At 70.5% G+C, this 109,786-nt stretch carries 109 protein-coding genes and 1 pseudogene (2 of these 110 running past the window's edge); 64 read left to right on the top strand and 46 right to left on the bottom strand.

The features are described 5' to 3' along the window. Positions 1-640, top strand: partial view of an alpha/beta hydrolase gene (locus tag ACZ432_RS14935; protein ID WP_426964201.1) — the 3' portion only. 311 nt of this gene lie to the left of the window's left edge; only the last 640 of its 951 coding nucleotides appear in the window; the start codon falls outside the window, past its left edge; it ends in the stop codon at positions 638-640. 43 nt (positions 641-683) lie between these two features. On the opposite strand, the gene mvaD is transcribed toward ACZ432_RS14935, so the two are convergent. Continuing rightward, the gene (gene mvaD / locus ACZ432_RS14930) at positions 684-1,676 is read right to left on the bottom strand and encodes a phosphomevalonate decarboxylase MvaD (RefSeq protein WP_426964279.1); all 993 of its coding nucleotides are present in this window, start codon (positions 1,674-1,676) and stop codon (positions 684-686) included. A gap of 1,356 nt (positions 1,677-3,032) precedes the next feature. Between mvaD and ACZ432_RS14925 the strand changes: the two genes are divergently transcribed. After that, positions 3,033-3,371: a 2Fe-2S iron-sulfur cluster-binding protein gene (locus ACZ432_RS14925; RefSeq protein WP_426964200.1), complete on the top strand. Its 339-nt coding sequence runs from the start codon at positions 3,033-3,035 to the stop codon at positions 3,369-3,371. Between the two features lie 27 nt (positions 3,372-3,398). On the opposite strand, the gene ACZ432_RS14920 is transcribed toward ACZ432_RS14925, so the two are convergent. Then, positions 3,399-4,592: an MBL fold metallo-hydrolase gene (locus ACZ432_RS14920; protein ID WP_426964198.1), complete on the bottom strand. Its 1,194-nt coding sequence runs from the start codon at positions 4,590-4,592 to the stop codon at positions 3,399-3,401. A 54-nt stretch (positions 4,593-4,646) separates the two neighbouring features. On the opposite strand from ACZ432_RS14920, the gene ACZ432_RS14915 reads away from it, so the two are divergent. The 5 genes from ACZ432_RS14915 to ACZ432_RS14895 all read left to right on the top strand — a co-directional run bounded on the left by ACZ432_RS14915 (position 4,647) and on the right by ACZ432_RS14895 (position 8,692). After that, positions 4,647-5,363, top strand: a complete 717-nt coding sequence (locus ACZ432_RS14915; protein ID WP_426964196.1) for a rubrerythrin family protein — start codon at positions 4,647-4,649, stop codon at positions 5,361-5,363. A gap of 144 nt (positions 5,364-5,507) precedes the next feature. Continuing rightward, entirely contained in the window at positions 5,508-6,434 is a 927-nt protein-coding gene (gene pyrB / locus ACZ432_RS14910; protein ID WP_426964194.1) for an aspartate carbamoyltransferase, read from the top strand. Continuing rightward, positions 6,431-6,889 (top strand): aspartate carbamoyltransferase regulatory subunit, encoded by a 459-nt coding sequence (pyrI, locus tag ACZ432_RS14905; protein ID WP_426964193.1) that lies wholly within the window; start codon positions 6,431-6,433, stop codon positions 6,887-6,889. Before pyrB ends, pyrI begins: the two co-directional genes overlap by 4 nt. Before the next feature lie 284 nt (positions 6,890-7,173). Continuing rightward, positions 7,174-8,034: a glycoside hydrolase family protein gene (locus tag ACZ432_RS14900; RefSeq protein WP_426964191.1), complete on the top strand. Its 861-nt coding sequence runs from the start codon at positions 7,174-7,176 to the stop codon at positions 8,032-8,034. A 112-nt stretch (positions 8,035-8,146) separates the two neighbouring features. Beyond that, positions 8,147-8,692 carry a plastocyanin/azurin family copper-binding protein gene (locus tag ACZ432_RS14895; RefSeq protein ID WP_426964190.1) on the top strand — a complete coding sequence of 182 codons (546 nt, stop codon included), beginning with the start codon at positions 8,147-8,149 and terminating at the stop codon, positions 8,690-8,692. 213 nt (positions 8,693-8,905) lie between these two features. Here ACZ432_RS14895 and ACZ432_RS14890 read toward each other — a convergent pair whose 3' ends face one another. Beyond that, the gene (locus ACZ432_RS14890; RefSeq protein WP_426964189.1) at positions 8,906-9,649 is read right to left on the bottom strand and encodes a ThuA domain-containing protein; all 744 of its coding nucleotides are present in this window, start codon (positions 9,647-9,649) and stop codon (positions 8,906-8,908) included. A gap of 124 nt (positions 9,650-9,773) precedes the next feature. Here ACZ432_RS14890 and ACZ432_RS14885 point away from each other — a divergent pair, with 124 nt between their 5' ends. Then, positions 9,774-10,319, top strand: a complete 546-nt coding sequence (locus tag ACZ432_RS14885; RefSeq protein WP_426964188.1) for an MOSC domain-containing protein — start codon at positions 9,774-9,776, stop codon at positions 10,317-10,319. A gap of 44 nt (positions 10,320-10,363) precedes the next feature. On the opposite strand, the gene ACZ432_RS14880 is transcribed toward ACZ432_RS14885, so the two are convergent. Beyond that, positions 10,364-11,368 carry an acetamidase/formamidase family protein gene (locus ACZ432_RS14880; RefSeq protein ID WP_426964186.1) on the bottom strand — a complete coding sequence of 335 codons (1,005 nt, stop codon included), beginning with the start codon at positions 11,366-11,368 and terminating at the stop codon, positions 10,364-10,366. Between the two features lie 139 nt (positions 11,369-11,507). Here ACZ432_RS14880 and ACZ432_RS14875 point away from each other — a divergent pair, with 139 nt between their 5' ends. Continuing rightward, a complete protein-coding gene (locus tag ACZ432_RS14875; protein ID WP_426964185.1) occupies positions 11,508-12,278 on the top strand; it encodes a PHP domain-containing protein in 771 nt (256 codons plus the stop codon). A 178-nt stretch (positions 12,279-12,456) separates the two neighbouring features. Here the strand turns inward: ACZ432_RS14875 and ACZ432_RS14870 are convergent, their stop codons facing one another. The 3 genes from ACZ432_RS14870 to ACZ432_RS14860 all read right to left on the bottom strand — a co-directional run bounded on the left by ACZ432_RS14870 (position 12,457) and on the right by ACZ432_RS14860 (position 17,266). Then, positions 12,457-13,695, bottom strand: a complete 1,239-nt coding sequence (locus ACZ432_RS14870; RefSeq protein ID WP_426964184.1) for a mandelate racemase/muconate lactonizing enzyme family protein — start codon at positions 13,693-13,695, stop codon at positions 12,457-12,459. Positions 13,696-13,764: 69 nt separating this feature from the next. Then, positions 13,765-15,027 (bottom strand): HAD family hydrolase, encoded by a 1,263-nt coding sequence (locus ACZ432_RS14865; RefSeq protein WP_426964182.1) that lies wholly within the window; start codon positions 15,025-15,027, stop codon positions 13,765-13,767. 91 nt (positions 15,028-15,118) lie between these two features. After that, the gene (locus ACZ432_RS14860) at positions 15,119-17,266 is read right to left on the bottom strand and encodes a thioredoxin domain-containing protein (protein WP_426964181.1); all 2,148 of its coding nucleotides are present in this window, start codon (positions 17,264-17,266) and stop codon (positions 15,119-15,121) included. A 159-nt stretch (positions 17,267-17,425) separates the two neighbouring features. Between ACZ432_RS14860 and purD the strand changes: the two genes are divergently transcribed. Together purD and ACZ432_RS14850 are read left to right on the top strand one after the other, a co-directional pair. Next, positions 17,426-18,715 (top strand): phosphoribosylamine--glycine ligase, encoded by a 1,290-nt coding sequence (purD, locus tag ACZ432_RS14855; protein ID WP_426964179.1) that lies wholly within the window; start codon positions 17,426-17,428, stop codon positions 18,713-18,715. Positions 18,716-18,927: 212 nt separating this feature from the next. Further along, positions 18,928-19,545 carry an acyltransferase gene (locus ACZ432_RS14850; protein ID WP_426964178.1) on the top strand — a complete coding sequence of 206 codons (618 nt, stop codon included), beginning with the start codon at positions 18,928-18,930 and terminating at the stop codon, positions 19,543-19,545. Here ACZ432_RS14850 and ACZ432_RS14845 read toward each other — a convergent pair whose 3' ends face one another. Further along, positions 19,546-20,367 carry a mechanosensitive ion channel family protein gene (locus tag ACZ432_RS14845; RefSeq protein WP_426964177.1) on the bottom strand — a complete coding sequence of 274 codons (822 nt, stop codon included), beginning with the start codon at positions 20,365-20,367 and terminating at the stop codon, positions 19,546-19,548. Next, positions 20,367-21,176: a diadenylate cyclase DacZ gene (gene dacZ, locus ACZ432_RS14840; protein WP_426964175.1), complete on the bottom strand. Its 810-nt coding sequence runs from the start codon at positions 21,174-21,176 to the stop codon at positions 20,367-20,369. Before dacZ ends, ACZ432_RS14845 begins: the two co-directional genes overlap by 1 nt. A 173-nt stretch (positions 21,177-21,349) precedes the next feature. On the opposite strand from dacZ, the gene ACZ432_RS14835 reads away from it, so the two are divergent. Continuing rightward, positions 21,350-22,615 carry a M20 family metallo-hydrolase gene (locus tag ACZ432_RS14835; protein WP_426964174.1) on the top strand — a complete coding sequence of 422 codons (1,266 nt, stop codon included), beginning with the start codon at positions 21,350-21,352 and terminating at the stop codon, positions 22,613-22,615. A gap of 20 nt (positions 22,616-22,635) precedes the next feature. Here the strand turns inward: ACZ432_RS14835 and ACZ432_RS14830 are convergent, their stop codons facing one another. Next, positions 22,636-23,835, bottom strand: a complete 1,200-nt coding sequence (locus ACZ432_RS14830; protein WP_426964173.1) for an MFS transporter — start codon at positions 23,833-23,835, stop codon at positions 22,636-22,638. Between the two features lie 177 nt (positions 23,836-24,012). Between ACZ432_RS14830 and ACZ432_RS14825 the strand changes: the two genes are divergently transcribed. The 3 genes from ACZ432_RS14825 to ACZ432_RS14815 all read left to right on the top strand — a co-directional run bounded on the left by ACZ432_RS14825 (position 24,013) and on the right by ACZ432_RS14815 (position 25,720). Continuing rightward, complete coding sequence (locus ACZ432_RS14825) at positions 24,013-24,927, top strand: mechanosensitive ion channel family protein (protein ID WP_426964277.1); 915 nt, start codon at positions 24,013-24,015, stop codon at positions 24,925-24,927. Positions 24,928-25,000: 73 nt separating this feature from the next. Continuing rightward, a complete protein-coding gene (locus ACZ432_RS14820) occupies positions 25,001-25,285 on the top strand; it encodes a winged helix-turn-helix domain-containing protein (protein ID WP_426964276.1) in 285 nt (94 codons plus the stop codon). A gap of 129 nt (positions 25,286-25,414) precedes the next feature. Continuing rightward, positions 25,415-25,720, top strand: a complete 306-nt coding sequence (locus ACZ432_RS14815; protein ID WP_426964172.1) for a hypothetical protein — start codon at positions 25,415-25,417, stop codon at positions 25,718-25,720. A gap of 985 nt (positions 25,721-26,705) precedes the next feature. Here the strand turns inward: ACZ432_RS14815 and ACZ432_RS14810 are convergent. Together ACZ432_RS14810 and ACZ432_RS14805 are read right to left on the bottom strand one after the other, a co-directional pair. After that, positions 26,706-29,039, bottom strand: coding sequence for an ATP-dependent DNA helicase (locus ACZ432_RS14810; protein WP_426964171.1), 2,334 nt, complete (start codon positions 29,037-29,039; stop codon positions 26,706-26,708). Positions 29,040-29,114: 75 nt separating this feature from the next. Further along, a complete protein-coding gene (locus ACZ432_RS14805; protein WP_426964169.1) occupies positions 29,115-29,501 on the bottom strand; it encodes a hypothetical protein in 387 nt (128 codons plus the stop codon). Between the two features lie 90 nt (positions 29,502-29,591). Here ACZ432_RS14805 and ACZ432_RS14800 point away from each other — a divergent pair, with 90 nt between their 5' ends. The 3 genes from ACZ432_RS14800 to moaC all read left to right on the top strand — a co-directional run bounded on the left by ACZ432_RS14800 (position 29,592) and on the right by moaC (position 32,171). Further along, positions 29,592-30,077, top strand: a complete 486-nt coding sequence (locus ACZ432_RS14800; protein ID WP_426964168.1) for a thioredoxin family protein — start codon at positions 29,592-29,594, stop codon at positions 30,075-30,077. A 98-nt stretch (positions 30,078-30,175) separates the two neighbouring features. Next, on the top strand, positions 30,176-31,633 hold the full coding sequence (locus ACZ432_RS14795) for an NAD(P)H-hydrate dehydratase (protein ID WP_426964167.1): 1,458 nt from the start codon (positions 30,176-30,178) through the stop codon (positions 31,631-31,633). Further along, positions 31,626-32,171 carry a cyclic pyranopterin monophosphate synthase MoaC gene (moaC, locus tag ACZ432_RS14790; RefSeq protein ID WP_426964166.1) on the top strand — a complete coding sequence of 182 codons (546 nt, stop codon included), beginning with the start codon at positions 31,626-31,628 and terminating at the stop codon, positions 32,169-32,171. The genes ACZ432_RS14795 and moaC overlap by 8 nt, the downstream gene beginning before the upstream one ends. 42 nt (positions 32,172-32,213) lie before the next feature. Here the strand turns inward: moaC and hflX are convergent, their stop codons facing one another. The 3 genes from hflX to ACZ432_RS14775 form a co-directional block, all read right to left on the bottom strand. Further along, positions 32,214-33,527 (bottom strand): GTPase HflX, encoded by a 1,314-nt coding sequence (hflX, locus tag ACZ432_RS14785; RefSeq protein ID WP_426964164.1) that lies wholly within the window; start codon positions 33,525-33,527, stop codon positions 32,214-32,216. Then, positions 33,524-33,880 carry a DUF2209 family protein gene (locus ACZ432_RS14780; RefSeq protein ID WP_426964163.1) on the bottom strand — a complete coding sequence of 119 codons (357 nt, stop codon included), beginning with the start codon at positions 33,878-33,880 and terminating at the stop codon, positions 33,524-33,526. The genes hflX and ACZ432_RS14780 overlap by 4 nt, the downstream gene beginning before the upstream one ends. Positions 33,881-33,975: 95 nt before the next feature. Continuing rightward, positions 33,976-34,701 carry a ribosome assembly factor SBDS gene (locus ACZ432_RS14775; protein ID WP_426964161.1) on the bottom strand — a complete coding sequence of 242 codons (726 nt, stop codon included), beginning with the start codon at positions 34,699-34,701 and terminating at the stop codon, positions 33,976-33,978. 124 nt (positions 34,702-34,825) lie between these two features. Here ACZ432_RS14775 and ACZ432_RS14770 point away from each other — a divergent pair, with 124 nt between their 5' ends. After that, the gene (locus ACZ432_RS14770) at positions 34,826-35,485 is read left to right on the top strand and encodes an O-methyltransferase (RefSeq protein ID WP_426964159.1); all 660 of its coding nucleotides are present in this window, start codon (positions 34,826-34,828) and stop codon (positions 35,483-35,485) included. A gap of 36 nt (positions 35,486-35,521) precedes the next feature. On the opposite strand, the gene ACZ432_RS14765 is transcribed toward ACZ432_RS14770, so the two are convergent. Together ACZ432_RS14765 and ACZ432_RS14760 are read right to left on the bottom strand one after the other, a co-directional pair. Then, positions 35,522-36,322, bottom strand: a complete 801-nt coding sequence (locus ACZ432_RS14765; RefSeq protein ID WP_426964158.1) for a creatininase family protein — start codon at positions 36,320-36,322, stop codon at positions 35,522-35,524. A gap of 111 nt (positions 36,323-36,433) precedes the next feature. Continuing rightward, entirely contained in the window at positions 36,434-38,071 is a 1,638-nt protein-coding gene (locus tag ACZ432_RS14760) for a spermidine synthase (protein WP_426964157.1), read from the bottom strand. Between the two features lie 127 nt (positions 38,072-38,198). On the opposite strand from ACZ432_RS14760, the gene ACZ432_RS14755 reads away from it, so the two are divergent. From ACZ432_RS14755 to ACZ432_RS14745, 3 genes are all read left to right on the top strand, one after another. Next, positions 38,199-38,606, top strand: coding sequence for a nascent polypeptide-associated complex protein (locus ACZ432_RS14755; protein ID WP_426964155.1), 408 nt, complete (start codon positions 38,199-38,201; stop codon positions 38,604-38,606). Beyond that, positions 38,603-39,343, top strand: coding sequence for a methyltransferase domain-containing protein (locus tag ACZ432_RS14750; RefSeq protein WP_426964154.1), 741 nt, complete (start codon positions 38,603-38,605; stop codon positions 39,341-39,343). Before ACZ432_RS14755 ends, ACZ432_RS14750 begins: the two co-directional genes overlap by 4 nt. Positions 39,344-39,431: 88 nt before the next feature. Beyond that, positions 39,432-40,325, top strand: coding sequence for a hypothetical protein (locus ACZ432_RS14745; protein ID WP_426964152.1), 894 nt, complete (start codon positions 39,432-39,434; stop codon positions 40,323-40,325). A gap of 154 nt (positions 40,326-40,479) precedes the next feature. On the opposite strand, the gene ACZ432_RS14740 is transcribed toward ACZ432_RS14745, so the two are convergent. Then, a complete protein-coding gene (locus tag ACZ432_RS14740; protein ID WP_426964151.1) occupies positions 40,480-40,806 on the bottom strand; it encodes a transcription factor S in 327 nt (108 codons plus the stop codon). A 179-nt stretch (positions 40,807-40,985) separates the two neighbouring features. Between ACZ432_RS14740 and ACZ432_RS14735 the strand changes: the two genes are divergently transcribed. From ACZ432_RS14735 to ACZ432_RS14720, 4 genes and pseudogenes are all read left to right on the top strand, one after another. Next, positions 40,986-41,819, top strand: coding sequence for an MBL fold metallo-hydrolase (locus ACZ432_RS14735; protein WP_426964149.1), 834 nt, complete (start codon positions 40,986-40,988; stop codon positions 41,817-41,819). 64 nt (positions 41,820-41,883) lie between these two features. Further along, positions 41,884-42,168 (top strand): annotated as a pseudogene (locus tag ACZ432_RS14730) (DUF5779 family protein); the annotation flags it as partial. Positions 42,169-42,232: 64 nt separating this feature from the next. Then, positions 42,233-42,937: a hypothetical protein gene (locus ACZ432_RS14725; protein WP_426964148.1), complete on the top strand. Its 705-nt coding sequence runs from the start codon at positions 42,233-42,235 to the stop codon at positions 42,935-42,937. A gap of 1 nt (position 42,938) precedes the next feature. Then, complete coding sequence (locus ACZ432_RS14720) at positions 42,939-43,367, top strand: hypothetical protein (RefSeq protein WP_426964146.1); 429 nt, start codon at positions 42,939-42,941, stop codon at positions 43,365-43,367. Positions 43,368-43,395: 28 nt separating this feature from the next. Here the strand turns inward: ACZ432_RS14720 and ACZ432_RS14715 are convergent, their stop codons facing one another. Beyond that, positions 43,396-43,530, bottom strand: a complete 135-nt coding sequence (locus ACZ432_RS14715) for a DUF7128 family protein (RefSeq protein ID WP_426964145.1) — start codon at positions 43,528-43,530, stop codon at positions 43,396-43,398. Positions 43,531-43,643: 113 nt separating this feature from the next. Between ACZ432_RS14715 and ACZ432_RS14710 the strand changes: the two genes are divergently transcribed. Further along, positions 43,644-45,932, top strand: coding sequence for an AAA family ATPase (locus ACZ432_RS14710; protein ID WP_426964144.1), 2,289 nt, complete (start codon positions 43,644-43,646; stop codon positions 45,930-45,932). Between the two features lie 625 nt (positions 45,933-46,557). Here the strand turns inward: ACZ432_RS14710 and ACZ432_RS14705 are convergent. Next, positions 46,558-47,079 carry a GNAT family N-acetyltransferase gene (locus tag ACZ432_RS14705; protein WP_426963818.1) on the bottom strand — a complete coding sequence of 174 codons (522 nt, stop codon included), beginning with the start codon at positions 47,077-47,079 and terminating at the stop codon, positions 46,558-46,560. 208 nt (positions 47,080-47,287) lie between these two features. Here ACZ432_RS14705 and ACZ432_RS14700 point away from each other — a divergent pair, with 208 nt between their 5' ends. Further along, a complete protein-coding gene (locus ACZ432_RS14700; protein WP_426963819.1) occupies positions 47,288-48,238 on the top strand; it encodes an FKBP-type peptidyl-prolyl cis-trans isomerase in 951 nt (316 codons plus the stop codon). 112 nt (positions 48,239-48,350) lie between these two features. Then, a complete protein-coding gene (locus ACZ432_RS14695; RefSeq protein ID WP_426963821.1) occupies positions 48,351-48,611 on the top strand; it encodes a hypothetical protein in 261 nt (86 codons plus the stop codon). Positions 48,612-48,653: 42 nt separating this feature from the next. Here ACZ432_RS14695 and ACZ432_RS14690 read toward each other — a convergent pair whose 3' ends face one another. The 3 genes from ACZ432_RS14690 to ACZ432_RS14680 form a co-directional block, all read right to left on the bottom strand. Continuing rightward, positions 48,654-49,271, bottom strand: coding sequence for an RAD55 family ATPase (locus ACZ432_RS14690; protein WP_426963823.1), 618 nt, complete (start codon positions 49,269-49,271; stop codon positions 48,654-48,656). 154 nt (positions 49,272-49,425) lie between these two features. Beyond that, complete coding sequence (locus tag ACZ432_RS14685) at positions 49,426-50,082, bottom strand: MinD/ParA family ATP-binding protein (protein ID WP_426963824.1); 657 nt, start codon at positions 50,080-50,082, stop codon at positions 49,426-49,428. Between the two features lie 120 nt (positions 50,083-50,202). Then, positions 50,203-50,577, bottom strand: coding sequence for a YlbF/YmcA family competence regulator (locus ACZ432_RS14680; RefSeq protein WP_426963825.1), 375 nt, complete (start codon positions 50,575-50,577; stop codon positions 50,203-50,205). A 140-nt stretch (positions 50,578-50,717) separates the two neighbouring features. On the opposite strand from ACZ432_RS14680, the gene ACZ432_RS14675 reads away from it, so the two are divergent. Then, on the top strand, positions 50,718-51,998 hold the full coding sequence (locus ACZ432_RS14675) for a hypothetical protein (RefSeq protein WP_426963826.1): 1,281 nt from the start codon (positions 50,718-50,720) through the stop codon (positions 51,996-51,998). A 51-nt stretch (positions 51,999-52,049) separates the two neighbouring features. Here ACZ432_RS14675 and ACZ432_RS14670 read toward each other — a convergent pair whose 3' ends face one another. Then, positions 52,050-52,712: an alpha/beta hydrolase gene (locus ACZ432_RS14670; RefSeq protein ID WP_426963827.1), complete on the bottom strand. Its 663-nt coding sequence runs from the start codon at positions 52,710-52,712 to the stop codon at positions 52,050-52,052. A gap of 251 nt (positions 52,713-52,963) precedes the next feature. Here ACZ432_RS14670 and ACZ432_RS14665 point away from each other — a divergent pair, with 251 nt between their 5' ends. From ACZ432_RS14665 to ACZ432_RS14655, 3 genes are all read left to right on the top strand, one after another. Then, positions 52,964-53,542 (top strand): hypothetical protein, encoded by a 579-nt coding sequence (locus ACZ432_RS14665; RefSeq protein ID WP_426963828.1) that lies wholly within the window; start codon positions 52,964-52,966, stop codon positions 53,540-53,542. A 191-nt stretch (positions 53,543-53,733) separates the two neighbouring features. After that, a complete protein-coding gene (dph2, locus tag ACZ432_RS14660) occupies positions 53,734-54,777 on the top strand; it encodes a diphthamide biosynthesis enzyme Dph2 (protein ID WP_426963829.1) in 1,044 nt (347 codons plus the stop codon). 148 nt (positions 54,778-54,925) lie between these two features. Further along, positions 54,926-55,543, top strand: a complete 618-nt coding sequence (locus ACZ432_RS14655) for a DUF8173 domain-containing protein (RefSeq protein ID WP_426963830.1) — start codon at positions 54,926-54,928, stop codon at positions 55,541-55,543. Between the two features lie 53 nt (positions 55,544-55,596). On the opposite strand, the gene ACZ432_RS14650 is transcribed toward ACZ432_RS14655, so the two are convergent. After that, positions 55,597-55,854, bottom strand: a complete 258-nt coding sequence (locus tag ACZ432_RS14650) for a DUF5789 family protein (protein WP_426963831.1) — start codon at positions 55,852-55,854, stop codon at positions 55,597-55,599. Between the two features lie 187 nt (positions 55,855-56,041). Between ACZ432_RS14650 and ACZ432_RS14645 the strand changes: the two genes are divergently transcribed. From ACZ432_RS14645 to ACZ432_RS14635, 3 genes are all read left to right on the top strand, one after another. Beyond that, positions 56,042-57,367 (top strand): MFS transporter, encoded by a 1,326-nt coding sequence (locus ACZ432_RS14645; RefSeq protein WP_426963832.1) that lies wholly within the window; start codon positions 56,042-56,044, stop codon positions 57,365-57,367. A 111-nt stretch (positions 57,368-57,478) separates the two neighbouring features. Then, entirely contained in the window at positions 57,479-58,405 is a 927-nt protein-coding gene (locus ACZ432_RS14640) for a DNA-3-methyladenine glycosylase family protein (RefSeq protein ID WP_426963833.1), read from the top strand. Between the two features lie 92 nt (positions 58,406-58,497). After that, positions 58,498-58,950, top strand: coding sequence for a DUF555 domain-containing protein (locus ACZ432_RS14635; RefSeq protein WP_426963834.1), 453 nt, complete (start codon positions 58,498-58,500; stop codon positions 58,948-58,950). Positions 58,951-59,053: 103 nt separating this feature from the next. Here ACZ432_RS14635 and ACZ432_RS14630 read toward each other — a convergent pair whose 3' ends face one another. Next, the gene (locus tag ACZ432_RS14630) at positions 59,054-59,287 is read right to left on the bottom strand and encodes a UPF0058 family protein (protein WP_058366744.1); all 234 of its coding nucleotides are present in this window, start codon (positions 59,285-59,287) and stop codon (positions 59,054-59,056) included. A gap of 151 nt (positions 59,288-59,438) precedes the next feature. Between ACZ432_RS14630 and ACZ432_RS14625 the strand changes: the two genes are divergently transcribed. Next, positions 59,439-59,843, top strand: a complete 405-nt coding sequence (locus tag ACZ432_RS14625; RefSeq protein WP_058366743.1) for a translation initiation factor IF-2 subunit beta — start codon at positions 59,439-59,441, stop codon at positions 59,841-59,843. 19 nt (positions 59,844-59,862) lie between these two features. On the opposite strand, the gene ACZ432_RS14620 is transcribed toward ACZ432_RS14625, so the two are convergent. The 4 genes from ACZ432_RS14620 to ACZ432_RS14605 all read right to left on the bottom strand — a co-directional run bounded on the left by ACZ432_RS14620 (position 59,863) and on the right by ACZ432_RS14605 (position 64,400). After that, the gene (locus ACZ432_RS14620) at positions 59,863-60,042 is read right to left on the bottom strand and encodes a DUF7836 family putative zinc-binding protein (RefSeq protein ID WP_058366742.1); all 180 of its coding nucleotides are present in this window, start codon (positions 60,040-60,042) and stop codon (positions 59,863-59,865) included. A 106-nt stretch (positions 60,043-60,148) separates the two neighbouring features. Next, complete coding sequence (locus ACZ432_RS14615) at positions 60,149-61,177, bottom strand: transcription initiation factor IIB (RefSeq protein ID WP_426963836.1); 1,029 nt, start codon at positions 61,175-61,177, stop codon at positions 60,149-60,151. Positions 61,178-61,458: 281 nt separating this feature from the next. Then, the gene (locus ACZ432_RS14610; RefSeq protein WP_426963838.1) at positions 61,459-63,498 is read right to left on the bottom strand and encodes a DUF7282 domain-containing protein; all 2,040 of its coding nucleotides are present in this window, start codon (positions 63,496-63,498) and stop codon (positions 61,459-61,461) included. A 233-nt stretch (positions 63,499-63,731) separates the two neighbouring features. Then, the gene (locus tag ACZ432_RS14605; protein WP_426963839.1) at positions 63,732-64,400 is read right to left on the bottom strand and encodes a 2,5-diamino-6-(ribosylamino)-4(3H)-pyrimidinone 5'-phosphate reductase; all 669 of its coding nucleotides are present in this window, start codon (positions 64,398-64,400) and stop codon (positions 63,732-63,734) included. A gap of 147 nt (positions 64,401-64,547) precedes the next feature. Here ACZ432_RS14605 and ACZ432_RS14600 point away from each other — a divergent pair, with 147 nt between their 5' ends. From ACZ432_RS14600 to ACZ432_RS14555, 10 genes are all read left to right on the top strand, one after another. Further along, positions 64,548-65,930 (top strand): Single-stranded DNA binding protein, encoded by a 1,383-nt coding sequence (locus ACZ432_RS14600; protein ID WP_426963840.1) that lies wholly within the window; start codon positions 64,548-64,550, stop codon positions 65,928-65,930. Then, on the top strand, positions 65,927-67,588 hold the full coding sequence (locus ACZ432_RS14595; protein WP_426963842.1) for an RPA family protein: 1,662 nt from the start codon (positions 65,927-65,929) through the stop codon (positions 67,586-67,588). The genes ACZ432_RS14600 and ACZ432_RS14595 overlap by 4 nt, the downstream gene beginning before the upstream one ends. Next, positions 67,588-68,349 (top strand): metallophosphoesterase, encoded by a 762-nt coding sequence (locus tag ACZ432_RS14590; protein WP_426963843.1) that lies wholly within the window; start codon positions 67,588-67,590, stop codon positions 68,347-68,349. Before ACZ432_RS14595 ends, ACZ432_RS14590 begins: the two co-directional genes overlap by 1 nt. A 177-nt stretch (positions 68,350-68,526) precedes the next feature. Continuing rightward, on the top strand, positions 68,527-71,442 hold the full coding sequence (locus tag ACZ432_RS14585) for a DEAD/DEAH box helicase (protein ID WP_426963893.1): 2,916 nt from the start codon (positions 68,527-68,529) through the stop codon (positions 71,440-71,442). Positions 71,443-71,845: 403 nt separating this feature from the next. Further along, positions 71,846-72,292 (top strand): universal stress protein, encoded by a 447-nt coding sequence (locus tag ACZ432_RS14580; RefSeq protein WP_426963844.1) that lies wholly within the window; start codon positions 71,846-71,848, stop codon positions 72,290-72,292. A gap of 64 nt (positions 72,293-72,356) precedes the next feature. Beyond that, entirely contained in the window at positions 72,357-73,988 is a 1,632-nt protein-coding gene (locus ACZ432_RS14575) for a hypothetical protein (RefSeq protein WP_426963845.1), read from the top strand. 74 nt (positions 73,989-74,062) lie between these two features. Beyond that, positions 74,063-74,959 carry a hypothetical protein gene (locus ACZ432_RS14570; RefSeq protein ID WP_426963846.1) on the top strand — a complete coding sequence of 299 codons (897 nt, stop codon included), beginning with the start codon at positions 74,063-74,065 and terminating at the stop codon, positions 74,957-74,959. 1,205 nt (positions 74,960-76,164) lie between these two features. After that, positions 76,165-76,566 (top strand): DUF5805 domain-containing protein, encoded by a 402-nt coding sequence (locus tag ACZ432_RS14565; protein ID WP_426963847.1) that lies wholly within the window; start codon positions 76,165-76,167, stop codon positions 76,564-76,566. After that, complete coding sequence (locus ACZ432_RS14560; protein ID WP_426963849.1) at positions 76,563-77,630, top strand: tyrosine-type recombinase/integrase; 1,068 nt, start codon at positions 76,563-76,565, stop codon at positions 77,628-77,630. The genes ACZ432_RS14565 and ACZ432_RS14560 overlap by 4 nt, the downstream gene beginning before the upstream one ends. 318 nt (positions 77,631-77,948) lie before the next feature. After that, complete coding sequence (locus ACZ432_RS14555; protein WP_426963850.1) at positions 77,949-78,884, top strand: cation diffusion facilitator family transporter; 936 nt, start codon at positions 77,949-77,951, stop codon at positions 78,882-78,884. A gap of 18 nt (positions 78,885-78,902) precedes the next feature. On the opposite strand, the gene ACZ432_RS14550 is transcribed toward ACZ432_RS14555, so the two are convergent. Next, positions 78,903-79,601 carry an SOS response-associated peptidase gene (locus ACZ432_RS14550; RefSeq protein WP_426963851.1) on the bottom strand — a complete coding sequence of 233 codons (699 nt, stop codon included), beginning with the start codon at positions 79,599-79,601 and terminating at the stop codon, positions 78,903-78,905. 89 nt (positions 79,602-79,690) lie between these two features. Between ACZ432_RS14550 and ACZ432_RS14545 the strand changes: the two genes are divergently transcribed. Further along, positions 79,691-80,452: a ribonuclease H-like domain-containing protein gene (locus ACZ432_RS14545; protein ID WP_426963852.1), complete on the top strand. Its 762-nt coding sequence runs from the start codon at positions 79,691-79,693 to the stop codon at positions 80,450-80,452. 94 nt (positions 80,453-80,546) lie between these two features. On the opposite strand, the gene ACZ432_RS14540 is transcribed toward ACZ432_RS14545, so the two are convergent. Then, entirely contained in the window at positions 80,547-81,920 is a 1,374-nt protein-coding gene (locus ACZ432_RS14540) for a polymer-forming cytoskeletal protein (RefSeq protein ID WP_426963854.1), read from the bottom strand. A 138-nt stretch (positions 81,921-82,058) separates the two neighbouring features. Here ACZ432_RS14540 and ACZ432_RS14535 point away from each other — a divergent pair, with 138 nt between their 5' ends. The 7 genes from ACZ432_RS14535 (at position 82,059) to ACZ432_RS14505 (ending at position 89,288) form a co-directional block, all read left to right on the top strand. Continuing rightward, a complete protein-coding gene (locus tag ACZ432_RS14535; protein ID WP_426963855.1) occupies positions 82,059-83,315 on the top strand; it encodes a UbiA family prenyltransferase in 1,257 nt (418 codons plus the stop codon). Positions 83,316-83,390: 75 nt separating this feature from the next. Continuing rightward, positions 83,391-83,588 (top strand): DUF5800 family protein, encoded by a 198-nt coding sequence (locus ACZ432_RS14530; protein WP_058366789.1) that lies wholly within the window; start codon positions 83,391-83,393, stop codon positions 83,586-83,588. A gap of 87 nt (positions 83,589-83,675) precedes the next feature. After that, positions 83,676-84,863 (top strand): redox-regulated ATPase YchF, encoded by a 1,188-nt coding sequence (locus ACZ432_RS14525; protein ID WP_426963856.1) that lies wholly within the window; start codon positions 83,676-83,678, stop codon positions 84,861-84,863. 248 nt (positions 84,864-85,111) lie between these two features. Next, positions 85,112-86,098 carry an aliphatic sulfonate ABC transporter substrate-binding protein gene (locus ACZ432_RS14520; protein WP_426963857.1) on the top strand — a complete coding sequence of 329 codons (987 nt, stop codon included), beginning with the start codon at positions 85,112-85,114 and terminating at the stop codon, positions 86,096-86,098. Beyond that, positions 86,098-86,892 carry an ABC transporter permease gene (locus ACZ432_RS14515; RefSeq protein WP_426963858.1) on the top strand — a complete coding sequence of 265 codons (795 nt, stop codon included), beginning with the start codon at positions 86,098-86,100 and terminating at the stop codon, positions 86,890-86,892. Before ACZ432_RS14520 ends, ACZ432_RS14515 begins: the two co-directional genes overlap by 1 nt. Then, positions 86,876-87,667: an ABC transporter ATP-binding protein gene (locus ACZ432_RS14510; protein ID WP_426963859.1), complete on the top strand. Its 792-nt coding sequence runs from the start codon at positions 86,876-86,878 to the stop codon at positions 87,665-87,667. Before ACZ432_RS14515 ends, ACZ432_RS14510 begins: the two co-directional genes overlap by 17 nt. A 97-nt stretch (positions 87,668-87,764) precedes the next feature. After that, positions 87,765-89,288, top strand: coding sequence for an ATP-binding protein (locus ACZ432_RS14505; protein ID WP_426963860.1), 1,524 nt, complete (start codon positions 87,765-87,767; stop codon positions 89,286-89,288). A 19-nt stretch (positions 89,289-89,307) separates the two neighbouring features. On the opposite strand, the gene ACZ432_RS14500 is transcribed toward ACZ432_RS14505, so the two are convergent. The 3 genes from ACZ432_RS14500 to ACZ432_RS14490 form a co-directional block, all read right to left on the bottom strand. Next, a complete protein-coding gene (locus ACZ432_RS14500; protein WP_426963861.1) occupies positions 89,308-90,288 on the bottom strand; it encodes a PLP-dependent cysteine synthase family protein in 981 nt (326 codons plus the stop codon). A gap of 94 nt (positions 90,289-90,382) precedes the next feature. Then, on the bottom strand, positions 90,383-90,700 hold the full coding sequence (locus ACZ432_RS14495; RefSeq protein WP_426963894.1) for a DUF7521 family protein: 318 nt from the start codon (positions 90,698-90,700) through the stop codon (positions 90,383-90,385). Between the two features lie 5 nt (positions 90,701-90,705). Further along, on the bottom strand, positions 90,706-91,080 hold the full coding sequence (locus ACZ432_RS14490) for a helix-turn-helix domain-containing protein (RefSeq protein ID WP_426963862.1): 375 nt from the start codon (positions 91,078-91,080) through the stop codon (positions 90,706-90,708). Between the two features lie 161 nt (positions 91,081-91,241). On the opposite strand from ACZ432_RS14490, the gene ACZ432_RS14485 reads away from it, so the two are divergent. After that, a complete protein-coding gene (locus ACZ432_RS14485; RefSeq protein WP_426963863.1) occupies positions 91,242-91,814 on the top strand; it encodes a DoxX family protein in 573 nt (190 codons plus the stop codon). Between the two features lie 318 nt (positions 91,815-92,132). On the opposite strand, the gene ACZ432_RS14480 is transcribed toward ACZ432_RS14485, so the two are convergent. Then, positions 92,133-93,170, bottom strand: coding sequence for a sensor histidine kinase (locus ACZ432_RS14480; RefSeq protein WP_426963865.1), 1,038 nt, complete (start codon positions 93,168-93,170; stop codon positions 92,133-92,135). 38 nt (positions 93,171-93,208) lie between these two features. Next, positions 93,209-93,526, bottom strand: a complete 318-nt coding sequence (locus ACZ432_RS14475; RefSeq protein WP_426963866.1) for a DUF5798 family protein — start codon at positions 93,524-93,526, stop codon at positions 93,209-93,211. Positions 93,527-93,671: 145 nt separating this feature from the next. Here ACZ432_RS14475 and surE point away from each other — a divergent pair, with 145 nt between their 5' ends. Further along, on the top strand, positions 93,672-94,502 hold the full coding sequence (gene surE, locus ACZ432_RS14470; protein ID WP_426963867.1) for a 5'/3'-nucleotidase SurE: 831 nt from the start codon (positions 93,672-93,674) through the stop codon (positions 94,500-94,502). A gap of 67 nt (positions 94,503-94,569) precedes the next feature. On the opposite strand, the gene ACZ432_RS14465 is transcribed toward surE, so the two are convergent. Further along, complete coding sequence (locus tag ACZ432_RS14465) at positions 94,570-95,493, bottom strand: hypothetical protein (RefSeq protein ID WP_426963868.1); 924 nt, start codon at positions 95,491-95,493, stop codon at positions 94,570-94,572. 129 nt (positions 95,494-95,622) lie between these two features. Here ACZ432_RS14465 and ACZ432_RS14460 point away from each other — a divergent pair, with 129 nt between their 5' ends. The 5 genes from ACZ432_RS14460 (at position 95,623) to ACZ432_RS14440 (ending at position 99,485) form a co-directional block, all read left to right on the top strand. Beyond that, the gene (locus ACZ432_RS14460) at positions 95,623-96,147 is read left to right on the top strand and encodes a transcription factor (protein WP_426963869.1); all 525 of its coding nucleotides are present in this window, start codon (positions 95,623-95,625) and stop codon (positions 96,145-96,147) included. Further along, positions 96,147-96,830, top strand: a complete 684-nt coding sequence (locus tag ACZ432_RS14455) for a DUF2110 family protein (RefSeq protein WP_426963870.1) — start codon at positions 96,147-96,149, stop codon at positions 96,828-96,830. Before ACZ432_RS14460 ends, ACZ432_RS14455 begins: the two co-directional genes overlap by 1 nt. 1 nt (position 96,831) lies before the next feature. Next, positions 96,832-97,620: a DUF5803 family protein gene (locus ACZ432_RS14450; RefSeq protein WP_426963895.1), complete on the top strand. Its 789-nt coding sequence runs from the start codon at positions 96,832-96,834 to the stop codon at positions 97,618-97,620. A gap of 72 nt (positions 97,621-97,692) precedes the next feature. Next, entirely contained in the window at positions 97,693-98,391 is a 699-nt protein-coding gene (locus tag ACZ432_RS14445) for a competence/damage-inducible protein A (RefSeq protein WP_426963871.1), read from the top strand. Between the two features lie 281 nt (positions 98,392-98,672). Further along, positions 98,673-99,485 carry an RIO1 family regulatory kinase/ATPase domain-containing protein gene (locus ACZ432_RS14440; protein WP_426963872.1) on the top strand — a complete coding sequence of 271 codons (813 nt, stop codon included), beginning with the start codon at positions 98,673-98,675 and terminating at the stop codon, positions 99,483-99,485. 87 nt (positions 99,486-99,572) lie between these two features. Here the strand turns inward: ACZ432_RS14440 and ACZ432_RS14435 are convergent, their stop codons facing one another. The 5 genes from ACZ432_RS14435 to ACZ432_RS14415 form a co-directional block, all read right to left on the bottom strand. Next, positions 99,573-100,262: an ABC transporter ATP-binding protein gene (locus tag ACZ432_RS14435; RefSeq protein ID WP_426963896.1), complete on the bottom strand. Its 690-nt coding sequence runs from the start codon at positions 100,260-100,262 to the stop codon at positions 99,573-99,575. Positions 100,263-100,327: 65 nt separating this feature from the next. Further along, positions 100,328-101,122 (bottom strand): ABC transporter ATP-binding protein, encoded by a 795-nt coding sequence (locus tag ACZ432_RS14430; RefSeq protein ID WP_426963874.1) that lies wholly within the window; start codon positions 101,120-101,122, stop codon positions 100,328-100,330. Then, positions 101,115-102,296, bottom strand: a complete 1,182-nt coding sequence (locus ACZ432_RS14425) for a branched-chain amino acid ABC transporter permease (protein WP_426963875.1) — start codon at positions 102,294-102,296, stop codon at positions 101,115-101,117. The genes ACZ432_RS14430 and ACZ432_RS14425 overlap by 8 nt, the downstream gene beginning before the upstream one ends. A gap of 1 nt (position 102,297) precedes the next feature. Then, on the bottom strand, positions 102,298-103,224 hold the full coding sequence (locus ACZ432_RS14420) for a branched-chain amino acid ABC transporter permease (RefSeq protein ID WP_426963877.1): 927 nt from the start codon (positions 103,222-103,224) through the stop codon (positions 102,298-102,300). 9 nt (positions 103,225-103,233) lie between these two features. Beyond that, a complete protein-coding gene (locus ACZ432_RS14415) occupies positions 103,234-104,514 on the bottom strand; it encodes an ABC transporter substrate-binding protein (RefSeq protein WP_426963878.1) in 1,281 nt (426 codons plus the stop codon). Between the two features lie 195 nt (positions 104,515-104,709). On the opposite strand from ACZ432_RS14415, the gene ACZ432_RS14410 reads away from it, so the two are divergent. Beyond that, positions 104,710-105,552, top strand: coding sequence for a proline dehydrogenase family protein (locus ACZ432_RS14410; RefSeq protein WP_426963879.1), 843 nt, complete (start codon positions 104,710-104,712; stop codon positions 105,550-105,552). A 32-nt stretch (positions 105,553-105,584) separates the two neighbouring features. Here the strand turns inward: ACZ432_RS14410 and ACZ432_RS14405 are convergent, their stop codons facing one another. Then, a complete protein-coding gene (locus tag ACZ432_RS14405; RefSeq protein WP_426963880.1) occupies positions 105,585-106,322 on the bottom strand; it encodes a helix-turn-helix domain-containing protein in 738 nt (245 codons plus the stop codon). A gap of 89 nt (positions 106,323-106,411) precedes the next feature. On the opposite strand from ACZ432_RS14405, the gene ACZ432_RS14400 reads away from it, so the two are divergent. Then, positions 106,412-107,932 carry an aldehyde dehydrogenase family protein gene (locus ACZ432_RS14400; RefSeq protein WP_426963882.1) on the top strand — a complete coding sequence of 507 codons (1,521 nt, stop codon included), beginning with the start codon at positions 106,412-106,414 and terminating at the stop codon, positions 107,930-107,932. 732 nt (positions 107,933-108,664) lie between these two features. On the opposite strand, the gene ACZ432_RS14395 is transcribed toward ACZ432_RS14400, so the two are convergent. After that, on the bottom strand, positions 108,665-109,474 hold the full coding sequence (locus ACZ432_RS14395; protein WP_426963883.1) for a carbon-nitrogen family hydrolase: 810 nt from the start codon (positions 109,472-109,474) through the stop codon (positions 108,665-108,667). Then, positions 109,474-109,786: the 3' portion of an SRPBCC family protein gene (locus tag ACZ432_RS14390; RefSeq protein WP_426963885.1), read on the bottom strand. 167 nt of this gene lie beyond the right edge of the window; 313 of the gene's 480 nt are visible here — the last part of the coding sequence; its start codon lies off the right edge, out of view — the gene reads right to left on this strand; it ends in the stop codon at positions 109,474-109,476. Before ACZ432_RS14390 ends, ACZ432_RS14395 begins: the two co-directional genes overlap by 1 nt.

The raw sequence follows: 109,786 nt of genomic DNA, 5'->3' as shown, positions 1-109,786 counted from the left end.
CGTCTGTCGCCGCCTCGCCGACCGCGCGGACGCGGTCGTCGTCTCGGTCGACTACCGGCTCGCGCCCGAACACCCCTTCCCGGTCGCGGCCGACGAGGCCGCAGCGGCCCTGGAGTGGGTCGCCGAGAACGCCGGGGCCTTCGGCGCGGACCCCGACCGGCTGGGCGTCGCGGGCACCTCCGCGGGCGGGAACCTCGCTGCCGTCGCGTGTCTGCACGCCCGCGAGTTCGACGGCCCCGACATCGCGGGACAGTTCCTGATCTACCCGGTCACCGACGCGCGCACGGACAGTTCCTCCTACCGCGAGAACGCCGACGGCCCCCTGCTGACGCGGGCGGACATGCAGTGGTTCGTCGATCGGTACCTCCGGAGCCCGGTCGACGCCGCGAACCCCTTCGTCTCGCCGTTGCGCGCGGACGACTTATCCAACCTGCCGCCCGCGACCGTCGTGACCGCCGGCTTCGACCCGCTCCGCGACGACGGGACGCGCTACGCCGAGCGGCTCTCCGATGCCGGCGTGTCCGTCGAGCACCGTCACTACCCGGCGATGGCGCACGGCTTTCTGAGTCTGACCGACCGCGTCGACACCGCGGAGGAGGCGATGGTCGACCTCGCCGCGGACGTCCGGGATCGGCTCTGAGTCGCGGCTTCAGAAACGCGCTCGAAACGGCTTCAGAACGCCCTCAGAACAGCGCCTCGGACGCGCCGAGGACGCGGGCCGGGCCGCCGACCTCCCACACGTCGGTGTCGATGCCGATCTCCGCGATCCGGCTCTCGACCTCGTCGGCGTAGCCCGCCTTCGTGTTGACGTAGACGGAGGCGCCGGTGTCCGTCGAGAAGTAGACCGGGACGCCCTCCTCGCGGAGTTCGCGAACCGCGTTGAACACCGCGATGGTCTCCGGCTGCCAGTAGACCCACGCCGAGGGCCCGGTCATCGTCGTGGCGGTCAGCGACAGCGAGTCGTGCTCCGCGATCTCGAAGATGGAGTCGAAGGCGCCCTCGCGCAGCGCGTCGGTCATCGCGTCGAGCTGTTCGTGGACGTGCGCGAGCCGCGCGTCGAACATGTGGCTCGCGGCCGCCTCGCGGTGCGCCTCCTCCGTCTCCTTGTAGGCCGGGACGTGCGCCGCGACGATGCGGAGGTCTTCCTCGGGGTCGAAGCCGTCCGCGCTCTCGCCCACGTCGAGCCGGCGCGCGCGGCAGTCCTCGTCGTTGTAGCCGCTCTCGAGGACGGAGTACGCGCCCGTCACCGCGCGGGCCGCGGAGGAGGAACCGCGCCGCGCGACCGTCGAGATCTCGGGGCGCGTCATGTCGAGGCCCGCCGCCTCCACGAGCGCCATCGCCGCGGCCGCGAAGCCGGACGAGGAGGAGCCGAAGCCGATGTTCGAGGGGAAGGAGTTCTCGCTCTCGAAGCGCACGCGGTGGTCGAACCCCGCCAGCTCGCGGACGTGCTCGGTGACAAGTTTGACGCGCTCGGCCTCTCGGTCTTCCAGCTCCTCGCCGCCAACCTTGAACGTGTCCTCGGCCGCGTCCGGTTGCCACTCGACGGTCGTGGTGGTCGCGGTCGGCGCGGTACAGAGGCTGATGCTGTCGTGGTACGGGAGTCGCAGGTCCTCGTCGCGCATCCCGTGGTACTTGACGAGCCCCTGGATCGGGTGGGCTCGCGCGGTGGCCTTCATGCTCATTACGCCGAAAGGCGACCGGCGGGGGATTAGTCGTTGCGGAACCCGGACGATCGATGCGTGGTGGTCGAAGGTGGCGATCCTGCTGATCGAGTCAGAAGCGCTCAAAAAGTCCCTAGAGGGGATCTCCGCTAGGTGAGCTGATGCTCCGATTTTTCTCTCGGTCCTGCTGCTCTGGACAGCGACCTCCAGAAAGCCCCAGCCGGCTCTCTGGACGACGTTTTTGACACTGCTGTCGATCCTGGTGCTCGGGACAGTAACACCCAGAAAGCCCCAGCCGGCTCGATCCGGCCGTCGTGAGACGGTCCGGGCTGCCTGCAGTGGCGGGCTGCCGGGCTGCGACTCACGGGCTCCCGCTCGTTCCTCGCGGGAACGCGACACACGCTGCGCTCCTCGCTCCCCGCTTGGCGAGACAAACCGCGTCTCGCGAGCCTCCAGCGTGCGGTAGCGCGCCGAAAATCGGAGATTTTCGAGCCGCCGTTCGCTCCCCACCGCGCTCACGGCGACGCTGGAGACACCGCCCGCCGCGAGTGCTTGAGGCGCCGGGGCCGGATCGAGCCGGCTGCTCCTTTCAGCCCCGTCCCGCACAGCACCGCCCAGCAGCCTCACACCTCCCCAGCCTCGGCGGCCGCGTGGCCGCGAAACCGCACCACATGCGGCCACGCGGCCACCTCCCTCGCGCGGTCGCGGCGACACGCGAAGCGGTCGCCGCGGCGCGCGCCGACAGCACGCCACCGCGACCGCACCGCCGGCGGGTGAACGTTTTTCGCGGATCACGCAGAACTCCCGCCGTGAGTGCAACCTTTTAGTCCCGAGCTCAGTGCGTCGCCCCGCCGGCTGTCCCACGTCCGGCGTCGCAGGCGCGCCACTGCACGCCTGCGAGCAGCGAGAGCTTGCCTCTCGCCCGCCGCGCGAGTGACGCGCGCGAGGGAAGCCCGCCCGTGGCCGGAGCAACGCGGAGGCCGCGGGCGGCTGAGGCTGGGGTGGCGTGAGGCCACGCTCACCTCGACAGCCGGCATGGCGATCACCGAGCAACCGACTGCGACGACTGACTTCATAAACCACCTCCTGGCGGACTGAAAGGGCGAGGCCGGTCGCAGCTTCTCAGACGGGCCCTATCCGCGCGGGCTTTGCGGAGAGCGCGGATATCCCGCTGAGAAGCTGCGAGCGGTCGAGGGCTTTCTGGGTGTTGGCAACAAGCGCAGTAGAACGCTTGATCACGCAAACACCAACGTAGCGCGAGCGGTGCAGAGCCACCGAACCACGTTCACGACGAGCACCACCATCCCGTCGGTCGGTCAGGGACACGATCCATGGCAAGAGTTTTGCCGCGAACCTGCGAATCTCGGAGTCATGACCGAGTACACCGTGGAGTTCGTCGGCACCGGTGAGACGATCGAGATCGCCGACACGGAGACGATCCTCAAACCCTGCATCGAGGAGGGGATCGCCCAAGAGTACTCCTGCCGCGTCGGCATGTGTCTGGCCTGCTCGGCGGAGATCGTTGAGGGCGAGGTGACTCAGCCGGCCGCCCGCGGCCTCACCGAGGAGGAGGCCGAGGAGTACGCGCTCACCTGCATGGCCCGCCCGCAGTCCGACCTGAAGCTCGACCGCGGGAAGTACCCGCCGAGCATCGAGGACGCGTCGGCCGCCGACGGCGAGGCCGCGGGCGCCGCGGCCGACGACGACTGAGCGGTCGGTACTCTCCAGAACTCCTTCTCAGTCCGCATCGACCGCGCAGTTGTTCGGCCCCAGTTCCGCCTCGAAGGCCCGCTCGTCGTCCATCGCCTCCCGGCCGAGGTTCGTCGCGACGATGGCCTCGTAGTTGGCCGGCTGCGGCGGGAGGTCGCTCGCGACCCGGTCCGCGAACGCCTCGGGGTCGTCCTCGACGGTCAGCCGCTCCCGGAGCGTCCCGACCGTCGCGCCGAACACCGCCCCCGCGGGTCCCTCAGCGTCCGGCGTCGACGCCGGATCCCGATGGGCCGGGAGTACGAGCGTCGCGTCGTCGAGCGCCGACAGCGTCCCGGTCAGGCTCTCGTGGAGGTCCCGCGCGAGGTCCCGGGCGCCCTCGTCGCCGGCCTCCAGGTCCGGTCGCGCGACGCTCCGCTGGAACGCCAGGTCCCCCGCGAACAGCAGGTCGCGCTCGGCGGTCGAAAGCCGGAACGCCGTCATCTCGGAGGTGTGGCCGGGGACGTGAACTGCCTCCAGCACGGCGTCGCCGACCGCGACCGTCTCGCCGTCCGCGACGAGGTCGGCGTCGAACGCCAGCCCGCGGTCGCGGGCACCCTCGGGGAGCACCGTCCTCGCGCCCGTCGCCTCGGCCACGTCGCGGACCCCGCTCACGTGGTCGGCGTGGACGTGGGTGTCGAGAGCGACCGCGAGGTTCGCGTCCCGGTCCTCCGCGTCGTCCGCGTACCGATCCGCGAAGGCGCGGAGGGGATCGATAACCGCGGCCTCCGCGCCCGCGACCACCAGATACGCCAAACAACCGGACGCTGGGCGGTCGTACTGGAGGACGGTCACGTCGTCCGTCGTCCCCTCGCCCGTCGTACTGCTCTCCTCCACGACCGGTCGCACGCGGTAGACGCGCGCCCACGCCGCCATCCCGCCCGCGAGGTTCGCGGCGTCGACGCCCGCCTCGCGGAGCAGCCCCGCGACCTCGGCGCTCGCCTCGCCGCGGCCGCAGACGACGACCAGCGGCTCCGGGAGGTCCGCGACGAGGTCCGCGGGATCGCCGTTGACGCTCGCCTCGAGGAAGCGGACGTGGGGCACCTGGGCGCTCTCGACGCCCGGCCCGTCGATCCGCCACGCCTCGTACTCGTCGCGGTCGCGCACGTCGAGGACGCCGACCCGCTCGCCCGACGCGAGCGCCTCGGCGAGGTCGGCCGGGTCAGTCGCGGGAACGTCGCTCATGCTCGGTCGTACGGCGGGCACAGTTTTGAAGCCGACGGCGGGGGAGGAAGCGGTATGGACACCGAGGCGTTCCGGGAGACGGTCGAGACGGAGACGCGGACCGAACTCGATAGGCTCGGCTCGAACAAGCTCCTGCTCGCGCTGACGGGCGCGCAACTCGACGAGGCGTCGGTGTTGTCGGCCGCGACCGCCGCCGAGGCGTCCGCGCGGGACCTGTTCGAGGCGTGGGCGGACGACGAGCAGAACGAGGGGGCGCGCGAGGCGTTCGCGGCGGTCGCGGAGCGGGAGGCCGACCACCTGGAGCGCGTCGAGGCGGAACGAGGGGCGGTCCGAGGCCGCGGGGAAGACCGTGAGGAGGACGGAGAGGTGGACGGCGAGGAGGACGGCGGAGGGAGCGGGGAGGGTGAGAACGGCGACCGGGAACCCGCGCGCGGCGCGATGCATTCGTCGCTGCGGGACAGGGAGGGGACGATCGAGCGCGTCGCGGCCGGAATGGTCGGGCGACCGCTGGTGAGCCTCCGAACTCACACGCAGTTGGTGAGCTTCTTCGTCAACGAGGCGGACGCGGCGCGCGCGGATCTGTTCCGGGACCTGAAGGCCGACGTGGAGGAATGCCTCGCGACCGGCCTCGACCTGCTCGCGGACCTCTGCGACGGCGAGGACGACGTGGAGCGCGCCCGCGCGGCCGCCGTCAAGACGATCGAGGCCGCCTACGAGGACTACGAGACCGCGCTCTCCGGCATGGGGATGGACCCCAAGCCGGTCTGTTGAGGATCCGGGGGCCACGCGCTCCGGGGATCGGCACCGCGTTTCGATATTCGTAGCTCCGTCCGCATCGGGATTCACGTTCCTGTGTAAACCGCGGGAAGGCGGCACCCGAGGGATTCAAGTCCTTGCGACCACCCGACTCAGACAATGCGACAGGACCACCTCATCTCCGCGACGCAGCTCTCGCGGGAGGACGTGGAGGCGACCCTCGACCGGGCGCGCGAGGTCGCGGCCGACCCCGGCGCGCTCCGGGACAGCCACGACGGGGCGGTGCTCGCGCTCTGCTTCTTCGAGCCCAGCACGCGCACGAAGATGAGCTTCGAGTCCGCCGCCAAGCGGCTCGGCGCCGAGACCATCGACATGGGCTCCGTGGAGTCCTCCTCGGTCAAGAAGGGCGAGAGCCTCGCGGACACCGTCCGCGTCATCGAGGGCTACGCGGACGCGATCGTCCTTCGCCACCCCAGCGAGGGCGCCGCGACGCTCGCCTCCGAGTTCGTCGACGTGCCGGTGATCAACGCCGGCGACGGCGCCGGGCAACACCCCTCCCAGACCCTGCTGGACCTCCACACGATCCGCGAGAACCACGGGCTGGACGACCTGACGGTCGGGATCATGGGCGACCTGAAGTACGGACGGACGGTCCACTCGCTGGCGACCGCGCTGACGGAGTTCGACGCGCGCCAGCACTTCATCAGCCCGGAGTCGCTGAAGCTCCCGCGGTCGGTCCGGTTCGACCTCCACGAGGCCGGCGCGCAGGTCCGGGAACACACCGAGCTGGAGGCCGTACTCCCGGAGCTCGACGTGCTCTACGTCACCCGCATCCAGCGCGAGCGATTCCCGGACGAGAACGAGTACCGGAAGGTCGCGGGCCAGTACCGGATCGACGCCGAGACGCTCGAGGCGGCCGACGACGACCTGACCGTGATGCATCCCCTGCCGCGCGTGGACGAGATCGCGCCCGACGTGGACGAGACGGACCACGCGCGCTACTTCGAGCAGGCGCACAACGGCGTCCCGGTCCGCATGGCGCTGCTGGACGAACTGCTCTTGCGCGCGGGAGGTGACGAGGAATGAGCGAGCACGAGCTCCGCGTCTCGAAGATCCGGAACGGGACGGTCATCGACCACGTCGCGGGCGGCCAGGCGCTCAACGTGCTGGCGATCCTCGGCATCGACGGTTCGGAGGGGTTCGGCGTCTCCATCGGGATGAACGTCCCCTCGGACCGGCTCGGCCGGAAGGACATCGTGAAGGTCGAGGACCGCGAGCTGAGCCAGTCGGAGGTGGACGTGCTCTCGCTGATCGCGCCCGAGGCGACGATCAACATCGTCCGCGAGTTCGAGGTGGTCGAGAAGAACCGCGTCGAACGCCCCGAGGCCGTGGCCGGCGTGCTCTCGTGCCCGAACCGGAACTGCATCACGAACGCCGACGAGCCGGTCGAGTCGCGGTTCGCGGTCGTCCCCGACGGCGTCCGGTGCGGCTACTGTGACGAGATCCTCCGCGAGGATCTGGCCGACCACATCGACGTGTAGGTCGGAGCGCTCTTCGGCTGCGCCCCGGGATCCGCCCGCTCCCCGGTAGTTTTTAGCCCGTCGGGGCGGAACCGTCGTCCATGTCCACGAAGGCGAAGCTGCTCATCGTGCTGGCGTTCGTCACGCTCGCGTACTTCCTCACGGCCGGCGACAAGGAGCCGGTCGGGGTCGAATAGCCCTCCGCGGCGACCGCTCCGCCGTGAACGCGGCCGTTCGCTGACCGCGGCCGGTCGGCTGCAGTCTCGAACACCCCTTTTAAGCGCCGTCGCCCGCTAGCGGCGTCCATGTACGGGGTCGTCACGCGGAACGCCAAGGAGGTCGAGGGCGGCGAGTTCGACGTGGGGTTCTACGAGGTGAAGGATGTGACCGGCCGTGCGTCGGCGCCGCTCCCGAACGCGGTCAACATGGTCTCCTGTTTCGGGGACAACGCGGCCGCCAGCGAGAACCCGGAGCTGGTCCCGGTCGACGACCGCGGCGAGCCCGCCACCCGCGACCGCGAGTACTTCGACTGGGCGTACGTCTGTCCGACCCACCCGGAGTACCGCGAGGGCCTCTTCGAGATCATCGAGGACTGCGCGGCCGAGAACGGCGACGTGCGCCTCGACGACGTGGGGTTCCCCCGCGAGGGGTTCTGTCGCTGCGACCGCTGCGAGCGCCTGTTCGCCGAGAGCGACCACGACGACTGGAGCGACTGGCGCGCCGCAGTCATCACGGACTTCGTCGCGGAGGCGAGCGACCGGATCCCCGGGCGGACGTTCCTGACCCTCTACCCCGACCCCTACCCGGGCCACCTCCGCGAGCGGGCGGGCCTCGACGTCGACGCGCTCGCCGAGCACGTCGACGAGTTCGTCGTCCCGCTGTACGACACCGAGTACGCGACGACCTACTGGGTCGAGACCATCGCACGCGGCTTCCGGTCGCGCCTCGGGGGCGACTACGACCTCCACGGCGCCCCGCCGGAGACGCCCTTCTCGGTCGAGTTGTACGCCGTGAACGTCGACGTGGACGACCTCGTCCACGCGACCGAGGTCGTCGAGACGTACGCGAAGGACGTGCTGTTCGGCTACGACGCGAGCAACGCGGCCGCGGCGCTCAGGCGGAAGGACGCCGACGACCGCGAGGGCGAGGTCCACCGGCCGGAGTGATCCCGGGTCCGGTCGCTCCCCCGCCGTGTACCCGTGGAGGACGGGAGCGACCGGCCGAATTTGGGAGAGAGTTCGGCAAACACTCATGGGTCGACCGCGGCTCGGAGCAGTCATGAACGCGGACAGACGGGACGTGCTCGTCGCGGTCGGCGTCGCGGGCGCGACCGCGGTCGGCGGCTGTCTCGGCACCCCGAACGGCGACGGAACAGCCACCAGCGACGCGGAGACGCCGACGACCGAACCGACCGAGACCAAACCGAACGGGGCCGATCCGACCGAAACCGAACCGACGACGACCGAGCCGACAGAAACCGAACCGACCGAAACCGAACCGACGACGACCGAGCCGGAGGGGTCGACCGCCGCGGACGCCGACGAGACCGTCCTCGTGGCGCCGGACGGCTCGCTCGCGTTCGAACCGGCGGAGTTGCGGGTCGCGGCCGGAACCACCGTCGCGTTCGTCTGGCGCGGCGGCGGGCACAACGTCGCGGTCACCGAGCAACCCGACGGCGCCGACTGGGCCGGCGTCCCGGAGGTGCAGGACGCGGGGTACGAATACCGACACACGTTCGAGGTGCCCGGCGCGTACGACTACGTGTGTGAACCCCACGAGTTCGCGGGGATGACCGGCCGGGTCGTCGTCGGTGACTCCGACTGACCCGGAGCGCGACGCCGCCGGAAGCGAGGGTTTATCCCCGGCCGCGGCGGACCACTACTCGACCGGCCGCCGGTGTCGGGTACACTGACGGTCTCGCGGTTCCCGCGAGGCGGTCACCTTTCAACGCCCGGCACCGTAGCGGCGGTCGCTCAACAGCCCCGAGCGACCGCCACGCGTTTTCTGAACCGCCGCACGCGAGCGGCGCCGTCGTCCTCAGTGAACCGTGCGTTCGTCGTCCGTGTCGATGTCCTCGATGGGGTCCGCGTTCCCGAAGTCGGGGGTCGGACCGTCGCCCGGTGCGGCCCAGTCGACGGCATTTATCAGCACCTGCTGAACGTCCTCGTTCCGGTAGATCGGGTAGGTCTCGTGGCCCGGCCGGAAGTAGAACACCTTGCCGTTGCCGCGGCGGTAACAGCACCCCGAGCGGAACACCTCGCCGCCCTCGAACCAGGAGTTGAACACCAGCGTGTCGGGCGCCGGGATGTCGAAGCGCTCGCCGTACATCTCGGTCTCGGGAAGCTCGATGTACTCGCCGATCCCGTCGGCGATGGGGTGGCTCGGCTCGACGGTCCAGAGCCGCTCCGTCTCGGCGGCCTCGCGCCACTTGAGCGAACAGGTCGTCCCCATCAGGGTCTTGAAGATCTTCGAGTAGTGGCCCGAGTGGAGCACGATCAGGCCCATCCCCTCCAGCACGCGCTCCTGTACGCGCTCGACCACCGCGTCCGAGACCTCGTCGTGGGCGGCGTGGCCCCACCACGTCAGCACGTCCGTCTCCGCGAGGACCTCCTCGGTCAGTCCGTGCTCGGGCCCCTCGTCCAGCGTCGCGGTCTCGACCTCGTGGCCGGCGTCTTCGAGGAACTCGGCGATAACCGCGTGGATCCCGTCGGGGTACACCTCGGCGACCGTCTCGCTCTCGCGCTCGTGGCGATACTCGTTCCAGACAGTTACTCGGACCATAGTGAACGATTTGTGGGGGCCCTCAAGTAGCCTGCCATCGCGACGAACGTCGGGCGAGTGGGACTCCCGAAGCCCCACGGGACCGGGGCGGCGACCTTTTGTCCCGCGGCGCCGACGTCGGGTCATGGACGGGACAGAAACCGACCGCGTCACCGGCCGCGTCACCGGCCTCGTGACGGCACCGAAGAGCGGCGCGCCGCCGGAGCGTCGCGACCGCGTCGACGTCGACGCCGGCGGCGTGGTCGGCGACCGCTATCACGCCGGTGAGGGCACCTTCCAGGTGGACGCCTGCGCCGTGACGCTGGTCGCGGCCGAGGCGCTCGCGGCGGTGCGGGCGGAGACGGGCATCGACGTGACGGACGGCCGGCACCGCAGGAACGTCGTCGTCGAGGGGGTCGGCGAGGGGCTCGACGACCTGCTGGAGGCGACCGTCGCGGTCGGCGATGCCGTGGTTCGGCCCACGAGACGCCGTCCGCCCTGCGCCCACCTGGAGGAACTGGCGGGCGCCGAGGGCCTCGCCAGCGCGCTCTCGGAGCGCGGCGGGCTTTGCGCGGACGTGGTCGAACCGGGCACCGTCGCGGTCGGCGACGCGGTCCGGATCGAGGATCCGGACCCGAGAACCGCCGGTGCCGCCATCGCGGAGCGACTCGGGACGGACGGGGCGGAGTAAGACCGACGGCCGAGGACGAGGAGTGGTTCGACCGGGCGAACGCCCTACTCGTCCGGGAAGATGCTGTCCGGGACGTACGCCGTGACGGTCCAGTTTGGCGCGTCGACGACCTCGCTCACCTTGAGGTCGACGGCGGCCGAGCAGAGGATGTACGCCTCGCCGCGCGTCAGGTCGCGCTCGGCCTCGAGGTGGTCGATCATGTGTCTGACCGCCCTTTTCGTCGCGTCCATCAGGTCGTCGCTGATGCCCGTCGTGGCGTACATCGGCTCGTCGCGCCCGGTCGGGGTGAACGGCCCGGAGGTGCGGAGTTGCGGCTGTTCGATGTCCATGTCCTTGCGGACGTTGAACCGCGCCGTGACGAACATCGGCGCCTCGATCCCCGTGACGCAGACCTCGCCGTCGCCCTGCGCGGCGTGACAGTCGCCCGTCGAGAAGAGCGCGCCCTCCGTCTCGACAGGGAGGTACACCGTCGAGCCCGCGGTCATGTGCTTCACGTCCATGTTCCCGCCGGTGTCGTACGGCGGGAGGGTGTCGTGTTCGCCGTCCGCGCCCGGCGCGACGCCGATGACGCCCGGGAACGGGTCGAGTTCGACCTCGATGCCGTTCACGAACGTCCCTTTGTCCCCCTGCAGGTCCCAGACGTGGACCTTCGCGTCGGGGAAGTCCTCGGGGAGCAGGCCGAGCCCCATCTCGCCGGGCATGAAGCCGGTGTACCCCCAGCCCTTGTGCTGGAGGTCCAGCAACTCGACCTCGAGCACGTCCCCCGGCTCGGCCCCCTCGACCGCGACCGGTCCCGTGAGGGGGTGGACCGGGTCGAAGCTCACGTTCGCGAAGTCGTCGTCCGTCGACTGCAGGTCGAGCTGTCGGTCGACCGCGTCGCGGCACTCGAACCGGACCACCTCGCCCGGCTCGACGGTGAGAACGGGGTCCAGCGAGTTGTCCCACGCCCGGTGGATGTTGCGCTCCGCGTCCGAGAGGTGGTGGTCGACCTCGTAGTCGCGTGCCGGCTCGTCGTGGTCCTTCTCGTGACCGCACTCGTGGTGTGGCATACGTGAACATGGTTGCCGGCGAGCGGCATAAATGCGTAGCTCGCGGCCGGCCCGACCGGATCCGGTCGAGGATGCGTGGTGAGGCACCGACCCGCACGCGTCCGTAAGCTACGAGACCCCCGCACTCACAGGAGTGACCGTGTACGACTACCACGTCCACACGAACTACTCGGACGGGGAGTTCCTCCGGTGGATGGTGAACGCGGCCGCCGACGCGGGCCTCGACGGCGTCGGCATCGCCGACCACTGCAACGTCTTCCCCGACGCGGACGCCGAGCGCCACCGCCGTGCGTTCGGGTTCAACCTCGACATCACCTACGAGCGCCGCCGGGCGGCCATCGCGGACGCCCGCGAACGAACGGACATCGCGGTGTTCGACGCCGTCGAGATGGACTACCACCCCGCCCACGAGGACGCGATCGGCGAGTTCCTCTACGAGGCGGCGTTCGACTACGCGGTCGGCAGCGTCCACGACCTCGACGGGACGAACGTCCACATCAGGCCCCACTTCGCGGACAAGCCGGAGGCCGAGCGCCGCGACCTGGTCGACCGCTACTTCGAGAAACTGGTCGCGCTGGTCGACTCGGAGCTGTTCGCGATCGCCGCCCACCCGGACCTGATCGAGCGCAACCCGCACCTCCGCGGGTTCGCGACCGACGAGCACTACGCGCGCGTCGCGGACGCCTTCGCCGCATCTCGGACTGTCCCCGAGATCAACGCCGGCCGCCTGCTCGACGGCTACGGCGAGTTCCACCCTGCGCCCGCCTTTCTCGACACGCTCGCCGAGCGCGGCGTCGAGGTGACCGTCGGGACCGACAGCCACGAGCCAGACGTTATCGCACCGCGGATCGAGGGGATCGAGCGGGAACTCGACGAGCGGGGACTGGACCCGGTCTGGATCGCGGAGTAGCGAACTCGGGGAGAGAACCCGCCGACAGAAACCCGCCGACAGAAAACGGCCGACAGAAAACGGCCGACAGAACGACGTGCGTTTCGCCTCGTCGAACGACGCGAACGCGGTTCGCTGGCTCGACGAAGTCAGGCTTCGTCGAACACTGCCGAGCAAAGCTCGGCAAGTCCGACGAGGACTACGCCTCGTCGAACAGCGTCTCGCCCTCGACCATGTGCTCCTCGACGGTGTCGAGGTCGAGGGTCAGGCCGAGGCCCGGCTTCTCGGGGATCTCGATGTAGCCGTCCTCGATGACGTCCTCCTCGACGAGGTCCTCCCACCAGCCGAGCTCGTAGCTGTGGTACTCGACCGCGAGGCTGTTCGGGATGGCGGCGCCGACCTGCGCGGAGGCCATCGTCGCGACCGGCGAGGAGACGTTGTGCATCGCGACCGGGACGTAGTACTGGTTGGCCACGTCCGCGATCTTCCGGGTCTCGCGCATGCCCCCGACCTTCGGGAGGTCGGGCGCGATGATGTCGACGGCCTGGTTCTCGATCAGGCGGCGCTCCTCGGTGACGCGGTAGCGGTTCTCGCCGACGGTGATGGGGGTGGTCGTGGACTTCGTGACCTCCTCCTGCACCTCGAGGTTCTCCGGCGGGACGGGGTCCTCGAGCCACCACACGTCGTACTCCTCCAGCTCCGCGGCGAGCCGCTTCGCGGAGCCGCCCGAGAACGTCCAGTGGCAGTCGAAGGCCACGTCCGCGCGGTCCTTGACGCGCTCGGTGACCTTCTCGACGATCTCCGCCTTGTGACGGATCTCGCCGGGGCGGAGGTGGCGGTTCGCGCGGTCCTTCTCGAAGCCGGACGGCACGTCGAGGTCGAACTTCAGCGCGTCGTAGCCGAGTTCCTCGACCACGCGCTCGGCCTCGTCGGCGCAGGCCTCGGGGTCGGCCTCCTCCTCGGTGTGGCAGTCGCAGTAGACGCGGACCTTGTCGCGGTACTTGCCGCCGAGCAGCTGGTAGGCCGGCACGTCGAGGATCTTGCCCGCCAGGTCGTGGAGCGCGATCTCGATGCCGGAGATGGCGGTGACGGTGACGCCCTCGACGGAGCCCTCGCCGGACATCTTCTGGATGAGGTGCTCGAAGAGGCGGTCGATGTCCAGCGGGTTCTCGCCCACGACGAACGGCTTCATCCGCTCGATCAGTTCGGGAACGCCCGCGCCCCAGTAGGCCTCGCCCGTGCCGACGACGCCCGCGTCCGTGTAGACGCGGACGAGCGTCCACGGGAAGTTGCCGTCGACCATCGTCGTCTGGACGTCCGTGATCTCCACGTCGCGCCCGCCGCCTCGCGTGCCGGTCGTCCCCATCGTCTCCGCGGAGAGTTCCCGCATCGTGTACTCCGCGTTCGGGTCGTGGAGCGACTCGTAGTTTCGGCTCATGACTGTGTCCTTTACTCGCTACAGGGTAAATCTTTGGAGTCGGTGCAGTTCCCGTCCACTCCGCCCCGGTCAGTCCAGCCGCGCCAGCAGGTTGAGCACGTACACCGTCCGCAGCATCTGTGCGGACTGGCCGCGGTCGAACACCAGTTCGTCGGTCTCGAGGACGTGCGAGAGCGTGTCCCGGGAGGCGTGGTCGGGCGCGGCCGCGATGCCGGCGTCGTTCTCCGCCGCCCACCGCATCACGCGCAGGTCCGACTTGCTGTCGCCCATCACGAGCACGAAGGGGTCGTCGACGCCCAGCACGTCCAGCGCGGCCTCGACGCCGGCCACCTTGTTGAGCTCCAGCGACGTGATCTCGGCGGCGTCGGCGTGGTAGTAGCCGATGTCGATCCGCTCGAACAGCTCGCGGACGCTCGCGGGCACGTCGTCCGGCGCGACGTCCGCGGCGGCGCCCTCCTCCTCCAGTACCTCGCGGATCTCGGGGTCGGAGTCCGCGTAGTGCGCCCGCGCCCAGGCGCTGCCGGTCGCCGCAGCGGCGTCCTCCGCCGGGGCACCGCCGAGCGCGTCCACGACCGCCTCGCCGAGCAGGTCGATCAGGTGGACCATTCCGGCGTCGATGACCCGCTCCGCGTCCGGGCTCCCCGTCTCGAAGTTCGGCTTGAGGGTGACGTTGAACTCGTTGCCCTGCAGGTGACAGCCGTGGCGCACGTCTTCCGGCGCCTCCGGGAGCACGCGGGCGCGGATCTCGTCGAAGACGGAGCGTACCTCGGTGTCCAGCTCCTCGTAGAGCAACTGCTTCGTCCGCGAGCCCTGTCCGGGGGTGAAAACCCCGTTGCCCGACTCATAGACGATCGAGAACGTGCCGGAGTGGACCAACTCGTTGCCGAGCCCCTGGATCATGAACCCCTTGACGTTCTCCAGCGTCTGGCCAGTACAGATGACGATGGGGACGCCGCGCTCGTGGAACTCCGTCAGCAGGTGGAGCGTCTCGCGGGGGATCTCGTTGTCCGTCCCGCCTGCCGAGCGGAGCGTCTCGTCCACGTCCAGCACGAGCGCGTTCACCGCGCGGCCGTGTCTGTTCAACAGGTCGAGCGCCGTGAAGGCGGCCTCGCGGTCGGCGTAGGCGGCCACGTCCGCGAACGTCGCGCCTCGCGGCAGCGCGTTCCTGATCTCGGCTTTCCGACCCTCCAGCTCGTCGCTCGCCTCCTCCCAGTGCTCGAGCGCGACGCGCGAGTCGACCGGCGGGAACAGGTCGACGAAGAACTGGTACTCGCGGAGCGTCTCCGTGTCGAAGTCGTCGTAAAGCCGATAGAGAAGGTCGTACCGCTCCATAGCCGATAGGCGCGGCCCGAGGGTAAAAACGACCCGGGGTGTGCAGAACTCGCCGTGGCGCGGCCTGCCCTCCGGTCCGTCCCGAACGGAACTACTCGGAGAGCCAGTCGAGCGCCTCGCGGAGGTCCGTCCGCGGCGGCGAGCAGGTGAATCCACGACAGACGTACGCGGTCGGGCGCGCGTTGGCCGCGTCGCGGCCGGCCCACACGGGCGGCGCCTCCGGAAGTCCGAGCCGGTCGAGCCACTCCTCAAGCCCGGCCTCGGTGGGCGGACGCCGCGCGATCACCGCTCCGGGGAGGAACCGTCCCGCGAGCACCCGCCGCCAGTCGTCCGGGAGGTCGTCGGCCGCCATCGTCACCTCGATGCCGCCGGTCTCGGCGGCGTCCGCCGCCATCGCCAGCGTGGCGTGCTGGAGCGGGTTCGACCGGATCCGGTCGGCGTGCGTGTCCAGCACCGCCTCCGCGACGCCGCGGTAGTCGCGGTCGACCGTGAACCCGTCCAGATCGAGCAGGAGGCCGACCGCGACCCCGACGCTCGACGGCGTCGGACCGTCCGCGAGCTCCTGCGGCCGCGCGAGCAACTCCTCGCCGTCCGACGGCGTGAAGTAGAGCGCCCCCGCGTCCGCGTCGTAGAAGCGCGCCACGATCTCGTCGGCCAGATCCAGCGCGAACCCGAGCGCGTCCACGTCGCCGGTGGCGCCGTAGTGGTCGAACGCGCCGCGCGCGAGGAACGCGTAGTCCTCGAGGTAGCCCGGACCGGCCACGTCGCCGTCGAGCCACCGGCGGTCGAGCCGCCCCGCGTCGGCGTCCCAGAGGCGGTCGCGAACGAACGCGAGCGCTCCGCCGCCGAGGTCGGCGACCGGACCGTCGAGCACCGTCGCTCCCGCGGCCAGCGCGGAGATCATCCGACCGTTCCAGCCCGCCAGCACCTTCTCGTCGCGGGCCGGTTTCGGACGCTTCTCGCGCGCGTCGAACAGCGCGGCGCGGGCGTCCATCAGCCGCTCCCGAACGGACGCCTCGTCGAGGTCGTACTCGTCCGCGAGAGCGGCGATCGGTGCGGAGACCGTGAGGACGGTCGTCCCGCGCTCGAAGTTGCCGCCCGGCTCGATGCCGTACCTGTCACAGACGAGCGACGCGTCCGGCTCGTCGAGGACCGCGCGCACCTCCTCGGGCGTCCAGACGTAGAAGGCGCCTTCAACCGGGTCGGGCGTCTCCTCGAGGTCGGTCCGGCGCGATTCGGGCGGGAGGCTTCGAGCGTCGAGCGTACTGACGAAGCCCCCCTTGGCGTTGGTCATCTCGCGCTCGACGAACGCGAACGTCTCCTGTGCGACGCGAGCGTAGGACGGGTCGCCGGTGATCCGGTGAGCGTCGAGGGAGATCCGCGCGAGCTCCGCGTTGTCGTAGAGCATCTTCTCGAAGTGGGGGACCGTCCACGCGCGGTCGGTGCAGTAGCGGTGGAAGCCGCCGCCGACGTGGTCGTAGAGCCCCCCGGACGCCATCGCGTCGAGCGTGCCGGTCGCCGCGCCGAGCGCCGCGTCGCCCCCGTCCGCCGCGGTTGCCGACCGCAGCAGCGCCTCGACGCGGCTCGGCTGCGGGAACTTCGGGCCGTCGGCTCCGAAGCCGCCGTACTGCTCGTCGTAGCTGCGGAGCGCGGCTGTCGCAGCCTCCCCCAGCGCGTCCGTCCCGGGCGACTCGCCCGGCTGGTCCGGCACCGACTCCAGTTCGTCCTTCGCGGCCGCCGTCCACTGCTCGGCGCGGTTCTCCATCTCGGCGCGCTGTTCGGGGTCGTTCCACGACGCGGCGACGTCCTCGCACAGCTGTTTGAACCCCGGCTGGTTGCGCCGCGGCTCCGGCGGGAAGTAGGTCCCGACGTAGAAGGGCTTCCCCTCCGGCGTACACCACGCCGAGAGGGGCCACCCCCCGCCGCCGGAGACGAGCTGGCAGACGCTCATGTAGACGCTGTCGACGTCCGGCCGCTCCTCGCGGTCGACCTTTATCGGGACGAACTCCTCGTTGAGGGTCGCCGCGACGTCCTCGTCCTGAAAGCTCTCCTCCTCCATGACGTGACACCAGTGACACGCGGAGTAGCCGATGGAGACGAACACGGGCACGTCGCGCTCGCGGGCGGCCGCGAACGCCGCGTCGTCCCACGGCTGCCAGTGGACCGGGTTGTCGGCGTGCTGTCGGAGGTAGGGGCTGGCCTCCTCGTCGAGCCGGTTGCGGTCCGTGGGGTCGCTCATGGCCGGCGGTTGGCGGGCCACGTACGAAAAGGCGGCCCTCCGCGCCGAGGGCGGCGGCCGTGATGGATCGACCGCCGTGGCGGATTATGAACAAGTATGTGCCCATATTCGTCCGTTTCAAGAGTAACGTTTACACTCTCGTGTGCAAACGTCCCGACCATGACCGAGACCGTCCTGTTGGTCGGCGGCGGCGGCCGCGAGCACGCGATCGCCCGTGCGCTGGCGGACGACTGCGAGCTGTGCGCCTGCGCGAGCAACGTGAACCCGGGCATCGCTGATCTGGCCGCATCGTTCGAGACGATCGAGGAGACGGACGCCGACGGGATCGTCGCGTTCGCGGAGTCGGTGGCGGCGGACCTGGCGGTCGTCGGCCCGGAGTCCGCGCTGGCGGCGGGCGTCGCGGACGCGCTCGACGACGCCGGCGTGTACACCTTCGGCCCGCGCGAGGCCGAGGCCCGCATCGAGACGGACAAGGCCTATCAGCGGCGGTTCATGGCCGAGGAGGGGATCCCCGGCTGCCCGGACTTCGAGACGTTCGACGACATGGCGGCCGCCTGCGACTACATCGACGCCTACGACGGCGACCTCGCGGTCAAACCGGCGGGCCTCACCGGCGGCAAGGGCGTGAAGGTGATCGGCGACCAGGTGACCGCCGCCGAGGCGAAGGCGTACCTCCGCGAGTCCGACTACGACCGTGTCGTGTTGGAGGAGCGGCTGGTCGGCGAGGAGTTCACCGTACAGGCGTTCGTCGCGAACGGCGAGGTGCGGACGACGCCCGCGGTGCAGGACCACAAGCGCGCCTACGAGGGCGACGAGGGGCCGAACACCGGCGGCATGGGGTCGTACTCGGACACGACGATGCACCTACCGTTCATGGACCCGGGCGACTACGAGGACGCCGCCGAGGTGATCGAGGCGGTCGTCGACGCGCTGCCCGACTACAAGGGCGTCCTCTACGGCCAGTTCATGCTGACTGACGAGGGGCCGAAGGTCGTGGAGTTCAACGCGCGCTTCGGCGACCCCGAGGCCATGAACACGCTGCCGGTGCTGGAGACGCCGTTCCTCGACGTGCTCACGGCCGCGCGCTCGGGCGAGTCGCTCCCGGAGCTGACCTTCTCCGGCGAGGCGACCGTCTGCAAGTACGCGGTGCCCGACGGCTACCCGACGGACCCCGACGCCGGCGCGCGCATCGAGGTGGACGAGGAGAGCGTGGGCGACGCGCTGCTGTTCTACGCCAGCGTGGACGCGCGCGAGGACGGCCTCTACACGACGACCTCGCGGGCGTTCGCGGTCGTCGGACTCGGCGACTCCATCGCGGCCGCGGAGGCGGACGCGGAGGCGGCGCTTTCGGTCGCCGGCGACCGGGTCCGGATCCGACACGACATCGGCAAGCCGGACCTGCTCGACCGGCGCGTCGAGCACATGGCGGAGATCCGTGGCGGAGAGTAGCGAGCCTGCGGCTGGGGGAAGGAAATAGGGCGAACAGGCGACGCGTGGGACCGCACGCTCCGGCCCGTCTAGCCGGACGCCCCTCGACCGCGGCGGCGCGTCGCGCACCCGTCTCGACCGCCGCGGACCCGCTTCAGGTCACGGGGCGAGTGGCGCGGCATTCCTTTTGAACCCTCGTGAGCCTTTTAGCGGCGTCCCGCGAACGGGGACGCGTGAGCGACGCGGACAACACGGTCGACGACACCGGGACCACCGACGACGGCCCGGACGCGGCCGACGGCGGGGGGAACAGGGGGCAGCGCCGCGACCGGCTCGACAGACACGGAACGCCCGGGCCGCGGAACTCGCTGTGGTCGTGGCCGAGCGCGAAGTCCCCGCTCGTCGTGATGCGGAACTACGTGATCATCGTCCTCGCCCGGATCTGCCCGAGTCTCCGGCTCAAGAACCGCCTGCTGAGCGCCATCGGCGTGACCGTCGGCGAGGGCGTCGCGTGGGGGTTAGAGTCCACGCCGGACGTGTTCTGGCCCGAGCGGATCACCGTCGGCGACGACGCCATCGTCGGCTACGACGCGACGCTGCTGTGTCACGAGTTCCTGCAGGACGAGTACCGACTCGGCGACGTGGTGCTGGAGGACCGCGCGATGGTCGGTGCCGGCGCGGTGGTGCTTCCGGGCGTGACGGTCGGCGAGGGCGCGCAGGTCGCCGCCAACTCGCTGGTCGCGTCGGACGTGCCGCCGGGCACGACGGTCGCCGGCGTCCCGGCCGAAGTCGTGTCGACCGCGGCGCCCGACGGCGGCGCGGACGCGAGCGACGACTCGCCGGAGGAGTGATCAGTCCCGGATCCGGACGATGCCGTCGCGGAAGACGGTGTGGTTCGGAACGATGTGCTCCTCGCCGTCGGTTTCGATGTGGGTGACGAACAGGTCCACCTCCTGTACGATGCCGCGGCGGCCGCCGACCTTCACCTCGTCGCCGATGCCGTACGGCTGCGTGAGCAGGAGGAAGATGCCGGAGGCCGCCGAGGCGAGAAGGTCCTTCGTCGCGAGCGCGGTGAGGACGACGACCGCGAACGCGTAGGCGGCCAGAAGCACGACGAGCGCGAGCGTCGCGACGCCGATCTGGCTCAACGCGATCAGGGCCGCGACGTAGACGATGCTGTACTTCGCGGCGGTCGGGAGGAAGCCGGTCTCCGGGAGCTTGACGCTCCGAAGCCGCTCGGCGACCCACAGCTCCACTTTGTCCCCGACGACGACGCCAACGATGAGGACGAGTGCCGCCACGAACAGGCGAGGAATGAACGTGGCCACGCCGGACCAGAAGAACTCCACGTAGCGGATCTCCGCGACCGTGAGCGCGACGATCACGGCAATTCCGAGGACGAAGTAGCCGGAGAGTTTGGCGATGATCGTCACCGTCGACGTGCCGAACTCCCGGGCGGTTCGCTCGAAGGCGGTTCCCTCGATCGCGTCCGGGACCCCCGCACGGACGAGCAGTCGGCGGTTGACCACCTGGACGAGGTAGCTCAGAACGAGCCCGACCGCGAAGACGAAAAGCGCCAGCCACACGTGCGGCGGCAGTACGTCGTACACGTCGGTGCCCGATATCTGGGCGAGTCCCGTGGCCGCGACCGGGGCGGACGCCGCGTCGACCATCAGTACTCCTCCGGATCGATCTCCAGAACCAGTCGTCCGCCCTTGAACGCCCGGACCAGCCCGTCGGACTCCGAGAGGACGATGGCGGTCGCGTTCGTGTCGCGGGTGATCGCGCCCGCGGCCATGTGGCGCGCGCCGAGCCCCTTCGGAATGTCGACGCCCTCCGCGGCCGGTTCGAGGTAGCGGTACGCCGAGACGAGCTTCCCGGAGTCGGAGACGACGAACGCCCCGTCGAGCCGCGAGAACTCCTTCAGCATCACGTTCACGATGGGGTCGCCGACGTGGACGTGGGACTTCTCGAACGGGTTGTACGAGAGCGGTCGGGACTTGTTCATCACCTTGCCCGCGTCGCCGACGACGAACAGCGCGCCGACGGGCTTGCCCTTCTGTCCCTTCTTGCCGAGTTCGACCGCGACCTCGAACACGTCCCGGATGACTCCGGGGTCCGCCCGGGAGTTGACGAACAGGTCGTAGATGCCGGACTCGTGGCTGTCGGTCGCGCGGACGCGAATGACCGAATCGGGGTCGCCGTCGAAGACGGAGACGGAGCAGACGACGGCGTCCCCCTCCTCGACGAGGTCCTGTTCGAGCGCTCCCTCGATGGCGAACTCGATCCGGTCGCGGACGTTGTCGAACTCCAGCGGGAGCTCGACGTACGTCTCGGCATCGACCGCGTTCTCGGGGGCGACGACGACCACCTCCTCGTCGAGGTCGGCGAGCCGCTCGTAAAACGAGCCGCTCGGCGAGAAGAGGAAGACTGCGTCGACATCGTCGACGACATCGTCGAGGAGGTCGGTGAGAGACGACATGATGGATAACGGTCACCGGCTGCGCTTAAAGGAGTTGTGTCGGCGTCGTGCGCCCGTCAGACGCTGGACGGAGTCCGGGCCGGTCCCACACCGGACGGATCCGAACCCGGCCGCTCCGTCTCGCGACGTGCCGCGACGGCAACGCCCTTGCCGGTCCCGGCCGAACGGCCGGTATGCACGACGCAGTGGACGCGGACCGGCTCCGCGCCGACATCGAGGCGAACGGCGTGTTCGGCGCCGTCGAGTACGAGGACCCCGAGAAGCGCGGCCGCACCGTCCGGACCGGAACCGAGGCGAACCGGAAGGCCCGCGACCGCCTCGTCGAGCGCATGGAGGACGCCGGCCTCGACGTGCGCGTCGACGCGGTCGGAAACGTCGCGGGCGAGTGGTGTCCTCCCTCCGCGGACCCCGACGCGGCGCCCGTCGCCTCCGGGAGCCACCTCGACTCGGTCCCGGAGGGCGGCATCTTCGACGGCCCGCTCGGGACCTACGCCGCGCTGGAGGCGGTCCGCGCGATGCAGGACGCCGGCGTCGAGCCCGACCGCCCGGTGCTGGTCGTCAACTTCACCGAGGAGGAGGGCCAGACGTTCGCGGACGGGCTCCTCGGTTCCTCGGTGGCGGTCGGCGAGCGCACGCCCGAGGAGGCGCTCGCGCTGGAGAACGACGCGGGCGAGACGCTCGGGGAGGCGCTCGAGCGCATCGGCTACGCCGGGGAGGGGACCCTCGACCCCCGGAGCTGGGAGGCGTTCTACGAGCTTCACATCGAACAGGACACCGCGCTGGAGGAGGCCGGCGCCGCCGCGGGCGTGGTGACGACGATCACCGGAATCACTCACTGCGAGGCGACGGTCGTCGGCGAGGCGAACCACGCGGGCGCGACCGCGATGGGCGACCGGACGGACGCGCTCGCGGCCGCGAGCGAACTGGTGCTGGAGGTGGAGTCCGCGGCCAACGCGGTCGTCGACGCCTCCAGCCCGACCGCGGTGGGGACCGTCGGTTCGCTCGACGTGTCGCCGAACGCCACCAACGTCGTTCCCGGGCGCGTCGACCTCGGGATCGACATCAGGGACGTGGAGTACCGCTCGATGGAGACGGTCGTGACCGCGGTCCGCGACGAACTCGCCCGGCTGGAGGCCGACCGCGGCGTCGAGACCGCCTTCGAGCGTCCGTTCGACCTGCACCCGACGCCGATGAGCGACCGGCTCCGCGAGGCGGCCCATCGGGCGGGGACCGCCGCGGGGCTGGAGACGATGGATATCCACTCGGGCGCGGCCCACGACACGATGCACGTCGCGGGCGTCACGGACGCGTCGCTGCTGTTCGCGCCCTCGCGGGACGGCGTCTCGCACAACCCTCGCGAGTGGACCGACTGGGACGACTGCGCGGACGCGACGCGCGTGCTGGCGGGCGCGATGGCGGAGGTCGCCGGCGCGGAGTGAGCCGAGGACGCGGTCCCGGCCTACGCCGAACCGGACGCCGGGGACCGGCGACGCGCGCGCCGCCGGAGCGCGACCACTGACGCGAGGCCGAGCGGGCCCGCGACCGCGAGCGTCGGCCACGCGAGGACGAAGCCGCCGGCGTCGAGCGCGGCCCCGAAAACGACCGGCGAGGCGACGGAGGGGAGGAACCCGACGAACGACTGCAACGACAGCGCCGCGCCCACCTGCTCGTCGTCGACGGCCTCGGTGACGAGCGTCGAGGCGGGCGCGCTGTCGACGCTGAGGAGCGTCCCGTGGACCAGGAGCACCGCCGCGAGCGCCCACAGGGGGAGCCAGTCGAGCCACCCGAGCGCGACGAGGATCGCGGTGCTTCCGAGCAGGCCGATCCCCACCGTGGTCGGGCGACCGATCCGGTCCGAGAGCGCGCCGCCGACGACGTTCCCGACCGCGCTCATCGCCGTGACGACGCCGACGAGCAGGCCGGCCAGCGACGCGGAGGCCCCGCCCGAGGCGAACGCGGGCGCCGCGAGCAGGAACGCCAAAAGCCAGTTCCGGACGCCGAACAGCTCCCAGGTGTGCCACGCGTAGGCGTTGACCGCGTGGAGGTACTCCCGGTTCCGGAGCAGCGAGAGGTCGATCCCCCGGCTCGTCGCCGAGCGTCCGGGCGCGTCGTCGAGGAGCCAGACGACGAGCGGCGCCACGAGGAGCCCGCCGAGGCTGGTGGCGACGACCGCGCTCTCCCATCCGGTCGCGGCGGCGATCCGCGAGGTGAGCACGAAGGAGACGCCGCTCGACAGCGAGAAGGTCCCGACGTAGATGCCGATGGCGCGGCCGCGCTCCGCGGCGGGGAACCAGTCGCTGAGCAGGCGCATCCCCGGCACGTAGACGGCGGACATGCAGACCCCGGCCAGGAACCGGAGCGCTGTGCCGGCGAGGAACCCCTCCGCGAGCAGGCCGAACGCGACGCCGAAGACGGCGGTCCCGGCCGCGCCGCCCGCGAGGACGTACCGCGGCGAGGAGGCGTCGGCCAGGCGGCCGAACGGGAGGATGCCGACGAGGTAGCCTGCCTGAAACGCGCCGAAGACGATCCCCGCCTGCGCGCCCGTGAGCCCCCAGTCCGCGGAGACCGTCGGGAGCACCGCCGAGTAGTTGTACCACACCAGTACCGGCAGGAACACGGCGATACAGGCGACGACCAGCGCGCGTGTCCGGTCGTTCACGGCGGGGCGTTGGCCGCCCCCCGTCGAAAGTCTCCCGGTGGCGGCACGGTGTGCGCCATCACCGGCCGCCCGGGAACGGCGGGACGGGCCACCGGCGACGCAACGGTTTTGTCGCTGCCCCGGAACGACCGAACCGTGAACCGCCTCGTTCCCGTCGGGTCCGTGGCCGCCGGCGCGCTGTGTGCGCTCGCGGCCGGCGTCGTCACCACGGCCGCGCCCGCGGCGACCCTGCCCGCGCTCGGCGGGTACGACATCGACGTCGCGGCCGCCAAGGTCCTGCTCGCCTCGGCGGTCGTGCTGGTCTGCTACGGCGCCTACCGACTCGCGCTCGGGCTGGCGCGGTCCTCGGGGAACAAGCGTCGCGCGCACAACGCGCGGAACGTGCTCCGCCTCCTCTTCGGCGCCGTCGGGGGCGTCGGCGTGCTCGCGGTCGCGACCCAGCAGTGGCTCGGCCTCCTCTTCTCGCTGGGGGTCGTCGGGTTCGCGATCACGTTCGCGCTCCAGCAACCCCTCCTGTCGCTGATTGCGTGGGTGTACATCACCGTCAAACAGCCCTACGGCGTCGGCGACCGCGTCCGGATCGGCGAGGCGAAGGGCGACGTGATCGAGGTGGATTTCCTCGTCACCACGCTGTGGGAGATAAACGGCGAACTCGTCTCCTCGAACCAGCCCTCCGGCCGCGTGGTGACGGTCCCCAACAGCGTCGTGCTCTCCTCGGAGGTGGTCAACTTCGGCGGGGGCGGCTCCCCGTACGTCTGGAACGAGATCGCGGTGCAGGTGGCCTACGAGACGGACCTGGACTTCGCGCGCGAGGTCATGCGCGAGGAGGCGACGGACCTGCTCGGCGAGGAGATGGCCCGCGGCATCGCCGCCTACCGTGAGGCGCTCGCCGACACCCCGGTGGAGTTGGAGGTCCACGACGGCCCCTCGGTGAACGTCACGCAGGGGGAGTCGTGGGTCGAACTCCGGCTGCGGTACCTCACCCACCCGCGACGCGGCCAGCGAGCCAAGAACCGGCTTTACGAGCGCGTGCTCGACCGGTTCAACGACCATCCCGACCGCGTGGCGTTCCCGGTGAGCCGGAACCGGTGACCGTCGCGGGGTCCCCCTCGGTCCGCCGCGCCCGTCGATGGAGTTAGGTGACGGCGGGCCGTCGACCGTGACGATGGAGGGGGTTCTCTGGTACGTGTTGACGGGTACGCGCGGCGGGCCGAACCGCGTGCGCCTGCTGCGGGCGCTCGAGGAGCGTCCCCGGAACGCGAACCAGTTGGCCGAGGACCTCGACCTGGACTACAAGACCGTCAGACACCACCTCGACGTGCTGATGGACAACGGGGTGGTCGAGACGAGCGGCGACGACTACGGCGCCGTCTACCTCCCGACGGGCCGCGCGCGAAACAACTGGGAGACCATCGAGGAGATCATGGAACAGGTGGACACGGATGGCTGACGACTGTACGGACCGCCGGGCGTGGACGACACCGCTCGCCGACGGAGCCGCTTCAGCGACCGTTTCGGGCGGTACTCGGAACGAATTTGGGAAAGTCGTTTTAAGCGGGGTCGCGCTAGGGAGGGTACGATGAGTCTCTGGTTCGACGTCGCCCGGGTCGCGGCCGGCGTCAACGTCCTCCTGCTCCTCGCGCTGATCGCGGTGTGGGGACGCAACTACCTCGAGTTCCGCACGAAGCACACGCTGGGACTCGCCGTGTTCGCCCTCCTGCTGCTGGCGGAGAACGCCCTCTCGCTGTACATCTACCTGGTCGACCCGATGCTCTCCGGCTGGTTCGCGACCGACGTGCCCGCCATCGCGTGGCGCGCGATGATGGCGCTCCACGTGCTGGAGACGGCCGCGCTCGCGTTCCTCGTCTGGATCACCTGGGACTGAGAACGGGTTTTCGAGAACCCGGCGAGGACGAGGCTTTTCTGTGGATCGCCTTCGGACGGCGTCAGGCCCATCGATAACGTCAGCCGACGCCCGCGATATCGACCCCGACGACCGGCGGGGCGATGCGCCGCACCCGGCGCGGTCGCGCTGCACTCACGGCGGGAGTCCTGCCCGATCCGCGAAAAACGTTCGTCCGCCGCGAGGCGGTGCTGATGCGGTCGGCGTGCGCCGCGGCGACCCTGTGTCGCCGCGACCGCGCGAGGTCGCCAGCGCGCTACTGCACGCTGGCTGCTCGAAAATCTCCGATTTTCGGTGGAGGGCGCGGGCCGGCCGCCTGCGGTGTCTCCGGCGCGCCACTGCACGCCGGAGGCCAGCGGGACGCGGTTTGTCCCGCGCTGCGGTTTCGCGGCCGGCCCGCGGCCGAGGTTGGGGAGGTGTGAGGCTGCGGTGCGGTCGCGGTGCGGTGCTGTGCGGGGTGGGACTGAAAGGGGCAGTCGGCTCGATCCCGCCCGGACGACGTAAGCACTCGCGCCGGGTGTTGCGGAGAGGCGCGAGCGCGCAGCGAGGGTCCCGCGAGGAACGAGCGGGACGACGGCAGTCGCAGCCCGGCAGCCCGCCACTGCAGGCAGCCCGGACCGTCTGCCGGAACCCGGCGGGTCGAGCCGGCTGGGGCTTTCTGGATGTTGCTGTCTAGAGCAGCATTTGTAGCAGATCCAGATCAGTCGTAGGGAGAGCCGGCTGGGGCTTTCTGGATGTTGCTGTCTAGAGCAGCATTTGTAGCAGATCCAGATCAGTCGTAGGGAGAGCCGGCTGGGGCTTTCTGGATGTTGCTGTCTAGAGCAGCAGGATCTGCGACAGAACCAGAAAACCCTCGCACGTCGTAGAGAGAGACGGCTGGGGCTTTCTGGGCGTTGCTGTCCGGAGCAGCAGGGGTTTCGACGGAAACGTCCCGTCCGACACCATGGTCACTACGCCCCGATCCACCTTATTCGTCCTCTTCGAACCGATCGAGAGCGAACGAGAGCATGTCCGGGCTCACCGGCTGGAACTCCTCGCGCTCGTGGGGCGGGAGGTACTCGCGGACCGCGTTCCACGAGTTCCGCGCGTAGCGGGCGTCCAGCAGGACGCGGACGCCGCGCTCCTCCGGCCCCCGGATCACTCGCCCCACGGCCTGCCGCGCCTTTCTGACCGCCGGCACCGTGAGCGCGGTCTCGAAGCCGTCGCCGAACCGGCGGTCGTAGGCAGCGACCACGGCACGCGTCCGCGGTCGGGCGGTGTTGATGATGGGGACGCCGCAGACCACGGCCGCCTCGAGGCGGTCGCCGCGGTAGTCGACGCCCTCGGTGAGCGTGCCCCGGAGGCTCGTCACCAGCACCTTCTCGCCGCCGGCGAAGAAGTCGTCCTTCAGCGACTCCGTGGCGCGGTCGCCGGAGGACTCGTCGAACAGCACCGGCTTGTCGAGGCGCTCGTCCAGCTCGCCGGCCATCCACTTCGCCTCGCGGTAGTTGGGCATCCCGACGAGGACGTTCCCCTCCCGTCCCGCGACCTCGGCGGTCGAGTCCACGTAGGCGGTCCGCGTCGGGTTCGCCTCGCCCGGCGCGCCGCGGTTGTCGTGGGTGAACTTCGGCGCGTCGACCGCGAAGCTCGCGCGGTTCTCCTCGGGGAACGTCAGCCCGTAGGTACGCTCGACGATGGGGCGGCCCGCCTCCGCGAGGTGGTCGAGCCCGGAGACCTCGCGGAACACGTCGAGCGGCTCCAGCGTCGCGCTCATCAGGACGCCGCCGCCGAACTCCCCGAGGCGCTCGCCGATGGCGCGGCTCGGCAGGCAGTTGTACAGCGCGAGCCGGGCGTTGAACGCCCGCCGCCAGCTCTCGGGCGGCTCGGTCTCGTCCCACGTGCGCTCCAGCTCGACGGCGCGGAAGAACGTCTCGTGGTCCTCGCGGTACCACGCGTTCAGCGTCCGGCCGACCCCCGGCGCGGCGCGCTGTTTGTCCTCGCCCTCCAGCTCGTCGAGCACGCGGGAGACGACCGCGCCGACCGCGCCGCACCTGGCCCAGACGCGGTCCTCGTACCCCTCGCGGTTCGCCCACGCCGTTATCTCGTCCTGCCCGGGCGTCTCGGGGTCCCGGAGGGGGAGCTCCGCGTCCTCGAGGTCCGCGAGGTGCGCGCGCCAACTGGGCGACTCGCGGTCGAGGTGCTCGACCACGCGCCGGTCCAGCTCCTCGCGGAGGTCGCGGTAGAACTCGCGGACGCGCTCGATCTCCGAGACCGTCACGTCGCTGTCGGCCAGCTCGCCGCGGACGAGGTCCGCGTCGTCGGTGTAGCTCCCCTCGTCGTCGAACTTCACGGGCTGGATGACGCGCGTGAGCTCGTTCTCCGCGTCGCGCAGGCTCGCGTCCGCGACGCGGTCGCTCACGAGGTCGCGGACGCGCGGTTCGAGCATGTGCGCCTCGTCGCAGACGACGAACGTCGAGTCGTCCAGCAGCGCGCCCGTGAACGTCTCCGTCGTCGTCGGGTCGAACGCGTGGTAGTAGTTGCCGATGACGACCTCCACCTCCGGCACGAGCGCGCCCATCACGGAGTGGGGACAGGAGCCGTGGCCGGCGGCGAGCTTCACGAGTTCGTCGGCGTCGATGTGGCCCTTCTCCGTCGGGTCGAACGGCACGGCCTCGGCCTGCTCGCCGTCCTCCGGCAGGTCGTCCAGGAAGCCGGCGTAGAAGGGACAGAACTCGGTGTCGCCGTACTCCTCGGTGTCGGGGCGGTAGGGGGTGGGCTCGCCGTCGACCGAGAGGTACTCCGCACCGCCGCCTGCGCTCCCGGAGTCCGCGAGTCCGACCTGTTGCGCGGTCGCCTCCGAGACGAGGTTCCCCGTGGTCGTCGGTCCGCCGTCGCCCACGAGGTTCCTGGTGCGCTCGCGGAGCCCCTCGCAGCGCTCGTAGACGTTCTCGCGGTCGACGCCGCCGCGGTTCTCGCGGGCGTACGGGCAGACGTCCGCCTTCCCGACGAGCGTCAGTCCCGAGACGGGCCGGTAGTCGTCGGGGAGGTTCGCGTTGATCGTCTCCAGGTCCGTCTCGAACTGGCGGAGCTGCTGTTTGACGCTCGTGAGGACGAACACGCGCTCGAAGGGCGAGTCGGGGTCGCGGACGCGGTCGATGCCAGCGGTGAGCGCGAGCATCGTCTTGCCGGTGCCGCAGGCGCCCTCCAGCGCCAGGAAGCCGCCCTCGTCGGCGGCGTCGATGGCGGCGTCGATGCCGTCGGCCTGCTCGGCGTACGGTTCGGGGTGGCCGAACACGTCGGTCCACGGCGGGGCGTCAGTCACTGCCCCGGGGTTGCGCCCCATCGGGTTTAAACTCTTCAGACCGGGCCGGTCGCGGCCGCCCGGGACCGCGACCCCTCACAGCAGGCTCTCGCCGAGCACGATGACCGAGAGGTTGTTCGCGAGCAGGAACAGGCCCGCGGCGACGAGGAGCCCCAGAAACGCCTCCGCGGCGACCATCAGGAAGCGCTGTTGGGGGCTGGGCGCCTCCTTGACGAGTTCCTGCAATCCGTAGAGCAAGAGGATGATGAGTCCCGCTGCCACGAGGTGGACCCCGGCCAGCACCGCGACCGGTTGGACCAGAAGCCACGCCATCAGGGGGTTCGACTCGTGTTCGACCCCGACGACCGCGACCGCGCCGAGCGACGTGAGCAGGTCGACCGATAGCAGCAGGAACGCCGCGACCCCGGCCCACCCCCAGTAGGCCTCGATCCAGGCGTCCAGGTCGCGGTCGTCGCGGCTCATGCCCGACCAACGTGTCCCTCCCCCGAAGGCGTTGCGCCGACCGCGCACGCGCGTCGAACCCTTATGTTCCCGAGGCGCGTATCCCGGTCCATGAGCGAACGGAGCGACGCGGGCGTCGGCGACGCGACCGCCGGCGACGCGAGCGACGACATCGAGGCGATCCGCGAGCGGAAGCTGCAGGAACTCCGCGAGAAGGCGGAGAAGGGCGAACTCGGCGAAGAGGCCGGAGAGGGCGGTCAGGACGCCGACGACCGAGCCGGCACGCCCGCGGAGCCGGTCGCGTTCACCGGCGGCTCGCTCGCGGAGGTCGCGGGCCGGTACGAGGTCGCCTTGGTCGACTTCTACGCCGACTGGTGCGGTCCCTGTCGGATGATGGAGGAGCCGCTGGAGCGGCTCGCCGCGAACACCGACGCCGCGGTGATAAAGGTCGACGCGGACCGGTATCAGGGGGTCTGTCGGCAGTACGGCGTGCAGGGACTGCCGACGATGCTGGTGTTCAAAAACGGCGAGCCCGCCGAGCGCCTCACGGGGGCACAGACCGAGGGCGCGCTCCGGAAGGCGGTCCACGGCGCGTAGCGGACGGCGGCCGACGACGCGCAGGACGACCGGGCCGCGAAAGCGGTGAGGAGTCCGCCGCCCCCACGCTTAATCCCGATGCCGGCGAAGCGTTCTCCATGATCACCGCAGACCGGATGGCCGCGGTCGACGCCAACGCGGCCGCGCTCGGGGTGCCGCGCAAGCAGTTGATGGAGTCGTCCGGCAACGCCGTCGCGCGCGAGGTGCGCGCACACGCCGAGCCGGGCGCGTCCGTGGCCCTCGTCTGCGGCCGCGGCAACAACGGCGGCGACGCCTTCGCCGCGGCCCGGTTTCTGTCCGACTTCGACGTGACCGTCCACCTGCTCGGCCGCCCGGAGTCGATCACGACCGACATCGCCCGCGAGAACTGGGACGCGCTTCTGGAGGCCGAGGTCGACGCGCGGACCGTCATGGACACGGCGGAGTTGGACCTCGGCGACCCGGACGTGGTCGTCGACGCGATGCTCGGCACCGGCGTGACCGGCGCGCTCCGCGAGCCGGAGCGCACCGCCGCGCGGCGGATCACCGACCTCGGCGACGCGGGCGCGACGGTCGTCGCGGTCGACGTGCCCTCGGGCGTCGACGCGGACACCGGGGACGTCGCCGCGAACGAGGCGGGCGAGCGCGTCGCCGTCCGCGCCGACCGCGTGGTGACGTTCCACGACGCGAAGCCGGGACTCCCGGAACTCGGCGTGCCCGTGACGGTCGCGGACATCGGCATCCCAGAGGCCGCGGAACTGTTCACCGGCCCGGGGGACCTGCTCGGCCTCGACCGCGATCCGCAGAGTCACAAGGGGGACCACGGCGAGGTCCTGGTGGTCGGCGGCGGTCCCTACACCGGCGCGCCGACGCTCGCGGCGCGGGCGGCGCTGCGCGCGGGGGCGGACCTCGTCCGCGTCGCCTGTCCCGAGTCCGTCGCCCGGGAGGTGCAGGGGTTCTCCGAGAACCTGATCGTGCACGGCTTCCCGGGCGAGACGCTCGCGCCGCCGCACCTCGACCGGATCGCGGACCTCGCGGCCGGACAGGACGCGGTCGTCTTCGGCCCCGGACTCGGCGACGCGGACGCCACCCTCTCGTTCGTCGAGCGCTTCCTCGGCGCCTACGAGGGCCGGGCGGTCGTCGACGCCGACGCGCTGCAGGTGGTCCCCGATGTCGACACCGACGCGACGCTCGTCTGTACCCCGCATCAGGGCGAACTCCGGCGGATGGGCGGTCCGAGTGCGGAGGACTGGCGCGAGCGCGCGGACCTGGTCCGGGAGTTCGCCGCGGAGCTCGGCCACACGCTCCTCGTGAAGGGCACCTACGACGTGATAACGGACGGCGAGGACCTGCGCGTCAACCGGACCGGGAACCCCGGCATGACCGTCGGCGGGACCGGCGACGTGCTCGCGGGCGCCGTGGGCGCGCTGGCGGCGACGCAGGGCCCGCTCGACGCGGCCGCGGTCGGCGCGTACGCCAACGGGCGCGCGGGCGACGCCGCGGTCGAGGAACGGGGGTACGGGCTCGTGGCGACGGACTTAATCGACCGGCTCCCGCAGGCACTCCGTAATGAGTGACGAGCGCGCGAGCGACGCCGGGACCGACGACGGGCACGCTGCCGATGCCGGCGACGACGCCGCCGACGACCTGACCCACACGACCGCCGAGGGCGACGTACAGATGGTCGACGTGGGCGAGAAGCCCGACACCGCGCGCCGGGCGGTCGCGCGCGGCGAGATCCGACTGACGGCGTCGACGGTCGAGGCCATCCGGGCCGACGCGGTGGAGAAAGGCGACGTGCTGGCGACCGCCCGCGTGGGCGCCGTGCAGGCGGTCAAACACACCTGGGAGACGATCCCGATGTGCCACCAGATCCCGATCACGAACGCCGACACCGACTTCGACGTGCGCGACGACCGCGTCGTCCTGGAGGTCGCGGTCGAGACGACCGGCAAGACCGGCTGCGAGATGGAGGCGCTGGAGGGCGTTTCCACGGGGCTCAACGTCGTCTGGGACATGGTGAAGGCGGCCGAGAAGGACGCGAGCGGGAACTACCCGGACACCCGGATCGCGGACGTGGAAGTGGTCGCGAAAGAGAAGCGCGAGTTGGAGTAGGCGGGTCGCGGGCGGACCCGCGGTCGGGGACGACCGACGACCTCAGGCGGACTCGGCCGGTTCGGCGGCGTCCAACTCCGCCGCCTTCGAGCGCGCCCGGGAGACGACCGTCGGCCGCGCGTCGAAGGTGACCGTCACCTGGTCGCCGGCGTACGCCTCCTCCTCGACGTGGCCGTGGTCGTGGATCCACGACACGACGCTCATCGCGTCGTCGGAGAGCGGGAGGACGAGCCGCTCGGTCCGCCACTCCGGCAGCTCGGCCTCGACGCGGTCGCGGAGGGCGGCGACGCCCTCGCCGGTCTTGGCGGAGACCGCTTCCGGGTTCGGTGCCAGCGCCGAGAGGGCGGCACGCTTCTCGTCGAGTTCCTCCTCCGTCAGGCGGTCGACCTTGTTGAACACCGTGACGACGGGCGCCTCGTTGCGCTCGTAGAGCGTGTCGTGACACGTCACGAGCTTCTCGCGCATCTCCTCGACCGGCTCGCTGGCGTCGACCACCAGCAGGACGAGGTCGGCGCGGTACACCGAGTCGAGCGTCGACTCGAACGACTCCACCAGCCAGTGGGGGAGGTCCGAGATGAACCCGACCGTGTCCGTCAGGAGCACGTCGCGGCGGTCCATCTCCGCGCGGCGCGTGGTCGTGCCGAGGGTGGTGAACAGATCGTCTTCGGACTCCGCGGTCGTCTCCAGGTCCGGGTGGCGGTCGACGTTCTCGTCCACGTCGAGTTCGGCCGCGAGCTGGCGCATCAGCGTCGACTTGCCGGCGTTCGTGTAGCCGGCGAGCGCGACGAGGTCGAAGCCGGACGCGCGGCGCTGCTCGCGGCGCTGCTGTTCCTTCTCCGCGATGGAGGCGAGTTCGTCGCGGATCTCCGAGATCTGTCGCTTGATGTCGCGCTCGACGCTCTCGTCGTACTCGCCGAGGCCCATGAATCCGGGGCGCTCGTCCCGCTTCGCGAGGGAGGCCTTCGCCTCGGCGCGCGGGAGTTCGTAGCGGAGCTCCGCGAGTTCGACCTGCAGTTGCGCCTTCCGGGTCTGTGCGCGCTGGCCGAAGATCTCGAGGATGAGGGTGAACCGGTCGACGACTTCCACGTCCTCGGGGAGTTCGCCGCCGATGTTGAACGTCTGGTAGGGGCCGACGTCGTTGTCGACGATGACGACCGAGGCCTCCGTCTCCTCGACGAGGGCGGCGAGTTCCGCGACCTTCCCCTCGCCGAACATATAGGCGGCGTCCTCCTCGCGGGTCTGGGAGAGGCGGCCGACGACCTCGTAGCCGGCGGCGCCGGCGAGCTGTTCGATCTCCGAGAGGTCCGCGGTCCCCGCGTCGACGCGCTTGGCGACGACTGCACGCTCCCCCGTCATAACAGGAGGTCGCGGGCGGCGTACGCGGCGTGGTGGGCTGCCTGCACTGTTTCACGCTCACCTATGCTCTCGACGTATTTAAACTCGGGCTGGAAGCTCAACCCGACCACGTCCGCCGGTTCCTCGTAGAACTCGCCGCGCTCGGAGACGATGGGGCCCTCGGGCGGTTCGGGGAGGTCGCCGACCGCCTCGGCGACGAGCGCGAGCGTCGCCTCCAGCGTCGGCCCCTCGCGGACGGTGGCGAAGCCCATCCCCTCGACGGAGCGGATCCGCGTGCTGTCGATCCGCGCGTGGACCGCGGCCGCGACCATCAGGTACTCGCCGTCCTCCTCGTGGCGGCCGCTGATGTCCACGCCGACGACTTCAGGAATGGGTCCGGGTCACCCCGTTGGCGCGTGCGGTTTCCGCGGACTCCCCGTCGGACGTGCGGTCGTCGCCGAGCACGGGATCACCGAGTGCTGAGTTCGTCCTTGTCCTTGATGACGCGCGCGTCGCCCTCGCCGGAAGTGAGCTCGTTGACCTTGTCGTAGAGCTCGTTCTGGAGCCCGGCGGGGAACGTGAGAACGCCCACCCACGAGCCGTCGTTCTGCCACTCCTCGCGCTCCAGATCGCCGAACTCGCGGATCTGCGCCTGGCCGGAACCGGCGTACTCCGGCGGGAGTCGCACCGCCATCGTCACCTCCTCGAAGCGGATGGGGATGACCGGCCGCAGGGCGTCGAGCGCGTCGTCGATCTGGTTTTCGACGGGCTCCATCGGGTCGACGGTGAAGCCGGCCTCCTCCAGCGCGCGCTCGATCCGCTCGGGCGGGTGCGGCGAGTTGTCCATCTGGGGGTTCACCGCGTTGCGCGTGATGGTGTTGATGAGCTGTTTCCGCTTCTGCTCCTGCATCTCCTCGCGCTGTTCGGCGGTGATCTGGATCTCCCCCTTGCGGATCACCTCGGGGATGATCGCCATCGGGTCGGTCGTGCCGAACACCTCTTCCAGGTCCTCCTCGGCGGGGCGGTCGCCGCGCGAGGCGTTCTCGAAGACGTCCTCGGCCGCGATCACGTCCTCCAGGTCGCCCTCGAACTCGTCGCGTTTGATCGCCAGCGCCGCGTCCGGGTCCACCAGCACCTCGAACCGCTCGCCGTGCGACTCGAGGCGCGCCGTCACCGCCTCGTCGAGTGAGATCATGTCTCCTGCTACCGCCCGCGGCCTTAAAAAGTCCACCGCGAGCGCGCGGCGACGGACGCCCGGTTCCGGCCGCGGGCGCACTCCGGCGGTCAGTTTTAACAGCACCGGCGCCGGAGCGCGACCCATGGACGTGCTCCCCGACCACACCGAACGCTTTCTCGCGGCGACCGCGCAGTCCCACACCGACGTGCAGGCGGAGATGGCCGACCTCGCGGCCGAGCAGGGGTTCCCGATCATCGGGCCGGCCGCGGGCGGGGTCCTCCGCACGCTCGCGCGACTGACCGACGCGGCGACCGTCTTCGAGTTCGGCTCCGGCTTCGGCTACTCCGCCTCCTGGTTCGTCCGCGGCGGCGCCGACCGCGTCGTCTGCACCGAGTTCGACGCCGACGAGGCCGAGGCGGGGGTAGACTTCATGGCCGCGGCGGGCTGGGACGACCGCGTGACGTTCGCGGTCGGCGACGCGCTGGAGACCGTCGCGGACTACGACGGCCCCTTCGACGCCGTCCTGATCGACAACGAGAAACACCGCTACGTCGAGGCGTTCGAGGCGACGAAACCCCGGCTCGCGGACGGCGGCGTCGTCGTCGCGGACAACATGCTGGAAGGGCCCATCGACCTGGGCGACCTGCTGGCGTACGTCGAAGAGGGCGTGTCGCTCCCGCCGGGAGACAAGGAGACGCGGGGGATCGCCGAGTATATCGACACCGTCCGCGCGGACGACGCCTTCGAGACCGTGCTGTTGCCGGTGGGCTCGGGCATCGCCGTCTCCACGCACGTCGGCTGAGGCGGTCCTTTTCGATCCGTGAGCTGCGGAGCCGACCTACCGCTCCCGGCGGCTCCCCGGTTGTGGGTCGACGTGCGGTTCCGGGAGCAGGTCCTCGATCCGCTGCGCGTCGAGCCACTCCAACAGCTGCACCAGCTGGTCCGCCGCGGCCTCGAACAGCTCCGCGGCCTTCTCGGGCGTCACGTCGGTCGGGTCGCCGAACGCGCCGTTCGGCGAGTTGTCGGCCGCGTCGTAGAACGTCCGCGCGCCGTGGACGACCGTCTCGGCGTCCCGCAGGTCGACGAGCCCCTCGTCGCGGGCCGCCTCGAGTTTCTCCTCCCGGACGAGGTCCGGCGCGATGTGGGTGATCATCGCGGTCTCCTTCGGGCCGGCGTGGGGCCCGTTGCGCTCGAAGAGGTCGTTCACGAGGCCCGGGATCGACTCGTCCCACATCCACTCGACCGCGTACACCTCGCCGTCCTCGTGGAGCCGGCGGCCGACCTCGCGGAGGTGCTCGACGTTGCCGCCGTGGGCGTTGACGTAGACGACGCGGTCGATCCCGTGGTACGCGAGGTTGCGCGTGAAGCTCTCGACGTAGTCGCGGAACTCTGGCGGGTCGACCCACATCGTCCCGTGGAACTGTCGGTGGTGCGGGCTGACGCCGATATTTATCGTCGGCGTCCGGAGGAAGCCCGTCCGGTCGGCCGCGGCCGCCGCGAGCGCCTCCGCGATCAGATGGTCGGTGGCCAGCGGCAGGTGCGGACCGTGCTGTTCGGTCGAGCCGAGCGGAACGACCGCGACCGACTCCTCGGCGACGTACGAGCCGAGTTCGGGCCACGTCCGATCTGCGAGGTACATATCGCCACCTCGACGCGCCGGGTGTTGAAACCGCGGGGTCCCGCCCCCGGTTCAGAAATGGCGCCGGGACCGACCGCGGGTTCAGAAATGGAAGCGGAACCGACCGCGGGTTCAGAAACGGCCGTCGGCAACGGCAACCGGGGCGAGGGAAGCCCGGTCGGCGACCCGCGGTCGCGGTGTCGACTGGTCGTCCTCATCGTCGGCTTCGCGCTCCTCGATCACGTACCGCTGGCCGACCATCGGTTCCAGCAGGGCGTCCACGGGGGCGTACTCGTCGGTCAGCACCGGCACGTCGCCGGGGTCCTCTTCGGCGCGGTAGTTGCGTATCTCCTCGGACAGGTCGATGCCGATCTCCCGGCGCTCGTTGCGCTCGCGGAGGGTCGCCTGGCTCACGCGGTCGCCGTCCTTCGTCGCGACGAGTTCGATGTTCTGGACCGCGCCGGGCCCGGCGGTCGGGAAGGCGTACACCTGCGGGAACACCTCGCTCATCGTCGCGTACTCGGCGCGGTAAAACCGCGAGGCGGGGCCGCTCGGCGCGGAGATCAGGTTCGCGACCAGGATCCCGTCCTCGGAGAGTCGGTCGCTCGTCAGGGCCATGAACTCCCGCGTGGTGAGGTGGAACGGCACCTTGTCCTTCTTGTAGGCGTCGAGGACGATCAGGTCGTAGGTGGTGTTCGTCTCGCGGAGGAACTCCCGGCCGTCGCCCTCGTGGATCCGGAGGTCCTCGGACTCCTCGACCGTGAAGTACTCCTTCGCCACGTCGACGACGGCCGGGTCGATCTCGACCACGTCGACGGTCGCGTCGTACTCCGCGGCGAACCGCTTCGGGCCGGAGAATCCGCCGCCGCCGACGAACAGCACGCGGTCGATCTCGTCGGGGTCGTCCGCGAACAGGTACGGCAGGTGGAAGTAGCGCGTGTAGTCGAAGACGTGTCGCGTCGGGTCCGAGCGGTCCATCGCGCTGTGGCGCTCGCCGTCGAGGTACAGCGTCCGCGTCTCGGCGCCGTCGACGACCTGCAGTTCCTGGTAGGCGGTCTCCTCCTCGTGGATCACCTGCCCGGCGGGGGAGACGCCGACCGACCCGCTTCCGAGCGCGGCCGCCAGTATCACCAGCGCGCCGGCGACGGACAGCACGGAGTCCCGAGACGGCGAGGGAGCCACCAGCAGGGCCGCGGTCGCGACGAGGAGGGCGCCGAACGCGAAGCCGATGGCGTCGACGCCGAGCGCGGGCACGAGGAGGTAGGTCGTCCCGAACGCGCCGACGATGCTGCCCACGGTGCCGAGCGCGTAGACGTGGCCCGAGGCCTCGCCGATACCGTCCTTGTCGAGCAGTTCGGCGCCGTAGGGGCTGATGAACCCGAGCAGGTACGTCGGCGGACCGAAAAGCAGCACGACAGCGGGCAGCGACGCCGCGCGACTCGGCAGCGGGAGCGGGACCGTCGACCGCACGAGCAGGTCGCCCGCGAACACCAGCAGCGCGACCCAGAGTGCGGTCCCGAGCAGGAGCCGCGCCAGTCCCGCGCTGCTCGCCTCCCGGGCCGCGAGCCGGCCGCCGCGGTAGTAGCCCGCGGCCAGCGCCGCGAGGAACACGCCGATGATCGTCCCCCAGGTGTAGATGCTGCTGCCGAACTGGGGCGCGACGACGCGGCCCGCGAGGATCTCCAGTCCCATGCTCGCGACGCCGGAGACGAACACGGCGACTTCCGGCTTGCTGACGTTTCGGAGGGGAGAAAACCCCGGGGATGCCATCGCCTGAGGTGACGGCCGGACGGTGTTAAGCGTTGTCTCGATTCACCGGCCGCGGAGGATGCCGGCTCCGAAGCCTCCGCAGCGCCCTTCGTCACCCTTTTTGTACCGTGCGGCCGAACGGACGCGTATGTTCGGAGGCGGCGGGATGAACCCGCGCAAGATGAAGCAGATGATGAAGCAGATGGGCATCGACGTGACCGAGATCGATGCCGAGGAGGTCGTCGTCCGCACGGACGAGGAGGACCTCGTCTTCGACGCCCCGCAGGTGACGCGCATGGACGCGCAGGGGCAGATGACCTACCAGATCGTCGGCGAACCGGAGAGCGTCGCGGCCGGCACCGGCGGCTCCGGGAGCGGCGGCCAGTCCGCCATCGAGGGCGGCGACGGGACGGACGACGAGGAGGGCGGCCTGGAGATCCCCGACGACGACGTCCACATCGTCGCCGAGCGAGCGGGCGTTCCCGAGGAGGACGCCATCGAGGCGCTGGAGGCCGAAGAGGGCGACCTCGCGGCCGCCATCGCGCGGCTGGAGTGACCGACGCCGCCTACCTGCTGGTCCACGCGGACCGGGAGTACCTGCTGGAACCGGGCGAGGAGTTCGGCACTGACCTCGGCGTGCTCGAGGTCCCCGAGGACGTGACGGCGGGCGACACCGTCGAGACCCACCTCGGGGAGACGTTCGAGGTCCGCGAGCTTCGCGGCCCCGACCTGTTCGACCACCTCGAACGCACCGGGGCACCGATGATGCCCCGCGACATCGGCCTGCTGATCGGGCACACCGGCGCCTCGGCAGGCGACCGCGTGCTCGACGCCGGCACCGGGACCGGCATCCTCTCGGCGCACCTCGGGCGCATCGGCGCCGACGTGACCACCTACGAGAAGGACCCCGACTTCGCCGACGTGGCCCGCGAGAACATGCGGATCGCGGGCGTCGAGGACCGCGTCGACGTGCACACCGGCGACCTCGCCGAGGAGGTCGACGCGCTGGCCGAGGGCGAGGGGTTCGACCTCCTGACGCTCGACACCGCGGACGCGCCCGCGGTCGTGGAGCGCGCGGCCGACCTGCTCGTCCCCGGCGGCTTTCTGGCCGTCTACTCGCCGTTCGTCGAGGGGACCCGCGACGCCGCGATCGCGGCCCGCGAGGCGGACCTCGAGGGCGTCGAGACGCTGGAGACAATCCAGCGCGAGATGGACTTCTCCGACCGCGGTTCCCGGCCGTCGACGGCCGGCGTGGGGCACACGGGCTACCTGCTTTTCGCCCGACGCCCCTGACCCGTCGGGCGGTCCAGAACGGCTCGGCTGCGCTCCGTCGGTACCACGGCGGGGGAAAGATTATCTTCGCGCCGTGACAGGAACGGCCATGACCGTTCCCGAGGGCATCGCGGCCGCGCTCCGGGGCCGGCACGCGGTCGTAGCGACGGGCATCGACGAGCGACTTCTCCGGGCGGTCGTCGGAGCGATCCCCGACGACGGCGACGCGGACGCGAACGGAGTCGGAGGGCCCGACGAGGCCGTCGAGGCTCCCTGGCGCGTCGCCCTGCATCCGGCCGCCACCGGGGGGGTCGCCGACGAATTCGTCCTGTCGGCTCGGCTTCAGGGACTTCGGGAGACGGAAGCGCTCGACCTTCGCGTCGGCGCGGCGACCGATCCCGCCGTGTTCTCGGCCGACGGAACGGCGTTCGCGGTCGCCGGCCCGGCCCCGGAGCCGACGCTGCTGTCCGACGGCGAGCCGGCGGCGGCGCTGCGCGAGGCGGCGCTGGCGCGGGTCGACGCCGCCGAACCGTTCGAGGGGCTCGGACCGTCCCGAGCGGGTCTCCGCGGGAGCGCCCGCGAGGACCTCTCCGCCGCGTTCGCGGCGGAACTGGACGCGGCGGTGGCGGGCGCGGACCGTTTGGACCGCCGGGCGGATGCGAACGTGCTGGCCCTGTCACTCGTGGTCGGGGCGCGGACCGACCACCTGTTCGGGGACGTGCGCGAGTGGGCCGAACGCGCGGGGATCGCCGCCCGCGAGCAGTTCATCGCACCGCGAGACACGCTCGTCGATCGGGGGATCGTGAAGACGATCAAAGTCCCCGGCGACCGGGGCCATCCGCACTCCCGACTGCGCGTCGCCCACGCGGGGCTGGCCGACTGCGACCCGTCGGAGTTGGCGGAGGTGCTCGCGGAATCGCTCGCGGACGACGACCGCGGGGTCGCGGACGGCAGGGGGACCGGCGACGCCGAGTCGGACCGGACCCCGGTCTGGCGGCGGTGAGGACGGGGCGGCAGAACGGGGCACAGAACGCGGCCGAAGAACGAGGAGACAAAACGCGGCGACAGAACGGGACACAGAACGCGGCCGCAGAACGCGGCCGCAGAACGCGACAGAAGAACGGGCGCGGCGTGAGTCGAGTCGTCCGAACCCGCGTTCAGTGGTCGTCCTCGCGCCACTTGTGCTCGCACTCGGTGCAGACGAAGAACCGGGTCTCGGACTCGTCGGCCGACCGGATCTGCTGCATGTACCAGTAGGCGCGGTCGTTGCCACACTCCGGGCAGTGGACGGTCGTCGTCGGGAGGCCTTTGTCCTCGACGTCGCTGGTGTCGATTATCTCCGAGACCTCCTGTCCCTGGGTCGTCTCCATCGCTTCCTCCGCCTCCGGGTCGCGGCCCTTCTCGTAGCCGCAGGAGTCGCAGACCCAGTGGTCTTCCCCCTCCCCCGCTTTCATCATCGATCCGCACTCGTCGCAAAATTCCATGTCCGACCTAACCGGGGTTTCGTACTTAAGAGCCGGGATCCGAACCGCCCGAGAGAGCGCCCGATGGCGCGGTTCCGGCGGGTCGCCCTCGGACGGCAGTTGCCAGCGGCGTTGCCCGCGTTGCCAGCGACGTCGCCGACTCCGCAACGGTTACGGAACGGCCGCGTGCAGACACGGTCATGCCCGCTTCAGACTGGGGCGACTGGCTGCCGCGCGCCGTCGCGGAAGCCGACCCCGACACCGTCGCGCTGTGGTACCTCGGTTGCAACGGCTTCGCGATCAAGGGCTCGGAAGGCACCGTCCTCTGGATCGACCCCTACGTCGGCCTCGGTGACCCGCCGCGAACGGTCCGGATGATCCCGGTCCCGTTCGACCCCGAGGACGTGGAGACCGCGGACGCGGTGCTGGCGACCCACGAGCACACCGACCACGTCCACGGCCCCTCGCAGGCGCCCATCCTCGCGAACACCGACTGCGACCTGATCGCGCCCGACGACTCGCTCGCGGTCGCGCGCCAGGAGGAACACTGGACCGACGATTGGGAGGTGAGCGACGAGCAGTTCGTCGAAGTGACCGAGGGCGACAGCCTCCGCGTCGGCGAGTTCTCGATCGACGTGGTGGAGACGCAGGACGCCGACGCCACGCACCCGGTCGGCTACGTCATCGAGCACGAGTCCGGCACGATCTTCCACGGCGGGGACACGAAGCCCTCGCCGTCGTTCGCGGGGCTGGCTGAGTCGTACGACATCGACCTGGGCATCCTCGCGTTCGGGACCGTCGGCAACGTCCCCGACAAGGAGACCGGCGAGCCGGTCAGAACGAAGTGGTACAGCGACGAGAACGAGATCGTCGAGGCGGCCAGCGACCTCGAACTCGACCGCCTGCTCCCGACCCACTGGGACATGTGGAAGGGGCTCACCGCGGACCCGACCGCGCTCCACAGCCACGCCGCGAGCTTCGAGCATCCACGGACGCTGGAGATCGCGGAGATCGGCGACCGGATCGACCTCTAGTCCGCCAGTACCGGGAAGCGCCGCGTGGGGGAACCCTTTTCTCGCCTCCCGCGGACCGTCGAGTATGAGCGAGTGGGACCTCGACCTGCGTCACGCGGAGGACCAACTGGAGGAGGCCGGGGGGTCGGGCAGCGTCGTCCTCGGCGTGCTCGACGGCAGTACCGAGCCCGAGGAGTGGGTCCGCAACGTCGAGTACGGCAACGTGCTCGTGCTCTCCATCGAGGGCGACCTCAACGAGCTCGCGGCCGGATTCGCCCGCCAGATCCGCGACATGGGCGGCGAGCTGATGCACTTCCGCGGCTTTCTCGTCGTGACGCCGCCATCGGTCGACATCGACAGCGACCGGCTCTGACGAAGGGTTCGATCACGACCGCCGGCCGGGGTTTATCCGGGAGCGACCCCAACTTTCGGCAATGAGCTTCAAGGGGTCCGGCACGACGGCCGTGCAACCGATCGACCGCTACGAGAGCGGGGTCGGCTGGATCGCGTATCCGAACGAGGAGATGGAACGCGCCAGCCACGCCGTCGCGGTGCACGACGAGGAGTCCGACACCGGCGAGCCCGACGTGTGGGTGTTCGATCCCGTCGACGGCGAGGACGTAGACGACCTACTCGCGGATCTGGGGTCCGTTGCGGGCGTCGTGCTCGGGCTCGACAGACACAAGCGCGACGCCGCGGCGGTCGCACGGAGACACGACGTCGCCGTCCACGTCCCCGAGTGGATGACCGGGGTTCAGGCGGACCTCGACGCCCCGGTCGAGCAGTTCGGTCGCCGCCTCGCGGACACCGGGTTCCGAACCCTCCGAGTCCGTAACTCGTCGGTCCCGCCGTGGCAGGAGGCGGCCTTCTTCGACGGCGAGACGCTGATCGTCCCCGAGGCGGTCGGTACCGCCCCGTTCTTCCGGGTCGAGGGAGAGCGACTGGGCGTCCACCCGATGTTGCGCGTCGTCCCGCCGCGGACGGTCCTCGGCGGACTCGACCCCGATCGCGTTCTCGTCGGCCACGGCGAGGGGATTCACGAGAACGCCACCGAGGCGCTCCGGGAGGCCCTCTCCGGCTCCCGCCGGTCCGCCCCGCGGCTGTACGCGAAGACCGTGCGGTCGCTCCTGGGTGTCTGAGATGGTCCACGTCACCGCGGACCTGCTCGCGGTCCTGCTGGAGGACGCCGCCGACGCCGCCCCGGGGTCCGTCAGCATCCGGCTCACGCCGACGCCGGCGGGCGAGTTCGACGCCCACCAGCCCGAGGTCGCGGACCTCGATCCCTCGACGCCCGTTCTCACGCACTTTCGGCTCGCGGCCGCCGGGAACACCGTCTCCTCCATCTTCGGCGTGGAGATCGGCACGCCCGCTGACGGGGGCGGCGCGCGGTTCGTCTCGCATCCCGACGGCGACGCGACGCTGACCGAGGCCGACGACCTCGCCGCGGTCGTGCTCGTCGCCGTCCCCCCGTGGACGCCGGAGGACGTGACGGCCTACGACCGCGCGGGAGAAGAACTGGACCTGACCGTCGTCGATGCGGCGCCGCCGGAAGAGTCGCTCCCGGAGTGAGGGGGGTTCCGAGCCGGCAGACGGCCACCTACTGAAGGTAAGCGGGGTCCTCGCCGTCACACGCCGTCTCGTGGTCCGCGGCGTCCTCCCGCTCGCCGAACAGCATCCCGCAGACCTCACACGCGTACCACGTCGAGCCGTTCTTCTCGGTAGTCGTGACCATGTCTCGACATGCGCCCGCGGACGCCTTGAGGCTATCCCCCGTCGCGCCGGGGGATTCTCACGGCCCGCGCGGAGCGGGCAAGCGTAAAGTCCCGTCCGGGGAAAGCGTGAGCCATGAGCGACACAGCGGGTATCGAACTCACGGTCCGCGCGGCCGAGAAGCGCGACGCCGGTCGGGGGATCGCCCGCCTCCCGGACGCGGCCCGGCAGCGCCTCGGCGTCCTGAGCGGCGACACGGTCCGAATCGAGGGCGACCGCGCCACCGTGGCGAAGGTCTGGCCCGGCGGCGCCTCGGCCGGCGAGGGCAGCGTCCTCGTGGACGCGGACACGCGCGCGAACGCCGGCGTGAAGGTCGGTGACACCGTCCGCGTCACCGCCGTCGAGGTGAACGACGCGACCACCGTCACGCTGCGCGCGCCCGACGCGCTCGCGACCGTCGACGTGAGCCGCGACCGCGTCGAGGAGGTGCTCGCGCGCGATCTCCGCGACCGCCCGCTCCGCGAGGGCGAGTCGGTCCACGTCGAGCGACTCGGAGGCCTCCGGTTCTCCGTCGCGGACACCAGCCCCGAGGGGACGGTTCGCGTGACCGACAGGACCGACGTGCGCGTCGTCGGTGCGGAGCGCGGCAGCGCGGGCGAGGGCGTGCCGAGCGCGTCCCCGCCGCCCTCGACGGGATCCGACCGTCCCGACTCCCCGCCGGACGGAGGGACGGCGGACGGTCGCGGCGGGGGCGGCGGCGCGGCGACCGGTCCGTCCGAGCCCGCGACCGGGTCGGCCGGGTCGGCCGGGTCCGGCGACGGCGCGGACGAGGAGCGCGTCGGCGCCACCTACGAGGACATCGGCGGGCTCGACGAGGAGCTGGAGCTCGTCCGCGAGACCATCGAACTGCCGCTCTCGGAGCCGGAGGTGTTCGCCCGGCTCGGCATCGACCCGCCGAAGGGCGTCCTGCTGCACGGGCCGCCGGGGACCGGCAAGACGCTCATCGCGCGCGCGGTCGCCAACGAGGTCGACGCCGCGTTCTTCACCGTCGACGGGCCGGAGATCACCAGCAAGTACAAGGGCGAAAGCGAGGAGCGCCTCCGCGAGGTGTTCGACCGCGCGGCCGAGAGCGCGCCCGCGATCGTCTTCTTCGACGAGATCGACTCCATCGCCGGCAAGCGCGACGACGCCGGCGACCTGGAGAACCGGGTCGTCGGCCAACTGCTCTCGCTGATGGACGGGCTGGACGCCCGCGAGGACGTGATCGTCATCGGCGCGACGAACCGCGTCGACAGCCTCGACCCCGCGCTCCGCAGAGGCGGCCGCTTCGATCGCGAGATCGAGATCGGCGTCCCCGGCGAGGCCGGCCGCCGGCAGATCCTCGACGTGCACACGCGTCGGATGCCGCTGGCCGAGGACGTGGACCTCGACCGGCTCGCCGCGCGCACCCACGGCTTCGTCGGCGCGGACCTCGAGAGCCTCGCACAGGAGGCCGCGCTGACCGCGCTCCGGCGCGTTCGCGAGAAGGACGCGCAGGCGGACCTGACCGGCATCGAGGTGACGCGCGCCGACTTCGAGTCGGCACACGCCGCGGTCGAGCCGAGCGCGATGCGCGAGCACGTCGCCGAGACGCCGGAGACGGACTTCTCGGACGTGGGCGGGCTCGCCGACGCGAAGCACAAGCTCCAGCGCGCGGTGACGTGGCCGCTCTCGTACGGCCCGCTGTTCGAGGCCGCCGACGCCGCGCCGCCTACGGGGATCCTGCTGTACGGGCCGCCCGGGACCGGCAAGACGCTCCTCGCGCGCGCCATCGCGGGCGAATCGGGCGTCAACTTCGTGCAGGTCGCGGGGCCCGAACTGCTGGACCGCTACGTCGGCGAGTCCGAGAAGGCGGTCCGCGAGGTGTTCGAGCGCGCCCGACAGGCCGCGCCGACGATCCTCTTCTTCGACGAGATCGACGCCGTCGCGACCGACCGCGACCGCGGCGGCGACTCCGGCGTTGGCGAGCGCGTCGTCTCGCAGCTGTTGACGGAGCTCGACCGCGCCGCCGACAACCCGAACGTCGTCGTGCTGGCGGCGACGAATCGCCGCGACGCACTCGACCCGGCGCTGACCAGACCCGGCCGCCTCGAGACCCACGTCGAGGTGCCGAACCCGGACCGCGAGGCGCGACGGAAGGTCCTCGAGGTGCACACCCGGGAGAAACCCCTCGCCGAGGACGTGGACCTCGACCGCCTGGCCGGCGAGACGGAAGGCTACTCGGGCGCCGAGTTGACGGCGGTCGTCCGCGAGGCCGCCCTGCTGGCGATCCAGGACGTGACCGACGAGCACGGCGAGGCGGCCAACGAGCACGCCGACGCGGTGCGCATCCGCGAGGACCACTTCGAACGGGCGGTCGAGACGGTGGAGACCAGCCGGCGCTAACCGAGAGCCCTCGCCCGATTCATCTCCATCAGCACCTCCGGCTGCACTCACGGCGGGAGTCGCTCGTTATTCCTGAAAAACGTCTGGGGGAGTGCGGTGCGGTTGCGGTCGCGTTGCGGTGCTGTCGGCGCGCGCCGCGGCGACCCTGTGTCGCCGCGACCGCGCGAGGGAGGGCTGGACGCGGCCGCGATGCGGTGCGGTTCCGCGGCCGCGTCCAGCCCGAGGCTGGGGAGGCGTGAGGCTGCTGTGCGGTGTGGTTGCGGTGCTGTTGCGGTGCGGGGTGGGACTGAAAGGGGCAGCCGGCTCGGTCCCGCCCGGACGAAGTAAGCACTCGCGGCGGGCGTTGCTGAGAGACGCGAGCGCGCAGCGAGGCCCGGCGGGTCGAGCCGGCTGGGGCTTTCTGGGTGTTGCTGTCCCGATCAGCAGGATCAACAGCAGTTCCAGATCAGTATGAGGGAGAGCCGGCTGGGGCTTTCTGGGTGTTGCTGTCCCGATCAGCAGGATCAACAGCAGTTCCAGATCAGTATGAGGGAGAGCCGGCTGGGGCTTTCTAGGTGATGCTGTCCAGATCAGCAGGAGCTACGACGGAAACAGACCCGTCTCGCGCGGACCCCTCGAAGTAGACTCAAACCTCCCGCACGTACTCCGCGTCCGTCACCGTCTCGCCGAACAGGTCGCTCTCGCGTTCCTCGTACAGCGAGAACCCCCGCGAGCGGTAGAAGGCGCAGGCACGGTCGTTCTCGGCGAGCGCGATGGCGTGCACGCGGTCGTAGCCCGTCTCACGACACGTTTCCAAAAACGCCGACAGCAGGGCGCTTCCGACGCCGTCGCCCCACCGATCCGGACGGACGTAGATGGAACCGAGGTGGATCCCGCGACCGTCCTCCCCGGCTTCCCGACCGGCGCTGGCGTAGCCGACGATGTCTCCGGCTCCGGCTCCCACGACCAGAAACGTCCGTTCGCCGTCGACGCGCTCGCGAAGGACCGCCTCGTCGTACCACGCATCGAGTGCGCGGTCGATCGTCTCCTCGCGGAGGAGGTCCGCGTACGCTGTTCGCCAACAGGTCTCCGCGACGGCCGCGATCCGGGGGTCGTCGGCCGGCGCGGCGTCGCGAACGGTCACGCGGTCGGTCGCGGGATCGCGCACGTCCGGAGCGGAGGTCGAGCATTGAAAAGCGTTCGCCGTCCGGCGAAAGTGGTCTCGGGGAGGGACTTCGGCGCCCGTTCCGGCGCAACCGGCGCGTCGAAGCCGCAATCGGCGCGTTACGGTCCCGACCCCCACGTCATGCGTGGCAGACACACGCATTCCGCGCGGAACCGTGCTTCTTAAGGGTGAAACGGCTGTTGTTCAGCCCATGAGCGACCAAGAGCAGGCCGACGCGGCCGACGACGCCGAAGAGGCCGAGAGCGAGGAAGCGACGGAAGAAGAGACCGGCGGCCTGCAGGACGGCGACTTCGTGCGCATCGCCTACACGATCCGCACGGTCGACGACGGACAGGTCATCGACACGACCGACGAGGAGACCGCCGAGGAGGCGGAGATCGACACCGAGGAGTACGAGTTCGAGCCCCGCATCATCGCCATCGGCGCGGGCCACGTCTTCCCGTCGGTGGAGGAGGCGCTTATCGGCCAGTCCGTCGGCGACACCGGCACGATCGAGATCCCGGCCGCCGAGGCGTTCGGCGAGTTCGACGAGGAGGAGGTCAAGACGGTCAAGGCCGACAAGATCCCCGAGGACGACCGCTATCCCGGCGCGCAGGTCCAGATCGACGGCGAGCAGGGCCGCCTCGAGACGATCATCGGCGGCCGCGCCCGCGTCGACTTCAACCACCCGCTCGCGGGCGAGGACCTCGAGTACGAGTACGAGATCCTCGAGGAGGTCGACGACCGCGAGGAGCAGGCGGCCGGCATGCTCGGCATGTACCTCCAGGAGGCCCCCGAGGTCCGCATCGAGACGGTCACCGAGGAGGAGGAGGTCACCGTCGAGTCCGACGACGAGGACGGCGAGCCCGAGACCGAGACGCAGGAGGTCGAAAACGAGGTGCTGTACATCGAGGCCACGCCGCAGATGACGATGAACCAGCAGTGGATGTTCTCGAAACAGCAGATCGCGCAGGACCTCATGCAGCGCCTCGACCTCGACAAGGTCATCGTCGAGGAGGTCATCGACGGTGGCGGCATGGGCGGTCTCGGCGGCATGATGGGCGGCATGGGCGGCGGCGCCGGCGGCGCCGACATCGAGGAGGCCCTCGAGGAGGCCGACGTGGACGCCGACGAGCTCGTCGAGGAGCTCGACGAGGAGTAACCCAGTAACCCCGCGGTCGCCCGGACGCGCCCCGACCCGCGGCCGGGGCCGTCCGCCCGCACCCCGTCGCGAACCGAGATCTTTTGAACGGTCACGTGCCGTAGCCACGGGCATGGAACTCGACCGCGCCCGCGAGGACGTGTTCGTCGCCGCCGTCGCCGCGCTCGGCACCGTCGCCGTGACGCTCGCGGTGCGGTTCGGCGGGCTCGCGGACCCCGGCATCCTTGTCAGGCTCGCGCCGCTTTTCGTCTACTTCCTGTACCTGTTCACGCGGTCCGGCCTGCCGGACCTGCGGTACGACACCGCGCGGAACTGGGCGCTCGCGGCCGTCCTCGTCGCGCTCGCGGCGCTCGGCTACGCGGTGACGCTGTAGGGGACCGGCGCCGGGAGCGGGGACGGGGCGGGCTGACCGCGGTCAGGCGATGTCCCGGCTGGTGTCGATCCGGACGCTCTCCTCGAGGTTCAGCTTCATCGGCTCGTCCAGCGATCCGCCGCCGCGGAACTTCGGGACCGCGAGGCGGTTGATCACCTCGGTCGGCGTCACCTCCGTCTGGAGGTCGAACACGACGTCGGCGACGTGTTGGGTGATGTCGCGGTTGTTCGCCACCTCCTCGCCCTTCAGGGCGTGGAGGTAGGCGATGCCGCCGGTGTTGACCATGTGCGTCTGGAGCTCGTTGAGGAACCGCCGGTAGCGCGAGGGCTCGCTTCGCTCCAGCGGGTCGACGGGGTCGAGGATCAGGTTCGCGCCGTCGGGCAGCGTCGACACCAGCCCGTTCGCCTGGTCGAGCGCCGTCGCGCCCTCGAGTTCGCGAACGGTCGGCGCGTCGGCACCCGTGCGCTTGAACCCGTCGCGGACCGCGCTCTCGGACCGGACGCTGGTGAGGTACAGCGTTCCGCGCTCGGCGGCCAACTCCGAGAGGAACAGCTCGGACTGGCTCGCCGGCTCCGCACAGAAGGCCACGACGGTCCCGGCCGGAAGCCCGCCGCCGAGGCGGCGGTCGAGAACGGAGATCCCGGTCGGGAGTCTGTTCATGGGCCTCACAAGGACTTCCAGCGTTAATTGTCTATCGGGAGCCAGTGTCAGACCTCCGTCCGACAACCGCCGAGAACCGGGCGAGCGGCCGATCGCCACGAGCGGCCGCTCGGTCGCGACCGCCACGGATCGATCGCCGCCGATCGATCGTCGGTCAGTCGAGCGACGTCGCCGCCTCGGCGTACGCCGCCCGCGGACCCGACCGACCGAGAACGGGCGCTGGAACCGGCGGAACGGCGGTCAGTATCGGACAGCCGAGGAGGTCGGCGACCCCGGAGAGTCGCTTCCGAGCGCGGACGAGCACCGTCCCGACCGGCGGCGCATCGAGCGCGCGGGCGAGCGCCGCGGTCTTGACCGTATCCCGAAGCGCAGGCGCGGAGAGCGGCGTCACCAGTACCGACGCGTCCGCGATCCGGAGCGGCGCCGCGGCGTCCGGTGCGGCCCCGGCCGGACAGTCGAGCAGCACCGGATCCTCGCCGCCGAGGCGGTCCGCGCGCGAGAACACGGCGGCCGGGTCCGGATCGACCGAGGTACGGGGTGCCGGAACGACCCGCACCGAGCGGGTCGCCTCGGTCGGGGGCGGTGCGTCATCGCCCCCTGGAACCGCGAGGGGGAATTCTCGCGGCACGGCGTTCGCGGCCGCCGTGAGCGCCGCCGCAGTCGGATCGCGGTCGACGCCCGCAAGCGCGTGCAGGTTCGGGAGATCCCAGTCGGCGTCGACGACGGTCGGAGTCCCCGGCAGTGCCGCCGCCAGCCCGAGCGCGGTCGTCGTCTTGCCGGCGCCGCCCTTCCCGCCTGCGATGGCGATCATGGGCGGTGTGGCGCGCTATCGGACAAAAGGGTCGGGACGGAAAGCGACGGTGCGGTGAGGCGGGCCTGGAAAAGCGAGGGGCAAAGCGGAGCGCCGAACCGACCGGCGCGCCGAGCGTCGTCAGTCCTGACAGCAGCCGCCGGCCTGGCCGCCGAAGTCGACGTCGAGCGGCGCGGAGATGGCCTCGTTGACCGTCTCCAGCGTCTCGTCGAGCTCCTCCTGCGCCTCGAGGAACTCGCTCATGACCGGCATGGAGTGGAGCTCCTCCTGTGCGCTCTGGACCTCGTGGAGGTCGGACTGCGTGGCCTGTCCGCTGCCGCGAGCGGCCATGAACTCCTCGCGGAGGCGCTCGAACTCCTCGATCTGCGCCTGGACCTCCTCGTCGCGCTGGACCGCCTCGCGGGCTTCCTCGAAGCGCCGGTACTCCGGCGTCTTCGCGATGCGTTCGCCCAGTTCGCGACCGAGGTCCTCGATGGTCACCTGTTCCGCACTCATGGTTTCGGGTTCGGCCGCGATCCGTTTGAAGGTGCCGAAAGGGGTCGGTGCGGCCGGGGATCGGTCGCTGTGCGGCCGACGCTCGGTCGCGGTAGCCTCGTCGGCGAAACGCTTGTGTCCCGTCGAACCAACCGTGTACCGTGCCACCAGTCCCCGCGGACGTGCTCGCGCGGCGGTTCCGACGCCTCTCCGCGAGCGACCGCCGACGCTTCCTCGCGGCGCTGTGGGCGGCACGCGGGTACGACACCGAAGTCTCCGAGGACGGCATCGTGCGGGCGACGACGGGCGGGCGCACCGTCCGCGTCGACGTCGCCGGGCTGCTGTCGCCGGCGTCCCCCGAAGCGGACGTCGTCGTCGGTACTCGATCCTCGGACCGACTCCGGCGGCGCGCCACGGAGGCGGACGCCGAGTTCCTCGACCCCCACGACCTGCGCGACATGCTGTGCTTCGGCGTCGACCGCGCGGAGGGGATTCGGGTCGGCGAGGAACGCCTCGGACTCGACCCCTGGGTCGATCCTGAACCGGCGACTGCGACGGGGAAGTCGGTCCCACGCCGCATCGCGGTCGTCGCGGTGCTGCTGCTCGCGGCGGCGACGCTGCTCGCGGTGTCCGGCGTGGGCGTTCCGCTCCTCGACGGCGCGGGCGGCGGCGGCGCGGAGTTCGGAACGCCGGGCCCGGCCGGGGAGACGACCGTCGTCTCGACCGCCGCATCCGGGGAGAACAGCGTCGCGGGAGACCCGTCGAACGCGAGCCTCTACTCGCCGGGGCTGAACGCGTCGGGAGTCTCGAGCGTTTCGACGGTCGTCGGGACGCACCTCTACCGGACGCAGCAAGCGCCGCGGAATCTCTCGATGACGTACGTCGGCCCGGCCGAGGACCCCCTGCTCGCCGGGGTCGTCCGGCACGAGTCGACGGCGTCGATCTACACCGCGGAGCGGTTTCTGCTGTCGGCGCGCAGCTACGAGACGAACGGCGAGAACGCGACGCCGACCCGCACGACGGACGCGTGGGCAGACGGCGAACGCGTCCATCGGCTGACGAACGGAACCGTCGCGGAGCGCCGCTACGGGACGCGACCGCTCGGCGAGTACTCGCTCGTCGACGCCTACGAGTCGTTCGTCGTCGACCGCCTCCGCGAACTGCTGACGGCCGAGGAAACGACGGTCAGTACGTCGAGCGACCGCGAGAACTCGCTCGTCATCGTGACCGGAACCGGGGCCTCACACGGCCTCGCCGTCAACGCGACCGACTACCGCGCTACCGCCTTCCTCACGCCGCAGGGACGGCTCGTTCGCCTGACCGTGAGCTACGTCCACGCGCCGACCGGCGCCGAGGTTCGAGTCGACGTGGCGTACAGCGATTTCGGCACCGTGTCCCCGCCGCGCGAGCCCGACTGGGTGACCGAGCCGCGGTGGGAGTGACACCGGCACTGACCGCGCGGTATCGGTCCACCGGCAGCGGCCACACCGACGTCAGTAGTGCTCCTCGACGAACGCGACCAGGTCGGCGAGCTCGTCCGGGCCGATGCCGTGGCCGGCCTGGTACGTCTCGAAGGTCACGTCCGCTCCGACCTCCCGGAGTCGCTCCGCGGCCGTTTCGGCGCGCGTGACCGGAATGACGCGGTCCCCCTCGCCGGCGCCGACGAACACCGGTGCGCCCTCGATGTCGTCCGGATCGAGGTCCGCGTGGCTGTCCGCGAGATACCCGTGGAGCGCAGCGACCCACCGGTAGCGGCCGGGGTTCTCCAACAGGAGGCTCATGCTGGTGATCGCGCCCTGACTGAACCCGAGCAGTCCGAGGCGGTCGGGATCGAGGTCGAACGCCTCGACCGCCGCGTCGACGCTCTCGGCCACCAGGTCGAGGCTCCGTCGGAACTGCTCGGCGTGGGGCTGGCTCTCGTGGAGCCCCCCGCCGGACAGGTCGAGTTCGTACCACGTGTAGCCGCCCTGCAGGCGGTCGGGCGCACGCAGGCTCACGACGTGCATGTCGTCGGGGAGTTCGCGCGCCACCGGCAGCAGGTCCTCCTCGTCCGCACCGCGGCCGTGCAGCACGAAGACGGCCGGGGCGTTCGCGGGCGCGTCGTCCGGCGCGACGTGGATGTGGGTCAGCGGGATCTCCGCATCGGTCTCGCTCATGGGTCCCGTTCGGACGCACGGGGCATGTCGGTGTCGCTCGCGGAAACGGGCTGGTGTCGCTCGCGGAAACGGGCTGGTGCCGCTCGCGGAACCGCCCGTCCGTCGCAGTCCGGGGCCGCTCTCGTGTCGGTCGCGATCCCGTGCGGTTCCGGCAGTTCTGGGGCCATAAATGCCGCAAAAACGGTTCGAACGGATCGAACGAACCGCAACGGTCGGCCCGCTTGAAGTGGTGTGCGCGCACCGTCGGAAGCATGGAGTGGGACGGGTCGGTCGTCGTGGCGGTGGAGAACGAGCGGACGCGCCGGCGCATCGAGACCGCGCTGTCGGACCGCGAGATAGAGGTCCGCGATCCGGCCGAGTGGTCGGTGGGCGACGAGCGCGCGCGACCGGGCGTCGCCGTGGTCGAGGCGGACGCCGCGCCGCAGTGCGACGACGGGACGGGTCGGGACGACGCGACGAGTCGGGACGACGCGGACGACGCGGACGACGCGGACGACGCGGCGGACCGGGACGGGGGAGGCGACGCGGTGGTGGTGGTGACCCGCGGGACGGCCGACGACCGATGCCGGACGCTCTCTCGTCCCGTCGGCCCCAACGTGGTTCGTGCAGCCGTCGACCGTGCGGCGCGGCGCGTCGCTTACGCCGAGGGGCTCGACGCGTTGGCGACCGCCGCGACGACCTCGGCGCGGACGGGGGACGACACCGCGGGTTCCCAGGTGCCGTCGGCCGGGTTCGCTCCCACCGCCGCCCGGCTCGATGAGGTCCTCGCGGAGTTCGACCACGAGGACTTCGTGGCCGCGTTCCGAACCGCGGTTGGCGAAGCCCACTGAACGGCGGGGAGGCTCGCGCCGCCGCGGGACCGAGTCGCGGCGAGGATCGACCGCGGGGTCGGGGCGCCCGGGTCCGACCGCGGTCCGAGCCCGACCGCGGTCCGAGAGAACGTCTGTCCGAGAGCGTGAGGCGGTCGCACGGCGGCGCACGGAGCGCGCTACTTAACCGTCGCGGGTCGCAAGTCGGGGGCATGAGCGGTGGGTCCACGGAAGGCGATCTCACGAAGACCGGGATGGCCCTGAAACACGACCGAGAATGGGACTACGAACTCGAGCGCATCCTCGAGGAGATCGACGAGCGCGACGCGACGAAGGTCGGGCTGCAGTTCCCCGAGGGGCTCAAGCGCCGCGGCCCGAAGGTGGCCGACGACCTGCGCGAACTGGCGCCCGACGACGTGACGTTCATGTTGTCCGGCCAGCCCTGCTACGGCGCCTGCGACCTCGACACCTACCTGATGCGGCGGACCGACGTGTTCGTCCACTTCGGCCACACGCCGATGAAGGAGTCGGACAAGATCATCTACGTCCCCCTGTTCTCCAACGTCGACCCCTTCTCGATCATGGAGGAGTCGCTGGAGGAGCTCGCGGACCCCGACGACGACCCCGACGTGGGCCTCGTGACGACGGCCCAGCACATGAACCGGTTCGAGGAGATGACGGAGTGGCTGGAGGAGCGCGGCTACGAGGTCCACACCCGGCGCGGCGACGACCGCCTCACGAAGGAGGGACAGGTGCTCGGCTGCAACTACGCCTCCGCGGACATCGACGCCGACCAGGTCCTGTACGTCGGCGGCGGGAAGTTCCACCCCCTCGGGCTGGCGATGGAACACCCCGACAAGACCGTCGTCATCGCGGACCCGGTCAACAACGTCGTGAAGATCGCGGACCACGAGAAGTTCCTCAAGCAGCGCTACGGCGCCGTCCACCGCGCGATGGACGCCGAGAAGTGGGGCGTCATCTTCTGTACCAAGATCGGGCAGGGGCGCTGGGAGCAGGCCAAGGAGATCGTCGACAACAACGACGACGCGTACCTGATCACGATGGACGAGGTGACGCCGGACCGCCTGCGCAACTTCGACATGGACGCGTTCGTCAACACCGGCTGCCCGCGGATCACGACGGACGACGGCCCGCGGTTCCACAAGCCGATGTTGACCCCAGGCGAGTACGAGGCCGCGATCGGGGAGCGCCCCCTCGACGAGATCGAGTTCGACACGTTCCACGGCACCTGGTAGGCAGGTCGCCGCCGTCTTCGACCCTCGAGAGACGCGTTTTCTCCGCAGTTCGAGTTCCGTAACGCGCGGTTCCGAACGCCGTCCTGTCCGCAGAACCACGGCACTCCGGAGGGGAACTTTGAAGAATCCGGTGGGAGAGTAGCCGGACATGGTCCCCCTCTCCATGCTGACGGACCTCCCGGTCGCCGCCGCCGCGGTGCTGGGACAGACACAGCCACCGACCGGACCCACCTCGCCGACGGCGGGGCTGGAGTGGCACATCCGGTTGGCGATCAGCTTCGTCGTCTCGTTCGTCGTGAGCGCGGTCGTCGCGGGCATCGTCTACGGCGTCAGTCCCGGCTTCACCGAGGACGGCGTCCGCGAGGTCCGCGAGGACCCCGTGGGCACGTTCCTGACCGGCCTGATCGCCAACGTGGTCATCATCATCGCGGCGGTGCTTCTGTCGATCACCGTCATCGGCCTGCTGGTGGTGATCCCCGGGATATTCGTGCTGATCTTCCTCGGGATCGCGGGCAACGCGGTCGGCACGATCGCGCTCGGCGCGGCGCTCACCGCGAACGGCGCCGGCGTCGGGGAGGCGGGGAAGTCGATCCTCGTCGGCGCCCTGACGCTCGCGGTCGTCGGCCTTATCCCCGTGGTCGGCGGGATCTTCTCGTTCCTCGTCTCGACGGCCGGCTTCGGCTACGTGATCAACTACCTGCTGGAGCGCCGCCGCGAACGCAAGAACGGCGGGGCCTCGTCGGACGCCCCGAGCGCCGGCGTCTGAACCGGCGGGCGCTTTTGCCGGTCCCGGCGGTCGACGCTGCGACGGTCGCCGGATCAGGCGTCGCCGTCGGACTGTCCCGGCTCGCCGACCGCCTCGACCGGGAGCACGTTCTGAAGGGCGTCGAACAGGTCCCCCGGGTCGTCGAACGCGTCCGGATTCGTGTCGTCGACCAGTTCGCCGAGGTTCGCCTGTCCGTCGGCGAAGGTGATCGTGACCTCGTGGAGCTGGACCGCCGCCTCGTCGCGATGGACCGGGTACGACAGCTCCGCGAGCCGGTTCTGCACCCTGCTTAGTTTGATAGTTTCTCCCATACTCATGTGTTTGACACCCCGCCACTTAGCTTCGCTGGCGTTCGCGGGCGCTCGCGGCGAGTGCGGGTCCGCGTTTCGGTCCTCGCAGCGGCCGCTCCGCATCGCACCCCGCAGCGGCCGCTCCGCATCGCACCGGCCGCGTCGGCTTCAGAAGGGCCTTTACCCGACCCGTCGAATCGGGGCGTAGATGGGCCTCCCTCTGCCGTCGTTCGTCACGGACACGGACCGGCGCGTGATCGTCCTCGCGCTGGCGCGAATGGTCGGCGCAGTCGGTAACTCCTTCCTCATCGTCGTGTTGCCGCTGTACATCGCCAGCGAGGCGGTCGACGTGGAGGCGCTGCTCGGAACGACGGTCGGAACCGGGGCGCTCGCGGTCACGCTGACGGAGCCGCTACTGATCGGCGTCGTGCTCTCGCTGTTCGGCTTCCTCAACAGCCTCTCGCAGCCGTTCACGGGGCGCCTCTCCGACCGCATGGGGCGCCGCAAGCCGTTCATCCTCGCGGGGATCGCGCTCCTGGGCACCGCGAGCGGGCTGTACGTGCTCGCGTCGAACTACTACGCGCTCGTCGTCCTGCGAGCGCTGCAGGGGCTCGGCGCGGCGCTTACTATCCCCGCGACGGTCGCGCTCGTCAACGAGTACGCCGCCTCCGCGAACGAGCGCGGCGGCAACTTCGGCGTGTTCAACACCTTCCGACTGATCGGCTTCGGCTTCGGGCCGGTGCTCGCGGGCGGGGTCGTCTCCGCGGGCCCGTACGACCTCGGCGTCGTGGGCATCGACCTCGTCGTCTCGGGCTTTAACGCCGCCTTCGTCGCGGCGTGTGCGGGCGCGTACCTCTCGTTCGGCCTCGTCGCGCTGCTGGTCAACGACGCCGCCAGCTCCGCCGAAGCAGCCGGCGACGACCTCTCGGTCCGGATCCGGGGCGAGGGGCAACTGCTCGACCCCGTGTTCGCGCTCGGGCTGGCGACCATCGCGATGGGGATCTGCATCGCGCTGTACGCCACGCTGCAGGTGCAGGTGAACGCCCGACTCGACCAGGCGCCGGTGTGGTTCGGCGCGCAGTTCGCGGCCGTCACCATCTCGAACGTCCTCCTCCAGGTGCCGGTGGGCCGCGCTGCCGACCGGATCGGCCGACGGCCGTTCCTGCTGGCGGGCTTCGCGCTGTTGATCCCCTCGACGCTGCTGCAGGGGGTCGTGCTCTCGCCGGTTTCGATGATGGCCGTTCGGCTCGTGCAGGGCGTCGCGGTCGCGTTCGTCTTCGCGCCCTCGCTGGCGCTGGCGGGCGACCTCGCACGCGAGGGCGAGTCCGGGTCCACGCTGTCGATCCTCACGATGGGGTTCGGCTTCGGCGTCGCGCTCGGCCCGCTCGTGTCCGGGTTTCTCGTCACCGGGTCGTTCCTGGCGCCGTTCGCGCTCGGTGCGGTCCTGGCGGTGGTCGCGCTCGCCGCGGTCGTGACCCAGGTCGAGGAGACGCTGGATACGGACGGTTCCGAGAGCGAGCCGGCGGGTGGATAACCGGGGGCAGGGGAGAGGCACCCCGAAATCGGTACCGTAGATGTCGACGCGCGGCCCCCGACCACGCCGGCATCGAAACCCGGATGGGGGCGGCACGCCTCCGCACGATAAATGGAACGCGGCGCCATCGACATCGCCGACCTCGACGGGGCGTTCGACCTCCAGTCGACGGTCGAGAGCGGACAGAGCTACCTGTGGGACCGCGCCGACGGCGGGATGTACGAGCGGACGGCCGCCCACGGCGGCGACCACTGGTACGAGACCGTCGTGCCGCCGATCGACGGCGTGACCGACGAGCGCGCGGTCGTCCGCGTTCGGGAGGTCGGCGGGCCGCGGGAGGGAACCCTCGAGTGGGAGTCGACGGTCGACGCGGTGCCCCTGTTGACGCACCTGCTCAGGCTCGACGACGACCTGGACGCGATACTCGGGGAGACGCCGGATCTACCCCTTCTGAGCCGGGCGTACGACGCCTACGAGGGGATGCGGCTCGTCCGCGACCCGCCGTTCCCGTGTCTGATCTCGTTCATCTGTTCGGCGCAGATGCGCGTCGAGCGGATCCACGGCATGCAGCGCGCGCTGGCTGAGGCGTACGGCGATCCGGTGACGCTCGCCGGGGAGACGTACGAGGCCTTCCCGACCCCGGAGCAGTTGGCTGCGGCCGGCGAGGCGGCGCTGCGCGACCTCTCGCTCGGCTATCGCGCGCCGTACGTCGAGCGGACCGCGGAGATGGTGGCGACCGGGGAGGCGCACCCGAGCGAGGCGGCCGGACTGTCCTACGAGGAGGCCCGCGAGTCGCTCACCCGGTTCGTCGGCGTCGGCGACAAGGTGGCCGACTGCGTGTTGCTCTTCTCGCTCGGCTACCTCGAGGCCGTACCGCTTGACACGTGGATCCGCTCGGTCATCGCGGACCACTACCCCGACTGCGACCGCGGCTCCTACGCCGAGACGTCGCGAGCGATCCGTCAGCAGTTCGGCGGCGAGTACGCCGGCTACGCGCAGACGTACGTGTTCCATCACCTCCGGTCGGGCGGGGAGTAGCCGGCGAGAGAGAGGAGGGGCGGCCCCGAATGAGGCGAGTGCGATCCGGGGGCGAACCTTCATGCCCTCGGGTGCGGTACCACACCACACAAATGGACCGTCGCGTGGTCGTCGAGGCTGCCGTCCCCGTCTACGACGTGGAGACCCCCGAGGAGGCGATCCGCATCGCCATCTCGAAGACGGGCGAGATGCTGAACCCCGACCTCAACTACGTCGAGATCGAGATGGGGTCGCGGAGCACGCCGGAGGGAGAGTCGCTGCCGCCCGCGTTCATCGCGGCCGACGAGGCGCTCGTGGCGCTGGAACTGGAGATGACGGTGTTCAACGTCGACCGCGACGAGCACGCGAGCCGGATCGCGCGCAAGGAGATCGGCCAGCGCCTCCGGGACATTCCGCTGAAAGTTCTCCGAGTCGAGGCCGTCGACGACGCGAACGAGAGCGAGTCCGCGCAGGCTCTCGCGGACGAGACGGGCGAGACGGGCGAGGCGGGCGAGGCGAACGAAGCGGACGAAGCGGAAGACGATGCGATAACCGGAGACGAGTGAGTGCTCGGTGACGGACGAAGCAGGCGGTCTCCGGGCCGCGTCGGGCGCGCGCGGACGCGTCGCTACGCGGTGTGAGTATCGCCGAGGAGTGTCCTCGAAGTGTTCAGTCGGCCGTCGGGGCCAGCGGTTCGGACTCCGCGTCTCCCATCGGTGCCGTGATTCCCTTCGCGAGTTTGAAAACAGCCGCCTTGTGGTCGGTCTTCGATTTGTGGATGGATGTCGGCTTGACGCCCATCGTCTCGTACTCCTCGAGCGCGAGGTCCTCGTCCCAGTCCTCACACTGCTGTCGTACCTCGGCAAGAAGACCGTGAAGGTGAATGAGTTCCTGCTTCTTCATGAGCAACCTCGAATAACGACCGGAGGGTTATATTACTATCCTGAGAACCGTTATCATGCATTACCCTCAAGAACCCCGATATCCGCCGCGAACGGAGGTTTCCGTCCGATAGCCATGAACGCTTAACAGCTTCCGGGCGTATCCTTCGGGCATGGAGTACGACGATCAACTCGACCGCGCGCTGGAGGAGACGCCGGACATCGACCAGCAGGCGAGTCGGTTCGAGATACCGGACCCCGAGGTTCGGTCGGAGGGACACGAGACGGTCTTCGAGAACTTTCAGGACGTCGTCAACCGACTGGACAGGAACGAGGACCACGTCCTCCAGTACCTGCAGGGGGAACTGGGGACGAGCGCCTCGATCGACGAGAAGGGGCGCGCCCGGCTCACCGGCGACTTCCGCCGGAGCCGCATGGCGGACACCGTCGAGGAGTACGCCGAGGCGTACGTCTTCTGTCCGGAGTGCGGGCTCCCGGACACGCGACTCGAGACGCAGCAGGGCGCGAAGGTCATCAAGTGTGAAGCCTGCGGCGCGATCTCGCCCACCGGCGAGTGAGCGGCCGCGAACGACCGCGTTACTGGAACTCGCGGACGACCTCGAGGTCGCGCTCCGTCCGCATGAACTGCGTGAGGCGGCGGGTCGCGTGACAGTCGGGGCAGCTGAAGTTCTTCTGTAGATCGGGGAGGTCCGTCGGCGTCTCCTCCCAGTCCTTCTCGCATTCGGGACACAGTAGACGGACAAACGCTTCGACCATACCGTCCACTCTCGTGGGCGGAGTAAAAGAAGGTGTGGCCGATTCCGATCGGGTGTCGGTCGTGGCGGTCGTGGCGAACCACCCCGGTTGCCGGGCGGAGGCCGACTCAGACGAGGTCGGGGTGACCGGCCTCGAGCAGCTCCTTGTACCGGTTGCGGATCGTGACCTCGGAGATGTCCGCGACCGCGCTCACCTGGCTCTGGGTCACCTTCTCGTTCGCGAGCAGGGCGGCCGCGTACACCGCGGCGGCGGCGAGCCCGACCGGCGACTTGCCGCTCGTGACCCCGTCGTCGGCCGCGGCCCGGAGCAGTTCACGCGCGGTTCGCTCGACCTCCTCGGAGCAGCCGAGACGCGAGGCGAACCGCGGGACGTAGCTCTCGGGGTCGGCGGGCTTGACCTCCAGTTTGAGCTCGCGGATCACGTAGCGGTACGTCCGGGTCAGCTCGGTCTTGTCGACGCGCGCGACCGCGGTGAACTCGTCGAGGCTCCGCGGGGTGCCGACCTGTCGCGCGGCCGCGTACAGCGCCGCAGTCGCGACGCCCTCGATGGACCGGCCCGGCAGGAGGTTCTCGTCGAGTGCGCGGCGGTAGATGACGGAGGCGGTCTCGCGGACCGTCTCCGGGAGACCGAGCGCGGAGGCCATGCGGTCGATCTCGCCGAGCGCCTGCTTGAGGTTGCGCTCCTTCGAGTCGCGGGTGCGGAACCGCTCGTTCCACGTCCGCAGGCGCTGCATCTGGCGGCGCTTCTCGGGCGAGAGCGCCTTCCCGTAGCTGTCCCGGTCGCTCCAGCCGATGTTCGTCGAGAGCCCGTTGTCGTGCATCATGTTCGTGGTCGGCGCCCCGACGCGCGACTTGCTGTCGCGCTCGCCGGCGTCGAACGCGCGCCACTCCGGCCCGCGGTCGACCGACTCCTCCTCGACGACGAGCCCGCAGTCCACGCAGACGGTCTCGCCGTGCTCGGTGTCGCTCGCCAGCCGACCGCGGCACTCGGGACAGCGAGTCGTCTCGTCGGCGGTCTCCGTCTCGGGCTCCGTGACGCGCCCGCCGGTTCGCTCTCGCTCCGTCTCGGTCCCGCCCCTCCCGGTGCGGTCCCGCTCGCTGCTGCTGGTGAACTCGCGTGTTTCTGTCTCTGTCATGGTGGCTCCGGATCGAACGCCGGCGAAGAAATCGTCGGCCGAGGCGGCTCGATTGCTACCCTCACGTAAGTGACGTTAGTATATATACTTGCCGTAGATAGATCAGGCGGATTGATAGCCGTACATCGGGCTCTGCGGCTCCCTTCTACCATTTCCTCGGATTTTTGTTCCTCAGGTCTCTCGGATCGTCGAAGAGAAGACCGCACACGAGAACATAAATAGGTGTCGTCGATAGAGGGCCGGGGCGCAGCGGCGACCGCCGGAGAGCGGTCGGACGCGGTTCAGTCCCGACGGACCGCGACGAGCGCGGCGGCCAGGAGCGCGACCAGCGCGACCGCGACGCCGAAGCCGGGCGCGTCGTCGCCCGTTTCGTCCATCGTCTCGGTCTCGTCGTTCATCATCTCGGTCTCCTCGCTCATGTCCTCCGTCTCCTCGGCGGTCGTCTCGTCGCCCCCGTCCATGCCGCCGGCGACGGAGGCGTCCGCGGTGACCATGACGGGGCCGCCGGCCGCGACGTAGGGGCCGTCGTCGGCGCCCTCCGAGGTCACGAAGTCGTAGGACTCGTCGCCGTCGGTGTCGCGGTGGGCCATCGCGAAGACGGTGTCGTCCTCGGTCAGGGGGTCGTCGAGCGTGATCTCCACGTCCTCGTGCGTGCCGGGGCCGAGGTACTCGCTCGTGCCGCGCACGGAGTCAAGCACGGCGCCGTCGGCCAGCGTGGAGTCGTGGACGGTGACGAAGCCGCCGTCGTGGAGCGTCACCGAGTTGACGACTATCGTCTCGCCGTCGGTCTCCTGTGCGCTCGCGGCGACGAACGCCGTCACCTGCGCGGTGCCGGCGTCCATCACGATGTCGCCGTTCGCGGTGTACGGGCCGTCCTCCTCGCCGTCGGAGTCGGGGAAGTCGTACGCCTCGTTGTCGTTCGTGTCCTGATGTGCCATCGCGAACAGCTGACTGGTGTCGCGGACCGGCTCGTCCAGTCGGACCTCGACGTCCTCGTGCACGCCGGCTTCGAGGTACTCCGAGGTGCCGCGGATGGACTCGAAGACGGCGCCGCCGCCGAGGCTGGCGTCGTGAACCGTCACGAAGCCGCCCTCGCTCAGGTCGACGCGGTCGACGGTGACCGTGTAGCCGTCCGCGCTACCGCCCTCGTAGTGGACGGCCGCGGAGACGGTCACGTTCCCGTCGTCCATCGCGGGGTTCTGGTCGTCGTTCGTGTATGGGCCGTCCTCCTCGCCGTCGGAGTCGGGGAAGTCGTACGCCTCGTTGTCGTTGGTGTCCTGGTGCGCCATCGCGAAGATCGCGTCGTCCTCGGCGAGGGAGTCGTCGAGCGGGACCACCACGTCGCGGTGGATGCCCGGTTCGAGGTACTCGCTCGTGCCGCGGATGGAGTCGAAGACGGCGCCGTCGCCGAGCGAGGAGTCGTGCGCCGTCACGAAGCCGCCGTTCGGGAGGTAGACCTCCTCGACGACGACCGCGTTCCCGCCGGAGGCCTGTGCGTCGAAGGTCACGGACGCCTCGTCGCTCAACTCGACCTGCGCGCTGTCGACGACGGCGTCACCGTTCGCGGTGAAGGGGCCGTCCTCCTCGCCGTCGGTGCTCGGGAAGTCGTACTGCTGGTTGTCGTTCGTGTCGCGGTGGGCCATCGGGACGAGCGTGTCGTCGTTCTCCAGCGGCTCGTCGAGCTGGATGCGCACGTCCTCGTGGACGCCCGCCTCGAGGTACTCGCTCGTGCCGCGGATCGAGTCGAAGACGGCGCCGTCGAGCAGGCTGGAGTCGTGAACCGTCACGAAGCCGCCCTCGCTCAGCTCGACGCGATCGACGATCACGTACTCGCCCTCCGAGGGCTGTCCGCTGAAGGAGACTGACGCGGAGACGGTCACGTTCGCGTCGTCCATGACGATGTCGCCGTCCGTCGTGTAGGGGCCGTCGACCTCGCCGTTCTCGGAGACGAACGTGTAGCGCCGGTCGCCGTCGGTGTCCTTGTGGGCCATCGCGTGGAACGTCCCGTCCGCGACCTCGTCGGTCAGGTGGACGGTGACGTTCTCGTGCGTGCCGGCCTCGAGGTACGCGCTCGTGCCGACGACGCTACCCAGGACGTTCCCGTCCGCGAGCGTGCCGTCGTGGATCGTCACGAAGCCGCCCTCCGGCAGGGTCACCTCGTCGACGACGACGGTCGACCCGCCGCTGGCCTGCTCGGAGAAGGTCACGCTCGCCTGGTGGTCCGACGCGGACGCCGCCGCGGCGGCCGCCCCGGCCGGGCCGGCTATCGCCGACACGACCATCGCTACTACCAACGTCACTGTGAGTGCGCGTTTGCGCATACTCGGTCCGAGCACGGATACTTAAAAGAGGATTTTCCGAACTCCGGCCGGAGTCTCACCCAAATTCGTTCCGAAAGCGGTCCTGTCGGGGATTTCTGGCAACTGGAAGTCGGCGTGGAGCGCGCGCCGACCGCATCGGTCAGCAGTGTAGTGACACCGCACCCACGGTGTTACAGATTCGACTCGGCGCGGCGATCTTCCGTCTCAAAAAGCATCGAGTGACCGCTCCAGACTCACTCCGCTCGAACGTCGTACGAGAGCACCACGCCGTCGTCGAGCCGTTCCACGTCCGTCAGGTCCAGCCGCGGGAAGTTCTCGGTGAATCCCTCCCCGTCCGCGAGCGTCGGCGCGTCGCGACCGCCGACGATCATCGAGCCGACGTAGACCGAGAGCTCGTCGACCAGCCCCGCCTCGAACAGCGAGAAGATCACCTCGCCGCCGCCCTCGACCATCAGGCGGTCGACGCCGCGGTCCGCGAGCGCGTCGAGCCCCGCGGCGAGGTCCACGCGGTCCTCGCCGGCCGGTATCACCTCCGCGCCGGCGTCGGCCAGGTCCTCGCGGCGCGCGGGCGTGGTCGCCTCGCTCACGAGCAGGTAGGTGGTGGCGGCCCCGTCCAGGATTCTGGCGTCCGGCGGCGTCCGACCCGAGGAGTCGACGACGACGCGGGCCGGGTGCGGGGGGCGGTCCGCCTCGCCGCGCTCGGCGCGGAGGGCGGCGTCGTCCAGCGTCAGGTGCGGGTCGTCCGCGAGCACCGTTCCGACGCCGACCATGACGGCGTCCGAGCGCGCCCGGACGCGGTCGACGCGCGCGAAGTCCTCTTCCCCGGAAATGCGGAGCTGCTCGCGCCGCCGCGTGGCGAGTTTCCCGTCCACGCTCTCGGCGGCGTTGACGACGACGTGCATGCCGACCTCTGGTCCGGCCGCGGGGATGGTCGTTTCGGTGGGGCGCGGCGACCCGACCGCGTTCGGGAACGCGCGACGCGTCCGGCGCGTTCCACGTTCGCCCCGGCCAGCGAACCCTTTTGTGCCAGTACGCCGAACCGTGGGCCGATGGACGTCGACAACCATGCCGAGGATCTCGCCTCCGATCTCGGCGTAGACAAAGAGGAGGTCAAAGCGGACCTGGAGAACCTGCTGGAGTACAGCGTCCCCATCGAGGAGGCCAAACAGAGCGTCCGCCGGAAGCACGGCGGGGGCTCCGGCGGCTCCTCGCCCACTCCCGACTCGGTCGACCTCGGGGAGATCACGACCGACCACGACAGCGTCACCGTGACCGCCGTCGTGCTGACGGTCGGCACCCGAACGATCCGGTACCAGGGTGACGACATCACGATCCGCGAGGGCGAACTCGCGGACGAGACGGGGACCATCTCCTACACCGCGTGGACCGACTTCGGGTTCGAGCCCGGCGATGCCGTCACGATCGGCAACGCCGGGGTCCGCGAGTGGGACGGGAAACCGGAGCTCAACCTCAACGACTCCTCGACCGTGGCGATGGCCGACGAGGCCCCGGACGTCGACGCCGAGGTCGGCGGCGACCGCGCGCTCGTCGACCTCGAACCGGGCGACCGCGGCCGGAACGTCGAGGTGCGCGTGCTGGAGGTCGAGTCGAAGACCATCTCCGGACGCGACGGCGAGACCGACATCCGCGAGGGGATCGTCGGCGACGAGACCGGTCGGCTCCCGTTCACGGACTGGGACCCGCGCGAGGAGGTGGCCGAGGGCGCGGACCTGCGGATCGAGGACGTGTACGTCCGCGAGTTCCGCGGCGTTCCGTCGATCAACCTCACCGAGTTCTCGCAGGTGACGCCGCTCTCGGACGCGGTGACCGTCAAGGAGGACGCCCCGCGGCTCTCGGTCGCCGAGGCGGTCGACACCGGCGGCATGTTCGACGTCGAGGTCGTCGGCAACGTGCTCGAGGTCCGGGACGGCTCCGGACTGATCGAGCGCTGTCCCGACTGCGGGCGCGTCATCCAGGGCGGACAGTGCCGGAGCCACGGCGCCGTCGACGGCGAGGACGACCTGCGCGTGAAGGCAATCCTCGACGACGGCACGGACACGCTGACGGTCGTGCTCGACGACGAGCTGACCGCCGAGGTGTACGGCGGCGGGCTGGACGAGGCGCTCGCGGCCGCCCAGGAGGCGATGGACAAGGACGTGGTCGCGGCGGACATCCGCGACGAACTCGTCGGGCGCGCGTTCCGCGTCCGCGGGAACCTCTCCGTGGACGACTACGGCGCGAACCTCGACGCCGAGACGTTCGAACCGGCGAGCGACGACCCGGCCGACGCAGCCGAGGCCGTCCTCGCGACGCTCGGGAGGTCCGGGGAGGCCGGCGGGGAGGCGGCGACCGACGGCGGCGCCCCCAGCGACGCTGACGCCGACCCTGACATCGACCCCGACGCCGCCGCGGACGCGGAGGTGGACCGATGAGCGACGACGACGGGCCGGGCGCCCGTGAGGTCGCTTACCGGCTCTTCGCCGCGGAGTTCGACGACGCCTCGCTCTCCTACTCCGAGAGCGACGAGGAGCGCGCGCCGAACTACGTCGTCACGCCGACCGGCGCGCGCGTCAACCGCCTGTTCGCGGCGGGCGTGCTCACCGAGGTCGAGCGCATCAACGACGACACGCGCCGCGGCCGCGTGGTCGACCCGACGGGCGCGTTCGTCACCTACGCCGGCCAGTACCAGCCCGACGCGCAGACGTTCCTCGAGCGCGCGGACCCGCCGAGCTTCGTCGCGCTGACGGGGAAGGCCCGGACCTTCGAGCCGGAGGACTCCGACCGCGTGTTCACCTCCGTCCGCCCGGAGAGCATCAACCACGTCGACGCGGACGTGCGCGACCGATGGATCGTCACCGCCGCGGAGACGACGCTCGACCGCCTCGCGGTCCTCGAGAAGGCGCTCGAATCGGACCTCCGCGGCGAGGACCTCCGCCGCGCGCTGGAGGCCGGCGGCGTCTCCGCGTCGCTCGCGGCCGGGATCCCGCGCGCGCTGGAGCACTACCGCACCTCGCCCGCCTACGTCGAGGCTGTGCGGCGGATGGCGGTCGACGCGCTGGAGATGATCACTGGCGACCGCGAGGAGGTCCGGTCGCCGGAGATCGCTCCCGACGAGGGGGGTCACGCGGAGATCGGTCCGCTCCCCGAGACGGACGTGTCCGTCGAGGCCGCGGCCGCGACCGGCGAGGCGGATTCGTCGGAATCGGAGGCTGAGACCGAGACGGAACCCGAAGCGGACGTCGAGGCAACCGCCGAGTCGGAACCGGCAGAGACCGCGGAGGCGGAACCGACGGCGGAGGCCGAACCGGAGGCGGAGAGTGAATCGGGGACCGAGGCAGAGACAGAGACCGAACCGGAGACGACGACTGAGACGGAGACGACGACTGAGACGGAGACGGCGACTGAGACGGAGACGGAACCGGCGGAACCGGAGATGACCGAACCCGCGACGGCGGGAGGCGCCGACGAGACCACGGCCGAGGAGCCGCTCGGTGACTTCGACGAGTCGCTCGGGGACTCCGACGGCGACGCGAGCGCCACCGGGAGTTCCGCCGACAGTGGGGTCGCAGACACGTCCGACGCCGCCGACACGGAGGCCGCAGGCGGCGAGATGTACGAACTCGACGAGGAGGAACGCGAGGAGATCGAGTCCGAGTACGGCACCGAGTTCGCGACCGGCGGCGAGGTCGAGGAGGCGGGCATCGACGTGCCGGACGCCGACGAACTCGCCGAGGAACTCGAGGAGCGCGAGGACGGGGAGCCATCCGCCGCCGACGAGGCGGAGGCCGGGTCGGAAGCCGGGTCGGAGTCCGACGCGGCGGGCGAGAGCGCGGCCGCCGAGGAGGCGGAAGCGTCAGCCGACGGGGAAGACGCGGAAGCGTCCGCCGACGAGGACGTCGACCTCACCGCGGTCGCCGTGGAAACGATGCGCGACCTCGACGACGGCGACGGCGCGGACCGCGAGGCCGTGACCGCGGCGGTCGTCGACGAGTACGGCGCCGACCGGGCGGAGGTCGACGACGCCATCGAGGACGCCCTGATGGGCGGCCAGTGCTACGAGCCGACCGAGGGGACGCTGAAAGCGATCTGATGGCGGTCGTCGACCCGGTGCCGGACGCGCCGGCCGCGGTCGCGGACCTCCCCGGCGAGCGCGCGCTCGTCGTCGCCGACTACCACGCCGGCATCGAGGTCGGACTGCGCTACCAGCGCGGCGTCGAACTCGACAGCGCCGCGCCCGAGCGCCGCGAGCGCCTGCTCGCGCTGCTGGACCGCACCGACGCCGACCGCGTCGTCGTGCTGGGGGACCTCGCGCACCGCATCGCCGCGCCGGAGGGCGAGGAGCGCGAGGAACTGGCGGCGCTGATCGACGCGGTCACCGACCGCGTTCCGCTGACGCTCGTCGTCGGGAACCACGACCCCGGCGTCGCGGAGGCGTTCGCGGCCGACCTCGACGTGATCCCGGCGGGCGGCGAGCGCCGCGGCGACGTGGCGTTCGTCCACGGGCACACGTGGCCGGATCCGGAGGTCCTCGGCGCGGAGACGGTCTGCATGGGCCACGAACACCCGCAGGTCAGACTGGAGGACGCGGTCGGCGGGAGCCGGACCGAGCGCGCGTGGCTCCGCGGGACGCTCCGGTCGGAGCCCTTCGAGGCCGAAGTCGGCGCCGGGGCCGCCGCGGCGTGGAACGACCCCGAACTCGTCGTCTTCCCGGCGTTCAACGAGCGCTCCGGCGGGACGTGGATCAACGTCGCTGGGCAGGAGTTCCTGTCGCCGTTTCTGCCCGACGGGCTGGCCGACGGACAGGCGTACCTGCTCGACGGGACGCGCCTCGGGGCGTACCGGTCCGTGTGAGGGCGCCTCGCCGGCGGGCGCACCGACCCCGCGGCGACGCCCTTAATCGCGTGAGGACCGAACCTCGGAGCGATGGCTGAGGGGAGCGCCGACGGGGTCGAGGACGGGGATGCGGACGCGACCGCGCAGCCGAGCGCGGACGCGGACGCCGAGACCGCCGACGGCGCGGACGACGGGATGGACGCGTTCACGCACCTCGGGGCGACGGTCCGCGAGGCGCTCTCGGAGCGGGGCTTCGAGACGCCCACGGAGCCGCAGCGCCGGGCGATCCCCCCGATAGCGGCGGGCCGGAACGCGCTCGTGCTGGCGCCCACCGGAACGGGGAAGACCGAGACCGCGATGTTGCCGGTGTTCGACGCGCTCGTGGACGCCCGCGAGACGTCCGCGGGCGCGCCGCGGGAGGGGATCTCCGCGCTGTACATCACCCCGCTCCGTGCGCTCAATCGGGACATGATGGACCGGCTGGAGTGGTGGGGCGATTACCTCGACCTCGAGGTGGCGGTCAGACACGGCGACACGACGCAGTACGAGCGGTCGAAGCAGGCCGACGACCCGCCCGACGTGCTGATCACCACGCCCGAGAGCCTGCAGGCGATCCTCACGGGGTCGAAGATGCGGGCCGCGCTCGCGGACGTGGCCCATCTCGTCGTCGACGAGGTCCACGAACTCGCCTCCGCGAAGCGGGGCGCACAGCTGACCGTCGGCATGGAACGGCTCCGCGAGGTCGCGGGCCCCTACCAGCGGATCGGCCTCTCGGCGACGGTTGGTTCACCCGAAGAAGTCGGTCGGTTTCTGGTCGGCTGCGGGAAGCGAGACCCCTCGCGTGAGGGCGACCGCGAGTTCGAGATCGTGGAGGTCGCGGCCGGCACGCGCGTCGACTTCTCGGTGGTCCAGCCCGAGATCACCGACGCCGACGACCGACTTGCCGGCGAGTTGGCGACCACCGAGGAGATCGCCAGCCACGTCCGCGCGATCAGGGAGATCGTCGCGGCCCACGAGTCGACGCTGATATTCGTCAACACGCGCCAGACCGCGGAGGCGCTCGGCTCGCGGTTCAAGACGCTCGCGGAGTCGGGGGGCGGCGGGGTCGGCGGCGGAGCCGGGGCAGACGGCGCCTCGGTCGACATCGGCATCCACCACGGCTCGCTCTCGACCGAGGCGCGCGTCGACGTCGAGGACCGGTTCAAGGCGGGCGACATCGACGGGCTCGTCTGTACCTCCTCGATGGAGCTCGGCATCGACGTGGGCCGCGTCGACCACGTCGTCCAGTACGGCAGCCCGCGCGAGGTCGCCCGGCTGCTCCAGCGCGTCGGGCGGGCGGGCCACCGCCGCGACCTGGTCTCTGAGGGGACCGTGGTCGCGAGCGGCGACGACGACGTGCTGGAGTCACTCGCCATCGCCCGACGTGCCGAGGAGGGGCTCGTGGAACCGGCGAGCATCCACCACGGGAGCCTCGACACGGTCGCGAACCAGATCGTCGGCGTCGTGATGGACCACGGCGAGGTCCACGCGCGGAAGGTCTACGAGGTCGTGACGAACGCCTATCCCTTCCGGGACCTCTCGGAGCCCGCGTTTCAGGAGGTCGTCCGGGAGCTCTCCGGCAACCGCCTGCTGTGGCTCGACGAGGAGACGGACACGCTGGAGAAGTCCGGCGGGACGTGGCAGTACTTCTACGCCAACCTCTCGATGATCCCCGACGAGGCGACCTACGACGTCCACGACCTCTCCTCGCGGTCGCGGATCGGAACGCTCGACGAGCGGTTCGTCCTCAACTTCGCGGGGCCGGGCGAGACGTTCGTCCAGCGCGGCGAGATGTGGCGGATCAACGACATCGACGAGGAGGAGGAACGCGTCAACGTCTCGCCGGTGGAGGACCCCGCCGGCGAGGTGCCCTCGTGGACCGGCTCGGAGATCCCCGTCCCGAAGCCCGTCGCGGGCGAGGTCGGCCGGCTGCGGGGGGAGGTCGCGAACCGGCTCGCGGACGGCACCCCTCGGTCGGCGGTCGCGCGCGGGCTGACCGAGCGCTATCCGACGGACGCGGGAACGGCGGCGGCCGCGCTGGAGTCAGTCGAGGACCACGTCGCCGCGGGCCACCCGGTCCCGACCGACGAACGGATCGTCGTGGAGTCGCTCGGGCGCTCGCTGGTGGTCAACGCGGCGTTCGGTCACGAGGTGAACGAGACGCTCGCGCGCCTGCTGTCGGCGCTGATCGGTCAGCGCACCGGCTCCTCGGTCGGGATGGACGTGGACCCCTACCGGATCGAACTGGAGGTTCCCCCGGACGTCGGGCCCGGCGTCGTCATGGAGATATTGGAGGGGACGGAGCCGGCGCACCTGGAGTCGTACCTCGAACTCGCGGTGAAGAAGTCGGACGCGCTGAAGTTCACGCTCGCGCAGGTGGCCGCGAAGTTCGGCGCGCTCAAGCGCTACCGCGAAGGGCAGGGTCGATTCGGCGGCGACCGCCTGCTCGCGGCGCTGGAGGACACCCCCGTCTACGAGGAGGCGGTCCGCGAGACGTTCCACACGGACCTCGCGGTCGAGGAGACCGCGGACGTGCTCACGGCGGTTCAGTCCGGCGAGGTCGACCTCGTGGCGGCCCGCGAGCGGACGCCGCTCGGATCCGCCGGTACCTCCTCGGGCCGCGAGTTCCTCGTGCCGGAGAACGCGGACGCGAGCGTCATCGAGGCCGTCCGCGAACGCATCCGCGAGGACCGCGTGATCCTGTTCTGTCTCCACTGTCGGGACTGGACGCGGAAGACGAAGGTGCGCCGCGTCCGCGACCAGCCGGAGTGCCCCGAGTGCGGGTCGACCCGCATCGCGGCGCTCAACCCGTGGGACGAGGAGGCGGTGAAGGCGGTCAGGGCCGAGGAGAAGGACGAGGAACAAGAGAAGCTCACGAAGCGCGCGTTCCGCTCGGCGAGCCTGGTCCAGACCCACGGCAAGCGCGCGGTGATCGCGCTCGCGGCCCGCGGCGTCGGGCCCGAAAACGCCGCCCGGATCATCAACAACCTCCGCGAGGACGAGGAGGAGTTCTACCGCGACATCCTCGGCCGCGAGCGGGAGTACGCGCGGACGCAGGCCTTCTGGGACTGAGGAGACGACTGCGCCGGCAATTCGTCCTGATCGTAGTGCTGGCTGTCCCGTTCAGTGCGGCGCCGCAGTGCCGCCCGATCCGCCCCACTCCGCCCCGCTCGGCGACCGCACAGCACTGCAGGCCTCATCCCTCCCCAGCCTCGGCCGCGAGCCGGGCGCGGAACCGCACCGCATCGCGCCCGGACGCGGCCTCCCTCGCGCGCGAGAAACGCGCGCGCCCACCGCATCAGTACCGCACTACTGCACCGATACCGCCGCGCCCACCGCATCAGTACCGCACTACTGCACCGATACCGCCACAGCACCGCTCTGGACAACCGGGGGGTCAGGGAGTGGTCGGGACTCCGAACCGATCCGTCACGATCCCACACGTTTTTACAGTCCGTGGGAAATTGCGCGCCATATGGATCACGCACTCGCGGTCGTCGGACCCACGGAGGAGTCGAAGGAACTCGTGCGCGAGGCGGGCGAACTCGCCGCGGGCGTCGACGCGAAGCTGACGCTGCTGTACGGGACCACCGAGGAGGAGTACAACGACCAGCGCGTCGAACTCGAGGAGATCTCCAACTACGAGGCCTCCTACAGCGTGACGCAGGCGATGCAGGGCGCGAAGAACTACGCCGCGGACGTGGGCCGCGAGGTGCTCGACGACCTCGACGTGGAGTGGGAGGCCCACGGCGCCATCGGCGACATGGGGGAGACGGTGCTGACCGAGGCCGACCGCTACGACTGCGACCACGTCTTCGTCACCGGACAGAAGCGCTCACCGACGGGGAAGGCCATCTTCGGCGACGAGACGCAGCGGATCGTCCTCGACTTCGACGGCCCCGTAACGGTACTGACGGTCTGATCCGGTTATCAGCGCGGAGGATCGGCCCGTGTAATTTAAGTTAGTCGTCGCGAACCGGTGGTCCATGAGCGACCCGACGACCGACGACGCGGCCGTGTCCGTCGAGGACGGGGGCATCAGGGTCTCGAAGTCCTTCTCGAACGACGAGTTCCCGGTCCCCGCAGTGGTGTTCGAGATAGCTTCGGACCGCGAGGACCCCGCCCGACTCCGGATCGTGGACGACATTCCGGAGTCGTTCCCGATGGACCGCGTCGGGTTCCACCCCGACTACGAGAGCGAGGACTGGACCGCCTACAACGACCACCGCGTCGAGTTCGAGCGCGTGTTCGAACCGGGCGAGACGCTGACGACGGTGTACGGAATCCGGGACGACGACCCGGACACCGACGCGTTCCTCGGCGTTCCCACCGTGGAGACGGCGCGCGAGGGCGAGGAGATGGACGACGTGCTCGGCGCGGACGGCGCGGAGGTCGTCCGCGACGTGCTCGGCGGCGAGCGGTCCTCGCTCCCGGGCATGGACGAACCCGAACAGGAACCCGACACTGGCGGGGCCGCCGAGGATACCGGTGGAACCGGCGCGTCACAGGACGCCGTGGCGGCGGCCGCGGACCCCGCGGAGGCGGCCGACCCGCTCGACGGGCTCGACGCTCCGGATCCGGACGAGTCCGCCGAACCCGCCGAGTCCGCGGAGTCCGCCGAGTCCGCCGAACCCGTTGATCCGGTCGTAACGGGCGCGGACGAGGAGCCGGACGGGACGGAACCGACCGACTCCGTCGCCCCGGACATCGGCGTCGACGAACTGCAGCCCGCCGAGCCGCAGACCGACGAGCCCGAGTCCCCCGATCCTCGTCCCGTCCCGGACGAGGCGATCGCGGCGGTCACCCCGCACGACACCCGGATCGAGAAACCGCAGGCCGGCGAGTCCGGAGGCGCGGAAGCCGACGACGCGGCGTCGGAGCCGGATGCGGACGACGCGACGGACGGACGGTCGGACGCGACGGGCGACGAGAGCGGTGGGACCGACGAGGACGACGGGAGCGACGCGGCCCCGGTGACGGAGACCGGGGGAGTCGCGGCGGCGCTGGCCGCGGAGATCCGCTCCGGCGAGGTCGACGAGGAAGACCTCGACGTGTTACAGGAGGAACTCGACCTCGGCACGCCGAACAGCGTCGACGTCCGGCTCAGCCGGGTGCAGTCCCGGCTCGGCGACCTCGCGGCGTACGTGGAGGCGCTCCAGACGTTCATCGACGAGGAGGGGACCGCCGACGGCGTTCTCGCGGAGATCCAAACCGAGATAGACGACCTCGACGACGCGGTCGGGGACCTCAGCGTCCGGGCCGAGCGGGCCGACTCCGAGCGGGAGGGGCTCGCGGACGACGTGGCCGACGTCGAGGAGTTCGTCGAGAGCGTGCGCGACGAGGTGTCCGCGCTCGCCGACGACCTCGAGACGACCGACGACCGCGTCGGCGCGGTCGAGGACCACGCGGAGACGATCGACGACGAGCTCGGCGACGTGTGGGACGACATCGCCGAAGTGGACGCTCGGCTCGTCGAGGTCGAGAAGACGGTCGAGGACACCGTGGGCGACAGCGAGGTGTCTCTCGAGGAACTGGAGGGTGAGATCGCCCGCATCGACGAGGAGCTCGCGGAGCTGGAGGAGTTCCGCGAGCGGCTCAGCGACGCATTCGGCGCCTGACCCTCACGCCCCGGCCTGCTCGGTAGCACGCCGGAAACGCAACCCGTTTTACCCGCGCTCCCTGAACGTCGCCAATGACTACGCCGGTTCCGGTCGCCGTCCCGCGCAAGGGCCGACCGCTCGAAGCCGTGCTCGAGCGTCTCGCGCACGTCGGTGACGCGGCGCCGCTCGCCGACGACGTGAGCAGCACGCTCCGCTACGAGAAGGCCGTCACGAAGGACGAACTCGATGCGGACCGCGGTCCCTACGAGCGACTCGCGGACTACTCCGACCACGAAGCCCCCGCCGCGCCCGAGTACACTCTGCTGCGGGACGACCGGGACGGCAAGCCGCGCCGGATCGTCTTCGACGCCGCGACCGTCGAGATCGGTGACGTGTCCGTGAAGCTCGTCGGCCGCGAGGAGCCGTTCCGCGCGCTCAGAACGCACGAGTTCGCGCTCGGGTTCGACTCCGCGGACCTGGTCCTCGAGGAGGTCGTCGGCATCGAGCGGGAGGGCATCGCCGAACTCGCCGACATCAACCGCCGGATCGACCCTCGGGATACGGACGTGCGCGTCGTCACGGGCCTCGGCGACACCGTCTACCACACCCTGATGGCCACCCCCGACGTGCTGCCCTCCGGGACCGACCTCGACCGCGCGTTCGTCGCCGACTACGAGGGTCCGCTCTGTATCTCCCCCCGGTACGAGCGCCTGGTGACGGCCGTCCTCGGAACCGACGCGCTCGCGGACGTCGACTTCGCGTATCCCGACCCGGACCAGGAGGAGGAGGCGGCCATCGCGGAGACGGGCCTCGGCGTCTACCTCACCGTGACCGGCTCGACCGCCCGCGACCACGGACTCGTCCTCGGCGAGCACCTGTTCCCGAGCGAAACGGTGCTCATGGAGAACCGCGCCGAAGCCGATCCGTCGGTCGAGCGCGTCCGCGAACTGCTCGTCGGCCCCGACCTCGAGTCGGCGCTCACGGTCTGAACCCCGGACACTCGACTGCGGACGCGGTGTGCGGTTCTGACGCCTGTTCTCGAGTTCGGCCGCCGTCTCCAGTAGGACTTGTCGATCCGCCCGGCGATCCTGGCTCGAACACGGCGACCGATACGGACGAATTAGGTATAGCGGAATGTAGTTTATGTGTTCGCTGCTGGCCGTTCCCGTCCTCGGAGAAGAAACGGAAACACGGGAGAGATCTCGCCATATCGGTAATGGGTTTGTCCGGAATCGTCTCCATCGAGGGCTCCACCTCGGACTGGCTCCGAGGCCCTGCGAAGCCCGATCGCCGACCGACGCCGACTCGAGGTGCTTCCCGAACGCGTCCAGTTCTCACGACCGCGTGCAGCGCCGAGACGGAACGGTTTCGGTGTGTGTCCGTCAGGCGGAAGACGCCGAGAAACGCGTTCACGCGGTCTCATGCGGGTTCTGTGTCGGGATGGCTCGGGAGGGACCGCTCACCGGGAATACGTCCATCCGGCGTCAAAGCCGCGGTTACGATCAGGGTCCTTCCGCGCTCGTCGTCTCACCGCTCGGCCGCGGTATCGGTGGCGTCCGGGATCCCGGGCCCGTCAGCCGTCGCTGGGGGCGGGGAATTCGTCACGCAGGCCGGCGCGGCTCCGCGGCCGACGCCGTGGCGACTCGCGGTCGCCGATCCGGCCGCCTCATGTTCGAGACACCCCCATACCGGCGGAGCCGGAGCCCCGGAAGCCGTCGCTGCCGGGACGGTTCGTCGTCCGCCCGAACTCCTGTCCCGACTTCGCGGTCGACGTGGTCGGCCGGAGCTCACGTCGCAGCGTCGCCCGTGACTCTCGGGGGAGGGGCCCGGTCGGACTAGTCAGGCGTCTGCTCAAGTCGCGGCCGTATTCCACGCGGGTCGGGTCAGCGAACGGCGGAGATGAAGTATCCGAAAACTGATGAATGTGCCGAACGGGAATCTCTCTTTGCTCGAGAGGCGGGACGAACCGGCGGTCGACAGCGAAATTTTTGACCGTTCTCTAAGAACGGAATTCGCTTCGGACGTCGATTCATTATCCAATATTTTGGGACTATCTCGGCCGTTTGATGGTCATGTTTTTCCAGATATGCGTAGAATGGTGGTCGTATTATGGTGCCGGATATTTTGATAAGGTCTCTTATCCACCAGTGTGGGGATAGATTGATTAGCGGGGCGGGCGAGCCTCGGATCACGAATGTCGTCGGAACCGGACACCGATCGAACGGCGGTGAAGACGTACGTACCGTCCTACCAAAAATCCGAGTGGAAGCGGCACGCGGACGAACTCGACATGAGCCAGAGCGAGTTCGTGCGAACGATGGTACAGGCCGGGAGACGGGGGTTCACGACGGGGAACGGGAGTAACCCCGAGGAGGGCGACGAGGAGGGGACGAACCCTGGGGGTAACGGCCTCGAAAGCCGGGTCGAATCGGTGCTGTCTCGGGAGGGGCCGCTCTCGTGGGAGGATCTGCTCGACGCTCTCTCGGGCGACCTCGAGGAGCGACTGGAGAACGCGCTCGATGACCTCCAGTCCGAGGACCGGGTTCGGTACAGCGGCCGCGAAGGGGGGTACGTCCTGATGGGCGACCAGCGATGAGCGGACGGGCCACCGGCACCGACGCGGTCGATCCCGCCGATCCGGTCGGATACTTCCTGGAAGACCTCACTTTCCACGGAAAGACGGACCGGACGCGGACGGCCTACGAGCGCGTCCTGCGGCGGTTCGAGGAATTCCTGTCGGACCCCGAGACGAACCCGCGCGGCGTCTCCGTCGCGCCCAGCGAGGCCACGCACCGCGACTGCATGGCGTTCGTCCACTCGCTGCGGGGCGAGGCGGCCGCGAGCACGGTCGCGACGTACGCGGCGTATCTCCACCGCTTTTACGCCTACATGACGCAGGTGGGCGCCTTCGACGCCAACCCCATGACACTCGTGATGGAGGAGATGGACGAGTCGGTCGACAAGGACCCCGCCCGCCGGGAGATCGACGTCCCCACGATGCGGTCGTTCGTGGGGTCGATCCGGCACCCACTCCACCGTGCGCTCGTGGTGACGCTCTTAAAGACCGGCATGCGCGTGGGCGAACTCTGCAACCTCGACCTCCGGGACGTCTCCCTGACGGACCCGGAACTGCAGGAGGGCTTCGAGCTGGGGACGCGACCGGCGCTCGATTCGCGCCCGGACTCGGTGTTCGTCACCGCCGACGCCGCGGTCGGCGAGCCCCTCAACGGGGAGGTGCGGACGGCCGCGAACAAGCGCAAACGGGATACCGTGATACCGGTCGACGACGAGCTCGCGCGGACGCTCAAGCGGTGGCTCGCAGTGCGTCCCGACGGCGTCTCCGAGGCCGATCCCCTGTTCGTGGGGACCGCCGACGGCTGGGGCGAGCGCGTCGACCCCGAGACCGTCCGCCACATCGTCGAGCAGCACGCTCGCGAGCGTGGCTGGTACCGCACCGGCGGCGGCGCCGCGGAGAACGTCACGCCCCACTACTTCCGCCACTTCTTCACCACCCACCTGCGGGACAGAACCGGCGACCGCGGCGTGGTGAAGTACCTCCGAGGCGACGTCGCCGACGACATCATCGACACCTACACCCACAACTGGGGCGGACAGGTCCGGGAGACCTACGAGGCGAACGTCTTCCGTCTCGGCGTCTGAGAACCCTCCAGAGCGATTTTTGGGAGACGCCCGCAGCAATTGCGTTGTCGTGGAACCGTCGAAAGTCTGATCGAGAACGAACTCATAAACTTCATAGCGCGATATAGAGTTTCGGGCGGTAGCTACTCCGATCGAGGCGGGAAATCCGGGACCGATCGGTGGGTCGGGCAGAGAGGCGGTGGAACCGAGACTCCGAACCGAGACTCCGAACCGAGACTCCGAACCCAGACTCCGAGATCGCGAACCGGCTCCGGGCCCGCGGCGGCCGCGGGGTCGGCTGACACATGGCTTAAGACCGGGGGGCGACGAGGTGCGTCCATGTCGGAGGGGACCTCGACGGACGACCGCCGCCGGTTCGGACGGGCGGCGCTGGTCAACGTCCTCGGAAACGCGGTGAAGATCGCCGTCGAGGGGGCCGCAGGCGTCGCGTTCGGCAGCGTGGCGCTGGTCGCTGACGCCGCCCACTCTGTCGCGGACCTGGTCGCCAGCGTGGTCGTGTTCCTGTGGGGCGGCAGCCGGTACGAGACCGCCGACGAGGGGCACCCGCACGGCCACCAGCGGATCGAACCGCTCACGGCGCTGTTCGTCGGCGCGGTGATCGTCGTCCTGGGGCTGAACCTGCTCCGGGAGTCCGCCCTCGGCCTCCTGGAGGGGGCCGGCGTGACGTTCAGTCCGGTACTGGTCGCGGCGCTCGGCTTCGCGATGCTGGATATGTACGTCGTCTACCGATACACCGCGTGGGTGAACGCGGACCTCGGATCGGCCGCGCTGAGCGCGCTGGTGGCCGACTGCCTGAACGACATCTACACGACGGTGGCCGCGATGGTGGGGATCCTCGGCGTGTACGTCGGATACCCGATCCTGGACCCGCTCGCCGGCGCGCTCGTCAGCGTCCTCGTCGTCTATCAGGGGGTCGAGATCGCCCGGGAGAACGTCGACTACCTCGTGGGTGCGGCGCCGCCGGAGGGCGAACGACGGCGGATCGTGGAGGCGATCCGCGAACACGCCGAGGTCGAGGGGATCCACGACCTGCGCGTCTTCTACGACGGGACCGACCTGGAAGTCGAGGTCCACGTCGAGGTCGACGGGAGCCTGCCGTTCCGCGAAGCCCACGACGTGGAAACGGAAGTCGTGAGTCGCCTCCGCGGGATGGAGGGCGTCGGCGACGTCCACGTCCATCTCGACCCGTCGGGCCTCGGCGAGTGGAAGGACGCACCGGAGTCCGGCGACGGGGGCGAGCGACCCTCGGAGTGATCGCCGAAGCGGGCGGCCTCAGACCGGGTCGACGAGGCCCGGATCGTCGTTCGCGGGGTCGTTGACGCGCGTCGACACCGGGTAGCTCCGCAACTCGTCGGCGGGATACGTCCGTAGCTGCGCGGCCGCCTCCTCGGGGCTCCCGTGGAGGTACGTCTCAGCGTCGTCGGGGGTCAGGATAACCGCCATGCGGTGGTGGAGGTCGGCGACGAGGTCGTTCGGATCGGTCGTGAGCACCGCGAACGTCTCCGTCGGGCCCGCCTCATTTTCGTCCGTCGCTGTACCGCCGCCGAAGGCGTCGAGGCCGGTCTGTGCCGCGGCATCGGGATCCTCCCAGCGCGCGTGGATCCCCGCCATGAGGAACGGGCGGTCGTCTGCGAATGCGACCCGATGCGGGCGCTTGCGTCCGCCCGTCTCGGTCCACTCGTAGAACCCGTCCGCGGGGACGACGCAGCGCCGCGCCTCGAAGGCGTCGCGGAACGCCGGCTTCTCGCGGACGGTCTCGGCGCGAGCGTTGATCTGGCCGAACGCGTCGTCGGCCCACGTCGGCGTGAACCCCCACTCGCCGCGGGTCGCCTCGTCCGGCTCCGACGCCGAGATGAACGGCAGCCGCTGGCCGGGCGCGCAGTTGTAGCGTGGCTCGTGTTCGGGGAAGGCGGCCCCGAACCGGGCTTCGAGGGCGTCGCGGGAAGCGGTCAGACTGTAACGGCCGCACATGAGCGGTCGTTGGCGCGCCGCGGTCATAAGCCGGCGGGACGCGGTCGCCGGAGCGCGAGGTTGAAGGCCGGCGAGCGCGGGGGTCCGGTATGCGCATCGAGAACAGCTTCATCCCCGTTCGGGGGGTCGGCGAGGCGACCGAGCGCCGGCTCTGGGAGCGCGGGATGACCGACTGGGACGCGTTCGACCCGTCCGCGGACGTGTCCGGGGTGGGTCCGACGACCGCCGGCCGCATCGAGTCGTTCATCGCGGAGGCGTGGACGCACCTCGACGACGGAAACGCCGCGTTCTTCGACGGCGCCTTCCCCTCGGGCGAGCGCTGGCGACTCTACGAGAACTTCCGCGCGGAGACCTGCTTCTTCGACATCGAGACCACCGGACTGGACGAGCGCCGCGACGAGGTGACGACGGTCAGCTTTCACCGAGACGGCGAGACGACGACGCTGGTGCAGGGCGAGGACCTCACGGCCGAGCGCGTGCGCGAGCAGTTTCGCGAGGCCGAATTGCTGGCGACGTTCAACGGCGCCCGCTTCGACGTGCCGTTCCTGGAGACGAGCCTCGACATCGAGGTGGAGACGCCGCACCTCGACCTGATGTACCCCTGCAAGCGGATCGGGCTCTCGGGGGGGCTCAAGCCCATCGAGAAAGAACTCGGCATCGACCGCGACCGGCCGGACATCTCCGGGCGCGACGCCGTGCGGCTCTGGCGCGAGTACGAGCGCGGCGACGAGTCGTCGCTGGAGACGCTCGTCTCCTACAACCGCGAGGACGCGGTCAACCTGCGTGCGCTCGCCGACACGGTCTGTGAAACGCTCCACGACGACGTCTTCTCGCCGGTCGTCGAGCCGTAGCAAAACCCGCGGTCGAACCGACCGCGAACCGTTCCACGCCGGCGGACGCGCTCGTCACCGACCCGGGTCGAGAGACAGCGGGCGGTCGGTGACGCTAGCTCGCGGAGCCCTCCGCCGGTTCGTCGTCGTCGGACTCGTCGGCTTCGTCAGCGTCGCCGGCCGCGTGCTCGGTCGTCCCGCGAACCGCGTCGGGGTCCAACTCGTCGTCGAGGATGGCTGCGGTCACTCCGTCCGCGTCGTCGCCCGCCCTCTCCACGCGTTCGGTCGACTCCTCGTCCTCCCCGGCGCCGGTCTCGGCTTCGTCATCCGCCGGTTCGTCGCTGTCCTCGGTCGCGTCACCGTCTTCTGACACGCCGACACTCTCGGCCTTATCGTCGTGGTCGACCTCATCATCCTGGTCGACCCTATCGTCATCCCCAGGCTCACCGTCCCCCTCAGGCCCCTCACCGTCGGCGGACCCGTCGTCCACATCCTCGGCATCGCCCCCGGGAGTCCTCGCCTCGTCGCGCTCGGCCCCGTCGTCGGTATCGTCGGTCTCGTCGCGCTCGGTCCCGTCGTCGGTCTCTTCGGCCTCGTCGCGCTCGGTCCCGTCGTCGGCCTCGTCGGTCTCGTTGGGCCCACCGGCCGCGCCGTCTTTCGGTCGCACGAGTTTCATCTCGCCGCGGGCGCGCAGCGTCCCCTCGATCTCGGCGCCCTCGTGGACGATCAGGTCGCCCGCGACCACGTCGCCGCGGATCTGTGCGCCCGGCTCGACCGTGACCGTCCCGCGGCGCGTGGTCACGTCGCCGTGGACGAGCGTTCCCTCGCCGACGGTTATGTCGCCGCGAGCGCGCAGCGACCCGAATACGTTGTTGTCGCGGCCGACCGCGATCTCCTCGGCGCGGACGTTGCCGTGGAGGCGGCAGTCGTCGCCGATCGTGGCGGGCGTGGAGACGCGCCACGCGTCGTCGGAGACCTCCGCGCCGCGGGGGATGACGAGGGGATCGCGCGGGTCCTCCTCGCCCGACAGCGCCTCCGCGAGGTCGTCCGCGGCGTCCGCCTCGCCCAGCCGGAGCAGCTGCGAGAGGACGATGAAGTAGAAGACGAGCGTCGGCACCGGGTTGCGGATCACGATCCAGCCGTTGGCCTCGAACCCCTCCTCGATGTCCACGTCGTCGCCGATGTCGAGGTCGCCGGAGACCATCAGCCGGCCGGTGATGTGGACCCGCTCGCCGAGGTACGCGTCGTCGCCGACGAGGACGTTCCCGTCCACGTCACACAGCATGTCCAGTCGGCAGTCCCCCTCGGCCTCGATGTCGTTGCCGAAGGAGGCGCGCTCGCCGGCCGCGACGTTCCGCCCGCGGACCCCGAACTCCACCGTCGACTGGCCGCCGACCAGCACGTCCCCGTCGGTGACGAGGTCGTGCTCCTCGACGGTCGTCCCCGACGGCACCGACAGTTCGGCGATCGGGTCCCCCCTGAGTGACACACACGGTCGCAGACGCCCGACGGGCATAAACGGTCGGGGGGCGTCGGACGCGCGGCGGACGCCGCTCCCGAACCTGTACTGTTGCATGCCCACACACCACACAACACTGAAGCGGGAGCGGGCGAATTATCAGGTACGATGAACGTTTCCCGGCACGGTGCGGGCGTCGGCGCCGCCGGTCGCGCGCTCGCCTCGCAGGTGCACCCGGTGTTCATGCTCCCGCCGCTGGCCGCCTCGTGGTTCGGCGCGGCCGTCGCCGGCGAGTTCTCGGTCGGGTTGGGCGCTGTCCACGCGCTGGCCGCCTTCTTCGCCGTCTACACCGCGCACGTGAAGGACGGCTACGTCGACTTCCACGTCCGCGGGGAGGACGACGACCACCCCCTGACGGCGCGGGGGTGCCGGCTCGCACTCGCGGGCGCGGCGGTCGGCTTCCTGGGCTGTCTGACCGCGCTGTGGCTCGCGGCCGGCCCCGCCGCGGCGGCGGTGACCGCGCCGATGTGGCTGATCGGCTACCTCCACGCGCCACAACTCGACGTGCACACCCTCGGCGCGACGATGGGCTACCCGGCGGGCATCGCGGTCGCGATGATCGGCGGCGCCGTGGTGCAGGCAGGGAGCGCGGCGCCCGCCACGCTCGCGTTCGCGGCCGTGTTCCTGGTCGTCCTCACCGGCGTGAAGGTGGTCGACGACGAGGCGGACCTCGCGTACGACCGCTCCATCGACAAGCGCACGGTCGCGGTGGTGCTCGGTCGCGTCCGCGCGCGACGCCTCGCGTACGCGCTGCTGCTCGTCGGCTGTATCGCGGTGCTGTGGTTCACCGTCGCGGGCCTGTTCCCGCCCGCCGCGCCCGCGGCCGCGATCGCCCTGCTCGCGGTCGCGGCGGTCGCCTACCGCGCGCCCTCCGACCTGGCCACCATGCTCCTCGTGCGCGGGACCTACCTGTTCTTGGCCGCCCTGCTCGTAGCGGTGTGGTTCCGGCCGCTCTCGGGGGTCGGTCTCCCCGACATCACGGCCCTCGGCCCCTACACCTACCTCGCGACGGAGGTCGTCTTCGGCGCGCTCGCGTTCGCCCTGCTGTACCGCGCGGAGGCGCTGTGGAGTGCCGCGCGGACGGTGCTGGCGCTGTACCCCGTGGCGTACGTCTGGGACTGGTACACGCTGGAGGTCGGCGTCTTCGCCATCGTCGCGCGCACGGGTTACGACCTGTTCGGCATCCCGGTCGAGGAGCACCTGTTCATGGTCGTCGTTCCCGCGCTGGTGATCGGGTTCCACGAGACGCTGCGGCGGGCGGACGGGCCGGCCGCGGTCGACGCCGGAACGTCGCTCGAAGGCGCGACCGGCGACCCCGGCACCTCCGCCGACGCCCCCGACACCGTCGCGGACGTGGACGACTGACGGGCGGCGGTCGAGTCCCGACCGCGTCGACGCCGTCACCGTGGCCTTATAAATGACTGCGGCGTACGACGCGGCATGAGCACGGTACTGTCCATCCGCGAGGACGGCGTCGACGTGGTGTACGAGGGCACGGAGTTCGAACTGGAGGTCGACCTGATCGAGGAGGCCACCGGGAAGAACTATCAGGACGTGACCGACCACGAGATCCTCCAGATCGTCGCCGAGGACCCCGACCTGTCGGGCGAGCCGCGGCGCGTCGGCGACGTCCTCTAAGCGGCCGGGGCCGACCGCCGCACGCGGGGGCGCGAGGCGGCCGCGACCGACCGAAAGGCGCTTTTTCCGGGCGAGCGAGCGTCGGGTATGATCACGGTCGCGCTCGCGGGCAAGCCGAACGCGGGTAAGTCGACGTTCTACACCGCCGCGACGATGGCGGACGTCGACGTGGCGAACTACCCGTTCACCACCATCGACGCGAACCGGGGAGTGACCCACGTCCGCACCGAGTGCCCCTGCCTCGACCGCGAGGAGCGCTGCGGCAACGAGAACTGCCACGACGGGAAGCGCTACGTCCCGATCGAACTGCTCGACGTGGCGGGACTGGTGCCGGGCGCCCACGAGGGGAAGGGCCTCGGCAACCAGTTCCTCGACGAGCTGACGAACGCCGACGTGATCCTCAACGTCGTCGACGCCTCGGGCGCGACGAACGCGGAGGGCGAACCGGTCGAGCCCGGGAGCCACGACCCCCTCGACGACGTGGACTTCATCGAGGAGGAGATGGACCTGTGGCTCGCGGGCATCGTCGACCGCAACTGGGAGGGGGTCGAGCGCAAGTCCCGGTCGCCCGACTTCGACGTCGACGAGGCGCTGACGGACCTGCTGACGGGCTTCGGTGCGACCGAGCACGACGTGACGCGCGTCCTTCGGGAACTGGAGTACCCCGAGGACCCGATCCAGTGGACCGACGAGCACCGCGAGTCGCTGGCGCGGGCGGTCCGCCGCCGAACCAAGCCCATCGTCGTCGTGGCGAACAAGGCCGACGCGGCGCCCGAGGGGACGCTCGACCGCCTGCGCGAGGGGACCGACAAGCCGGTCGTGGCGGCGACCGCGGACGGCGAACTCGCGCTCCGCCGCGCCGCGGAGGCGGGCGTCGCGGAGTACGACCCCGGCGACGCGGAGTTCGAAATAACCGGCGACGTGAGCGACGCGCAGCGGAGCGGGCTGGAGTCGATCCGCGAGGTGATGGCCGAGGTCGACGGCACGGGCGTCCAGACCGCGCTGAACGAGGCGGTGTACGACCTGCTCGACCGGATCACCGTCTACCCCGTCCAGGACGCCGCCAAGTGGACCGACGCGAAGGGGAACGTCCTCCCGGACGCCTTCCTGCTCCGGTCGGGCGCGACGCCGAAGGACCTCGCGTACGCGGTTCACACGGACATCGGCGAGGGGTACCTCCACGCGGTCGACGCGAAGTCGAGCCGCCGGATCGGCGAGTCCCACGAGCTGAGCGAGGGCGACGTGATCAAGATCGTCTCCACGGCGGGGCCGTAGCCCCGCGATCCGGGGTCGGTCCGACATAGCGGCAAGGGGATCTGCTTTCCGGAACGCGCCGATATCGGAGCGAGCCGCCCGTGTCACTGAGTGTCAGTCCTCGCAACGCCGGCCCTCGGTTTTCTGCCGGTCGTTCTCGGTTTCCGACTCCAGATCCCTAGGAGAAAAATAACCACAAGACATCATAGAGCGGACTGAATATTCTGCGTAAGCATACGTTAAGGGAGGCCGCCGGCGTGTCGGTGAACATGGAACGACGACGATTCCTCGGCGCGGCCGGCGCGGTCGGGGCGACGGCGCTCGGCGCGGGATGTATCGGCAACCTCGGCGGCTCCGGCGGGTCGCGGACCGTGACGGTCGACTGGGCCTACTACAACCCCGTGAGCCTCGTCATCCGCGAGCACGACTGGATGCAGGAGGCGTTCGCGGAGACGGACGCGGACGTCGAGTGGGTGCTCAGCCTCGGCAGCAACGAGGCGAACGAGTACTCCCAGAGCGGCGAGGCGGAGTTCGCCTCCACGGCGGGGATCGCGGCGCTGATGGCGCGCTCGAACGGCGTGCCGATCCGGACGCCGTACATCTACTCGAAGCCGGAGTGGACCGCGCTGGTCGCGCCGAGCGATTCGGGCATCTCCGAGGTCGCGGACCTCGAGGGGAAGTCGGTCGCGGCGACCCGCGGCACGGACCCGCACTTCTTCTTGCTGCAGGCGCTCGATCAGGCCGGACTGAGCGAGTCCGACGTGGAGGTCGTCCACCTCCAGCACCCGGAGGGACAGACCGCGCTCGTCGAGGGCGAGGTCGACGCGTGGGCCGGGCTCGACCCCCACATGGCCGAGCTGGAGCTGGAGAACGACGTGGACCTGTTCTTCCGCGAGCCGAACTTCAACACGTACGGCTTCCTCAACGTGCTGGAGGGCTTCGCGGAGGAGCACCCGGAGGACGTGCGGCGCGTGCTGGAGACGTACGAGCGCGGCCGCCAGTGGGCGCTCGACAACCCGGGAGAGACGGCCGGCATCCTCGCGGCCGAATCGGAGATGTCCGAGCCGGTCGCCGAGCGCGTGTTCACCCAGCGGACCGACCTCTCGACGCCGCTCCCGGGCGACCAGCACCGCGAGTTGCTCTCGGACCTCGCCCCCATCCTCCACGAGGAGGAGATGGTCAGCGAGGACGCAGACCTCCAGGCGGCGGTCGACGAACTGATCGACTCCGAGACGGCACGGCCGGTGATCGAGTGATGGCGACCGTCTCCGAGGCGGGCGGGTTCGGCGACGACCGCCTCCCGAGCCTCGACCGCCTGCGCTGGGCGCTCGGGCTCGTGGTGCCCGCGCTGCTGGTCGTCGTCTGGCACGTCCTCGTCGCGACCGGCGTCTTCGCGTCCCACCAGCTTCCGGCGCCGCTCACCGTGGTTGAGACGCTCTACGGAATGGCGGTCGCCGGCGAACTCGCCGGGCACATCTCCGTCACCGTCCAGCGCGTCTTCTTCGGCGTCCTCTTCGGCGCCGCGGTCGGCGTCGCGTTCGGGACCCTGACGGGCGTCTCCGACCTCGGGAGCGACCTGCTCGACCCCCTGTTCCAGAGCGGGAAGAACATCCCCTCGCTGGCGTGGGTCCCCCTATTCCTGCTGTGGTTCGGCATCGGCGAGGTGGCGAAGGTGACGCTGATCGCCGTGGGCGCGTTCTTCCCGGTCTACCTCAACCTCTCGACGGGGATCCGCGACGTGGACGAGGACTTACTGGAGGTCGTCGAGGTGTACGACCTCGGTCGGATCGAGTCCCTGCGTCGCGTCGTTCTGCCCGCCGTGCTGCCGAACCTGCTGGTCGGGCTCCGCGGCGGCGTCGGGCTGGCGTGGATGTTCGTCGTCGCGGCCGAGCTGATCGCCGCCAGCCAGGGGCTCGGCTTCCTGATGAGCGACGGGCGCGTGATGAGCCGCCCGGACATCATCGTCGGCTCCATCCTGCTTTTCGCCTTCTTCGGCAACCTCTCAGACCTGCTCGTGAAGGGGGTGCACGACCGTGTCGTCGACTGGTGACGCCGGCGAGGTCGACGGAGCGACGACCGCGGGGGAGGGCCCCATCCTCGGCGTCTCCGGGCTCGGAAAGGCGTATGGCGACACGGTGGCGCTCCGCGACGTGGACCTGTCGGTCGCGGACGGGGAGTTCGTCTCCGTCGTCGGGCCCTCGGGCTGTGGCAAGAGCACCCTGCTGCGCGTGCTCTCCGGCCTCGAGGAGACGTTCGACGGACGCGCGACCGTCGCGGGCGCGGACGTCCGCGAGGAGGGCAGCGACCGCGTCGGCATGGTCTTTCAGGAGCCGCGGCTGCTCCCGTGGGCGACCGTCCGGGAGAACGTCTCGGTCGGACTCCCGGCTGAGGTCGATCCGGACACGGAGGGGGCGCGCGAGCGCGTCGACGGGCTGCTGGATCAGGTCGACCTCGGTGACTTCGCGGATGCCCGCCCCGGCGAGCTCTCCGGCGGGATGGCTCAGCGCGTCTCGCTCGCGCGCGGGCTCGCCTACGAGCCGGCCGTCCTGCTGCTGGACGAGCCGTTCTCGGCGCTCGACGCGCTGACGAAGCGCGAACAGCAGGACCACCTGCTCGACGTCTGGGACGACCGCGACGCGACGGTCGTGCTCGTCACCCACGACGTGGCGGAGGCCGCCTACCTCTCGGACCGCGTGGTCGTGCTCGGCGGCCAGCCCGGCACCGTCGAGCGGGTCGTCGACGTGGACGCGGAGCGCCCGCGCGACCGCACCGACGAGGCCCTGCTCGACGCCCGCGAGACCATCACCGACGCGCTCGGGGTCTGAGACGGCAGCTCGCCGCGCCGCGGTCGAAACCTCTTTTCAGTCCGGCGGGCGCGAAGCCGTTGCGTACCTTTATTGAGAAACCTCGGTTGAATGAGGTATGAGCGACCCCACTCCCGACGAGCCGTCACCGGCGCGGCGGGTGCTCGGTCGATACGGCGGCGGGGTCGTCGCGGGACTCGGGTTCGTCATCACGCGCTTCTTCGTGAGCGAAGCGGTGATCGTCGCCGGCGGTCCCCTGACGGTCGCCGCGACCCTCGTGCCGCTCGTGGTGGGGTTGGCGCTCACGGTCGCGGGCGTCGCGCTGGCGGTGGGCGCGTTCACGCCCGCGTACGTCGCGGACGTGACCGCGGGCTGTCTGCTCGGCACGGCCGCGATGATCGTCGCGCTCGGCGTGACGTTGGCGGCTACGGGCGTCGGCATGGTCTCCGAGACCTTCGAGGTCCAACTCCTCGTCGCGAACGTCCTGCTGGCCGGCGCCGTCGGCGGGATCGTCAACGGACACCGCAAGGCGTCGCTCCGGGATCGACGCGAGGAGATCATGCGCGGCGCCAACCGCGCCCGGTTCATCAACCGCCTCCTCCGTCACGAGGTGCTGAACGCGGCGACTATCGTTGACGGGCACGCCGAGTTGCTCCGGGAGGCCGCGGCCGACCGCGACCGCTCGGTCGACGCCATCCGCCGCGGCGCGGCCCGGATCGAAGAGACCGTCTCCGGGATCGGGTCGATCGCTCGCTCGACCGAGGGCGGCGAGCGTCTCCGGCTCTCGGCGCTTGCCACGACGGTCGGGGACCGCGAGGGGGCTGACGTGCGCGTCGCGCTTCCGGCCGACGCCGACGACGCGCTGATCGACGCGGACGAACGGCTCGCCGCGGCGATCGACCGGCTGATCGACCACGCGGTCGAGGTCCGAAACGCCGACCGCGTGGACGTCGAGGCGGCCGTCGAGCGTCACGCGGTCGCGATCACCGTCGCGGACGACGGGCGGCCCCTCTCCGAGCGCCAGCGGGACGTGCTCGAACGCGGCTCGTTCCCGGAGTACGACGACCCGTCGAGCGGCTTCGACCTGCAGGCGGTGACGCTGCTCGTCAGCGGCTACAACGGCTCCGTCGCGGTTACGAACGGCGACCTGACCCGCGTCACGCTCCGGCTTCCGCGCGCGGACACGGACGCCGCGGAGGCGACGGTCGGCGTCGCCTACCCGAACCTCCGCCGCGCGGTGGCCGCGGGACTCGGTGCCGGCGTCGTGATGGGTGGCGTCTACTGGCTCGCCAGCGGCGTGCTGCCGGTCATCGGAGCGCTGTACAGCGTCGAGAGCGCGGCGGTCGGCTGGATCACGCACCTGTTCCACAGCGTCGTGTTCGCGCTGACGTTCGTCGCCGGGGCCTCGACGTGGCGGCTCCGCGACCGCGTCGGCGGACCGTTGCGGGCCGGCGCCGCCGGCGTGACGTGGGGGATCCTGCTCTGGCTCGTCGCGGCCGGCGTGGTGATGCCGCTGTGGCTCCGCGCCGTGGGGATACCGTCGCCGCTGCCGAACCTCCCCGCTGTCGGGCTCGTCGCGCACGTGCTGTGGGGGGCCGCGGTCGCGGCGGGGTACACGACGCTGGGCGGCCGCTTCGAGTGAACGCCGCCGCCGGGACCGACTACCCCTCCCACTCCTCGTAGGAGCGATACACGCCCTTCGAGAGGTAGCGCTCGGAGGAGTCCGGGAAGACGGTGACGACGGAGTCGTGCGGGAGGTCGAGTTCGCCGTCGGCCGCGCGTTCGGCGATCTCCAGCGCCGCCAGCGAGTTCGCGGCCGAGGAGGAGGCGACGAGGTGGCCCTCCTCGGCGGCGAGGCGGCCCATCTCCTCGTGGGTGTCGCGGTCGGGGATCGGGAGGATCTCGTCGACTTTCTCGGGGTCGAACAGGACGTTGGTGGAGATGTCGTGGGTGCCGATCCCCTCGGTCTTGTACTCCTCGTGCTCGACGTCCTCGTCGAAGAACTCGCGGTAGGCGGAGCCCTCCGGTTCGACGGCACCGACGAAGGTGTCCGGTTCGCGCTCGCGGAAGTAGTCCGCCATCCCCATCAGCGTGCCCCCGGTGCCGCAGCCGGCGACGACCGCGCCGACCTCGCCGTCGAGCGCGTCGTCGATCTCGGGCGCGGTCGTCTCGTAGTGCGCCTCCGCGTTGAGGGGGTTCGAGAACTGCTGCGGAACCGCCGCGTTGTCCAGCTCGCTCGCCAGTTCGTGGGCGCGCTCGATGGCGTAGCCCATCCCCTCGTCGGTGGGCGTGTTGATCACCTCGGCGCCGAGCGCGCGCATGAGCTGCTGTTTCTCGACCGAGAACCGCTCCGGGACGACGAAGACGGCCTCGAGGTCCAGCCGGCCGGCCGCGACCGCGATGCCGATGCCGGTGTTGCCCGCGGTCGGCTCGATGATCGTGCCCCCGGGCTCGACGTCGCCCCGTTCCAGCATGCGCTCGAGCATGTGCTTCCCGATGCGGTCCTTGATGCTCGCGCCCGGGTTGAACGACTCCAGCTTGGCGTACACCGGCACCGCGTCGGGCGAGGCCTGCACGCGGACGAGCGGCGTCTCCCCGACCGTCTCCAGCACGGAGGGAAGCGGCTCCCGATGGGTGGTCATAAGGTGGCAAAAGTTGTCCCGGCTTGTGTAGGTTTCCATCCCCCCGCAGCGGGTGGGTTATCTCGGACGGTGGCCGCCGCGGGGGAGGAGGCCGCTACCACTCCGCGTACAGCGAGTAGAGGATTACGCCGAAGCCGGCCGTCGAGAGCGCGGACTCGATGATCAGGACCGCGTCCGTGTCGAAGCCGAACGCCTGCTGGGCCGCGCCCGCGAGCAGGGCGCCGAGCGTCACCAGCCCGAACCCCACGGCCAGCGCGCCGATGGGCCGCGCACCGGTCCGCCGGTACGCGCTCGCCGCGAAGTAGGTGATCAGCCCGCCGAGCACCAGCGTCGCCGTCTTCAGCGCGACCACGAGGGAGGGAGCGAGCGCGCCCTGTAGCGGGAGGAATGCCGCCGCTGAGGCCGCGAGCAGCGCGCTCACGTCTCCCTCCGCAGCTCCGACCACATGCCGAGCAGCTGTCGTTCGGGCTCCGCGAGGTCCCGCTCGACGCTCACCGCGAACTCCCGTCGCTCGTCAAGCCCGACCACGAGGCGGTCGAAGGCGGTGACGTATCTGGACCGGTGGTGGCCGCCGGGATGAAGCTCCGTCTGCTCGGCGACGAGGTCGGCCTCGGTCAGCCGGTCGAGCTTCTTGTACGTCGTCGACAGCGGGACGGACGCGGCGTCCGCGACCTCGCTGGCGGTCATCGGCTCGTCGAGCGATCCGACGATGTCGCGGCAGGCGGGATCGTCCAGCGCCGCGAACACCGCCTCGGAGGGCGGGTCGTCGGACCGCGATGCGGGCTGCTTCATGGCGACGGCTGCGCCCGGCATCGTAATCAAAGGGTCGGCGTCGGCAGCGCACGCGGTCCGCGAACGCGGGTCGTACACGCCGCGTCGCACGTTCTCCGATCCGGAGAACCGCTGTCGGTATATATGCTGCAGTCGCGCGTCCGTTCAACCGGAGAAACACAATGGCAACCAAGACACCCCTCACCGGCGTCAACACCTTCGAGAGCACCCTCGGCGGGCTCACCGTCCGCGGCCGCGCCCACTCGCTGTCGGCGTGGTTCGTGCTCGCGCTCCGGCTCATGATGGGCTTCGCGTTCCTCAACGCGGGCCTGAGCAAGCTACTCGGCCCCGAGCCCTTCAGCGCATACGGCTACCTCGCGTTCGCGGTGCCCGAGAACGGCGGCCCCGCGGTCGGCGCGTTCCTCTGGATGGCCAACAGCGCGGCGTTCATGGCGTTCGTCGACGTGGCCGTGCCGTTCGGCCAGATCGCCATCGGGCTGGGCCTCATCGTCGGCGCGTTCGTCCGCCTCGCGGCGTTCTTCGGCGCGAGCATGATGGGCATGTTCTACCTCGCGAACTGGGACGTCGCCCACGGACTGATTAACGGCGACTTCGCGTACCTGCTCGTCTTCCTCGCGGTCGCGGCCTTCGGCGCGGGCCGCATCCTCGGGCTGGACCGGTATATCGAGAACTACGAGGTCGACGGCGAACCGCTCGTGGAGAAGTACCCCCTGCTCGACTACGTCCTCGGGTAAACTACCCCACCCTACTCCCTCGGCGCTACGCTTCGGTCGCTCCTTGAGGCCGGAGGCTCCACCTCGAAAACGCTGAACGCGGCCGAGACGCGCCCTATTTGTCTCCGTCCAACGCTTCGTCGCCCGACTCGCCGCCGTCGACTCGACCCAGCAGACGGGGCAGGAACTGCGAACCCTTCCCGCTCTTTTGCCCGTGTTCTTTCGCCCTCTCGCGTGCCTCTCTGCTCACGGAAGCGTATTCCCGTCCGACCGTGAAAACGCGAGCGGCCGAGGCGGAGCCGCTTCGAGACGGGTCGACGAACGAGAACGTGGAGGCGATCAGTTCCGGGCGTGACCGTCATCGGCCACGCTCACGTCCCCCACCTCGATCCGCGCGCCGCCCGCCTCGCTCTCGGTCGCGCGGACGGACCAGCCGTGGGCCTCCGCGACCGCGGCGACGATGGCGAGGCCGAGGCCCGTTCCCTCGTGGGTCGTGGAGACGCCGGTCTCGAAGATCTCCTCGCGCACCGCCGGGGGAATCCCGGGCCCGTCGTCGGCGACGTAGAAGCCGTCCGCGGTCGCGCCCACGGTGACCGCCACCCCGTCGCCGCCGTGCTCGACCGCGTTGCGGAACAGGTTCTCGAACAGGTGCGCAAGCGGGCCGGGGTCCGCGTCGAAGACGAGGTCGTCGACGACCGACAGCGTGGCGCGAGCGGTCGGCACCTGCGCCCACGCGTCCCGCGCCTCCGTGGCGAGGTCGACCGGCTCGACCGACACCGCGTCGTCGTGGCGCGCGAGCACGAGCGCGTCCTCGATCAGCTCCTCCATGCGGGACAGCGAGTTGGACACGCGGTCGAGTCGGTCATCGTCCGGGTGCTCCGCGACGACCATCTCCGTGTAGCCGAGCGCCACCGCGAGGGGGTTGCGCAGGTCGTGCGCCAGCAGCCCGGAGAGGGCCTCCAGCCGGTCGGCGCGCGCCTCGGCGGCCCGTTCGGCGAGCACCCGATCGGTGATGTTCAGGTGGAAGACGAACACCCACGTCCCGCCGTCGTGCTCGAAGCGAGCCGCGCGCATCAGGAACCACCGCTGCTCGTCCGGCGAGTGACAGGGGTACTCGAAGGCGAACGTCTCCTCCTCACCCGCGAGGATCGACCGCAACCCGGCCGCGGCCGCCTCGGCGTCGGGATCGTCGGCCGCGTCACAGACCCCGAGATAGTTCACGCCGACGGTATCCGGCTTCCACGCGATGTCGTTCTCCTCGCCGAACTCCTGCCACCGTCGGTTCGTGTAGCGGATGACCCCCTCGCCGTCGAGGATCGCGGCCTGGATCGGGAGCGCGTCCAGCCCCGCCGCGACGAGCGGGTCGGTGTCCTCCATGACGCCCCCGTGTCGCGTCGGCATGTTAAAAGTGCGTCTCAGACGTCTGCACCGTCGTCCGTGGCGTCGTCCGCGGCATCCGCGGTCTCGGCGCCCTCGTCGTCCGCCTCGGCCTCGTTGATGTGCGCCTCCGTGCTGACCGCGTCGAGGTCGACGCCGACCTCGGTCGCGACGGCGTCGAGCACCGCGCGCTGCTCGGCCATCTCGTTCTCGAGGTGTTCGACGCGGGTCGCGGTGCCGTTCACCGTGTCCTGCGTCTCCTCGACCTCCTCACGGAGCTCCGTGATCTTCTGGTAGGTCTGTTCGGCCTTCTCCGCGAGCGTCTGGATCTTCTTGGCTGTGCCGCCGAGTCCCATACCCCCCGTTTCGGCCGAGACCTTGTGTGCGTTTCCGTTCCGGCCACGGGCGGTCGGCGCCATCGTCTCACGGCCGAATTCCTGCGTGGACCGCTCGACCGCCGGTGCCGGTGTGCTTTTGCGCGCCGCCGCCCCACACACGGTCATGAGCGTCGACCGGGTCCTGCTGACGAACGACGACGGCATCGACACGGTCGGATTCCGCGCGCTGTACGACGCGCTCGCGGACGCCTACGACGTGGTCGCGGTCGCGCCCGCGGAGGACCAGAGCTCCGTCGGCCGGTCGCTCTCCGGCGACGTGACCGTCCACGACCACGAGTTGGGGTTCGCGGTCGAGGGAACGCCCGCCGACTGCGTGGTCGCCGGGCTTGGCGAACTCGTCGCGGACGCCGACGTCGTCGTCTCCGGGTGCAACAAGGGCGCGAACCTGGGCGCGTACGTCCTCGGGCGCTCGGGCACCGTCTCGGCCGCGGTCGAGGGGACGTTCTTCGACGTGCCCGCGGTCGCCGCCTCGGTGTACGTCCCCGGCGGCGACGACTGGTGGAAGCGCGACCTCTCGCCCGCGAACTACCGGAACGCCACCGCCGCGACGCGCTACCTCGTCGACCACGCGGTCGACGCCGGCGTCTTCGAGCACGCGGACTACCTCAACGTCAACGCGCCGCTGTTCGAGGATTCCGAGGGGTTCGACGCGCCCGCGGAGGCGGTCGCGCCCATCGAGGTGACCGAGCCCTCCACCCTCTACGAGATGGACGCCGAGCGCGGCGAGAACGGCGACGTGGTCCTCCACGACCGCATCTGGGACCACATGCGCGCCGGCGACATCCCGGATCCGGAGGGCACCGACCGACGGGCCGTCGTGGAGGGTCGGGTTTCCGTGTCCCCGTTGACCGCGCCGCACACCGCCTCCCACCACGAGGCGCTCGACGGACTGGCGCAGACGTACGACGGCACGCGCGTGCTCACGGGCGATTGATGGACGACTGATGGACGGTTGATAGACAGCTGATGAACGGCAGATCCGGGCGCGAGAGCCGGGCGATTCAGCGCGCCGTGTGGATCCGTGCCAGTCGGACCCGCGTCTCGTTGCGACTCGTGCCGCGAGCGCGACGCGTGGCGGGGTCCGAGAGCGGCGACACCGAGAGCCGGTCGAGCGACGGCGGCCAGTCGCGGTCGCCGGCGGCGTCGCGGGCGAACGCGAGCGCGTCGATCAGTCCCTCGCCGCGGTCCGCGGCGCGGACGGCGTCGTCCGCTCGCCGGCGTCCGCCCCCGATCAGCAGGCGGTCCCCGAGCGCGAACGCGAGCCAGAACGGGACCGCGAGCAGCAACAGCAGGACGCCGGCGCCCGTGTACGCGGCGGGAGGGACGCCCCGACGGCGGTCCCGCTCGCCCAGCATCCGGGGGCCGTCGTCCTCGTCGCCGTCGTCGCGGTGACGCAGCAGGTCGATCCCCACCAGAGTCCACAACTCGACGAGCAGCGCGGCGCCGAGCGTCAGGGTGACGAGCAGCGCGTTCCGATTTCGCAGTCGAGTCAGCGCGTGCGCGATCGCCGCGTCGCGGGCCGCGTCGTCGAACTCGCGGAGCCGCGTCGGCGCGACGAGGGTCGGCGTCGCGAGCAGGCCGCCGTCGACGACCGCGAGGGTCGCGGCACGGGAGCCGACGACGCGCACCGCCGGGCGATCGGCCTCCGGTATCCCCAGGTCGGCGGCGACCGCGTCGACCGCCTCCGTCAGCGCGTCGTCCTCCGCGTCGGGGAGCGTGCTGACGGTGCGCCGGACCAGGACCGGACCCGCCGCGAGCCCGCCGAGGAGGCCGACCGCGGCGCCGGCCGCGGCCGGCACGGTCGGCGGAGCGGGCAGCAGCGGGGCGACGGCCGCGGCGGGGAGCGCGACGAGCACCGCCGGCACGGCCGCGAGCAGCAGCGCCCCGAACGCCTCGCCCGCGGTCGGTCGTGTGACGGCGTTCATGTCCCGTCCCTGCACGGAGGCACACAAATGTCTGCCGACCGTCGGCCGGTGGCGGTGAGCGGGGACCGGGACCCCGGCACACACCGTCTTCCGGAGCTTTTAAACGATTTCCGGGCCGACTTTCCCGCAATGGCTTTTGAGGATCTGTTGAACGACCCCGTCATCCAGAAGTACTTACACGAGCTGGTCGGGCCGACGGGCATGCCGGTGGCGGCGGCACCCCCGGACGGCGAGGTCACCGACGAGGAGCTCGCCGAGGAGCTGGGGCTGGAGCTGAACGACGTCCGCCGGGCGCTGTTCATCCTCTACGAGAACGACCTCGCGGAGTACCGTCGCGTGCGCGACGAGGACTCCGGATGGCTCACCTACCTCTGGACGTTCCACTACGAGAACATCCCGGAGAACCTGGAGGAGGAGATGTACCGCCTCCTCTCGGCCATCGAGGACCGCGAGGAGTACGAGCGCACCCACGAGTTCTACCTCTGTGAGGTCTGCTCGATCCGGTTCGAGTTCGGCGAGGCGATGGACTTCGGCTTCGAGTGTCCGGAGTGCGGCTCCCCGCTCGACGCCATGGAGAACGACCGCCTCATCGACGCGATGGAGCAGCGCGCCGACGAGCTCCGCGACGAGCTCAACGTGGACGTGACGGGCTGATGGTCGTCCTCGCAACCAAGTGCTACGTGGCGGGCGACGCCCGCGACCGCGCGCTCGACGGCATGAACTCGCTGGTCGGCAACGACGTGGGCGACCTCCGCGTCGAGTGGGACGTCTCCGTCCGCGAGGACGACTTCGTCGCGGTCGCCCTCGACGGCGACGACGCCACCGTGGCCGCGAACGTCCTCGCCGAGGAGTGGGGGGCGGTCGACCCGGACGCCCACGAGCCCGACGAGACGTTCGTCGGAACGCTGGAGCGCTGGGACGAGGACGGATTCGTCCTCGACGCCGGCGTGGAGATACGGGTCCCCACGAGCGAACTCGGGCTGGGCGCCGGCTCGCCCGAACAGATCGTCGAGCGCTTCGGCCTCGTCCAGCACACCCCCATGACGTTCGTCTATCAGGGCGGCGAGGACGGCGCCCACCGGCTCGCGGACGCCGAGCGCGACCGCCTCTACGACTGGCGCCGCGGCGACGGCCGCGTCAACGTCAACTCCGCGACCCGCGGCGAGGTGCGCGCGACCGTCAACCGCGCCGGCCACGCCCGCGACATCGTCACCGTCGAGCGACTCGGCCTGCTCGAACAGAGCGTCGTCGTCGGCGAGGGGACGGACCCGCCGGGGCTGTTAGCCTCCATCGGCTCCTACCTGCCGGCGGAGATGCGGTGTGTCCTCCCGGCCTGAGATGAACAGGAAACTCCTCGCCCTGCTCGCGGTGCTGACGCTCGTCGCCAGCGCCGGCTGTCTCGCGTACGTGACCGACGGCGGCGAGGTGTCCAACGAGACGCTCGACGCCGAACCGCCCGCAGAGTACGTCTTCGACAGCGAGTACGACGCCCGGATCGACCTGCAGGGGTCGACGTTCACGGCGGTGTACGCGGTCCCGGACGACGGCGAGTTGCGGATCTACCAGGAGACCGGGTACGGCGTCGAGGAGCCGCGGAACCCCCGCGCGTTCCGCTATCAGTACCCCAACGGCACCGTGATCACGGGCTCGGAGTTCCGCGCGACCGGCGGCGAGATCGAGCGCACCGCCGACGAGGTGTGGGTCCGGTTCGACGACGACATGACCGACGGCAAGGTGGCGTTCGCGGGCGACGGCTCGCCCCGCCGGTTCGTGTTGCCCACGTTCGTCGAGGGCACCTACGAGGTCACGTTGCCGCCCGGCTTCACCACCGACTTCGCGCTGTTCGGCGAGATCTCGCCGAGCGGCTACGAAATCGACCGGGGCGGCGACCGCGAGCGCATCACGTGGGCCGAGGACGTGACGACCGACACCGTGCTCGTGCAGGCGTACAGCGAGCGCGACTTCTGGATCTTCCTCGGCCTCGTCGGGATCGCGCTGGTCGTCGGCGCGGCCGGGCTCTACCGCTTCCGCCGCCAACTCGAGGCGCTCCGCCAGCGCCGACTGGAGATGGGCATCGGCTCCGGGGGCGACGACGGCGACGACGGGCCGCCGCGCGGTCCGCGCTGATCGGCGGCGCTCAGCGCGGGGCGCCCCGGCTCGCCCGGCGGGCTTTTCACCGCGCCGTCCCTCCGTCCGTCCATGCAGGTAGGGATCGTCACCGTGGGGGACGAACTCCTCGCGGGCGACACGGAGAACACCAACGCGACGTGGCTCTGCGACGAACTGGACGCCCGGGGCGTGCGCGTCCGGCGCGTCACGACCGTCCCGGACGAGACGGGAGAGATCGCGCGCGTCGTCAACGAGTACCACGCCGAGTACGACGCGGTGATCGTCACCGGCGGCCTCGGCCCGACGCACGACGACGTGACGATGGAGGGCGTCGCGGCCGCGTTCGGGCGCGACGTGCGCGAACACCCCGAGGCGGAGGCGTGGCTCGACGAGCGCGATGGGTACAGCGCGGACGACCTGGACCCGCGGACGACGCACCTCCCGGCGGACGCGCGGCTGCTTCCGAACGAGGCGGGGGTCGCGCCGGGCGCGGTCGTGGAGTCCGCGTACGTCCTCCCGGGCGTTCCCGCCGAGATGAAGGCGATGTTCCGCGGCGTCGCCGACGAGTTCACCGGCGAGCGGACCTACGCGGAGACCGTGGAGACGACGGAGCCCGAGAGCGCGCTGCTGGACCGCATCGGCGACCTCCGCGCGGAGTTCGACGTCTCCGTCGGCTCGTACCCCGGCGAGACGGTGCGGATCAAGATCACCGCCACCGACCCTGAAACCGCGGCGGCGGCGGCCGCGTGGCTCCGGGACAGGGTGGAGGCGACGGACGCGGAGGCGTGAACCGGAAACGCGGCTCGCGGCCTCAGCGGAAGAGGTAGGCGGCCCACACGGCCGTGATGAGCAGGCTGACGAGCAGGACGGCGCCGGCGGTCTCCGGGATCGGAAGCGGCTCCGGTTGGAGCGCGGACTGAAGCATGAGCGACCCTTGTGCGGGCCGGCGCTTAACGTTTTAGTCTTCGGCCAGTGGCGGGTCCGCGGGAGGCGGCGTCGCCCGGTCCGTTCCGCCTCGCGTCGCCCCCAGCGAGAGGGTTTATCAGCGCGGCGGCCGTTCCCGGAGACAGATGGAGCTCCGCCGGCTCGTGCGCGGGACGGTCGACTGGCCCGACCTGGAGCGGGTCGTCCGCGAGCTGGCGGCTCGCTACGACCGCGAGGAGGTCCGTGTCGAGTTTCTCGACGCGGACAACTGGCTCTCGACGCCGCTGGTGCTCGACGACGACCTCTTCGTGAAGGTGATCACGCCGCAGAACACGCTCGTCCACGCGCTGTTCACGACCGGCAGAAATCTGGGGGCGTTCTCGGCCGGCACGGAGGGGTTCTTCCAGCGGTTCGACTCCCCCTACGAGATGGCCCAACACGAGCTGGAGGCGACGCGCCGGATGCGCGAGTTGGGGGTCAACGCGCCGGAGCCGGTCGAGGCCCTGGAGGTCGGGGAGTTCGGCGTGCTCGTGCTGGAGTACCTCCCCGAGTTCCGCACGCTGGACGAGTTGGACCGCGAGCGGGAGGCCGCGCTAGCCCCCGAGCTGTTCGGCACGCTCCGCACGCTCCACGACGCCGGCCTCGCGCACGGCGACCTCCGCGCCGAGAACGTCCTGATCCGCGGCGACGACCTCTACTTCATCGACGCGACGAGCGTCGACCAGGAGGCGGGCCGCGAGAGCGCGACCGCGTACGACCTCGCGAGCGCGATGGCGGCGCTGGAGCCGCTGATCGGCGCCCCCCAAACCGTCGCCGCCGCGTCGGAGTGGTACGAGTCGGAGGAACTCCTCGCCGCACAGCGCTTCTTCGACTTCGTCGCCATCCGGCCGGACCACGAGTTCGACGCCGCGGCGCTGAAGGGCGAGGTCGAGAAGCGCGCGAGCGGCATCGAGCAGTAGGGCGGGTCGAAAAACGCAGCGAAGGTCGTCGAGCGTCGGCGACCCCGCGACAGCACCGAGGTTGCCTGCCGAGTTTGGTCGCCGGGTTTAGCCGCCGAGGTACAGCTCCGACACCTCGTCGTCGGCCAGCAGCTCCTCGCCGGTCCCCTCGAACCGGACCGTCCCCTGGTCGAGGACGTAGCCGCGGTCGGCGATGTCGAGCCCCTTCGTCACGTTCTGCTCGACCATCAGGATCGCCGTATCCATGTCGTTGACCTGCTGGACGTTCTCGAACACGTCGTCGGCGGTGTTGGGCGCGAGGCCGGCCGAGGGCTCGTCGATGAGCAGCACGTCCGGCTCCATCACGAGCGCGCGGGCGAACGCGAGCACCTGCCGCTGGCCGCCCGAGAGCGTGCGCGCCTTCGCGGTCCGCTTCTCGTCGAGGATCGGGAACCGCTCGTAGAGCCGGGCGATGACGTCGTCGAGCCCCTCCTCGCGGGCGACGCCGCCCATGCGGAGGTTCTCGTCGATCGAGAGCGAGCCGAACACGTTGTCGGTCTGCGGGACGTAGCCGATCCCCTCGCGGACGATCTCCTCGGGGGCCATCCCGCCGATCTCGCGGCCGTGGTAGGTGACGGTCCCGGTCCACGGCTCCAGCATGCCGAACGCCGTCTTGAGGACGGTCGACTTCCCGGCGCCGTTCGGACCGACGAGACAGACGATCTCGCCGGCGTCGAGGTGCAGGGAGAGGTCGTCGAGCACCTGCACCTCGCCGTAGCCGCTGTCGACCGCCGACAGCGCGAGGACGGTCTCTCCGGCCGCGTCCGACGGTTCCGCTTCCGCCGCGACGTCCGGGGCGTCGCTCACGCGCCACCCCCCAGATACGCCTCGATGACGCGCTCGTCGTTTCTGACCTCCTCGGGGGTCCCCTCGGTGAGGACGCTCCCCTGGTCTAAGACGATCACCGGGTCGGCGAGGTTCATGACGAACTCCATGTCGTGTTCGATCAGCAGGAACGTGGTGCCCTGCTCGTTGAGGCGGCGGATCTGCGCTTCCAGTTTCTTCGCGAGCGTCGGGTTGACGCCCGCGACCGGCTCGTCGAGCAGGAGGATCTCCGGCTCGGCGAGCATCGCCCGCGCCAGCTCGACCAACTTCATCTGGCCGCCGGAGATGTCGGTCGCGGGCTGCGTGGCGAGGTGGTCGATCTCGAACTCCTCGAGGATGCGCTGGGCGTCCGCGAGGTTCTTCGACTCCGCCTCGCCCACGCTGCCGGGCGAGGTGAAAAGCGAGAGGAACGACTCGCCGGGCTGGTTCCGCGGCCCGACCAGCATCGCCTCGCGGACGGTCATCCCCTCCAGTTTCCGGGGCGTCTGGAACGTCCGGATCAGGCCGCGCTCGGCGACCTGATACGGCTCCATTCCGGTCACGTCGGTCTCGCCGACCGTCACGGTGCCGCCGTCCGGCTCGTAGAACCCGGAGATCAGGTTGAAGATCGTGGACTTGCCGGCGCCGTTCGGGCCGATCAGGCCGGTGATCGTCCCGCGCTCGACCTCGAAGGTCGCGTGGTCGGTCGCCTGGAGCCCCCCGAACGACTTCTGGAGGTCGTCGACGCGCAACACCACGTCCTCTTTCGGGAGCAGCTCGGGGTTCTCACTCATCGGACTCACCGCCCTTCCGCTCGCGAACGCCGGTGTCGGGGCGCTCCGGCGCGCGCTCGCCCTCGACGGCGCTCGGCCAGATCAGCTCCCGCTGCGGCGGGAGGATCCCCTGCGGCCGGAACCGCATCACGACGACGATCAGCAGGCCGATCAGCAGGAGCCGCAGCGGCGCGGCGTCGACCGCGATCGGCAGGTCGCCCATGAACCGGGTCCCCTCGCGGATCGCGACGACGACGATGCCGCCGAACAGGGCGCCGCGGTTGGAGCCGCTGCCGCCGAGGATGACCGCGACCCAGACGTAGAACGTCGTGATCGGGTCTAGGTCCCCCGGCCCCACGTAGAGGTTGAGGTGGGCGTAGAAGACGCCCGCCAGCGCCATGATCAGGCTGCCGAGCACGAACGACTGCATCTTGAACGAGTAGGTGTTCTTCCCGAGCGCCCGCGCGAGGTCCTCGTCCGACCGGATCGTCCGGAGGACGCGTCCCCACGGCGAGCGGTGCGCGCGGCGCAACACGAGGTACGCGATGGCCGCGAACGCCACCACCAGCAGGACGTTCAGACACGCCTGCCAGAACGGCGTCTCGAGCAGGACGGGCGAGCCCGGGATCACCTCGATCCGCAGTCCGGGCATCGCCTCGGGGAACGTACCCAGCACCGGCCAGCCGTCGAAGAAGCCCGGGATGCCGCGAAGCCCCGCGCTCCCGTTCGTCCACTGGCGCTCGTTGAGCACAACGAGCCGCACGACCTCCGCGAGGCCGAGCGAGGCGATCGCGAGGTAGTCGGCGCGAAGCCGGAGCGTCGGGATGCCGATCAACAGCGCCAGCACGAGGGCGACGACGAGCGCGGTCGCCAGTCCGGCGAGCGGCGAGAAGCCGCCCGCGACCGGCGAGGAGTCCGCGGTCATCAGTGCGGTCCCGTACGCGCCGACGCCGAAGAAGGCGGCGACGCTGAAGTTGATCAGGCCGGTGAACCCCCACTGGGCGTTCAGCCCGAACGAGAGCAGCCCGTACATCCCCGCCAGCCCGACGAGGAACATGAAGTACGACGCGCCGAGTCTGCCGGTCAGGAGCGCGACGAACAGGAACGCCGCGAACGCGAGGCTCACGACGAGCACGCCCTTCTCCGGCGTCGTGAGGTCCGCCCAGTAGCCGGCGGGGTCGTCGAGGAGGCTCATTTCAGGTGGCCTCCCCGGCGATGCCGTTGGGACGGACGAGCAGGACTGCCACCATGATCAGGAACGCGACCGCGTTGGCGTACTCGATGCCGACCGACGGGACGAGCGGGAGCGCGTCCGTGAGGTCGGAGACGAGCGGCATCATCTGGTTGATCATTCCGATCAGGAACCCGCCGAGCATGGCGCCGTAGACGGAGCCGATCCCGCCGAGGATCACCGCGGCGAAGATCACTAGAAGCAGGTTGAAGCCCATCCGCGGCGAGAGCTGGTTGAACAGGCCGAGGAAGACCCCGCCCGCGCCCGCGAGGCCGGCTCCGATAACCCACATCCACAGCGTCACCCGCCGCGTGCGGATGCCGCTGACGCGGGCCAGGTCGGGGTTGTCCGCCATCGCGCGCATCTTGCGCCCCAGGTCCGTGTACTGCAACAGGACGTGGAGCCCGGTCACGAGCACGGCCGCGGAGACGACGATGGCCACGTCGTGTTGGGTCACCCGGATCCCGTAGGGAATGAGCCACTCGATCGGCGGGAGCGTCCCCACGCCGAACCGGGTGAAGTCCGCGCCGAAGCGGATCTGGATGACGGCGCGGTAGATGAACGCGATCCCGATCGACGTGATCAGCAGGCCGATCGAGTCGGTGTCGATCGACTCGTAGACCAGTTTCTCCGTGGCCACCGCCACGACCGCGGCCGCGGCGATGCCGACCAGCAGCGCGAGGAAGAAGCCGTACGGGAGCCCCAGGACCGCCCCGCCGAGGCCGCCGACGGCCCCGAAGGTGACGAACGACGCGTAGGCGCCGACCGTCATGGTGTCGCCGTGCGCGAAGTTGGCGAAGTCGGCGATGCTGTACACCAGCGACAGGCCGATGCTCCCGAGCACGATGATGCTCGAGAAGACGAGCCCGTTCGCCAGGTATTCGAGGACCATCGGAGGGGGTTAGCCTTCGATGAAGCCGACGCCCTCGTAGGCGTGGTCCTGTACTTCGAGGATCTGCAGGAAGCCGACGGGGTCCCCGTTCTCGTCGAAGTCGATGGGACCGCTGACGCCCTGGTAGTCCACGTCGTCGGGACCGCCGCCGTCGGCGAGGATCTCGCTCGCGGCCTCGAAGGACGTGACCGTTTCGCCCTCCGGACCGGAGACGCGCCGGACCGTGTCCTGGAGCGCCGCCCCGGTGAACTCGTCGGCCGCCTGGATCGCCAGCGCCGCGTTGACGACGCAGTCGTAGGCGTACGCGGCCCACGCGGTCGGCTCCTGGTCGTACTCGTTCTGGAACTCGTCGGCGAACTGCTGGTAGTTCTCCTCCTCGACGGGCGCGGAGGGGACGACGATCTTCATCCCGTCCATGCTCCCCTCGGGGGTGTTCTCCAGCACGTTGTCGCCGGAGACGGAGTCGGCGCCGTAGAACTGCGCCTCGTAGCCGGAGGAGACGACCTCGTTGACCATCGTCGCGAACTCCGCCTGGTAGGTGATGAACAGCCACGCGTCCGCGCCGGAGTCGTTCATCTCCGAGATGACGCCGGAGTAGGACTGCTGTTCCTGGTCGTGGGGGCTGTTGTACGCCACGTCGCCGCCCCACGCGTCGACGAACGCGTCCGTGAGGCTCTGTCCGTAGTCGTTGTTGACGTAGGTGATCGCCACCTCGTCGTAGCCGTCCTCGTCGATGAGGTTCGAGAGCGCGAGCGACTGCGCGCGGCCGGACGGCGACATCCGGAGCAGCCCCGGGAAGTCGGTGAGGTTCAGCCCCGTGGAGTTCTGGCTCAGCTGCACCACGTCGGTGCCCTGCACGACGCTCTCGTAGATGGCCAGCGAGACGCCGGAGCCGACGGCGCCGATCAGGAACGGCACGCCGTCCTGGTTGACGAGCTTCTGGGCGGCCGCGATGCCGCCCTGGTTCTCGCTCTCGGAGTCCTCGACGGTGATCGACAGCTCGCGGCCGTCGATCCCCACGTCGTTGACCGCCGCGAGCGCGAGGTCCTTCCCACGCTGGTTGCGCTCGCCGAACGCCGACAGCGAACCGGTCAGCGAGTCGACCATCCCGATCTCGTAGGGACCGGTCTCCCCGCCGCCACCGCCCTCCGTGGCGGTGTCCTCGCCGCCGTTCCCGTCCTCGGTCTCGGTGCTTCCCTCGTCGTCGGTCGTGCTGACGCAGCCCGCGAGCGCGGCGATCCCCGCGCCGCCGGTGGCCTTCAGCAGCGTTCTCCGGTCGGTGATGTCCATGTTACTTTGTGACATGCGTGTTCACGTAATTCCGTTGGATTGGGGGTGGGTCAACCCACACCCTCCCATGGTCGGCTTTCGCCTATCTCCCCGCCATCTCCGGCATATATTGCCGCAACTATTGTGTTCGGTTATCGGAGAGCGAAAGAATTGGTCGGGTACCCACCTATGCGCGTAGGGAGGTGACGCTCATTCATGATCCCACCGATCGCGAACGACTTCGTCGCCGGGGAAACGCCGGAGGCGGCGCTCGCGCACGTCGACGAGATCAATGCTCGCGGCGTCGCCGGCATCCTGAACCTGCTCGGCGAGCACTACGACGAGCGGCCGCCCGCGGACGCCGACGCGGACGCGTACGTCGCCCTCGTGGAGGCCATCGCCGACCGCGGGACCGACGCCTGCGTCTCGGTCAAGCCGAGCCAGATCGGACTGGACGTGGGCGACGCCGTCTTCGAGGAGAACCTCGCCCGGATCGTCGCGGCGGCCGACGCGGCCGGCGTCTTCGTCTGGATCGACATGGAGGACCACGAGACGACCGACGTGACGCTCGACGCCTTCGAGCGCCACGCCCGCGAGACCGACGGGGGCGTCGGCGTCTGCGTGCAGGCCAACCTGAAGCGCACCCGCGAGGACCTCGATCGCCTCGCGGAGCTGCCGGGGAAAGTGCGACTGGTGAAGGGGGCCTACGACGAGCCGGGCGAGATCGCCTACCGCGAGAAGCGTCGCGTCGACGAGGCGTACCGCGAGGACCTCGCGTTCATGTTCGAGGCGTTCGACGACGGCGTCGCGGTCGGGAGCCACGACCCCGCGATGATCGAGCACGCGCGGGAACTGCACGCCGAGTTCGGCACGCCCTACGAGGTGCAGATGCTGATGGGCGTCCGCGAATCCGCGCAGTTCGACCTCGCGGCGAACGAGGACGTGACGGTCTATCAGTACGCCCCCTACGGCGACAAGTGGTTCTCCTACTTCTACCGGCGGATCCGCGAGCGGAAGTCGAACGCGCTGTTCGCGCTACGGGCGATCCTGGGCAACTGACCGGGCGCGTCGGCTCCCCGTCCGCGCCGGCCTCAGGGGTCGAGCAGCTTCGACTCGGCCTTTCGGAGGTGTTCCAGCAGGGTGGTCTTGGAGACGTCCAGGTCGTCGGCCAGCTCCCGGGTCGAGGCGCCCCGCGGCCACTCGTAGTACCCCTCCTCGCGCGCGTGCTCGTACACGTCACGCTGGGTCGGCGTGAGCGTGTCGAGGCGCTGCTCGCGGGCGGTGGTCCCGGCGCTGCCGCTCGCGGAGACCGACTCGACGGTCACCTCCGCGCCGGACGCTTCGCGGACGGCGTCGAGCGAGTCGCGGATCTCGGCGCGCTCGCCGACGTAACACACCTGCCACTCCTCGCTCCCGCCCTCGATCCGGACGGGGGCGCTGTGAACGAACCCGTGTTCCAGCAGCGTCGGACACATCATGTCCGCGGGGTCGTACTCCAGGAAGAACTCGCGGACGACGTTGCCCGGTGCGTTTCGCGCGCGGCCGAACCGTTCCTGTAACTCGAGCAGGTCGCCGGCTCGGTCCGAGGCGCGGATCGCGTCGAGCAGCTCCTCGACCTCCTCCTGTGAGTCGCCGAAGGCGGTGAACAGGCCGTTGACCGACTGCGGCGCGTCCGCGTCGGTCTTCGGGGAGTTGTAGATCGCGTGAGCCAGCACGCCCCCGCTCGTTCGCTCGGTCGCTTCGATCGCCCAGCAGTTGGGGTGCCAGAGGTCGAGCGTCAGGCGCGTTCCCGACGCCGCCTCGGCCCCACCCGTCTCGAAGGTCGACATGCGGATCCGTCTACGAGCTTCGACAACAAGAACCTACCCTCCCATGGTCGGGAGGGATCGTTAACTGGTCGGGCGACACAGATCGATCCATGCCGGACGTATTCGAGCACTACATCGACGGCGAATGGGTTTCGGGCGAGGGCGACGAGACGTTCACGAGCGAGAACCCGGCGACGGGGGAGACGCTCGGCGAGTTCCAGCGCGGGACGCCCGCGGACGTCGAGCGCGCGACCGCGGCGGCCGACGAGGCCTTCGAGGAGTGGCGCGAGCTCTCCCGGATCCAGCGCGCGGAGTACCTCTGGGACGTGTACCACGAGCTCCGCGAGCGCACCGACGAGCTCGGCGAGATCGTCACCAAGGAGTGCGGCAAGGAGATCAGCGAGGGGAAAGCCGACGTGGTCGAGGCCGCGCACATGGTCGAGTGGGCCGCAGGCGACGCCCGACACCCGAAGGGCGACATCGTCCCCTCGGAGATCCCCTCGAAGGACGCCTACATGCGACGGAAGCCGCGGGGCGTCGTGGGCTGTATCACGCCGTGGAACTTCCCGGTCGCCATCCCCTACTGGCACATGGCCATCGCGCTGGTCGAGGGGAACACCGTGGTGTTCAAGCCCGCCGAGCAGACGCCGTGGTGCGCCCAGATCATCGCGGAGATGTTCGCGGACGCGGGCATCCCGGACGGCGTCTTCAACATGGTGCAGGGCTTCGGCGACGCCGGCAACGCGATCGTGGAGTCCGACGACGTGGGAACGGTGCTGTTCACCGGCTCCGCGGAGGTCGGCCACAAGATCCAGGACAAGCTCGGCGGCGTCGCCGGCAAGCGCGTCGCCTGCGAGATGGGCGGCAAGAACGCCATCGTCGTCACCGACGAGGCGGACCTCGACGTGGCGGTCCACTCCGCCGTGATGTCGAGCTTCAAGACCACGGGGCAGCGCTGCGTCTCCTCCGAGCGCCTCATCGTCCACACGGACGTCTACGACGAGTTCAAGGAGCGGTTCGTGGAGGTCGCCGCGAACGTGGCGGTCGACGACCCGCTCGACGAGAACACGTTCATGGGCCCGCTCATCGAGGAGGAGCACGTCGAGAAGGTCAAGCAGTACAACCAGCTCGCCCGCGACGAGGACGTGAACGTGCTTGTCGACCGCGAGGAGCTCGACGACTCGGAGATCCCGGACGGCCACGAGGACGGCAACTGGGTCGGGCCGTTCGTCTACGAGGCGGACGCGCACGCGGACCTGCGCTGCACCCACGAGGAGGTGTTCGGCCCCCACGTCGCCCTCCTCGAGTACGACGGCGACATCGAGGAGGCCGTTGCGATCCAGAACGACACCGACTACGGGCTCGCGGGCGCCATCATCTCCGAGGACTACCGGCAGATCAACTACTACCGCGACCACGCCGAACTCGGGCTGGCGTACGGCAACCTCCCCTGCATCGGGGCCGAGGTCCAGCTCCCGTTCGGCGGCGTGAAGAAGTCGGGCAACGGCTACCCCTCCGCCCGGGAGGCCATCGAGGCCGTCACCGACCGCACCGCGTGGACCCTCAACAACTCGAAGGACATCGAGATGGCGCAGGGCCTCTCCGCGGACATCAAGACGAAGGACGACTGAGGCGGTCGCGCCTCGCGGTCGGAAGAGCGGCGGATCACGGCGGACTGCCCGCCCGGCCGTTTTTTGAACCCGGTTGCGGACGGACGCGTTTCTGAACCGGTTGCGAACGGACTTTTGACCCCGACTGCGGACCGACGGGTTTCTGAATCCGGTCGCGAAGCCGGTCGCCCGTCCGCCGCGCTCGCCAGGGGGGTACGTCGGGTCACGGCCGCGCTCCTCGGAGCGGCGACGAGTGCCTTCGGAACGGCCAGAAAACGGGGCGGGGCTCGGGTGGTGTGGGTGTGGGTGGCTGAGCCCCATTCCCGGTGCGCGAGCGGCGTGGGTGGGTACCGGTCACCCCTCGAGGGGGGCCGGCGGACGCGCTCGCGACGACTCGATCTGGCGGCGGCCCCCTGATAAATGACCGGCTCGGATTATCGGTTCTGAAAACTCGCACCGTGGCTCCCCCCGCTATCGAGGCGGGAGGCGGGGAAACGCGACGCGGAGCGAGGCGCTACGGGACGAGAAACGACGAGAGGCGGAGCGAGGGACGACGCCAGCGGTCGGGCGCGTCGCGGCGGACCCCCATTGCGCGACGCGGGCGGCGTCGTCCCGGGCGTCGGGACGGGCGTGGATCGAGTTGTACCGACCTTCCGACGAGAAAAGCGTCGAAAGCTCGGCATCGAACCGTACGCCGTTCTCTCGGATAAATGTACGCAATCGGGGCGGGATGGCCGCGTTCGGAGCCGTCGCTCAGAGCCGGCGGTCGCGCAGCGCTGGGAACTCCTCGCGGACCGCGGCGACGCGGCCGGGGTCGACCTCGGCGAACACCGTCCGCGGGTCGTCGGCGGCGGACGCGAGGGTCGTCCCCCAGGGGTCGTACACCGTCGTCCGGCCGAGCAACTCCGCGTCGTCGAAGCTTCCGCTCCCGTTGATGGCGGCGACGTACGCGAGGTTCTCGATGGCGCGGGCCCGCGGCAGCGTGCGCCAGTGTTCGACCCGGGGGTAGGGCCACGCGCTCGGGACCAGCACGAGGTCGACGCCCTGATCGACGAATTCGCGGTAGAGCGCCGGGAACCGCAGGTCGTAGCAGGTGCTCACGCCGACCCGGAGCCCGGCGACCTCCGCGGTTTCGACGCGCTCGCCGGGGACCAGCAGGTCCGTCTCGGCGGAGTCGTAGCCGAACAGGTGGTGCTTCCGGTAGACGAGGCGGCGCTCGCCGTCGGCGTCGAACAGCACCGCGGTGTTCGCGAGCCCGGCGTCTGCCGGCACCTCGATCCCGTCGGCGGCTGAGGCCTCGAGGTCCTCGACGACGGTCCCCGCGAGGAGAGCCACGTCGTGTTCGGCCGCCCGCTCCGCGAACCGCGCGAGCTTCGGGCCGTCGAGGCTCTCGGCGGCGCGGGCGTACGAGTCGAACGCGAAGTACCCCACGTCGAACAGCTCCGGCAGCGCGACCAGGTCCGCGCCGCGTTCGGCGGCGTCGTCGATCGCCGTCAGCGCGCGGTCGAGGTTGCCCTGCACGTCGCCGCCCTCGACGGACAGCTGGACGCAGGCGAGTCGCATCAGTCGCCCCCCGCTCCCCCGCTCCCGCGCGCTTCCGACTCGGCCTCCGCGTCCTCGATCCGCGCGTCGGCGTGAAGCGCCGCCTCGAGGTTGTCCAGTTCCTTCTCGAAGTTGCGCTTGAAGAACTTCTCGACGCCCGGGATCTCTCCCTCGACGACGAACTCGTTCGTGAGGCGACAGCCGCCGTCGGCGGTCTCCTCGATGGTGTGTTCGCCGGTGACTCGGAGCGCGCGGGACTTGCCGACGAACTTCACCCGGTGGGGCGGTTCGCGTTCGATTTCGGTCGTCTCGACCGGGACCGTGGAGTCGAGA

This window comes from Haloparvum alkalitolerans (genome assembly GCF_055381565.1).
This window is presented reverse-complemented; position numbering and strand designations above follow the sequence as displayed.

What these genes read in the sequence shown, in the direction of transcription:
- ACZ432_RS14760 (WP_426964157.1), bottom strand. Translation starts at nt 38,071, where the DNA reads ATGGCATCCCCGGGGTTTTCTCCCCTCCGAAACGTCAGCAAGCCGGAA.
- pyrI (WP_426964193.1), top strand. Translation starts at nt 6,431, where the DNA reads ATGAGCGAGCACGAGCTCCGCGTCTCGAAGATCCGGAACGGGACGGTC.
- ACZ432_RS14460 (WP_426963869.1), top strand. Translation starts at nt 95,623, where the DNA reads ATGGCTTTTGAGGATCTGTTGAACGACCCCGTCATCCAGAAGTACTTA.
- ACZ432_RS14925 (WP_426964200.1), top strand. Translation starts at nt 3,033, where the DNA reads ATGACCGAGTACACCGTGGAGTTCGTCGGCACCGGTGAGACGATCGAG.
- ACZ432_RS14520 (WP_426963857.1), top strand. Translation starts at nt 85,112, where the DNA reads ATGGAACGACGACGATTCCTCGGCGCGGCCGGCGCGGTCGGGGCGACG.
- ACZ432_RS14895 (WP_426964190.1), top strand. Translation starts at nt 8,147, where the DNA reads ATGAACGCGGACAGACGGGACGTGCTCGTCGCGGTCGGCGTCGCGGGC.
- ACZ432_RS14430 (WP_426963874.1), bottom strand. Translation starts at nt 101,122, where the DNA reads ATGAGTGAGAACCCCGAGCTGCTCCCGAAAGAGGACGTGGTGTTGCGC.
- ACZ432_RS14610 (WP_426963838.1), bottom strand. Translation starts at nt 63,498, where the DNA reads ATGCGCAAACGCGCACTCACAGTGACGTTGGTAGTAGCGATGGTCGTG.
- ACZ432_RS14410 (WP_426963879.1), top strand. Translation starts at nt 104,710, where the DNA reads ATGATCCCACCGATCGCGAACGACTTCGTCGCCGGGGAAACGCCGGAG.
- ACZ432_RS14805 (WP_426964169.1), bottom strand. Translation starts at nt 29,501, where the DNA reads ATGAGCCGCGACGACCGCGACCTGGACGCCTGGATCGAGGCCTACTGG.
- ACZ432_RS14835 (WP_426964174.1), top strand. Translation starts at nt 21,350, where the DNA reads ATGCACGACGCAGTGGACGCGGACCGGCTCCGCGCCGACATCGAGGCG.
- ACZ432_RS14695 (WP_426963821.1), top strand. Translation starts at nt 48,351, where the DNA reads ATGGAACTCGACCGCGCCCGCGAGGACGTGTTCGTCGCCGCCGTCGCC.
- ACZ432_RS14500 (WP_426963861.1), bottom strand. Translation starts at nt 90,288, where the DNA reads ATGACCACCCATCGGGAGCCGCTTCCCTCCGTGCTGGAGACGGTCGGG.
- ACZ432_RS14710 (WP_426964144.1), top strand. Translation starts at nt 43,644, where the DNA reads ATGAGCGACACAGCGGGTATCGAACTCACGGTCCGCGCGGCCGAGAAG.
- ACZ432_RS14915 (WP_426964196.1), top strand. Translation starts at nt 4,647, where the DNA reads ATGGACACCGAGGCGTTCCGGGAGACGGTCGAGACGGAGACGCGGACC.
- ACZ432_RS14420 (WP_426963877.1), bottom strand. Translation starts at nt 103,224, where the DNA reads ATGGTCCTCGAATACCTGGCGAACGGGCTCGTCTTCTCGAGCATCATC.
- ACZ432_RS14740 (WP_426964151.1), bottom strand. Translation starts at nt 40,806, where the DNA reads ATGGAATTTTGCGACGAGTGCGGATCGATGATGAAAGCGGGGGAGGGG.
- ACZ432_RS14450 (WP_426963895.1), top strand. Translation starts at nt 96,832, where the DNA reads ATGAACAGGAAACTCCTCGCCCTGCTCGCGGTGCTGACGCTCGTCGCC.
- ACZ432_RS14550 (WP_426963851.1), bottom strand. Translation starts at nt 79,601, where the DNA reads ATGTGCGGCCGTTACAGTCTGACCGCTTCCCGCGACGCCCTCGAAGCC.
- ACZ432_RS14735 (WP_426964149.1), top strand. Translation starts at nt 40,986, where the DNA reads ATGCCCGCTTCAGACTGGGGCGACTGGCTGCCGCGCGCCGTCGCGGAA.
- ACZ432_RS14525 (WP_426963856.1), top strand. Translation starts at nt 83,676, where the DNA reads ATGATCACGGTCGCGCTCGCGGGCAAGCCGAACGCGGGTAAGTCGACG.
- ACZ432_RS14535 (WP_426963855.1), top strand. Translation starts at nt 82,059, where the DNA reads ATGAACGTTTCCCGGCACGGTGCGGGCGTCGGCGCCGCCGGTCGCGCG.
- ACZ432_RS14885 (WP_426964188.1), top strand. Translation starts at nt 9,774, where the DNA reads ATGGACGGGACAGAAACCGACCGCGTCACCGGCCGCGTCACCGGCCTC.
- ACZ432_RS14625 (WP_058366743.1), top strand. Translation starts at nt 59,439, where the DNA reads ATGGAGTACGACGATCAACTCGACCGCGCGCTGGAGGAGACGCCGGAC.
- ACZ432_RS14720 (WP_426964146.1), top strand. Translation starts at nt 42,939, where the DNA reads ATGGTCCACGTCACCGCGGACCTGCTCGCGGTCCTGCTGGAGGACGCC.
- ACZ432_RS14700 (WP_426963819.1), top strand. Translation starts at nt 47,288, where the DNA reads ATGAGCGACCAAGAGCAGGCCGACGCGGCCGACGACGCCGAAGAGGCC.
- ACZ432_RS14400 (WP_426963882.1), top strand. Translation starts at nt 106,412, where the DNA reads ATGCCGGACGTATTCGAGCACTACATCGACGGCGAATGGGTTTCGGGC.
- ACZ432_RS14800 (WP_426964168.1), top strand. Translation starts at nt 29,592, where the DNA reads ATGAGCGAACGGAGCGACGCGGGCGTCGGCGACGCGACCGCCGGCGAC.
- ACZ432_RS14630 (WP_058366744.1), bottom strand. Translation starts at nt 59,287, where the DNA reads ATGAAGAAGCAGGAACTCATTCACCTTCACGGTCTTCTTGCCGAGGTA.
- ACZ432_RS14765 (WP_426964158.1), bottom strand. Translation starts at nt 36,322, where the DNA reads ATGTACCTCGCAGATCGGACGTGGCCCGAACTCGGCTCGTACGTCGCC.
- ACZ432_RS14880 (WP_426964186.1), bottom strand. Translation starts at nt 11,368, where the DNA reads ATGCCACACCACGAGTGCGGTCACGAGAAGGACCACGACGAGCCGGCA.
- hflX (WP_426964164.1), bottom strand. Translation starts at nt 33,527, where the DNA reads ATGACGGGGGAGCGTGCAGTCGTCGCCAAGCGCGTCGACGCGGGGACC.
- ACZ432_RS14395 (WP_426963883.1), bottom strand. Translation starts at nt 109,474, where the DNA reads ATGCGACTCGCCTGCGTCCAGCTGTCCGTCGAGGGCGGCGACGTGCAG.
- ACZ432_RS14615 (WP_426963836.1), bottom strand. Translation starts at nt 61,177, where the DNA reads ATGACAGAGACAGAAACACGCGAGTTCACCAGCAGCAGCGAGCGGGAC.
- ACZ432_RS14440 (WP_426963872.1), top strand. Translation starts at nt 98,673, where the DNA reads ATGGAGCTCCGCCGGCTCGTGCGCGGGACGGTCGACTGGCCCGACCTG.
- moaC (WP_426964166.1), top strand. Translation starts at nt 31,626, where the DNA reads ATGAGTGACGAGCGCGCGAGCGACGCCGGGACCGACGACGGGCACGCT.
- ACZ432_RS14655 (WP_426963830.1), top strand. Translation starts at nt 54,926, where the DNA reads ATGGTCCCCCTCTCCATGCTGACGGACCTCCCGGTCGCCGCCGCCGCG.
- pyrB (WP_426964194.1), top strand. Translation starts at nt 5,508, where the DNA reads ATGCGACAGGACCACCTCATCTCCGCGACGCAGCTCTCGCGGGAGGAC.
- ACZ432_RS14640 (WP_426963833.1), top strand. Translation starts at nt 57,479, where the DNA reads ATGGAACGCGGCGCCATCGACATCGCCGACCTCGACGGGGCGTTCGAC.
- ACZ432_RS14485 (WP_426963863.1), top strand. Translation starts at nt 91,242, where the DNA reads ATGGCAACCAAGACACCCCTCACCGGCGTCAACACCTTCGAGAGCACC.
- ACZ432_RS14490 (WP_426963862.1), bottom strand. Translation starts at nt 91,080, where the DNA reads ATGAAGCAGCCCGCATCGCGGTCCGACGACCCGCCCTCCGAGGCGGTG.
- ACZ432_RS14635 (WP_426963834.1), top strand. Translation starts at nt 58,498, where the DNA reads ATGGACCGTCGCGTGGTCGTCGAGGCTGCCGTCCCCGTCTACGACGTG.
- ACZ432_RS14860 (WP_426964181.1), bottom strand. Translation starts at nt 17,266, where the DNA reads ATGAGCGACCCCACGGACCGCAACCGGCTCGACGAGGAGGCCAGCCCC.
- ACZ432_RS14845 (WP_426964177.1), bottom strand. Translation starts at nt 20,367, where the DNA reads ATGGTCGACGCGGCGTCCGCCCCGGTCGCGGCCACGGGACTCGCCCAG.
- ACZ432_RS14680 (WP_426963825.1), bottom strand. Translation starts at nt 50,577, where the DNA reads ATGAGTGCGGAACAGGTGACCATCGAGGACCTCGGTCGCGAACTGGGC.
- ACZ432_RS14605 (WP_426963839.1), bottom strand. Translation starts at nt 64,400, where the DNA reads ATGCACGTCGTCGTCAACGCCGCCGAGAGCGTGGACGGGAAACTCGCC.
- ACZ432_RS14580 (WP_426963844.1), top strand. Translation starts at nt 71,846, where the DNA reads ATGGATCACGCACTCGCGGTCGTCGGACCCACGGAGGAGTCGAAGGAA.
- ACZ432_RS14870 (WP_426964184.1), bottom strand. Translation starts at nt 13,695, where the DNA reads ATGAGCCGAAACTACGAGTCGCTCCACGACCCGAACGCGGAGTACACG.
- ACZ432_RS14560 (WP_426963849.1), top strand. Translation starts at nt 76,563, where the DNA reads ATGAGCGGACGGGCCACCGGCACCGACGCGGTCGATCCCGCCGATCCG.
- ACZ432_RS14820 (WP_426964276.1), top strand. Translation starts at nt 25,001, where the DNA reads ATGGAGGGGGTTCTCTGGTACGTGTTGACGGGTACGCGCGGCGGGCCG.
- ACZ432_RS14770 (WP_426964159.1), top strand. Translation starts at nt 34,826, where the DNA reads ATGGACGTGCTCCCCGACCACACCGAACGCTTTCTCGCGGCGACCGCG.
- ACZ432_RS14505 (WP_426963860.1), top strand. Translation starts at nt 87,765, where the DNA reads ATGAGCGACCCCACTCCCGACGAGCCGTCACCGGCGCGGCGGGTGCTC.
- ACZ432_RS14455 (WP_426963870.1), top strand. Translation starts at nt 96,147, where the DNA reads ATGGTCGTCCTCGCAACCAAGTGCTACGTGGCGGGCGACGCCCGCGAC.
- ACZ432_RS14405 (WP_426963880.1), bottom strand. Translation starts at nt 106,322, where the DNA reads ATGTCGACCTTCGAGACGGGTGGGGCCGAGGCGGCGTCGGGAACGCGC.
- ACZ432_RS14650 (WP_426963831.1), bottom strand. Translation starts at nt 55,854, where the DNA reads ATGGGAGAAACTATCAAACTAAGCAGGGTGCAGAACCGGCTCGCGGAG.
- ACZ432_RS14590 (WP_426963843.1), top strand. Translation starts at nt 67,588, where the DNA reads ATGGCGGTCGTCGACCCGGTGCCGGACGCGCCGGCCGCGGTCGCGGAC.
- ACZ432_RS14690 (WP_426963823.1), bottom strand. Translation starts at nt 49,271, where the DNA reads ATGAACAGACTCCCGACCGGGATCTCCGTTCTCGACCGCCGCCTCGGC.
- ACZ432_RS14725 (WP_426964148.1), top strand. Translation starts at nt 42,233, where the DNA reads ATGAGCTTCAAGGGGTCCGGCACGACGGCCGTGCAACCGATCGACCGC.
- ACZ432_RS14575 (WP_426963845.1), top strand. Translation starts at nt 72,357, where the DNA reads ATGAGCGACCCGACGACCGACGACGCGGCCGTGTCCGTCGAGGACGGG.
- ACZ432_RS14545 (WP_426963852.1), top strand. Translation starts at nt 79,691, where the DNA reads ATGCGCATCGAGAACAGCTTCATCCCCGTTCGGGGGGTCGGCGAGGCG.
- ACZ432_RS14900 (WP_426964191.1), top strand. Translation starts at nt 7,174, where the DNA reads ATGTACGGGGTCGTCACGCGGAACGCCAAGGAGGTCGAGGGCGGCGAG.
- ACZ432_RS14600 (WP_426963840.1), top strand. Translation starts at nt 64,548, where the DNA reads ATGGACGTCGACAACCATGCCGAGGATCTCGCCTCCGATCTCGGCGTA.
- ACZ432_RS14685 (WP_426963824.1), bottom strand. Translation starts at nt 50,082, where the DNA reads ATGATCGCCATCGCAGGCGGGAAGGGCGGCGCCGGCAAGACGACGACC.
- ACZ432_RS14715 (WP_426964145.1), bottom strand. Translation starts at nt 43,530, where the DNA reads ATGGTCACGACTACCGAGAAGAACGGCTCGACGTGGTACGCGTGTGAG.
- ACZ432_RS14775 (WP_426964161.1), bottom strand. Translation starts at nt 34,701, where the DNA reads ATGATCTCACTCGACGAGGCGGTGACGGCGCGCCTCGAGTCGCACGGC.
- ACZ432_RS14565 (WP_426963847.1), top strand. Translation starts at nt 76,165, where the DNA reads ATGTCGTCGGAACCGGACACCGATCGAACGGCGGTGAAGACGTACGTA.
- ACZ432_RS14665 (WP_426963828.1), top strand. Translation starts at nt 52,964, where the DNA reads ATGGAGTGGGACGGGTCGGTCGTCGTGGCGGTGGAGAACGAGCGGACG.
- ACZ432_RS14595 (WP_426963842.1), top strand. Translation starts at nt 65,927, where the DNA reads ATGAGCGACGACGACGGGCCGGGCGCCCGTGAGGTCGCTTACCGGCTC.
- ACZ432_RS14415 (WP_426963878.1), bottom strand. Translation starts at nt 104,514, where the DNA reads ATGGACATCACCGACCGGAGAACGCTGCTGAAGGCCACCGGCGGCGCG.
- ACZ432_RS14555 (WP_426963850.1), top strand. Translation starts at nt 77,949, where the DNA reads ATGTCGGAGGGGACCTCGACGGACGACCGCCGCCGGTTCGGACGGGCG.
- surE (WP_426963867.1), top strand. Translation starts at nt 93,672, where the DNA reads ATGAGCGTCGACCGGGTCCTGCTGACGAACGACGACGGCATCGACACG.
- ACZ432_RS14815 (WP_426964172.1), top strand. Translation starts at nt 25,415, where the DNA reads ATGAGTCTCTGGTTCGACGTCGCCCGGGTCGCGGCCGGCGTCAACGTC.
- ACZ432_RS14475 (WP_426963866.1), bottom strand. Translation starts at nt 93,526, where the DNA reads ATGGGACTCGGCGGCACAGCCAAGAAGATCCAGACGCTCGCGGAGAAG.
- ACZ432_RS14745 (WP_426964152.1), top strand. Translation starts at nt 39,432, where the DNA reads ATGACCGTTCCCGAGGGCATCGCGGCCGCGCTCCGGGGCCGGCACGCG.
- dacZ (WP_426964175.1), bottom strand. Translation starts at nt 21,176, where the DNA reads ATGTCGTCTCTCACCGACCTCCTCGACGATGTCGTCGACGATGTCGAC.
- mvaD (WP_426964279.1), bottom strand. Translation starts at nt 1,676, where the DNA reads ATGAAGGCCACCGCGCGAGCCCACCCGATCCAGGGGCTCGTCAAGTAC.
- ACZ432_RS14670 (WP_426963827.1), bottom strand. Translation starts at nt 52,712, where the DNA reads ATGAGCGAGACCGATGCGGAGATCCCGCTGACCCACATCCACGTCGCG.
- ACZ432_RS14920 (WP_426964198.1), bottom strand. Translation starts at nt 4,592, where the DNA reads ATGAGCGACGTTCCCGCGACTGACCCGGCCGACCTCGCCGAGGCGCTC.
- ACZ432_RS14755 (WP_426964155.1), top strand. Translation starts at nt 38,199, where the DNA reads ATGTTCGGAGGCGGCGGGATGAACCCGCGCAAGATGAAGCAGATGATG.
- ACZ432_RS14425 (WP_426963875.1), bottom strand. Translation starts at nt 102,296, where the DNA reads ATGAGCCTCCTCGACGACCCCGCCGGCTACTGGGCGGACCTCACGACG.
- ACZ432_RS14620 (WP_058366742.1), bottom strand. Translation starts at nt 60,042, where the DNA reads ATGGTCGAAGCGTTTGTCCGTCTACTGTGTCCCGAATGCGAGAAGGAC.
- ACZ432_RS14645 (WP_426963832.1), top strand. Translation starts at nt 56,042, where the DNA reads ATGGGCCTCCCTCTGCCGTCGTTCGTCACGGACACGGACCGGCGCGTG.
- ACZ432_RS14795 (WP_426964167.1), top strand. Translation starts at nt 30,176, where the DNA reads ATGATCACCGCAGACCGGATGGCCGCGGTCGACGCCAACGCGGCCGCG.
- ACZ432_RS14530 (WP_058366789.1), top strand. Translation starts at nt 83,391, where the DNA reads ATGAGCACGGTACTGTCCATCCGCGAGGACGGCGTCGACGTGGTGTAC.
- ACZ432_RS14445 (WP_426963871.1), top strand. Translation starts at nt 97,693, where the DNA reads ATGCAGGTAGGGATCGTCACCGTGGGGGACGAACTCCTCGCGGGCGAC.
- ACZ432_RS14515 (WP_426963858.1), top strand. Translation starts at nt 86,098, where the DNA reads ATGGCGACCGTCTCCGAGGCGGGCGGGTTCGGCGACGACCGCCTCCCG.
- ACZ432_RS14465 (WP_426963868.1), bottom strand. Translation starts at nt 95,493, where the DNA reads ATGAACGCCGTCACACGACCGACCGCGGGCGAGGCGTTCGGGGCGCTG.
- dph2 (WP_426963829.1), top strand. Translation starts at nt 53,734, where the DNA reads ATGAGCGGTGGGTCCACGGAAGGCGATCTCACGAAGACCGGGATGGCC.
- ACZ432_RS14585 (WP_426963893.1), top strand. Translation starts at nt 68,527, where the DNA reads ATGGACGCGTTCACGCACCTCGGGGCGACGGTCCGCGAGGCGCTCTCG.
- ACZ432_RS14480 (WP_426963865.1), bottom strand. Translation starts at nt 93,170, where the DNA reads ATGGAGGACACCGACCCGCTCGTCGCGGCGGGGCTGGACGCGCTCCCG.
- ACZ432_RS14570 (WP_426963846.1), top strand. Translation starts at nt 74,063, where the DNA reads ATGACTACGCCGGTTCCGGTCGCCGTCCCGCGCAAGGGCCGACCGCTC.
- ACZ432_RS14890 (WP_426964189.1), bottom strand. Translation starts at nt 9,649, where the DNA reads ATGGTCCGAGTAACTGTCTGGAACGAGTATCGCCACGAGCGCGAGAGC.
- purD (WP_426964179.1), top strand. Translation starts at nt 17,426, where the DNA reads ATGACCGAGACCGTCCTGTTGGTCGGCGGCGGCGGCCGCGAGCACGCG.
- ACZ432_RS14865 (WP_426964182.1), bottom strand. Translation starts at nt 15,027, where the DNA reads ATGGAGCGGTACGACCTTCTCTATCGGCTTTACGACGACTTCGACACG.